Annotated in this window: 105 protein-coding genes and 1 pseudogene (1 of these 106 cut by a window edge); 49 read left to right on the forward strand and 57 right to left on the reverse strand. The window is 66.5% G+C overall.

Annotated elements, in window-relative coordinates; all coding sequences use genetic code 11:
• Nucleotides 1–210 precede the first annotated feature (210 nt).
• Together V0R62_RS12950 and V0R62_RS12955 are read right to left on the reverse strand one after the other, a co-directional pair.
• On the reverse strand, nt 211–963 hold the full coding sequence (locus tag V0R62_RS12950; protein ID WP_330103977.1) for an anti-sigma factor family protein: 753 nt from the start codon (nt 961–963) through the stop codon (nt 211–213).
• On the reverse strand, nt 960–1,478 hold the full coding sequence (locus V0R62_RS12955) for a sigma-70 family RNA polymerase sigma factor (RefSeq protein ID WP_330103978.1): 519 nt from the start codon (nt 1,476–1,478) through the stop codon (nt 960–962). The genes V0R62_RS12950 and V0R62_RS12955 overlap by 4 nt, the downstream gene beginning before the upstream one ends.
• 133 nt (nt 1,479–1,611) lie before the next feature.
• On the opposite strand from V0R62_RS12955, the gene V0R62_RS12960 reads away from it, so the two are divergent.
• The 4 genes from V0R62_RS12960 (at nt 1,612) to V0R62_RS12975 (ending at nt 5,098) form a co-directional block, all read left to right on the forward strand.
• Nucleotides 1,612–2,658, forward strand: a complete 1,047-nt coding sequence (locus V0R62_RS12960; RefSeq protein ID WP_330103979.1) for a catalase family peroxidase — start codon at nt 1,612–1,614, stop codon at nt 2,656–2,658.
• Nucleotides 2,655–3,188: a cytochrome b gene (locus V0R62_RS12965; RefSeq protein ID WP_330103980.1), complete on the forward strand. Its 534-nt coding sequence runs from the start codon at nt 2,655–2,657 to the stop codon at nt 3,186–3,188. The genes V0R62_RS12960 and V0R62_RS12965 overlap by 4 nt, the downstream gene beginning before the upstream one ends.
• 79 nt (nt 3,189–3,267) lie before the next feature.
• Nucleotides 3,268–4,473 carry an MFS transporter gene (locus tag V0R62_RS12970; RefSeq protein ID WP_330103981.1) on the forward strand — a complete coding sequence of 402 codons (1,206 nt, stop codon included), beginning with the start codon at nt 3,268–3,270 and terminating at the stop codon, nt 4,471–4,473.
• Nucleotides 4,474–4,552: 79 nt separating this feature from the next.
• The gene (locus tag V0R62_RS12975; protein ID WP_330103982.1) at nt 4,553–5,098 is read left to right on the forward strand and encodes a cupin domain-containing protein; all 546 of its coding nucleotides are present in this window, start codon (nt 4,553–4,555) and stop codon (nt 5,096–5,098) included.
• A gap of 119 nt (nt 5,099–5,217) precedes the next feature.
• On the opposite strand, the gene V0R62_RS12980 is transcribed toward V0R62_RS12975, so the two are convergent.
• Together V0R62_RS12980 and V0R62_RS12985 are read right to left on the reverse strand one after the other, a co-directional pair.
• Nucleotides 5,218–5,817, reverse strand: a complete 600-nt coding sequence (locus V0R62_RS12980) for a 2-hydroxychromene-2-carboxylate isomerase (RefSeq protein ID WP_330103983.1) — start codon at nt 5,815–5,817, stop codon at nt 5,218–5,220.
• Between the two features lie 27 nt (nt 5,818–5,844).
• Nucleotides 5,845–6,576 (reverse strand): SDR family oxidoreductase, encoded by a 732-nt coding sequence (locus tag V0R62_RS12985; protein ID WP_330103984.1) that lies wholly within the window; start codon nt 6,574–6,576, stop codon nt 5,845–5,847.
• A gap of 89 nt (nt 6,577–6,665) precedes the next feature.
• On the opposite strand from V0R62_RS12985, the gene V0R62_RS12990 reads away from it, so the two are divergent.
• From V0R62_RS12990 to V0R62_RS13010, 5 genes are all read left to right on the forward strand, one after another.
• Nucleotides 6,666–7,229 (forward strand): TetR/AcrR family transcriptional regulator, encoded by a 564-nt coding sequence (locus V0R62_RS12990; RefSeq protein ID WP_330103985.1) that lies wholly within the window; start codon nt 6,666–6,668, stop codon nt 7,227–7,229.
• A complete protein-coding gene (locus tag V0R62_RS12995) occupies nt 7,216–7,809 on the forward strand; it encodes an eCIS core domain-containing protein (protein ID WP_330103986.1) in 594 nt (197 codons plus the stop codon). Before V0R62_RS12990 ends, V0R62_RS12995 begins: the two co-directional genes overlap by 14 nt.
• A gap of 170 nt (nt 7,810–7,979) precedes the next feature.
• On the forward strand, nt 7,980–9,221 hold the full coding sequence (gene mexE, locus V0R62_RS13000; RefSeq protein WP_330103987.1) for a multidrug efflux RND transporter periplasmic adaptor subunit MexE: 1,242 nt from the start codon (nt 7,980–7,982) through the stop codon (nt 9,219–9,221).
• Between the two features lie 12 nt (nt 9,222–9,233).
• A complete protein-coding gene (locus V0R62_RS13005; protein ID WP_330103988.1) occupies nt 9,234–12,413 on the forward strand; it encodes an efflux RND transporter permease subunit in 3,180 nt (1,059 codons plus the stop codon).
• Nucleotides 12,410–13,825 (forward strand): TolC family protein, encoded by a 1,416-nt coding sequence (locus V0R62_RS13010; protein ID WP_330103989.1) that lies wholly within the window; start codon nt 12,410–12,412, stop codon nt 13,823–13,825. The genes V0R62_RS13005 and V0R62_RS13010 overlap by 4 nt, the downstream gene beginning before the upstream one ends.
• Nucleotides 13,826–14,069: 244 nt before the next feature.
• Here the strand turns inward: V0R62_RS13010 and V0R62_RS13015 are convergent, their stop codons facing one another.
• Nucleotides 14,070–14,309 (reverse strand): helix-hairpin-helix domain-containing protein, encoded by a 240-nt coding sequence (locus tag V0R62_RS13015; protein WP_198745181.1) that lies wholly within the window; start codon nt 14,307–14,309, stop codon nt 14,070–14,072.
• A 91-nt stretch (nt 14,310–14,400) separates the two neighbouring features.
• Between V0R62_RS13015 and V0R62_RS13020 the strand changes: the two genes are divergently transcribed.
• A complete protein-coding gene (locus V0R62_RS13020) occupies nt 14,401–15,018 on the forward strand; it encodes a LysE family transporter (RefSeq protein WP_330103990.1) in 618 nt (205 codons plus the stop codon).
• 3 nt (nt 15,019–15,021) lie between these two features.
• Here V0R62_RS13020 and V0R62_RS13025 read toward each other — a convergent pair whose 3' ends face one another.
• On the reverse strand, nt 15,022–15,417 hold the full coding sequence (locus tag V0R62_RS13025) for a hypothetical protein (RefSeq protein ID WP_330103991.1): 396 nt from the start codon (nt 15,415–15,417) through the stop codon (nt 15,022–15,024).
• Nucleotides 15,418–15,473: 56 nt separating this feature from the next.
• Nucleotides 15,474–16,175: an NUDIX hydrolase gene (locus V0R62_RS13030; protein ID WP_330103992.1), complete on the reverse strand. Its 702-nt coding sequence runs from the start codon at nt 16,173–16,175 to the stop codon at nt 15,474–15,476.
• Between the two features lie 142 nt (nt 16,176–16,317).
• On the opposite strand from V0R62_RS13030, the gene V0R62_RS13035 reads away from it, so the two are divergent.
• The 4 genes from V0R62_RS13035 (at nt 16,318) to V0R62_RS13050 (ending at nt 20,584) form a co-directional block, all read left to right on the forward strand.
• On the forward strand, nt 16,318–16,968 hold the full coding sequence (locus V0R62_RS13035) for a nicotinamidase (protein WP_330103993.1): 651 nt from the start codon (nt 16,318–16,320) through the stop codon (nt 16,966–16,968).
• Nucleotides 16,965–18,164, forward strand: a complete 1,200-nt coding sequence (pncB, locus tag V0R62_RS13040; protein WP_330103994.1) for a nicotinate phosphoribosyltransferase — start codon at nt 16,965–16,967, stop codon at nt 18,162–18,164. Before V0R62_RS13035 ends, pncB begins: the two co-directional genes overlap by 4 nt.
• Before the next feature lie 199 nt (nt 18,165–18,363).
• Nucleotides 18,364–19,737 (forward strand): nucleotide 5'-monophosphate nucleosidase PpnN, encoded by a 1,374-nt coding sequence (gene ppnN / locus V0R62_RS13045; RefSeq protein ID WP_050705798.1) that lies wholly within the window; start codon nt 18,364–18,366, stop codon nt 19,735–19,737.
• 196 nt (nt 19,738–19,933) lie between these two features.
• Nucleotides 19,934–20,584, forward strand: a complete 651-nt coding sequence (locus tag V0R62_RS13050) for a TIGR04211 family SH3 domain-containing protein (protein ID WP_330103995.1) — start codon at nt 19,934–19,936, stop codon at nt 20,582–20,584.
• Between the two features lie 50 nt (nt 20,585–20,634).
• Here V0R62_RS13050 and V0R62_RS13055 read toward each other — a convergent pair whose 3' ends face one another.
• The 8 genes from V0R62_RS13055 to V0R62_RS13090 all read right to left on the reverse strand — a co-directional run bounded on the left by V0R62_RS13055 (nt 20,635) and on the right by V0R62_RS13090 (nt 29,850).
• On the reverse strand, nt 20,635–21,948 hold the full coding sequence (locus V0R62_RS13055) for a cytochrome c (RefSeq protein ID WP_330103996.1): 1,314 nt from the start codon (nt 21,946–21,948) through the stop codon (nt 20,635–20,637).
• Nucleotides 21,949–21,959: 11 nt separating this feature from the next.
• The gene (locus V0R62_RS13060) at nt 21,960–23,747 is read right to left on the reverse strand and encodes a GMC family oxidoreductase (protein WP_330103997.1); all 1,788 of its coding nucleotides are present in this window, start codon (nt 23,745–23,747) and stop codon (nt 21,960–21,962) included.
• 3 nt (nt 23,748–23,750) lie between these two features.
• Nucleotides 23,751–24,497 (reverse strand): gluconate 2-dehydrogenase subunit 3 family protein, encoded by a 747-nt coding sequence (locus V0R62_RS13065; RefSeq protein ID WP_330103998.1) that lies wholly within the window; start codon nt 24,495–24,497, stop codon nt 23,751–23,753.
• Nucleotides 24,498–24,699: 202 nt separating this feature from the next.
• Complete coding sequence (locus tag V0R62_RS13070) at nt 24,700–25,686, reverse strand: 2-hydroxyacid dehydrogenase (protein ID WP_330103999.1); 987 nt, start codon at nt 25,684–25,686, stop codon at nt 24,700–24,702.
• A 10-nt stretch (nt 25,687–25,696) separates the two neighbouring features.
• Nucleotides 25,697–26,974 carry an MFS transporter gene (locus V0R62_RS13075; protein ID WP_330104000.1) on the reverse strand — a complete coding sequence of 426 codons (1,278 nt, stop codon included), beginning with the start codon at nt 26,972–26,974 and terminating at the stop codon, nt 25,697–25,699.
• Between the two features lie 58 nt (nt 26,975–27,032).
• On the reverse strand, nt 27,033–27,992 hold the full coding sequence (locus tag V0R62_RS13080; RefSeq protein ID WP_330104001.1) for a sugar kinase: 960 nt from the start codon (nt 27,990–27,992) through the stop codon (nt 27,033–27,035).
• On the reverse strand, nt 27,985–28,755 hold the full coding sequence (locus V0R62_RS13085; protein WP_330104002.1) for a sugar phosphate isomerase/epimerase family protein: 771 nt from the start codon (nt 28,753–28,755) through the stop codon (nt 27,985–27,987). The genes V0R62_RS13080 and V0R62_RS13085 overlap by 8 nt, the downstream gene beginning before the upstream one ends.
• 72 nt (nt 28,756–28,827) lie before the next feature.
• A complete protein-coding gene (locus V0R62_RS13090) occupies nt 28,828–29,850 on the reverse strand; it encodes a LacI family DNA-binding transcriptional regulator (RefSeq protein ID WP_330104003.1) in 1,023 nt (340 codons plus the stop codon).
• 202 nt (nt 29,851–30,052) lie between these two features.
• On the opposite strand from V0R62_RS13090, the gene V0R62_RS13095 reads away from it, so the two are divergent.
• Both V0R62_RS13095 and V0R62_RS13100 read left to right on the forward strand, forming a co-directional pair.
• On the forward strand, nt 30,053–30,223 hold the full coding sequence (locus V0R62_RS13095) for a hypothetical protein (RefSeq protein WP_330104004.1): 171 nt from the start codon (nt 30,053–30,055) through the stop codon (nt 30,221–30,223).
• Between the two features lie 143 nt (nt 30,224–30,366).
• Entirely contained in the window at nt 30,367–30,678 is a 312-nt protein-coding gene (locus V0R62_RS13100) for a hypothetical protein (RefSeq protein ID WP_330104005.1), read from the forward strand.
• A gap of 5 nt (nt 30,679–30,683) precedes the next feature.
• On the opposite strand, the gene V0R62_RS13105 is transcribed toward V0R62_RS13100, so the two are convergent.
• Nucleotides 30,684–32,315 (reverse strand): ATP-binding response regulator, encoded by a 1,632-nt coding sequence (locus V0R62_RS13105; RefSeq protein WP_330104006.1) that lies wholly within the window; start codon nt 32,313–32,315, stop codon nt 30,684–30,686.
• 107 nt (nt 32,316–32,422) lie between these two features.
• Here V0R62_RS13105 and V0R62_RS13110 point away from each other — a divergent pair, with 107 nt between their 5' ends.
• Nucleotides 32,423–33,037 carry a response regulator transcription factor gene (locus V0R62_RS13110; protein WP_330104007.1) on the forward strand — a complete coding sequence of 205 codons (615 nt, stop codon included), beginning with the start codon at nt 32,423–32,425 and terminating at the stop codon, nt 33,035–33,037.
• Nucleotides 33,038–33,189: 152 nt separating this feature from the next.
• Here the strand turns inward: V0R62_RS13110 and V0R62_RS13115 are convergent, their stop codons facing one another.
• Complete coding sequence (locus tag V0R62_RS13115) at nt 33,190–33,411, reverse strand: DUF6555 family protein (protein ID WP_186713273.1); 222 nt, start codon at nt 33,409–33,411, stop codon at nt 33,190–33,192.
• A gap of 239 nt (nt 33,412–33,650) precedes the next feature.
• Here V0R62_RS13115 and V0R62_RS13120 point away from each other — a divergent pair, with 239 nt between their 5' ends.
• On the forward strand, nt 33,651–34,862 hold the full coding sequence (locus V0R62_RS13120) for a multidrug effflux MFS transporter (protein ID WP_330104008.1): 1,212 nt from the start codon (nt 33,651–33,653) through the stop codon (nt 34,860–34,862).
• Nucleotides 34,863–34,867: 5 nt separating this feature from the next.
• On the forward strand, nt 34,868–35,464 hold the full coding sequence (locus V0R62_RS13125) for a TetR/AcrR family transcriptional regulator (RefSeq protein ID WP_330104009.1): 597 nt from the start codon (nt 34,868–34,870) through the stop codon (nt 35,462–35,464).
• 157 nt (nt 35,465–35,621) lie between these two features.
• Here V0R62_RS13125 and hpaR read toward each other — a convergent pair whose 3' ends face one another.
• Both hpaR and hpaA read right to left on the reverse strand, forming a co-directional pair.
• Nucleotides 35,622–36,044, reverse strand: coding sequence for a homoprotocatechuate degradation operon regulator HpaR (hpaR, locus tag V0R62_RS13130; protein WP_110739440.1), 423 nt, complete (start codon nt 36,042–36,044; stop codon nt 35,622–35,624).
• 171 nt (nt 36,045–36,215) lie between these two features.
• Complete coding sequence (gene hpaA, locus V0R62_RS13135; RefSeq protein ID WP_330104010.1) at nt 36,216–37,118, reverse strand: 4-hydroxyphenylacetate catabolism regulatory protein HpaA; 903 nt, start codon at nt 37,116–37,118, stop codon at nt 36,216–36,218.
• A gap of 162 nt (nt 37,119–37,280) precedes the next feature.
• Here hpaA and V0R62_RS13140 point away from each other — a divergent pair, with 162 nt between their 5' ends.
• From V0R62_RS13140 to V0R62_RS13175, 8 genes are all read left to right on the forward strand, one after another.
• The gene (locus V0R62_RS13140) at nt 37,281–37,955 is read left to right on the forward strand and encodes a fumarylacetoacetate hydrolase family protein (protein WP_330104011.1); all 675 of its coding nucleotides are present in this window, start codon (nt 37,281–37,283) and stop codon (nt 37,953–37,955) included.
• A complete protein-coding gene (locus tag V0R62_RS13145) occupies nt 37,952–38,731 on the forward strand; it encodes a fumarylacetoacetate hydrolase family protein (RefSeq protein ID WP_330104012.1) in 780 nt (259 codons plus the stop codon). Before V0R62_RS13140 ends, V0R62_RS13145 begins: the two co-directional genes overlap by 4 nt.
• On the forward strand, nt 38,728–40,188 hold the full coding sequence (gene hpaE / locus V0R62_RS13150) for a 5-carboxymethyl-2-hydroxymuconate semialdehyde dehydrogenase (RefSeq protein WP_330104013.1): 1,461 nt from the start codon (nt 38,728–38,730) through the stop codon (nt 40,186–40,188). The genes V0R62_RS13145 and hpaE overlap by 4 nt, the downstream gene beginning before the upstream one ends.
• 112 nt (nt 40,189–40,300) lie before the next feature.
• Nucleotides 40,301–41,224, forward strand: coding sequence for a 3,4-dihydroxyphenylacetate 2,3-dioxygenase (hpaD, locus tag V0R62_RS13155; protein WP_330104014.1), 924 nt, complete (start codon nt 40,301–40,303; stop codon nt 41,222–41,224).
• Nucleotides 41,225–41,235: 11 nt separating this feature from the next.
• Nucleotides 41,236–41,646, forward strand: coding sequence for a 5-carboxymethyl-2-hydroxymuconate isomerase (locus V0R62_RS13160; protein ID WP_330104015.1), 411 nt, complete (start codon nt 41,236–41,238; stop codon nt 41,644–41,646).
• A 7-nt stretch (nt 41,647–41,653) separates the two neighbouring features.
• Nucleotides 41,654–42,457 carry a 2-oxo-hept-4-ene-1,7-dioate hydratase gene (hpaH, locus tag V0R62_RS13165; RefSeq protein ID WP_330104016.1) on the forward strand — a complete coding sequence of 268 codons (804 nt, stop codon included), beginning with the start codon at nt 41,654–41,656 and terminating at the stop codon, nt 42,455–42,457.
• Nucleotides 42,458–42,466: 9 nt separating this feature from the next.
• Complete coding sequence (hpaI, locus tag V0R62_RS13170) at nt 42,467–43,267, forward strand: 4-hydroxy-2-oxoheptanedioate aldolase (protein ID WP_330104017.1); 801 nt, start codon at nt 42,467–42,469, stop codon at nt 43,265–43,267.
• Nucleotides 43,268–43,389: 122 nt separating this feature from the next.
• Entirely contained in the window at nt 43,390–44,349 is a 960-nt protein-coding gene (locus V0R62_RS13175; protein WP_330104018.1) for a ribonuclease Z, read from the forward strand.
• Nucleotides 44,350–44,564: 215 nt separating this feature from the next.
• On the opposite strand, the gene V0R62_RS13180 is transcribed toward V0R62_RS13175, so the two are convergent.
• Nucleotides 44,565–46,133, reverse strand: a complete 1,569-nt coding sequence (locus tag V0R62_RS13180; protein ID WP_330104019.1) for a GGDEF domain-containing protein — start codon at nt 46,131–46,133, stop codon at nt 44,565–44,567.
• 192 nt (nt 46,134–46,325) lie between these two features.
• Entirely contained in the window at nt 46,326–47,204 is an 879-nt protein-coding gene (locus V0R62_RS13185; protein WP_330104020.1) for a LysR family transcriptional regulator, read from the reverse strand.
• Between the two features lie 108 nt (nt 47,205–47,312).
• Between V0R62_RS13185 and V0R62_RS13190 the strand changes: the two genes are divergently transcribed.
• Complete coding sequence (locus tag V0R62_RS13190) at nt 47,313–48,287, forward strand: polysaccharide deacetylase family protein (RefSeq protein ID WP_330104021.1); 975 nt, start codon at nt 47,313–47,315, stop codon at nt 48,285–48,287.
• Nucleotides 48,288–48,422: 135 nt separating this feature from the next.
• On the opposite strand, the gene V0R62_RS13195 is transcribed toward V0R62_RS13190, so the two are convergent.
• A complete protein-coding gene (locus V0R62_RS13195) occupies nt 48,423–48,977 on the reverse strand; it encodes an ester cyclase (protein WP_330104022.1) in 555 nt (184 codons plus the stop codon).
• A gap of 128 nt (nt 48,978–49,105) precedes the next feature.
• Here V0R62_RS13195 and V0R62_RS13200 point away from each other — a divergent pair, with 128 nt between their 5' ends.
• Nucleotides 49,106–49,519: a winged helix-turn-helix transcriptional regulator gene (locus V0R62_RS13200; RefSeq protein ID WP_330104023.1), complete on the forward strand. Its 414-nt coding sequence runs from the start codon at nt 49,106–49,108 to the stop codon at nt 49,517–49,519.
• Between the two features lie 145 nt (nt 49,520–49,664).
• On the opposite strand, the gene V0R62_RS13205 is transcribed toward V0R62_RS13200, so the two are convergent.
• The 20 genes from V0R62_RS13205 to V0R62_RS13300 all read right to left on the reverse strand — a co-directional run bounded on the left by V0R62_RS13205 (nt 49,665) and on the right by V0R62_RS13300 (nt 67,171).
• Nucleotides 49,665–50,516 (reverse strand): CsgG/HfaB family protein, encoded by an 852-nt coding sequence (locus V0R62_RS13205; RefSeq protein ID WP_028688934.1) that lies wholly within the window; start codon nt 50,514–50,516, stop codon nt 49,665–49,667.
• 32 nt (nt 50,517–50,548) lie between these two features.
• Nucleotides 50,549–50,968, reverse strand: a complete 420-nt coding sequence (locus tag V0R62_RS13210; RefSeq protein WP_330104024.1) for a curli assembly protein CsgF — start codon at nt 50,966–50,968, stop codon at nt 50,549–50,551.
• The gene (csgE, locus tag V0R62_RS13215) at nt 50,965–51,360 is read right to left on the reverse strand and encodes a curli production assembly/transport protein CsgE (RefSeq protein WP_330104025.1); all 396 of its coding nucleotides are present in this window, start codon (nt 51,358–51,360) and stop codon (nt 50,965–50,967) included. Before csgE ends, V0R62_RS13210 begins: the two co-directional genes overlap by 4 nt.
• Nucleotides 51,357–51,878: a type II secretion system protein gene (locus tag V0R62_RS13220; protein WP_330104026.1), complete on the reverse strand. Its 522-nt coding sequence runs from the start codon at nt 51,876–51,878 to the stop codon at nt 51,357–51,359. Before V0R62_RS13220 ends, csgE begins: the two co-directional genes overlap by 4 nt.
• Entirely contained in the window at nt 51,853–52,227 is a 375-nt protein-coding gene (locus tag V0R62_RS13225) for a type II secretion system protein (RefSeq protein ID WP_186735552.1), read from the reverse strand. Before V0R62_RS13225 ends, V0R62_RS13220 begins: the two co-directional genes overlap by 26 nt.
• Nucleotides 52,228–52,232: 5 nt before the next feature.
• Nucleotides 52,233–52,706, reverse strand: a complete 474-nt coding sequence (locus tag V0R62_RS13230) for a type II secretion system protein (protein WP_330104027.1) — start codon at nt 52,704–52,706, stop codon at nt 52,233–52,235.
• Nucleotides 52,703–54,580: a secretin N-terminal domain-containing protein gene (locus V0R62_RS13235; RefSeq protein WP_330104028.1), complete on the reverse strand. Its 1,878-nt coding sequence runs from the start codon at nt 54,578–54,580 to the stop codon at nt 52,703–52,705. The genes V0R62_RS13230 and V0R62_RS13235 overlap by 4 nt, the downstream gene beginning before the upstream one ends.
• Entirely contained in the window at nt 54,577–55,080 is a 504-nt protein-coding gene (locus V0R62_RS13240) for a hypothetical protein (RefSeq protein ID WP_330104029.1), read from the reverse strand. Before V0R62_RS13240 ends, V0R62_RS13235 begins: the two co-directional genes overlap by 4 nt.
• Nucleotides 55,080–55,631: a type 4a pilus biogenesis protein PilO gene (pilO, locus tag V0R62_RS13245; protein ID WP_330104030.1), complete on the reverse strand. Its 552-nt coding sequence runs from the start codon at nt 55,629–55,631 to the stop codon at nt 55,080–55,082. Before pilO ends, V0R62_RS13240 begins: the two co-directional genes overlap by 1 nt.
• Nucleotides 55,618–56,160: a PilN domain-containing protein gene (locus V0R62_RS13250; protein WP_330104031.1), complete on the reverse strand. Its 543-nt coding sequence runs from the start codon at nt 56,158–56,160 to the stop codon at nt 55,618–55,620. The genes pilO and V0R62_RS13250 overlap by 14 nt, the downstream gene beginning before the upstream one ends.
• 1 nt (nt 56,161) lies before the next feature.
• Complete coding sequence (locus V0R62_RS13255; RefSeq protein WP_330104032.1) at nt 56,162–56,944, reverse strand: hypothetical protein; 783 nt, start codon at nt 56,942–56,944, stop codon at nt 56,162–56,164.
• A complete protein-coding gene (locus V0R62_RS13260) occupies nt 56,925–58,613 on the reverse strand; it encodes a GspE/PulE family protein (RefSeq protein ID WP_330104033.1) in 1,689 nt (562 codons plus the stop codon). Before V0R62_RS13260 ends, V0R62_RS13255 begins: the two co-directional genes overlap by 20 nt.
• Before the next feature lie 54 nt (nt 58,614–58,667).
• Nucleotides 58,668–59,201, reverse strand: coding sequence for a response regulator (locus tag V0R62_RS13265; protein ID WP_330104034.1), 534 nt, complete (start codon nt 59,199–59,201; stop codon nt 58,668–58,670).
• A gap of 238 nt (nt 59,202–59,439) precedes the next feature.
• A complete protein-coding gene (locus V0R62_RS13270) occupies nt 59,440–60,081 on the reverse strand; it encodes a SurA N-terminal domain-containing protein (RefSeq protein WP_330104035.1) in 642 nt (213 codons plus the stop codon).
• Between the two features lie 21 nt (nt 60,082–60,102).
• A complete protein-coding gene (locus V0R62_RS13275; RefSeq protein WP_330104036.1) occupies nt 60,103–61,671 on the reverse strand; it encodes a cytochrome c/ABC transporter substrate-binding protein in 1,569 nt (522 codons plus the stop codon).
• Nucleotides 61,672–61,754: 83 nt separating this feature from the next.
• Nucleotides 61,755–62,411: an SCO family protein gene (locus V0R62_RS13280; RefSeq protein ID WP_330104037.1), complete on the reverse strand. Its 657-nt coding sequence runs from the start codon at nt 62,409–62,411 to the stop codon at nt 61,755–61,757.
• Entirely contained in the window at nt 62,408–63,061 is a 654-nt protein-coding gene (locus V0R62_RS13285) for an SCO family protein (protein ID WP_330104038.1), read from the reverse strand. Before V0R62_RS13285 ends, V0R62_RS13280 begins: the two co-directional genes overlap by 4 nt.
• Nucleotides 63,058–65,037: a cytochrome D1 domain-containing protein gene (locus V0R62_RS13290; protein WP_330104039.1), complete on the reverse strand. Its 1,980-nt coding sequence runs from the start codon at nt 65,035–65,037 to the stop codon at nt 63,058–63,060. Before V0R62_RS13290 ends, V0R62_RS13285 begins: the two co-directional genes overlap by 4 nt.
• A 603-nt stretch (nt 65,038–65,640) precedes the next feature.
• Entirely contained in the window at nt 65,641–66,147 is a 507-nt protein-coding gene (locus V0R62_RS13295; RefSeq protein WP_330104040.1) for an AAA family ATPase, read from the reverse strand.
• 112 nt (nt 66,148–66,259) lie between these two features.
• Nucleotides 66,260–67,171 (reverse strand): LysR family transcriptional regulator, encoded by a 912-nt coding sequence (locus V0R62_RS13300; RefSeq protein WP_330104041.1) that lies wholly within the window; start codon nt 67,169–67,171, stop codon nt 66,260–66,262.
• Nucleotides 67,172–67,255: 84 nt separating this feature from the next.
• Here V0R62_RS13300 and V0R62_RS13305 point away from each other — a divergent pair, with 84 nt between their 5' ends.
• From V0R62_RS13305 to V0R62_RS13335, 7 genes are all read left to right on the forward strand, one after another.
• Nucleotides 67,256–68,035, forward strand: a complete 780-nt coding sequence (locus V0R62_RS13305) for an NAD(P)H-dependent oxidoreductase (protein ID WP_330104042.1) — start codon at nt 67,256–67,258, stop codon at nt 68,033–68,035.
• A gap of 164 nt (nt 68,036–68,199) precedes the next feature.
• Nucleotides 68,200–68,976: an ABC transporter substrate-binding protein gene (locus V0R62_RS13310; protein WP_330104043.1), complete on the forward strand. Its 777-nt coding sequence runs from the start codon at nt 68,200–68,202 to the stop codon at nt 68,974–68,976.
• Nucleotides 68,977–69,000: 24 nt separating this feature from the next.
• On the forward strand, nt 69,001–69,690 hold the full coding sequence (locus V0R62_RS13315; protein WP_330104044.1) for an ABC transporter permease: 690 nt from the start codon (nt 69,001–69,003) through the stop codon (nt 69,688–69,690).
• Between the two features lie 12 nt (nt 69,691–69,702).
• Nucleotides 69,703–70,401, forward strand: coding sequence for an ABC transporter permease (locus V0R62_RS13320; protein WP_110737207.1), 699 nt, complete (start codon nt 69,703–69,705; stop codon nt 70,399–70,401).
• A gap of 9 nt (nt 70,402–70,410) precedes the next feature.
• Complete coding sequence (locus V0R62_RS13325) at nt 70,411–71,523, forward strand: succinylglutamate desuccinylase/aspartoacylase family protein (protein WP_330104045.1); 1,113 nt, start codon at nt 70,411–70,413, stop codon at nt 71,521–71,523.
• A gap of 19 nt (nt 71,524–71,542) precedes the next feature.
• Nucleotides 71,543–72,307 (forward strand): ABC transporter ATP-binding protein, encoded by a 765-nt coding sequence (locus V0R62_RS13330; protein ID WP_186714580.1) that lies wholly within the window; start codon nt 71,543–71,545, stop codon nt 72,305–72,307.
• Between the two features lie 78 nt (nt 72,308–72,385).
• Nucleotides 72,386–73,291, forward strand: a complete 906-nt coding sequence (locus tag V0R62_RS13335; RefSeq protein ID WP_330104046.1) for a MurR/RpiR family transcriptional regulator — start codon at nt 72,386–72,388, stop codon at nt 73,289–73,291.
• 45 nt (nt 73,292–73,336) lie between these two features.
• Here the strand turns inward: V0R62_RS13335 and V0R62_RS13340 are convergent, their stop codons facing one another.
• The 9 genes from V0R62_RS13340 to V0R62_RS13380 all read right to left on the reverse strand — a co-directional run bounded on the left by V0R62_RS13340 (nt 73,337) and on the right by V0R62_RS13380 (nt 92,690).
• Nucleotides 73,337–75,649 (reverse strand): Kelch repeat-containing protein, encoded by a 2,313-nt coding sequence (locus tag V0R62_RS13340; RefSeq protein WP_330104047.1) that lies wholly within the window; start codon nt 75,647–75,649, stop codon nt 73,337–73,339.
• Between the two features lie 28 nt (nt 75,650–75,677).
• Nucleotides 75,678–79,979: a hypothetical protein gene (locus tag V0R62_RS13345; RefSeq protein WP_330104048.1), complete on the reverse strand. Its 4,302-nt coding sequence runs from the start codon at nt 79,977–79,979 to the stop codon at nt 75,678–75,680.
• Entirely contained in the window at nt 79,976–82,432 is a 2,457-nt protein-coding gene (locus tag V0R62_RS13350; protein ID WP_330104049.1) for a hypothetical protein, read from the reverse strand. Before V0R62_RS13350 ends, V0R62_RS13345 begins: the two co-directional genes overlap by 4 nt.
• The gene (locus tag V0R62_RS13355) at nt 82,429–86,937 is read right to left on the reverse strand and encodes a DUF6603 domain-containing protein (RefSeq protein ID WP_330104050.1); all 4,509 of its coding nucleotides are present in this window, start codon (nt 86,935–86,937) and stop codon (nt 82,429–82,431) included. Before V0R62_RS13355 ends, V0R62_RS13350 begins: the two co-directional genes overlap by 4 nt.
• A gap of 13 nt (nt 86,938–86,950) precedes the next feature.
• A complete protein-coding gene (locus V0R62_RS13360; RefSeq protein WP_330104051.1) occupies nt 86,951–88,318 on the reverse strand; it encodes a hypothetical protein in 1,368 nt (455 codons plus the stop codon).
• A 66-nt stretch (nt 88,319–88,384) separates the two neighbouring features.
• Nucleotides 88,385–89,347, reverse strand: coding sequence for a hypothetical protein (locus tag V0R62_RS13365; RefSeq protein ID WP_330104052.1), 963 nt, complete (start codon nt 89,345–89,347; stop codon nt 88,385–88,387).
• 30 nt (nt 89,348–89,377) lie between these two features.
• Nucleotides 89,378–90,565, reverse strand: coding sequence for a hypothetical protein (locus tag V0R62_RS13370; RefSeq protein WP_330104053.1), 1,188 nt, complete (start codon nt 90,563–90,565; stop codon nt 89,378–89,380).
• A 428-nt stretch (nt 90,566–90,993) separates the two neighbouring features.
• On the reverse strand, nt 90,994–91,407 hold the full coding sequence (arfB, locus tag V0R62_RS13375; RefSeq protein WP_062573989.1) for an alternative ribosome rescue aminoacyl-tRNA hydrolase ArfB: 414 nt from the start codon (nt 91,405–91,407) through the stop codon (nt 90,994–90,996).
• Between the two features lie 56 nt (nt 91,408–91,463).
• Nucleotides 91,464–92,690 (reverse strand): NADH:flavin oxidoreductase/NADH oxidase family protein, encoded by a 1,227-nt coding sequence (locus V0R62_RS13380; protein ID WP_330104054.1) that lies wholly within the window; start codon nt 92,688–92,690, stop codon nt 91,464–91,466.
• A 207-nt stretch (nt 92,691–92,897) separates the two neighbouring features.
• On the opposite strand from V0R62_RS13380, the gene V0R62_RS13385 reads away from it, so the two are divergent.
• The gene (locus tag V0R62_RS13385; RefSeq protein WP_330104081.1) at nt 92,898–93,851 is read left to right on the forward strand and encodes an acetoacetate decarboxylase (ADC); all 954 of its coding nucleotides are present in this window, start codon (nt 92,898–92,900) and stop codon (nt 93,849–93,851) included.
• 118 nt (nt 93,852–93,969) lie between these two features.
• Here the strand turns inward: V0R62_RS13385 and V0R62_RS13390 are convergent, their stop codons facing one another.
• Nucleotides 93,970–94,410: a MerR family transcriptional regulator gene (locus V0R62_RS13390; RefSeq protein ID WP_330104055.1), complete on the reverse strand. Its 441-nt coding sequence runs from the start codon at nt 94,408–94,410 to the stop codon at nt 93,970–93,972.
• Between the two features lie 117 nt (nt 94,411–94,527).
• Between V0R62_RS13390 and V0R62_RS13395 the strand changes: the two genes are divergently transcribed.
• From V0R62_RS13395 to V0R62_RS13430, 8 genes are all read left to right on the forward strand, one after another.
• Nucleotides 94,528–95,358: an alpha/beta fold hydrolase gene (locus V0R62_RS13395; protein WP_330104056.1), complete on the forward strand. Its 831-nt coding sequence runs from the start codon at nt 94,528–94,530 to the stop codon at nt 95,356–95,358.
• A gap of 382 nt (nt 95,359–95,740) precedes the next feature.
• Entirely contained in the window at nt 95,741–96,898 is a 1,158-nt protein-coding gene (cprA, locus tag V0R62_RS13400; protein ID WP_330104057.1) for a cationic peptide resistance protein CprA, read from the forward strand.
• Between the two features lie 373 nt (nt 96,899–97,271).
• Nucleotides 97,272–98,570 carry an NAD(P)/FAD-dependent oxidoreductase gene (locus V0R62_RS13405; RefSeq protein WP_186714571.1) on the forward strand — a complete coding sequence of 433 codons (1,299 nt, stop codon included), beginning with the start codon at nt 97,272–97,274 and terminating at the stop codon, nt 98,568–98,570.
• Between the two features lie 30 nt (nt 98,571–98,600).
• Complete coding sequence (locus V0R62_RS13410) at nt 98,601–98,966, forward strand: cupin domain-containing protein (RefSeq protein ID WP_330104058.1); 366 nt, start codon at nt 98,601–98,603, stop codon at nt 98,964–98,966.
• Between the two features lie 225 nt (nt 98,967–99,191).
• Nucleotides 99,192–100,163, forward strand: a complete 972-nt coding sequence (locus V0R62_RS13415; protein ID WP_330104059.1) for a helix-turn-helix transcriptional regulator — start codon at nt 99,192–99,194, stop codon at nt 100,161–100,163.
• Between the two features lie 96 nt (nt 100,164–100,259).
• On the forward strand, nt 100,260–101,129 hold the full coding sequence (locus tag V0R62_RS13420; protein ID WP_330104060.1) for a transporter: 870 nt from the start codon (nt 100,260–100,262) through the stop codon (nt 101,127–101,129).
• Nucleotides 101,130–101,138: 9 nt separating this feature from the next.
• Nucleotides 101,139–102,308: an MFS transporter gene (locus tag V0R62_RS13425; RefSeq protein WP_330104061.1), complete on the forward strand. Its 1,170-nt coding sequence runs from the start codon at nt 101,139–101,141 to the stop codon at nt 102,306–102,308.
• The gene (locus V0R62_RS13430; RefSeq protein ID WP_330104062.1) at nt 102,305–103,414 is read left to right on the forward strand and encodes a class II histone deacetylase; all 1,110 of its coding nucleotides are present in this window, start codon (nt 102,305–102,307) and stop codon (nt 103,412–103,414) included. The genes V0R62_RS13425 and V0R62_RS13430 overlap by 4 nt, the downstream gene beginning before the upstream one ends.
• Nucleotides 103,415–103,505: 91 nt before the next feature.
• Here V0R62_RS13430 and feaR read toward each other — a convergent pair whose 3' ends face one another.
• The 5 genes and pseudogenes from feaR to V0R62_RS13455 all read right to left on the reverse strand — a co-directional run bounded on the left by feaR (nt 103,506) and on the right by V0R62_RS13455 (nt 108,706).
• Nucleotides 103,506–104,471: a transcriptional regulator FeaR gene (gene feaR / locus V0R62_RS13435; RefSeq protein WP_330104063.1), complete on the reverse strand. Its 966-nt coding sequence runs from the start codon at nt 104,469–104,471 to the stop codon at nt 103,506–103,508.
• Nucleotides 104,472–104,677: 206 nt separating this feature from the next.
• Nucleotides 104,678–105,232 (reverse strand): DUF3156 family protein, encoded by a 555-nt coding sequence (locus tag V0R62_RS13440; RefSeq protein WP_330104064.1) that lies wholly within the window; start codon nt 105,230–105,232, stop codon nt 104,678–104,680.
• Nucleotides 105,213–106,712 (reverse strand): APC family permease, encoded by a 1,500-nt coding sequence (locus V0R62_RS13445; RefSeq protein WP_110737244.1) that lies wholly within the window; start codon nt 106,710–106,712, stop codon nt 105,213–105,215. Before V0R62_RS13445 ends, V0R62_RS13440 begins: the two co-directional genes overlap by 20 nt.
• Nucleotides 106,713–106,906: 194 nt before the next feature.
• A pseudogene (locus V0R62_RS13450) lies at nt 106,907–107,416 on the reverse strand (flavin reductase family protein); the annotation flags it as partial.
• Between the two features lie 120 nt (nt 107,417–107,536).
• Entirely contained in the window at nt 107,537–108,706 is a 1,170-nt protein-coding gene (locus tag V0R62_RS13455; protein WP_280080828.1) for a p-hydroxyphenylacetate 3-hydroxylase oxygenase component, read from the reverse strand.
• A 337-nt stretch (nt 108,707–109,043) separates the two neighbouring features.
• On the opposite strand from V0R62_RS13455, the gene V0R62_RS13460 reads away from it, so the two are divergent.
• From V0R62_RS13460 to V0R62_RS13475, 4 genes are all read left to right on the forward strand, one after another.
• Nucleotides 109,044–110,531: an aldehyde dehydrogenase family protein gene (locus tag V0R62_RS13460; RefSeq protein ID WP_330104065.1), complete on the forward strand. Its 1,488-nt coding sequence runs from the start codon at nt 109,044–109,046 to the stop codon at nt 110,529–110,531.
• A gap of 2 nt (nt 110,532–110,533) precedes the next feature.
• A complete protein-coding gene (locus V0R62_RS13465; RefSeq protein WP_330104066.1) occupies nt 110,534–111,193 on the forward strand; it encodes a helix-turn-helix transcriptional regulator in 660 nt (219 codons plus the stop codon).
• Between the two features lie 76 nt (nt 111,194–111,269).
• Nucleotides 111,270–112,088, forward strand: coding sequence for a molybdenum cofactor biosynthesis F family protein (locus V0R62_RS13470; protein WP_330104067.1), 819 nt, complete (start codon nt 111,270–111,272; stop codon nt 112,086–112,088).
• On the forward strand, nt 112,085–112,489 hold the 5' portion of the coding sequence (locus tag V0R62_RS13475) for an SDR family NAD(P)-dependent oxidoreductase (protein ID WP_330104068.1). 387 nt of this gene lie beyond the right edge of the window; 405 of the gene's 792 nt are visible here — the first part of the coding sequence; the start codon lies at nt 112,085–112,087; its stop codon lies beyond the right edge, outside the window. Before V0R62_RS13470 ends, V0R62_RS13475 begins: the two co-directional genes overlap by 4 nt.

Here is a 112,489-nt window from a genome sequence, read left to right on the forward strand (position 1 = left end):
CGATCAAAGTAACCCGCCGTAAGGGCGGAAAGGTGAATAAGCGTCGACATCGCAATTGAATGCGCATACAACCCTCAACACCAACACCAACACCAACACCAACACCAACACCAACACCAACACCAACACCAACACCTCAAACCTCAAACCTCAAACCTCAAACTTCAAACTTCAAACCTCAAAATAAATTTAAACGTCACACCACACATCTCACAAACTAACCCCCAAAACCCGCCGCACCGACTCCCCCCGCGCATCATCCACCGCACTGACCAAAGCAAAGTTGTACTCCCCATGGGACCAGTAACGCGCCTGCAGTTGCCCATCGATCCGCTGCCCACTGGGCATCCGCTCGAAGTGCTCGCCAGGCGAACGCAGAAACAGGCTGATACGCCGCCCCTGGCGGTCCTGAAACACCAACAACGCCGCCGGCCCCGCCTCGTTGCTCAACAGCCGCGCCCCGACCGGCTGCAGGCCATAGCCGGACAAATCCGGCAACTGACCGACACGGTTGAAGTGCCGCCCCAGCCAAGCCTGCAACCGCATCGGATCGCTGGCCTGAATATCCAGCGTATCCGCGTCGGCAAACAGCCGATGGGCCTCCACGGCGTCGGCCATGGGCAGCATGCCAGCGAACAACGTCGCCTCGCGCGCCTGCCAGCCGCCCAACCCGCCCAGGCTCACTGCCAGCAGCAACACCGCCGCCTGTGCCAGCCGCCATTGCCGGCGCTGGCGCAAACGCCGGCGCAAGGGCGCCAGATCCAGCGTCGGATCGCTGGGCTGCTCGCCGAAGCCCGCCAGGGCCGCCCGCAGACGCCGCGCATCGCCGCGCCAGGCCTCGATCCGCGCCGCCTCCTGCGGATTGGCCGACAGCCACGCCTCGACCTCGGCCCGGCGGGTCGGCTCCAGACGCTCGTCGACGTAGGCGTGCAACTCGTGCTCGGTGGGGATCAGGCGCGTCATTTGAGTCTCCGCAGGGCCGGGGGCGTGGGGTTGCCCTCGGTCAGTTCACGCAGGGCGGCGCGGGCACGCGACAGGCGCGACATCACCGTGCCGATGGGGATCCCTAGGGTGTCGGCCGCCTCCTTGTAGCTCAGGCCCTCGACGCTGACCAGCAGCAAGAGGGCGCGTTGCTCCGCCGACAGCCGGGCAAAGGCACGCAGGTCGGCCTGGGCCAGGACGATGCTTTCGATTTCGCCGCCGGCCGCTTCCTCGGCCTGGCCTCGACCGAACCAAGCCAGCCAGCGGGCGTGCAGGCGCTCGCGGCGCTTGCCGTCGAGAAACAGCCGGTAAAGGATGGTGAACAGCCAGGGCCGCAGACTGTCGGCATCGCGCTGCTGGCCACGGCGGCTCAGGGCGCGCTCGACCGTGGCCTGGACCAGGTCGTCGGCGCCGCCAGGCTCACGGGTCAGCCACAGGGCGAAGCGGCGCAGGCGTTGCAGCAGCTCGCGCCATTGTTGGTCGTCCAGATCGTGCATGGTCGGGTTCCGGGCCCCAATGGGCAGTCAGTGTAATGGGCAGACGGCCCGGCACAAAATCTATTCCCCCGGCGGGAATAAATCGTTCGCCCTTGCGTCGTACCGGCTCAATCCAACTGACCGGAGCGTCCCCATGACCCCTCCCCTGCATGGCCCCGCCAAGGTCCTGCGCCTGGCCATCATCGGCGGCACCCTCGCCGCCCTCGGCGCGGGCTTCGCCTATGCCGCCGGCTGGATCGGCACGCCAGGGCTGACCCCGCAGCGCATCATCGACACCTTCGAGGCCCAGGCCGGCCATTATCCCGGTTACCGGAAGAACCATGCCAAGGGCCTGTGCGTCAGCGGTTACTTCCAGGCCAGCGGCCAGGCCGCGGCGCTGTCCAGCGCCCGCGTCTTCAGCCAGGCCCGGGTGCCGGTGATCGGCCGTTTCGCCATCGGCGGCGCCAACCCGTTCGCCCCGGACACGGCCATACCGGTGCGCAGCCTGGCCATCCAGTTGAGCAGCGACGACGGCCAGGTCTGGCGCACCGGCATGAACAACCCGCCGGTGCTGGCGGTGAGCACGCCCGAGGGGTTCTACCAGCAGGTGCTGGCCGGGGCGCCCGACCCGGCCACCGGCAAACCGGACCCGGCGAAGCTGCAGGCGTTCTTCGCCAACCACCCGGAAAGCGCGGCGTTTCGCCAGTGGGCGGCCAACTACAAGCCCAGCGACAGCTTCGCCAGCACCGCCTACAACAGCATCAACGCTTTTCGCCTGATCGATGCCCAAGGTAACGTCCAGCCGGTACGCTGGGCCTTGGAGCCGCAAACACCCTTCGCCGCCCTGCCCGCCCAGGTCGATGACAAGCAGTTCCTCCAGCACGACCTGCAGCAACGCCTGGCCCGGGGCCCGCTGCGCTGGACCCTGCGCCTGACCCTGGCCGAGCCCGGCGACGCGGTGGACGACCCCGCCCGTCCCTGGCCCGCCGAACGCCGCAGCATCGACGCCGGCACCCTGGTGCTGGAACGGGTCGACGGCCCCGAGCAAGGTGCCTGCCGCGACCTTAACTTCGACCCGCTGATCCTGCCCCACGGCATCGAACCGTCCGCCGACCCGATCCTCGCCGCCCGCTCGGCCGCCTATTCCGTGTCGTTCAACCGCCGCAGCCACGAAGCGCTGAGCGAAGGAGCCCGCCCATGACCCTCACCACCTTCCACCCCCTGGCCCGCCTGCTGCACTGGCTGATGGCCGCGCTGATCCTGGTCATGCTATTCATCGGCGTGAACATGGTCGGCGACTTGTCGCCACGGCATCCGTTGCTGGTCGAGCTGCACAAGGCCACCGGCCTGGCCCTGCTGGTGCTGGTGGTCCTGCGCATCGCCCTGCGCCTGGGCCTGCCGCACCCCGCGCTGCCCCACGAGCTGCCCCGCCTGCAACGGCTGGCCGCCGGCGCCTCGCACCTGTTGCTGTACGCCCTGATGCTGGCCATGCCGCTGCTCGGCTGGGCCATGCTCTCGGCCGGTGGCTATCCGCGTCCCCTGCAATTACCCGCCATCGCACCCCACGACTTGCAGCTGTACGCCGTGCTGCGCCAGGCCCACGGCTGGGCTGGCTACCTGCTGTTCGCCACCGTGCTGGTACACCTCGGCGCGGCCTTGATGCATGCCCTGGTGCGCCGCGACGGCGTCTTGCGTAGCATGTGGCCAGGCCCGCTGCGCCGCAGTGAATGAGCACTGCCGGGGTCGACATATGTAAATAATTATTACTAACATTGGCGCTCATTTCGTCGAACTGCCCCGGACTGCCCTAATGAACGTCGCAAAGGACCCTGCCACTTTGACCCCGGCCAGCACTCTGGACTTGCGTCCACTGATGCTGGTGAACATGGCCTGCACCATGTCGATGATGGCCTTCGTCGCCCTGATCGGCCCCATCGCCCGCCTGCTGGGCATGGCCACCTGGCAGGCCGGGGCGGCGGTGACGGTGGCCGGCGTGGTCTGGGTGCTGTTGGCGCGGCCCTGGGGGCGCCTGGCCGACCGTTATGGCCGGCGTCGCGTGCTGCTGCTGGGCAGTGGCGGTTTCACCCTGGCCTATTGGGTGCTGTGCCTGTTCATCGACGGCGCATTGCGCTGGCTGCCGGGCGCGAGCGTGGCGTTCTTCGGGCTGATGCTGGCCCGTGGCCTGATTGGCGCCTTCTATGCCGCACTGCCGGTGGGCGGCAACGCGCTGATCGCCGACCATGTCGAGCCCCAGCGCCGGGCCCGGGCCATGGCCTCACTCGGTGCCGCCAATGCCGTCGGCCTGGTGGTCGGCCCGGCACTGGCCGCGCTGCTGTCGCGCTACAGCCTGAGCCTGCCGTTCTATGCGATGTCGCTGCTGCCGGCCACGGCGTTCGTGGTGCTGCTGTTCAAGCTCAAGCCACAGCCATTGGCACAAGTCCATGCGCCCAATCCGGTGCGCCTGTCCGATCCGCGCCTGCGCCGTCCGTTGCTGGTGGCCTTCAGCGCCATGCTGAGCATCACCGTGTCGCAGATCGCCGTCGGCTTCTTCGCCCTCGACCGCCTGCGCCTGGAGGCCGGGGACGCCGCCCAGGCCGCCGGCATCGCCCTGACCTGCGTGGGCGTGGCGCTGATGCTGGCGCAGGTGTTCCTGCGCAGGCTCGAATGGCCGCCGGCGAAAATGATCCGTGTCGGCGCCAGCATTTCCGGACTGGGCTTCGCCGCCGCCGCGCTGGCCACCCAAGCGCCCTGGCTGTGGGGCGCGTTCTTCGTCGCCGCATTCGGCATGGGCTTCGTTTTCCCGGCATTCTCCGCCCTGGCGGCCAACGCCATGCACGCCAGCGAACAGGGCGCCACAGCGGGTTCGATCGGCGCCGCCCAAGGCATGGGCGCGGTGATCGGGCCGCTGGCCGGCACCCTGGTCTACGCCCTCGACCCGCGCTTGCCGTTCCTCGCCGTCGGTGCCCTGCTGTTGCTGGTGGGGCTGTGGCCGGTGGCCACCGACCAGCGTCACTGAGACGCACAGCGCGCAAGCCTGCAGAGTGTGTTTTAATGCCTCGCCCATTATTTTTGACACCTCTGCAAACAAGGCGGCTATGGACACGGGGACACGACTCAAACTGGTGCGTGAACGCAACAACCTCTCCCAACGGGAACTGGCCCGCCGCAGCGGCCTGACCAACTCGACGATCTCGCAGATCGAGCAGAACCGGGTCAGCCCTTCGGTCAGTTCCCTCAAGAAGCTGCTCGAAGGGATCCCCATGTCCCTGGCGGAGTTCTTCAGTTTCGACGAGCCGGTGCGCGAGGAACGTTACGTTTTCCGTGGCGGCGAGCAACCCGACCTGGGCCGTAACGGCCTGCGCATGCTATTGGTTGGCGCCAGTGTCGAAGGCCGGCAGATGCGCATGCTGCGCGAGCTGTATGCGCCGGGTGCCGATTCCGGCGAGCCGATCGTCCACGCCGAAGGCGAGGAATGCGGCCTGGTTACCCGTGGCACCATGGAGCTGTGGGTCGATGGCCAGGTCAGCGTGCTCAACGCCGGCGATGGTTACTACATCCCCACCACCCTGCCCCACAGCTTCAAGAACATCGGCCCCGACGAGGCCGAGATCATCAGCGCCAATACCCCGGCGAACTTCTGATCCGGCAAAAGGGTTTCAGCGCCTGCGCGATCGAGCGCTGCAACCCTGACGACGTCAGGCCATGAAGCAATAGCACCCAAGGTTTTTGGAATCGCAGTCTGCAAGAACCTTGTTGTCCCTCATGCCCGCCTGACCAAAGCCTGCTCGACGAAATCCAGTCGGTCCTGGCCGAAGAACATCTGCCCGTCGACGAAGAACGTCGGCGCGCCGAACACGCCGCGTTCAACCGCCTCTTCGGTGGCTTTGCGCAAGGCGTCCTTGACCTCGGGCCGGCCGGCCAGCGCCTGGAACATCTCGCCATCGAAACCACCCGCAGCCAGGGTTTCACCCAACACCGCAGGGTCTCCCAGATTGCGCCCGTGTACGAACAGCCCTTCGAACAGCACCTTCAACAGCACCTCGAACCGCTCTTCGGCAAACAACTGAACGCCGATCAGCCCACGCATCAGGTTCAGGGTATTGACCGGAAACCCTGGCGGCAGGGTCAGGGGCACGCCATAGCGATCGGCATAGCGCTTGAGGTCGATGCGCATATAGCGCCCCTTGGCCGGCACCATGACCGGCGAGGCGTTGCCGGTGGCCTGGAACACCCCGCCCAACAGGATCGGCTTGTACACCAACCGCGCCCCGTGACGCGCACACAGGGCGGGTAGCTGGGTCGAGGCCAGGTAAGTGGCCGGGCTGCCCAGGTCCAGGAAGAACTCGACGGTCTTGCTCATGATTCGTTCCTTGTATGAGGGTGGGACTTACCAGCGCTCTATCCACGGGCGCAGGTCAAGTTCGAAGGTCCAGGCATCCCGTGGCTGGGCGTGCAGGAACCAGTAGCTGTCAGCGATGTGCGCAGGATCGAGGATGCCGTCCTGGTCCTTGAGCGCATAGCGTTCGGGGAAGCTGTCGCGGATGAACGCGGTGTCGATGGCGCCGTCGACCACCACATGGGCGACATGGATGTTCCGCGGCCCAAGCTCCCGCGCCATGCTCTGGGCCAGGGCGCGCAGGCCGTGCTTGGCCCCGGCGAAGGCGGCGAAACCGGCCGCGCCGCGGGTGCCGGCGGTAGCGCCGGTAAAGAGAATAGTGCCGCGCTCGCGGGTCACCATGCGCCGTGCGACCGCCTGGGCGGTGAGAAAGCCGGCGAAGCAGGCCATCTCCCAGATCTTGAAGTACTTGCGCGGGGTTTCCTCGAGGATACTGCACGGGACATTGGCGCCGATATTGAAGACAAAGGCCTCGATCGGGCCGATATCGCGCTCGATGGTCTCGACCAGCTCGGCCACCTCCTCTTCCTTGCGCGCATCCGACCCGAAGCCATGAGCCTGACCGCCCGCGGCGCGGATCTCGTCGACCAGCGGCTGCAGCTTGTCCGCCTGGCGCCGGGTGACACAGGCGACATACCCCTCGCGGGCGAAACGCTTGGCGATCTCGCCACCGGTGGCGTCGCCCGCGCCGATCACCAGTACGACCTTTTGTTGTTCTGCCATGGACCGCTCCATCGATGAATGATCGTTTAGTAAACGAACGCTATGCTACGATCAGCTTATCGTCAAGCCCGCGCCAAGAGGTTCCGCGCATGCGCTACAGCACCGACCACAAGCAACAGACCCGCGAGAAGCTGCTGGCCAGCAGCGGCGCCCTGGCAAAACGCGGGGGTTTCGCCGCCACTGGCGTAGCCGGACTGATGAAGGCCATCGGCCTGACCGGCGGCGCCTTCTACAACCATTTCCCGTCCAAGGACGACCTGTTCAGCGAGATCGTCCGCCGCGAACTGGCCAACAGCCCGTTGGCGCGCTTGGTCGAGCGTGGCGCAGACCGCCCCCGGCTCAGGCGCCTGCTCGAGCAGTACCTGAGCCTGGCCCACCTGCACAATGCCGAAGACGGCTGCCCACTGCCGCCATTGGGCGTGGAGATCGCCCGCGCCGAGCGACCAGTGCGCGAACAGGCCGAGCACTGGCTGGTGGCACTGCACCAGGCGTGGAGCGAGACCCTCGACGACCCCGAGCTGGCCTGGGCCCTGCTCAGTCAGTGCGTCGGCGCGCTGGTGGTGGGCCGCATGCTGGCCAGCGAGCCGGTGCAGACGCAAGTGCTGGACGCCAGCCGTAAACTGCTCGGACGGGTCTTCGATGAGGCTCGCTAGTACCCTGCTCGGACTGCTGCTGGCCCTGCCCGCCTTCGCCCAGGAACGTTGCCCGGCCGGGCAATACCAGGTATGCCTGGTGGTGTGTTTCTGCGCGCCCATCGACCCCAACCAGGGCGGCCAGGTGCTGCAGGATGTCGAGCGCATGGCCACCGGCAGCCTGGTGTTCGCCCTGCGCCAGGCTCGCGACGAGGCCACCGCCAGCGGCAGCCAGCCGATTCCCTTGCATATCCGCGCCCAGCTCGAACCCTGGTATGACTTCGCCGTGCTTGACGCGGCGCGCTACCGGGTGGGCGATGAACAGCAGATCAGCGCCGCCAATGCATTGCTGCAGAACCCGGACGTCAACGCGGTGACCCTGATCGACACCATCATCTTCCGCCGCAGCGCCGATGCCGAGGACAACGTGGCGCTGTGGGCCCATGAACTCAAGCATGTGCAGCAGTACCAGGAACTGGGGGTGGAGGAATTCGCCCGGCGTTATACCCGTGATTACCAGGCGCTGGAGGGGCCGGCGTACGAGATCGAGGCGAAAGTGGCCAAGGCGTTGCGCGAAAAGGCATCCGGCGGGCCACGCTGACTGCCGAATTACACCGTCCCTTTGTAGATGCCTTGAAATCATGCGTCCGGATCGATGACGGCACCCGACATATCATTGCGCGTGATAATAACCTTCGCTCCGTTTGATTCGTGCGCCGCGCGCAAGACACTCACACTCCGCCCACTACTAATACATTGGCGGAGTTCTCCATGGATCACTCACTCAAACCCTTGCGCTTCCCCCTCGCTGCCCTGGCAGTGGTGGTGCTCAGCGCTTGCGGTCGCACCCCCGACGCCGTGCAGGCTCCCGCCGCGCCCAAGGTCAGCGTAGCCAAGGTGATCGAGCAGCCGATCAACGAATGGGACGAGTTCACCGGCCGCCTCGAAGCGCCGGAAACCGTCGAAGTGCGGCCACGGGTATCCGGCCAGATCGACCTGGTCGGCTTCACCGAAGGCGCCCAGGTCAAGAAAGGCGACCTGCTGTTCCAGATCGACCCACGCCCGTTCCAGGCTGAAGTCCGCCGCCTCGAAGCCCAACTGCAACAAGCCAAGGCCACCGCCATCCGCAGCGCCAACGAAGCCCGTCGCGGCGAGCGCCTGCGCGACAGCAACGCGATTTCCGCGGAACTGGCCGAATCGCGCAGCAGCGCCGCCGCCGAGGCCCGCGCCGGGGTCGATGCGATCCAGGCCCAGCTCGACCTGGCCCGCCTGAACCTGAGCTTCACCCGCGTCACCGCGCCGATCAGCGGCCGCGTCAGCCGCGCCCAGTTCACCGCCGGCAACATCGTCACTGCCGATGTCACCCCGCTGACCAGCGTGGTCTCCACCGACAAGGTCTACGCCTACTTCGACGCCGACGAACGCGTGTACCTCAAGTACAGCCAGCTTGCCCGCGACGGCCAGCGTGGCCAGAGCACCCCGGTGTACCTGGGCCTGACCAACGAGACCGGCAACCCGCACCTGGGCCAGATGAACTTCGTCGACAACCAGGTCAACCCGCGCACCGGCACCATCCGTGGCCGCGCCGTGTTCGACAACCGCGACGGCCAGTTCACCCCCGGCCTGTACGCACGCCTGAAGCTGGTCGGCAGCGCCCAGTACGATGCCGTGCTGATCAACGACGAAGCGGTCGGCACCGACCTTGGCAAGAAGTTCGTGCTGGTCATGGACAAGGACAACAAGGCCGCCTATCGCGCCGTGGAACTGGGGCCCAAGCTCGAAGGCCTGCGCATCGTGCGCAGCGGCCTGGCCAAGGACGACCGCATCGTGGTCAAGGGCCTGCAGCGCGTGCGCCCGGGTTCGCCGGTCACGCCTGAGGAAACGCCGATGGCCAGCGAGCAGACCCTCGCCGCCCTCGCCCAGCAGCGCCAGGCCCTGGAGGCCAGCAACCCGGCGCCGAAGGTTGCCGGCGCCAATGTCAAAGTCGCCAGCGCCCAAGCGCCGCGCGGTTAAGGGACAACACCGATGAACTTTTCGAAATTCTTCATTACCCGGCCGATCTTCGCCGCGGTGCTGTCGCTGGTACTGCTGATCGCGGGCTCGATCTCGCTGTTCCAGCTGCCGATCAGCGAATACCCCGAAGTGGTGCCGCCCACCGTGGTGGTGCGCGCCAACTTCCCCGGCGCCAACCCCAAGGTGATCGGCGAAACCGTCGCCGCGCCGCTGGAGCAGGCCATCACCGGTGTCGAGAACATGCTGTACATGTCCTCGCAATCCACCGCCGACGGCAAGCTGACCCTGACCATCACCTTCGCCCTCGGTACCGACCTGGACAACGCCCAGGTGCAGGTGCAGAACCGCGTGACCCGCACCCAGCCCAAGCTGCCGGAGGAAGTCACCCGTATCGGCATCACCGTCGACAAGGCCTCGCCCGACCTGACCATGGTCGTGCACCTGACCTCGCCGGACAACCGCTACGACATGCTCTACCTGTCCAACTACGCCATCCTCAACATCAAGGATGAGCTGGCACGCCTGGGTGGCGTCGGTGACGTGCAGCTGTTCGGCATGGGCGACTACTCGCTGCGGGTGTGGCTCGACCCGAACAAGACCGCTTCGCGCAACCTGACCGCCAGCGACGTGGTGGCGGCCATTCGCGAGCAGAACCGCCAGGTCGCCGCCGGCCAGCTGGGCGCCCCGCCCGCCCCGGGTTCGACCAGCTTCCAGCTGTCGATCAACACCCAGGGCCGCCTGGTCAACGAGGAAGAGTTCGAGAACATCATCATCCGTGCCGGCGCCAACGGCGAGATCACCCGCCTGAAGGACATCGCCCGGGTCGAGCTCGGCTCCAGCCAGTACGCCCTGCGTTCGCTGCTGAACAACCAGCCAGCGGTGGCCATCCCGATCTTCCAGCGCCCGGGCTCCAACGCCATCGAGATCTCCGACGAAGTGCGGGCGAAGATGGCCGAGCTGAAGAAGGACTTCCCGGAAGGCATGGACTACAGCATCGTCTATGACCCGACCGTGTTCGTCCGTGGCTCCATCGAAGCGGTGGTGCACACCCTGTTCGAAGCGCTGATCCTGGTCGTGCTGGTGGTGATCCTGTTCCTGCAGACCTGGCGCGCCTCGATCATCCCGCTGATGGCCGTGCCGGTCTCGCTGATCGGCACCTTCGCGGTGATGCACCTGTTCGGCTTCTCGCTCAACGCGCTGTCGCTGTTCGGCCTGGTGCTGGCCATCGGTATCGTGGTGGACGACGCCATCGTCGTGGTGGAGAACGTCGAGCGTAACATCGGTCTTGGCCTGAAACCGCTGGAAGCGACGCAGAAGGCCATGAGCGAAGTGACCGGGCCGATCATCGCCACCGCCCTGGTGCTGTGCGCCGTGTTCGTGCCCGCCGCGTTCATCTCGGGGCTTACCGGCCAGTTCTACAAGCAGTTCGCACTGACCATCGCCATCTCCACCGTGATCTCGGCGTTCAACTCGCTGACCCTGTCGCCGGCCCTGGCCGCCGTGCTGCTCAAGGACCACCATGCGCCCAAGGACCGCTTCTCGCGGTTCCTCGAGAAGCTGCTGGGCAGCTGGCTGTTCGCGCCGTTCAACCGCTTCTTCGACCGCGCCAGCCATGGCTATGTCGGCGGCGTGCGCCGGGTCATCCGCTCCAGCGGCATCGCCCTGTTCGTCTATGCAGGCCTCATGGGGCTGACCTACCTGGGCTTCTCGTCCACCCCGACCGGCTTCGTCCCGGCCCAGGACAAGCAGTACCTGGTGGCCTTCGCCCAGCTGCCTGACGCCGCCAGCCTCGACCGTACGGAGGCGGTGATCAAGAAGATGAGCGAGATCGCCCTCAAGCAACCGGGCGTTGCCGATTCGGTGGCCTTCCCGGGCCTGTCGATCAACGGCTTCACCAACAGCCCGAACAGCGGCATCGTGTTCACCCCGCTCAAGCCGTTCGACGAGCGCAAGGACCCGAGCCAGTCGGCGGCGGCCATCGCGGCAGCCCTGAACGCCCAGTTCGCCGATATCCAGGACGCCTACATCGCGATCTTCCCGCCTCCGCCGGTCCAAGGCCTGGGCACCATCGGCGGCTTCCGCCTGCAGATCGAGGACCGCGGCAACCTGGGCTACGAAGCGCTGTACAAAGAGACCCAGAACATCATCGCCAAGAGCCACAACGTGCCGGAACTGGCGGGCCTGTTCACCAGCTACCAGGTCAACGTGCCACAGGTCGATGCCGCCATCGACCGGGAAAAGGCCAAGACCCACGGCGTGGCGATCAATGACATCTTCGACACCCTGCAGGTCTACCTGGGCTCGCTGTACACCAACGACTTCAACCGCTTTGGCCGCACTTACCAGGTCAACGTCCAGGCCGAGCAGCAGTTCCGCCTCGACGCCGAGCAGATCGGCCAGCTAAAGGTGCGCAACAACCTGGGCGAGATGATCCCGCTGGCGACCTTCCTCAAGGTCAGCGACACCTCCGGGCCTGACCGTGTCATGCACTACAACGGCTTCATCACTGCCGAAATCAACGGTGCCGCAGCCCCCGGCTACAGCTCCGGCCAGGCCGAAGCTGCGATCGAGAAGCTGCTCAAGGAGGAACTGCCCAACGGCATGACCTTCGAGTGGACCGACCTGACCTACCAGCAGATCCTCTCGGGCAACACCGCGCTGTTCGTATTCCCGCTCTGCGTGCTGCTGGCCTTCCTGGTGCTGGCCGCCCAGTACGAGAGCTGGAGCCTGCCGCTGGCGGTGATCCTGATCGTGCCGATGACCCTGCTGTCGGCCATCACCGGGGTGATTGTCTCCGGTGGCGACAACAACATCTTCACCCAGATCGGCTTGATCGTACTGGTGGGCCTGGCGTGCAAGAACGCGATCCTGATCGTCGAGTTCGCCAAGGATGAACAGGCCAAGGGCCTCGACCCGCTGGCCGCCGTGCTGGAAGCCTGCCGCCTGCGTCTGCGGCCGATCCTGATGACCTCGATCGCGTTCATCATGGGCGTGGTGCCGCTGGTGTTCTCCTCCGGCGCCGGCGCGGAAATGCGTCACGCCATGGGTGTGGCGGTGTTCTCGGGGATGATCGGGGTGACCGTGTTCGGCCTGTTCCTGACCCCGGTGTTCTTCTTCCTGATCCGCCGTTTCGTCGAGCGTCGCCAGGCCCGCAAGGCCGAGCACGCCGTCGCGCTGGAGAACCACGCATGAAGTTGCTCAAACCCCTGACCCCGAGCCTGCTGGCACTGGCCCTGGCGGCCTGCGCCGTGGGCCCGGACTACAAGGCCCCGCTCACTGAACCGGCGAAGCTCGACAGCAGCCTGCAAGCCAAGGCCTTCGACCGCAGCCGCTTCGAGAGCGTGTGGTGGAAGCAGTTCGACGACCCGGTGCTCAACCAACTGGTGCAAGCGTCGCTGGACGGCAACCGCGACCTGCGCGTGGCCTTCGCCCGCCTGAAGGCGGCACGGGCGATCCGCGAGGACGCTTCCAACGACCAGCTGCCAGTGGTCACCAGCCGCGCCAGCAGCGACCTGGGCAAGGGCCAGGTGCCCGGCCAGACCGAGCGCCGGGTCAACAGCGAGCGCTATGACCTGGGCCTGGACATGGCCTGGGAGCTCGACCTGTTCGGCCGCATCCAGCGCCAGATCGAAGCCAGCGAAGCGCAGGAAGCGGCCGCCGAGGCCGACCTGCAGCAGCTGCAGGTCAGCCTGATCGCCGAGCTGGTCGACGCCTACGGCCAGTTGCGCGGCGCCCAGCTGCGCGAGCAGATCGCCGTGGCCAACCTCAAGACCCAGCAGCAGTCGCGGGACATCACCGTGACCCTGCGCGACACCGGGGTCGGCAATGAGCTCGACGTGGTCCGCGCCGACGCCCGCCTGGCGGGTGTCGAAGCCACCGTGCCGCAGTTGCAGGCCGAACAGGTGCGGGCGAAGAACCGCATCGCCACCCTGCTCGGCCAACGGCCGGACGGGATGACCGTGGACCTCTCGCCCAAGGCCCTGCCGGCCATCGCCAAGGCCTTGCCGGTGGGCGACCCCGGCGAGCTGCTGCGCCGCCGCCCAGACATCCGCAGCGCCGAGCGCCAGCTGGCCGCGGCCACGGCCAACGTCGGCGTGGCCACCGCCGACCTGTTCCCACGGGTCAGCCTCAGCGGCTTCCTCGGTTTCACCGCCGCGCGCGGTTCGCAGATCGGCTCCTCGGCGGCCAACGCCTGGGCGCTGGGCCCGAGCATTACCTGGGCGGCCTTCGACCTGGGCAGCGTGCGCGCCCGCCTGCGCGGGGCCAAGGCCGATGCCGAAGGCGCCCTGGCCAACTACGAACAGCAGGTGCTGCTGGCCCTGGAGGAATCCTCCAACGCCTTCAGTGACTACGGTAAGCGCCAGCAGCGCCTGCTGGCGCTGATGCGCCAGAGCGACGCCAGCCGCAAGGCGGCGGAACTGGCCTCGGTGCGCTACCGCGAAGGTACGGTGGACTACCTGGTGCTGCTCGACGCCGAGCGCGAGCGCCTGAGCGCCGAAGACGCCCAGGCCCAGGGCGAGGTCGAGCTGTACAGCGGCATCGTCGCGATCTACAAGGCGCTCGGCGGCGGCTGGCAACCCGACGTGGTGGCCAGCTCGCGCTGACCGTCCCCTGATGTGAAGACTCCTTTGGTTGGTTCCTCCCCCAACCGTTTGCCCCGATGGCCTTGGTCTTCGGGGCTTTTTTATCCCATTCCGAAGGCCCTACGCCCCCCTGTGTAGGAGCGGCCTTGTGCCGCGAAAGGGCTGCGTAGCAGCCCCGGGTTTGAGCATGGCGCAAAGATCGCCGGGGCCGCATTGCGGCCCTTTCGCGGTACAAGGCCGCTCCTACAGAGGGGCGTGCAGCGCATCAACAGGCAACCTCCCTGGCCCGCGCGATCGCCGCCTGAATAGCCCCCCGCGCCTGGGGGCTGTTCTTCCAGCAACTGCTGCCCACCAGCCCGGCCGCCTCGCTGACGATCTGCAGGGCATCGGCCCCGGCCAGTCGCGCCAGCGAGTCATAACCCAACTGCTCGAGCCGCTGCACCACGGTCGGCCCCACGCCCTTGACCGCCAGCAATACCGCCCGCTCATCCGCGCTGAACGCCATCTTCACCTCCCTGTGCCGTCATGGCTTTGCAAGTCCCGCGAATAATGGCATATATCGTGATCTGCCCGCCCACCTGCCCAGGAGACTTCCCATGCTCGGCGTGACCGACTACGGCGCTTTCGTGATTGCGTTCCTCATCCTCCTGGCGATCCCCGGCCCCGGCAACTTCGCCCTGATCACCGCCACCGGCAAGGGCGGCATCAAGGGCGGGCTGGCCGCCACCTTCGGGGTGATCCTCGGCGACCAGGTGCTGATGTGGCTGGCGGTGGCCGGTGTCGCCACCCTGCTGGCCGCCTACCCCGCCGCCTTCCATGTGGTGCAGTGGGCCGGCGCCGCCTACCTGGCCTGGCTCGGCCTGCGCATGGTGCTGAGCAAGCCCGGCGGCGCGCCGCGCGACAGCGGCATGGCCAGCGGCCGCTACCTGCGCCAGACCATGATGATCACCCTGCTCAACCCCAAGGCGATCATGTTCTACATGGCGTTCTTCCCGCTGTTCATCGACCCGGTGCGCCACCAGGGCGTGGTGACCTTCGCCTTCATGGCGCTGACCGTGGCCGGCCTGACCCTGCTCTACGGCCTGGTGGCGGTGCTGCTCACCCACCGCCTGGCCGAGCGCATGCGCGCCAGCCCGCGCATCGCCAACCTGCTCGAACGCCTGGCCGGCGCCTGCCTGGTGGGCTTCGGCATCAAGCTGGCGGCGATGCGCTGAGGCTCAGGCGTCGCGCAACAGGTCGTGGGCGTCGAGCAGGCGGAAGGCCACCTGCGGATTGCGCTCAAGCCCCCGGCGGATGGCGGCGGGGATCGACTGCCGGGTCTTGCGGCACAGGCCCGGCTGCGCTTCCAACTCGATGACGATGCCGCGCATGGTGCGCACTTCGTTGAAGCCCGGGGCGATATGCACGCGGATGCCCAGTTGCTCGTAGAGGCGTGACTGCAGGCGCTGCAGGTCCTCCAGATCCTTCAGGTTTTCCAGGCGTTCGACCAAGCGCTTCTCCTCCTCGCGGGTGAGCAGCAGGATGCGTCGCTCGGGGCCGTCGGCCAGGCGTTCGCGGCCGCAGTCGCAGGCGCCCGGTGGACAAGGATGGCGTTGGGGAGGCAGGTTGGTCATGGGGCAAGGATAGTCGCTACTCGACGACTGCAGGAAGAGGCCGCGACCTGTCCAGACTATCCTCCCGCCAGCAGACTCCGGTCGAACATGAACGCCCCGTTCCCCTGCGGGGTATGCCGGTACAGTTGCTGTGGCCGTCCCAGCCTGGGCTGGTTCTTCTCTCCGGTGTCCTGCACCCAGCCTTCGCTCTTCATGCGCTCCAGGCGTTTGCGCAGTGAGGTGTTGTTGACCGGCTGCCCCAGGCACGCCTGCGCGGCGGACAGGGCGTCCAGCACGGTGAACCGCTCGGGTGCCAGGTACAACGGCAGGTTGGTGTACACCGCCTTGGCCGCCAGCCGTTCGTAGGCGCGCTCGACCAGCAGGCGATGGTCGAACGGCAATGGTGGTTCATTATCCAGGACGCCTTGCAGATCGAGGAAGGCAATCTGCGGATCTTCCACCACGACCGCTGGATCGAGCAACGCCAGGTAGTAGGTGCTCAAGGTCCATCCTCTCGGATCACGGGACCCATTGCCCTCGGTGCCGACCTGCTCCAGGTGTCGCGGGTACACCTTGGCCTTTTCCGCAAGGGCCCGGCAGGCAGCGGCATCCAGGTTGCTGTCCGCAGTACTGCCGTTGACGATGACGCCCGGCAAGGCCCATTGCCCCTTGTAGGGTAAGCGTTGGCGCTGGTGCAGCAGGACCTGCAGGCGCTGGCTTTCAGGCGTCAGGCGCAGGGCGACGATATCCACGCTGGCCAGAACTTCTGCGCTGCTCAAGATGGCACCCCATTTTCAAATACGAGAATATTCCACCAGGGCAATTAAGTTGGTCAAGCATAAATTTTCCTGGAGGATATTGCTTGACACACTTAATGCACCAGGTGAAATATATAGCCACTCAAGCGAGAGGAGGCCCCAAATGAACATTGCCAGCTTCGACGTCGACGCGCAGAACGGCTTCACCACCAACGCTCCCCAAGAGCTGCCCGTTCCTGGCGGCCACCTGATCGCCCCCGAGCTCAACGCCATGGCCCGACGCGCCTCGCTGCGCCTGGGCAGCAAGGACGCCCACCCGGCCAACGCTGCCTGGGTGGTCGCCGAGCCGGGTCAAATGCTGCAAGCCCTGGACATGGCCAATGCCGACCTGACCTGGGTCAGCCACTGCGTCCCCGGCACGCCGGGCTTCGAGCTGCTGCCCGGCCTGCCCGCCCCCATCGACTATGACTACTTCGTCTGGAAAGGCGTGGAACCCGACCTGCACCCCTACGGCGCCTGCTACCACGACCTGGCCGAGCGCCGCTCCACCGGCGTCATCGAGTACCTCAAGGTGCAACAGGTACAGGCGATCATCGTCGGCGGCCTGGCACTGGACTACTGCGTGCGCACCACTGCCCTGCAACTGCGCCGCGCCGGCTTCGAGGTGCTGCTGTACCTGCCGGCCTGCCGTGCCCTGAGCGCCAAGGGTGCACAGGCTGCCTGCAACGAGATGACCAGCGCCGGCATCCACGTGTGCGCCGACGAACAGGCCCTCGATACCCGGCTTGACCAACTCAAGGAGGCCCGCCCATGAGCGACAGCGTCTTTGGTACACGGATCATCCAGAACCTGCTGGATACCGATTTCTACAAGATCACCATGATGCAGGCGGTGCTGCACAACTACCCCAACGCCGAGGTGGAATGGGAGTTTCGCTGCCGCAACGACGAGGGCCTGGCGCCCTACCTCGCCGAGATCCGCTACCAGATCGAGCAGTTGGCCGATGTATCGATCACCCATGACCAATTGGCCTACCTGGAGAAGATATCGTTCATCAAGCCGGACTTCATCCGCTTCCTCAGCCTGTTCCGCTTCAACCTGCGCTATGTGCAGGTCGGCCTGGACGATGCCGGGCAGCTGGCGATCCGCATACGCGGCCCATGGTTGCACGTGATCCTGTTCGAGATCCCGCTGCTGGCGATCATCAGCGAAGTACGCAACCGCTACCGCTATCGCGAGGTGCTGATCGAACAGGTCGGCGAGCGCCTGTACCAGAAACTCGACTGGCTCAGGGCCGAAGCCAGCGACGACGAACTGGCCGGTCTGCAACTGGCCGACTTCGGTACCCGCCGGCGACTCTCCTATCGGGTACAGGAAGAGGTGGTGCATATCCTCAAGCGCGACTTCCCCGGGCGTTTCGTCGGCACCAGCAACGTGCACCTGGCCCGCGAGTACCAGATCAAGCCCATCGGTACGATGGCCCACGAATGGTTCATGGCCCACCAGCAGCTCGGTCCGCGCCTGGTCGACAGCCAAGCCGCCGCACTGGAATGCTGGGTACGTGAATACCGTGGACAGCTGGGCATCGCCCTGACCGACTGCATCGGCATGGATGCGTTCATGCACGACTTCGACCTGTACTTCGCCAAGCTCTTCGACGGCCTGCGCCATGACTCGGGCGATCCGCTGGCCTGGGCCGAGAAGGCCATTGCCCATTACCAGCGGCTGGGTATCGATCCGCGTGGCAAGACGCTGATCTTTTCCGATGGGCTGGATTTCCAGAAGATGCTTGAGCTGTACCGTGCGTTGAATGACAGGATCCATGTCAGCTTCGGCATTGGCACCAACCTCACCTGCGATATCCCCGGGGTAAAGCCGATGAACATGGTGATCAAGATGACCGCCTGCAACGGCGCGCCGGTGGCGAAGATCTCGGACAGCCCGGGCAAGACCCAGTGTCGGGACGAGAATTTCGTGGCTTATCTGCGGCATGTGTTCAAGGTGAGGTGACATTCGTGGCAGCGGGCTTGACCCGCGATGCCTTACCGGCCCTGATCGCGGGGCAAGCCCGCTCCCATAAAGCCCCCTCCTACCAAGGCCACTCCCACGATCGCCAGCCAGGCTTTTTCACCCGCCCCCTCGTTGCCACGCACATTTGCTTGTATGGTGTTGTCCAAGAAGGATGTTTTACCCGCACAGGAAAGACCAGATGCCCCAACGCAATGTCATCAACGCCTCCGTCAGCCCCAAGGGCAGCCTGGAGACGCTGTCGCAACGTGAAGTCCAGCAACTGAGCGAAGTCGGTACCGGCAGCCTCTACACCCTGTTCCGCCAGTGCGCCCTGGCCATCCTCAACACCGGCGCCCATGTCGACAACGCCAAGACCATCCTCGAGGCCTACAAGGACTTCGAAGTACGCATCCACCAGCAGGACCGCGGCGTGCGCCTGGAACTGCTCAACGCCCCGGCCGACGCCTTCGTCGACGGCGAGATGATCGCCAGCACCCGCGAGATGCTGTTCAGCGCCCTGCGCGACATCGTCTACACCGAGAGCGAGCTGGCCAGCCAGCGCATCGACCTCGAGAGTTCCCAGGGCCTCACCGACTACGTCTTCCACCTGCTGCGCAACGCCCGCACCCTGCGCCCGGGCGTCGAGCCGAAGATGGTGGTGTGCTGGGGCGGGCACTCGATCAGCAGCGAGGAATACCAGTACACCAAGAAGGTCGGCCACGAGCTGGGCCTGCGCAAGCTGGATGTCTGCACCGGCTGCGGCCCGGGCGTGATGAAGGGCCCGATGAAGGGCGCCACCATCGCCCACGCCAAGCAACGCATGCACGGCAGCCGCTACCTGGGCCTGACCGAACCGGGCATCATCGCCGCCGAGGCGCCCAACCCGATCGTCAACGAACTGGTGATCCTGCCGGACATCGAGAAGCGCCTGGAAGCCTTCGTCCGCGTCGGCCACGGCATCATCATCTTCCCCGGCGGCGCCGGCACCGCCGAGGAGTTCCTGTACCTGCTCGGCATTCTCATGCACCCGGACAACCAGGACCTGCCGTTCCCGGTCGTGCTCACCGGGCCACGCAGCGCCGAAGCCTTCCTGCAGCAGTTGCACGCCTTCGTCGGCGCCACCCTCGGCGAGGCCGCCCAGCGTCACTACCAGATCATCATCGACGATCCGGCCGAAGTGGCCCGGCAGATGGTCGAGGGGCTCAAGGCGGTCAAGCAGTTCCGCCGCGAGCGCAACGACGCGTTCCACTTCAACTGGCTGCTGAAGATCGACGAGGGCTTCCAACACCCGTTCGACCCGACCCACGAGAACATGGCCAACCTGGCCCTGCGCCGCGAACTGCCGCCCCATGAACTGGCGGCCAACCTGCGCCGGGCGTTCTCCGGGATCGTCGCCGGCAACGTCAAGGACAAGGGTATTCGCCTGATCGAGGAGCATGGGCCGTATCAGATCCGCGGCGACGCGGCGATCCTCGACCCGCTCGGACGCCTGCTGCAGGCGTTCGTCGACCAGCACCGCATGAAGCTGCCCGGTGGGGCGGCGTATGTGCCGTGCTATGAGGTGGTGGCCTGAGGCTTGCTTCCCCTGTGGGAGCGGCTTGCCCCGCTCCCACAGGGGGCTATTGCCAGCAACATTCTGCAGACATTTCCTACCGCAGGCAGTGAACCTGCCTACAAAAAAACGGTCTTTCGCTGACGGTCAATCCACCCGACCGGATCGCCGGCCCAGTCATCGGGCCTTCATTCGTCCTGTTTCAGCGAAGACCAGCATGCCAGACATCCAGCCCGTTTCCCCTGCCCTCACCGCCCTGCGCGGTGGCCTGATCGCCGCCCTGATCACCCTTGCTATGCCGGCCCACGCCGAAGAACCGGCCAGCGATGCGCGCTGGGTCAGCGACAGCCTGAGCACCTACGTGCGCAGCGGCCCCACCGATGGCCACCGCATCGTCGGCACGCTCAAGTCCGGACAGAAGGTCAGCCTGGTGACCAGCCAGGGCAACTACAGCCAGGTGCGCGGGCAGAACGGCGACCTGGTGTGGATCCTCAGCAACGACCTGCAGGGCGTACCCGGCCAGAACGAGCGCCTGCCGCAGCTCGACGCCCAGGTGGCCGAACTGTCCGGCCAGTTGAAGAGCATCGACGACAGCTGGAAGAACCGCGTGCAGGGCATGCAGGAGACCCTCGACTCGCGCAAGGCGCTGATCGACGAGCTGGAAAGCCGCAACAAGGCGCTCAACGAGCAACTGGCGCAGAGCCAGTCGACCCTGCGCGACACCCAGGCGCGCCTGGGTGACGAGAACAAGCAGGTGATGATGCGCTACATGGTCTACGGCGGCAGCATTGCCGGGGCCGGGCTGCTGGCGGGGTTGATCCTGCCGGCGCTGACCCGCGGCCGTAAACGCAACGACCGCTGGTTCTGAGTGAGGGGCCAGGGGCAAGGGCGTGTAGACCCGCTGCCCCCGGCCACTGCTCAGGGCTCCTGGATACCCGTGGTATCGCCGATCAACGACTCGGCCTTCAGTACCGGCGGCGCCTGCTTGCGCAGTTGCGCCACCTGCCCCGCCTTCACCGCCGGTGCCTGGTTGCCCCAGCTGCCGCGGATGAAGTTGACCACATCGGCCACCTGCTGGTCCGACAGGCGCCAGCCGAAGCCCGGCATGCTGAAGGTCGAGGGCGCCGTCGCCGTGGCCGGCAGGGTCGCGCCCTCCAGCACGATATGGATCAACGAGGTGGCATCCTCGCCCTGCACCACCGGGTTGCCGGCCAACGCCGGGAACACCCGGGCGTAGCCCTTGCCGTCTGTGCGGTGGCAGGCACCGCAGTTGTCGACGTAGAGCGCCGCGCCGGTCTTGCCGTCATTGCCCTGCCACAGCGCCTGGGCGACGGCAGGGTCCTCGCGGAACGGTTTGTCGTCCGGGTTCACCGACGGCAAGGTCTTGAGGTAACGGGCAATGGCGGTCAGGTCAGCGTCGCTCATGTACTGCATGCTGTGCTCGACCACATCGCTCATGCCGCCGAACACCGCGGTGCGCTCGTTGCGCCCGGTCTTGAGGAAGGCAACGATCTGCGCCTCGTCCCAGCTGCCCAACCCATCCTTGTGGTCACCGCGCAGGCTCTTGGCGATCCATCCTTCAAGGGGCGCGCTGCCGGACAGGAATGCCGCGCCGTCGCCGGCATCCAGGGCTTTTTCCTGCATGGTCAGCGCCCGCGGCGTGTGACACGCGCCACAGTGCCCCAGCCCTTCGACCAGGTAGGCGCCGCGCGCCACCACCGGATCGCGCCCGGCGGCTTCGAACGGCTTGACCGGCGGCGCGAACAACCCGCGCCAGAACGCCAGCGGCCAGCGCATGCTCAGCGGCCAGGGAATGTCGCTGTCCTTGTTCTGCTGCTCCACCGGCTGCACGCCGTGCATGAAGTAGGCGTAGAGCGCCTGCATGTCCTGGTCGCTGACCCGGGCATAGGACGGGTACGGCATGGCCGGATACAGCGTGCTGCCATCCTTGCCGATACCCTGGCGCACGGCACGCTCGAAGTCCTCGTAGCTGTACTGGCCGATGCCGCTCGCATGGGGCGTGATATTGGTCGAGTACAGGGTGCCGATGGGTGTTTCCATGGGCAGCCCGCCGGCGAACGGTTTGCCGCCCTTGGCGGTGTGGCAGGCCACGCAGTCGCCGGCGCGGGCTAGGTATTCGCCTTGCCTGACCTGCGCCGGGTCCACCGCGTCGGCGGCCTGCAGCAAGGTGCTGGCGCCCAGGCCCAGCATGGCGATGAGCAATGTCTTCATGTTGGCCTTCCTCATGCCTGCACCAGTGGACCGGGGTTCTTCAGGTAGCGCTCGCGAATCGCCCGTGCCGACCAGTAGGTCAGCGCCGCCACCAGCCCGGTGGGGTTGTAGCCCAGGCCCTGGGGGAAGGCCGAGGCGCCGGGGACAAACACGTTGTGCACGTCCCAGCACTGCAGGTAGCGGTTGAGCGCGCTGGTTTTCGGATCGGTGCCCATGATCGCGCCGCCGTTGAGGTGGGTGGTCTGGTAGGTGGAGGCATCGAAGTGCTGGCCGAAGGCTTTCTTGCCCGCGCTGATCGCCTTGGGTCCCATCGCTTCGGCGATCTTGCCCATGCGCTCGACCATGAAGCGGTTCATCTTCACGTCGTTGTCCTTCCAGTCGAAGGTCATGCGCAGCAGGGGCAAGCCGTAGGCATCCTTGTACACCGGGTCCAGATCGAGGTAGTTGTCGCGGTAGGACTGATGCGCGCCATGGGCGTCCATCGACAGCATGTGCCGGTAGCTGTCGGCCATCGCGGCCTTCCAGCCGCTGCCCCATTTCGGCGTGCCCGGCGGCACCTTGGTGCCGGAGATCGGCTTGGCGCCCGCCTGGTTGACCCAGAACGGCGAACCGCCAACGAAGCCGTGCGGGCCATGGTCGAAGTTGTCGGCGTTGAAGTCGTCCACCGCCACGCCGTTGCCGCCGGCGCCAATGAAGGGGTTGGTGTGGTGGCTGTCGCGGTCGAAGAACGCGGTCACGGTTGAGATGTTCTGGTAGGCGAAGTTGCGCCCTACCACCCCCTCGTTGCTCACCGGATCGTAGGGCTTGCCGATGCCCGAGAGCAGCATCAGGCGCACGTTGTTGTACTGGAACGCGCCGAGGATCACCAGGTCGGCGGGTTGCTCCACTTCGCGCCCCTGGCTGTCGACGTAGGTCACGCCGGTGGCCAGGCGCTTGTCGGCGGTCAGGTTGACCCGCAGCACATGGGCGTTGTTGCGCAACTCGAAGTTCGGCACCTGGCGCAGGGCCGGGAGGATGTTCACGTTGGGCGAGGCCTTGGAGTACATGTAGCAGGCATAGCCGCTGCAGTAGCCGCAGAAGTTGCATGGCCCCATCTGCGCGCCGTAGGGGTTGGTGTACGGCCCGGAGGTGTTGGCCGACGGCAGGTTGTAAGGGTGGTAGCCGACCTCGCGGGCGGCCTTCTCGAACAGCTGCGCCGACACGGTGTTCTTCTGCGCCGTCAGTGGGAAGTCGCTGGAGCGGTCGGCGGCGAACGGGTTGCCGCCCTTGTCGCGGCCCACCACCTGGCCCTTGATCGACCAGGCCGTGCCGGAGGTACCGAACACCTTCTCGGCAAAATCGAAGTACGGCTCCAGCTCTTCATAGCTGACGCCGAAGTCCTGGATGGTCATGCCCTCGGGAATGAAGCGCTTGCCGTAGCGCTCCTCATAGTGGCTGCGCAGGCGCAGCTCCACCGGGTCGACGCGAAAATGCACGCCGGACCAGTGCAGCCCCGCTCCGCCCGTGCCGGTGCCGGGCAGGAAGGCGCCGAACTGGCGGTACGGCACTGCCACGTCGTTGACGCTGTGGCGCAAGGTCACGGTTTCGCGGGAGATGTCCATGAACAGCTTCTTGCGCGAGTTGTAGGTCAGCTCGTCCATGGTCTGCGGATAGACGCCGTCCGGATAGGTGTCGCGGGCCGGGCCGCGCTCCAGGGCCAGCACCTGCAGACCGGCCTCGGTCAGTTCCTTGGCCATGATCGCCCCGGCCCAGCCGAACCCGACGATGACCACATCGACTTTCTTCATCACTTGGCTCATGGCTCAACCTCGCTCGCCGCTGATGGACACTGACGGGAAGGGATAACGCTCGTCGCGCTCCACCCAGTCCATGAAATCGGCGCGGGCGCCGGGGAATCCGACCAGCTTCCAGCCCGCCAGGCCCTGGTTGCCGCCGTGCAGGGGGTCGCTGAAAAAGCCCTCGCGGGTGTTGAGCCAGAGCATGCCGAGGAAGGTGGCCGCCGGCACCGAGGCAAAGGCCGGCTTGCCGCCGTCCAGGGCCTCGAGCACCTGCTGCTGCTGTTCAAGGCCGAGCTGGGCGAACACCTTGCCGAACTGCGCCTGGCACCAGGCGTCGGTTTCGGCGATGCCCAGCCGGTAGATCTCCTGGGGACTGAGCTTGAGCTGGTAGCCCAGCTCGCTGGGCGCGTCGGGGTGGAATGGCCCCTGCATGTACCACAGCCCGCCGCTGCCATAGCGGGTGTTGAGCTGACGGTCGATGAACTCGGGCACGCCGGCATCGGCCGCGCCGGGACCGAGGGCGTCGGTGGGGATCAGCACGGCCACGGCGGCGCTGACGAAGGCCCACTCCTCCTGGGTGAAGAAGCTTGGCTGGTAGGCACGCGCCGGGGCCACTCGGGCCAGTTCGGCGGGTGCCGGGGTGGCGCTGTCGGCGAGCACTGCGCCGCCTAGCCCTGTGCTGGCGAGGGTCGCCACCGGGATCAGGGTCAGGGATTGGCGCAGGAACGCCCGGCGCGCCGGTTGCACGGAGGCGGGTTGGTCCTTGGACATGAGGATGTCTCTCTGTTGATCAGGTCATACGGAAATCGTCGCCCTTTTCACCGATGGAGATCCCGTGGCCGCAAGTCGAGACAGCGCTGTCTCGGCGGAGCGGCCTTGTTTTGCCAAGGGGTCGCGGTGCGACCCCGGGATATCGAAGCGGGCAAGGGCTGTTGTTATGGCAAGCATAGGGCGAGCACAGTGCTCGCCCCGCTCATGGGTTTCGCCGCGACCAGGCAAGCGGGTTGACCAGGTTCTGCGGTCGCTCGCCGGCCAGGGCCGCCAGCAGGTTGTCCACCGCGCAACGGGCCATGGCCTCGCGGGTTTCCTCGGTGGCCGAGCCGATGTGCGGCGTCACCACCAGGTTGTCCAGTTGCAGCAACGGCGAATCGGCGGGCAACGGCTCGCGCACGAACACGTCCAGGCCGGCGCCGCGAATGCGCCGCTCGGCCAGGGCCTGGAACAACGCAGCCTCGCCCAGCACCCGGCCACGGGAAATGTTCACCAGGATCGCCGACGGCTTCATCAGCGCAAGCTGCGGCGCGCCGATCAGGTTCTCGGTCGCGGCGGTCAGCGGCAGGCACAGGCAGACGAAATCGGACTCGGCCAGCAAGGCCTCCAGGCTGCGATGCGCGGCGGCAAACCGCGCCTCCACCTCAGGCCGCGGCTGGCGGGTGTGGTACAGCACGCGCATGCCGAAGCCTGCATGGGCGCGGCGGGCCAGGGCTTCGCCGATACGGCCCATGCCGACGATGCCCAGGGTCTTGCCCTGCACGTCGCAACCGAACTGCGCCGGCCCGATACCTGCCTGCCAGTGGCCGGCACGGATCCAGCCGTCGAGCTCGACGACCCGCCGGGCACAGGCGAGGATCAGGGCAAAGCCGGTGTCGGCGGTGGTTTCGGTGAGCACATCAGGGGTGTTGGTCAGCAGCACGCCGCGCTGGTCGAAGGCGTCGATATCGTAGTTGTCGACGCCGACCGAGACGCTGGAGACCACTTCCAGCTGCGGCGCCAGGTCGAGCAAGGGGGCGTCCAGGCGCAGGCTGGCGCCGAGCAGCCCGTGGGCGCCCGGCAGCGCCGCGCGCAGCCGAGCGAGGCCGTCGGCACTGGGCGATTCGACCAAGGTCACCTCGGCGTGTGCCTGCAAGCGGGCCATGAGCGCTTCGGAGAGGCGTTTATAGAGGACGATGCGTTTCTTCATTGCACGGTACCTATCGGCTGGGCGCCAGGCTTTGCCGGCGTGTCTGTTGCAAGGGATTGAGAACGGCGGTCAGGGCCACGGCCAGCAGCAGCGCCACGCACATGAACAGGTAGGAAGCGCCGGGGCCGCCGGTGGCGCCATTGAGGTAGCCCACCAGCCACGAGCCGGAAAACGAACCCAGCGCGCCCATGCTGTTGATCAGCGCCATGGCGCCCCCGGCGACGTTGGCCGGCAGCAGCTCGGGGACGATGGCGAAGAACGGCCCGTAGGGCGCGTACATGCAGGCCCCGGCGATCACCAGCAAGGCGTAGGACCACCAGAAATGCTCGGTGCCCAGGCTGTATGAGCCATAGAACGCCAGGGCGGCGATCAGCAGCGGCGGCCAGACGAAACGCTTGCGCTTTTGCAGGCGGTCCGAGGCCCAGGACACGCCGAGCATGGCCACCACCGCGCCCAGGTACGGCACTGCCGACAGCCAGCCGGCGGTGACGATGTCCAGTGCCGCCGCCTGCTTGAGGATCGACGGCAGCCAGAGCACGAAGCCGTACACGCCGATGCTCCAGCAGAAGTACTGCAGCGACAGGATCAGCACGGTGGGCGAGCGGAATGCCTCGCGGTAGTTCTTCACCGGCTTGATGCCCTGCTGCTCGGCGTCCAGCGCCTCACGCAGCGCCGCCTTCTCGCGGGTATCCAGCCACTTGGCCTGCTCCGGACGGTCATCCACCAGGCGCCACCAGATGAAGGCCCAGAGAATCGCCGGCGCGCCTTCGATGATGAACATCCAGCGCCAGTCGAACTGCTGCACCAGGTAGCCCGAGACCACCGACATCCACAGAATGGTCACCGGGTTGCCGAGGATCAGGAAGGTGTTGGCCCGCGAACGTTCGGCGCGGGTAAACCAGTGGCAGAGATAGATGAGCATGGCCGGCATCACCGCCGCCTCCACCACGCCCAACAGGAAGCGGATGACGATCAGCAGGTAGACGTCATGCACCACGCCGGTCAGCGTCGCCAGGCCACCCCAGAGGATCAGGCTGGCGAAGATCAGCTTCTTCACGCTGCGCTTCTGCGCGTAGAGGGCACCCGGCACCTGGAAGAAGAAGTAGCCGAGGAAGAACAGCGCGCCGAGCAGCGACGACAGCGCCGGGGTGATCTTCAGGTCGTCGGCCATGCCCGAGGCCGCGGCAAAGCCGTAGTTGGCCCGGTCGAGGTAGGCCAGGCTGTAGGTGATGAAGACGATGGGCATGATGTACCACCAGCGTCTGGGGGCGAGTCGATCAAGCTGCATGGGGAGTTCTCCTGGTCTTGTTGTTCTTGTCACATCAGGTGCCGGACGGTCCGGCGATTCAGCGTGGTTGGATCGAAGCGTTCTCGTGCAGGTCCAGCTCGTGGCGTTGCGGCAGGCCTTCCATGTCGCCCCGGCTCTGCACCGCGCGGCTGCCGCACCAGTTGCCCCGGGCCACGGCGCGGCGCAGCGGCAGTCCTTCGAGCAAGGCGCTGACCACACCGACGGCGAAGGCGTCGCCCGCGCCCACGGTGTCGACTACCCGGGGCACCGGAACACCTGGGACCACGCCGTGCTCACCGTGGGCGTCGCGCCAGTAGGCACCTTCGGCGCCAAGCTTGATGGCCACGTATTGCACACCCTGCTCTAGGTAGAACTCGGCGATGGCCTGCGGCGACTGGCGGCCGCTCAGCAGGCGCCCCTCCTCAAGCCCTGGCAGGACCCAATCAGCCTTGAACGCCAGGGCGTTGATCTCGCGCACCATGGTCTGGCGGTCCGGCCACAGCGAGGGGCGCAGGTTGGGGTCGAAGGAGATGCTGCGGCCATGGGCGCGCATGTCGTCCAGCAACTGGTGGCAGAGCGCGCGGCAGCTGGCCGACAAGGCCGGCGGAATGCCGGTGGCGTGCAGGTGCCGGGCCTCCAGCAACGCGGGCTGCATCTGGGCAGGCGACAGCCGGCTGGCCGCCGAGCCTCGGCGGAAATATTCGACCTGCGGATCGCGACCGTCATCGCAGCGTTCCTTGAGCTGGAACCCGGTGGGATGCTCGTCATCGATCTCGACGCTGGAACAGTCCAGCCCTTCCTGACGCAGGGTGTCGAGCACGAAGGTACCGAGCGAATCGTTGCCGACCCGGCTCAGCCAGCGCACCCCCAGCCCCAGGCGCGCCAGGCCGATGGCCACGTTGCTGTCGGCACCGGCGATGCGCTTGCCGAAACCCTCGACCCGGGCCAGCTCGCCCGGCTGCGCGGCCACGAACATGGCCATGGTTTCACCGAAACACAGGACGTCGCGCTCAACCATGGCACACCTGCCCTTCCAACTGCGCCAGTAGCGCGACCTGCCGCGCGGTCAGCGCCAGCAGGTCGTCTCCAGCCAACGGGTATTCGATGGCCCGTGGCAGGTCTGGAGCGAAATGCGTCATCAGTTGACGCCACTGGGCCAGGTCGAGAGCCTGGGGCACGACGGCAACCAGGCGCCCGTCGGCACGTCGGGCGACAGCCTTGCAGTGAACGTAGCGCACCCAGGAGCCCAGCAGTTGGGCGGCCAGCAGCGGCGACTCGTCGTGCCAGCACCAGTTACCGATATCGAAGGTCATGCCCGGTGCCACGCCCTGCTCCTGCGCCTCGCGGAAGAATCGTTCCAGGACCTGCAGCCGTCCGCCGTAAGGCGTCTGGTCGTTTTCCACATACAGCGCTGTCTTGTGCCCCAACAATGGCGCCAGGGCCTGCAAGTCACAGCCTGGCTGGTAATGCCCCAGCGACACCTTCAGCGCCACCGCGCCGATTTCGCTTGCCAGTTGCAAACGCTGGGCGATGGCCGGCTCCAGGCTGCCATCCTCGCGCCACAACTCCAGTGGCGTGGAGTAAAGGCTCTGCAGGCCATGCTCGGCGGCCAGGTTGGCCAGGGTGGCGGCAGCAAGCGCGGCGTCGAACAGCTCCTCACGCCATTCCACCCGTCGCGCACCGGCGGCGGCCAGCAACGGCAGGTAGCTGGCCTGACCCAGGCGCCGCACGGCATCGGCACCGAAACTCGACAAGCTGATGGAGACAATGGGCGTTTGCATGTGTGTGATCCTTGTTCTTGTAGATGAAACCGGTTTCATTTTTTGCCAGCAACAACGGCGTCAAGGACGCCGTCATGCTTGTGATCGGGTGGAGCCTCGCGGGATCAGCTCGGCTTGCAAATCCAGGCGCCGCGCTGGCGAACCGCTGCCTTGCAGACGCTCCAGCAGGCACTGGAACGCTGCGGCACCGATCCGCCCGGTGGGCTGGGCCAGGGCGGTGATGCCGCTGCCCACCAGCGGGTACCAGTCCAGCTCGTCGAGCGCTAGCAGGCCCACGTCCTGGAACAGCGCCCCGCCACGGGCGTGCAGCACGCGGACCACCTCCAGGGTGGCAACGCCGTTGCAGGTGAACAGGGCCTGCGGGCCGTGCCCTGCCCCGGCGATGAAGCTGCCCAGCTGCTCCGGCAGGTCCGCCCCCACCGCCAGCACCTGCCCACGCAGGCCACGGCGCCGGGCAATGGAGGCCAGGAAGGCGTCAACCCGCTCCTGGCGGGAGCTGGTGCCGTCGAGCGGCTCGGTCACGGCAAGGATGTCGCGATAACCGCAACGCTGCAGATGATCGAGTGACTGTTCGACGGCATCGCTGTTGTCCAGCCCCACCAGGTCGACCGCCAGGCCGGCCAGTTGCCGGTCGACCAGCACCATCGGCAGGTCGCGGGCCAGCTTCGCCAGCTCGTCGGCGCGATGACCGAGGGTATTCACGATCAGGCCGTCGACGTTGTACGACTGCAGGGCCTGCAGGTGACTGCGCTCCTGGTCGTCGTCGTAGTCGGTGTTGCACACCACCAGGCTGTAGCCATGCTGGCGGCAGGCGGTCTCGACGCCGTGCATCACCGCCACCGAGTAGGGGTTGCGGATATCCGCCAGGAGCATGCCGATCAAACCGGTGCGGCCGCGCTTGAGGGCACTGGCCATGCGATTGGGGCGATAGCCGAGGCGTTCGACGACGGCCTCGATGCGTTGCGCGGTGGCTTCGGCGAGCAGTTGCCGGTCTTCGCCCATGTAGCGCGAGACCGTCGCCTTGGAGACGCCGGCGGCCTTGGCAACCTCGCTGATGGTAACCCGCCCGCGAACGGGTGCTGGCTCTTTGTCCACCCTGGTTCCTTCTTGTTTGCGCTTTTGCAGGGTTGATGAAAACGGTTTCAATGAAATCAGGGATAGGGTGTGGCGTCAAGTGACGGGCTTTCTGCCAAAGCGGGCGGGTGCAGTGCCAATCGCCTGGCCTGGCGCTGTACCTCGGGGGTTTGGGGGGTATGGTGACTTCTCGAAGTTCCCTCGCCCTGCCTTGGAGATGGCCATGACCGCACTGTTTCGGATCAGTCTTTTCTTGCTGCTTGCCGGCATGGGCATTGGGGATATTGTGGTGGCCAGCGTGGGGTTGATCGGGCTGTGCGGGGGGGCCGTGGTACTCAGTGTTCGCCAGGATAGCGAGGGGCGAGAGGTTCAGAAGTCGGAGTTCATTGCCTAGACTAAAGGCAATATGCCACCTCGCACATCTGCCCTACATCGCACAACGCCCTGCGCCGCTATAGTCGGTCTGCCACCCCGCCGCCAGCTCCCCTTCCTGGCCCTGGGGCGCCGTATCGAGAACAATGCCAAGGAAGCAACGCGATGATCCCCATGTCCTTCCCCTTCAAGTCCCTGCTCCTGCTCGCCGGCTTCGCCGCCCTGGCCGGTTGCCAGACCGCCAGCCCCAGCGCCGACACCCTCAAGCAGCGTACCGAGGTCACCCTCGGCGTACCGGTGAACAAGGTCAGCAACCTGCGCAGCGACTCCAACACCACCTACTTCACCGCCAGCACCTCCAAAGGCCAATATGACTGCCAGGTGCCCAGCGGTGGCCTGGTCGCCGTGGCCGGCATGGGTATCTACACCCCATCACCGACCTGCTGGAAGGAAGGCCAGGCCCCCGTCTTCCAGTGACCCCCTCACGCGCCGGCCTTGACCGCCGGCGCCACTGCCGTCTCGCGCAGGACGCGCAACGCCGCGCGCAGCTCGGCGGGCCGCACCGGCTTGGCCAGCACCGCGATGCCCCGCGCCTGCAAGGCGCCCTGCAGCCTGTCAATGTCGTGACCGGTCATGATCAGCGCCGGCACAGCGGCGCCGCGCTGCGCGCGCAACTGGTCGATGCAGTCGATACCGGTAGCCTGCGGCCCCAGGTCGTAGTCGGCGACGATCACATCGCAGTCGCTGACCAGGCCATGGGCCGAACTCTCGGCCTGGACCTCGCACCCCCAGCGTTGCAGCAAGGCACTGGTGGCCTGCAGCACGTTGTGGTCGTCCTCCACCAGGCACACCCGCAGCCCCGTGAGCAGGCCCGCCTGCACCGCCTGGTCGGCCGTGGCCCGCAGCACCTGCGCAGGGGCCCTGGCCAGCCCCTGCAGGGTCACGCAGGTGCCATGCCCCAGGCGCGAGCGCAGGCTGACCTCCAGCCCCATCAACCGACCCAGGCGCTTGACGATGGCCAGGCCCAGGCCGACCCCCTCGACATCCTTGTCGCGTGCCTCGCGCACCCGGTAGAACTCCTCGAACACCTGGCCCTGGTGCTCTTCGGCAATCCCCCGACCCTGGTCGCAGACGACGATGGCCAGGCCCTCCCCGCGAGGTCGCACGCCGATCAGCAGCGGGCGTCCGGCGGCGTACTTGAAGCTGTTGGACAGCACGTTCTGCACCATGGTCGCCAGCATGCCCGGGTCGGCGCGGATCCAGTGCCGGCTGGGCACCAGGCGCATCTCGACCCCGGCCCAGCGCGCCGCCTCGCTGTTCTGACGCAGCAGCTCGCGCAGGAAACCATCCACGGCGAAGGTCTCCCATTTCGGCTGCACCCGGCCGTTGTCCAGGGTGTACAGGTCGAGGATCGAGCGGAACAGCTGCGAAACGTTGAGCAGCGAGCGGTCGATGCTGTCCACCAGGCGCCGCTCCTCATCACCCAGGCGCGCCTCGCGCAAGCAGGCGGTGAACAGGCCGATGGAGTGGATCGGCTGGCGCAGATCGTGACTGGCCTGGGCCAGGAAGCGCGATTTCTCGCGGGTCGCGGCCTCGGCCAGGGCCGTGGCCTTGCGCGTGCGCTCCAGCAGCAGGTGGGCATAGAACGGGATCAGGGTGCTGGTGGTCAGCAGCATCGGCAGCAGGAACGGCTGCTCCTGCCAGTAGGGCGTCAGCCGCCACACCACCAGCAACGCCCCGAGGGCCAGCACCGTGGCGATGGCCAGGTAGCGCGAGCCGAAGCGCATGCCGTTGCCCAGATTGATCCACACCATCACCGCGTACAGCGGCAATGCCGTCTCACCGCCGACCACCAGGCCGAAGCAGGTACCGGTGTAGTCGCCGAGCATGCCGAAGATCCGCCGCGCCGGATAATGCCCCGGCCAGCGCTTGATGGCCTGGCGCATGCCGATCGACACCACTACAAAACCTGCGTAGTAGAGCAGTACCGGCAGGTATGTGGCCGGCGAGCGTCCCGGCAGGAAGCCCAGCAGCGCCACGTAGCTGATCGCGCAGGAGGCGACGATGATGCGCAGGTTGGCCTGGTCCAGTTCGTTGTTCTTCTCGAACCTCATGGGGTAACGTCCTTGTGCGCCAGTCGGCATTTGCGGCATGCGTCATGGGAAAATGCCGCAGTTGACTGCTAAATTAGCATGTGTCGGACGACAGGGAGTTCCTCGACGTGAGTTGCCGGATCATCGTGGCGGATGACCATCCGCTGTTCAGGGAAGCCATGGTCAGCACCGTGCGGCGTATCCTGCCCGACGCCCGGCTGGAGGAAGCCGGCAGCCTGGCAGATGTGTTGCGGCTGGCCACCTTGGGCGCCACGCCCGACACCCTGATCCTCGACCTGCGCTTTCCCGGCCTGACCTGCATCGGCCGCCTCGCCGAGCTGCGCCGACAACTGCCACGCACCACGCTGATCGTGGTGTCGATGGTCGACGATCCGGAGGTGATCTGCGAAGTCATGGCCGCCGGTGTCGATGGCTTTATCGGCAAGAGCGTCAGCCCAGCGGAAATCGGCGCGGCCATCCTCGCCATCCGCGCCGGCGAAGTGGTAGTCAACTACGCGCCCAGTGGCCTGCTGCCGCAATCGGGGGCCACCAGCGAGCTGGAGCAGCTCACCCACCGCCAGCAGGACGTGCTGCGTCTGATCGCCCAGGGCAAGACCAACAAGGAGATCGCCCGGGCCCTGGACATCTCGCCGTTCACCGTGCGCATCCATGTGTCGTCGCTGCTCAAGACCCTCAACGTGCCGACCCGTACGGCGGCGGCGGTGAAGTATTCCGGGAACTGAGCAACCATCAGAGGGTTGTGTGTGGCTGCGTGGGAGCGGGCTAGCCTCGCGAACACCGGCAAAGCCGATGCCAGGCATCGCATCGCGGGGCAAGCCCGCTCCCACGCTGATTCAGGTACCTGGCCGATTTCCTGTGGTTCGCCTACGACGCCTCACACCCGCCAGTGCACATCGGTGATGCCGTGGCGCTCGGCCATCGGCCGGCTGACCTTTTTGATCTTTTCCCGACCGAACTTCGGAATGATCCCCAACCCCGCGTCGCAACTGGCCCAGTGCCAGGCTTCGGCGTTGTCCATGTGCTCCTGGCGGATGATGAATCGCCGCGGCTCTCCGTGCAGCCGATATTCGATGGTGTACAGCTGGGGACTTGGCATCGACGCAGGCCCTCCTCTTCTCCATGGATGACTCTCTGACAGATCACCCTTTGCGTTGAAAATTCAAAAAAATTACCAAGCAAGCCCAAGGGAGGGTCATAGGCGCAAGATCCGCCGGTCCTGTACCAGCGAATGCCCTGTTGCAAGGGCACGGTCTTGTTGACCCCTGCGTGTTCTCTGGCATAATTCGAACAACCTACCGGTCGGTAGGTTAATTTTTGCCAACGGATTTTCCAGTCATGCCTGCTTCCAACCTGCGCTTCGCCGCCTCCCTCGCCCTGATCGGCGCCCTCGGCCCTTCGGCCATCGACATGTACCTGGCCAGCCTGCCGGAAATGGCCCGCGACTTTGCCACCGGCTATACCCAGGTGCAGCTGACCTTGACCGTGTTCCTGTTAGCGATGGGCGCCGGCCAGTTGCTGTTCGGCCCCGTGGTGGACGCCCTGGGCCGGCGTCGCCCATTGCTCGCGGGCCTGATGGTGTTCAGCCTTGCTTCCCTCGGCGCGGCCGCCGCGCCATCGCTGGACACGTTGCTGCTGGCACGCCTGGTCCAGGGCCTGGCAAGCGCGCTGACGCTGGTGGTGATCATGAGCATGGTGCGCGACAGCGCCGACGGCGCGCGTGCGGCGCAGATCTTCGCCCTGCTGATGACCATCGAAGGCCTGGCGCCGATCCTCGCCCCGGCGCTGGGCGGGGTGATCGACGCGGCCTATGGCTGGCGGGCGATCATGCTGGTGCTGGCCGGCCTGGGCCTGCTGACCCTGCTCAATTCGACGCTGACACTCGGCGAAACCTTGCCGGCGGGGCAGCGGGTACGCCTGGCGCCGACCCGCGCATGGCGCACCTATGCGCGCATCGCCGCCGACGGCACGTTCCTGCGTCCGGCCCTGGCCTTGTCGGCGGTGTTCTTCTTCCTGTTCGCCTACATCGCCGGCTCCGCCTACGTGTACCAGCAGCACTTCGGCCTTTCCAGCGCCCACTTCGGCCTGCTGTTCGGGGCCTGCGGCGTGGCCATCCTGCTCGGCGCGGCGCTGTCCGGCTACTGGGTGACGCGCCATGGCGTGGCTCGCGTGGCCTGGTGGGGCGCGCTGTGCATGGGTGGCGGCGCGCTGCTGACGGTACTTGCCGGGCTGAGCGGCGCGGGCCTGGCGCTGCTGCTGGCGGGCGTGGTACTGGCGCTGTTCGGCTTAGGCATTTGCGAGGCCACCTTGATGGCCCTGGCGATGTCGTCGCAACAACGTGACGTCGGCTCCACCGCAGCCCTGCTCGGCGCCCTGCAACTGGTGATATCGTCCAGTGCCACACCGTTGGCCGGGCACCTGGCAACACTGGGACCGCTGGCCTGGGCCTGGCTGCTGGCGGCGGCGGCGCTGGCCATCGTCGGTTTGACCCGCGCCGCCGTGGCAAAGACAATCAGCGCCTCGTCCTACCCTAGCGTCAACCCGGAGTGACCGCCTTGAAAGCCCTGACCCCTTCCGCCGCGCGTATCTGCGACCATGCCGTCGAGCACTTTGCCGAACACGGCTACGACGGCTCGTCGCTGAACGAGATCGCCGTCCTGGCGGGCATGCGCAAGGCGTCGCTGTACGCCCACTTCGCCAACAAGGACGCGTTGTTCGTGCGCGCCTTCGAACGGGCGCTGGCGGACGAGACCGCCTACGTCGAGGCCGGATTCAGCCACGAGGCGGCGGGCCGCGAGGCGCCAGGGCACTGGCATCCGCTGCACCTGGCCGAGCGCTACGCCGCCTCGGCCAACCTGCGCTTCGTGCTGCGCACGGCATTCCTGCCACCGGCGCCGATCCGTGCGATCGTCACCGGCGGCTTCGAGGCCTACCTGGAGCAAATCCGCCTGGGCTTCTGCCAGGCCCTGCGCGAGCGCCACGCCTGGGCCCGCAGCGATGGCAACAAGCTGGAGCTGTATGGCGATGCGTACCTGGGGATCATCGACAGTCTGCATGTGGAGCTGCTGTATGCGAACCCGGCGGTGTATGCGCGGCGGGCGGCTTCGTTGCTGAAGATTCTCGATGATTCGCTGTATCTGGCGGGTCAGTGAAGAACAAGGGCTTGCGCAATCCCTGTAGGAGCGGCCTTGTGTCGCGAAAGGGGCGCGTAGCGGCCCCAGGATTTGAGCGTTGACGCATCAATCGACGGGGCTGCTTCGCAGCCCTTTCGCGGCACAAGGCCGCTCCTACAAGGGGCTGCGCACGGCATCAGGGCCTGACTTTCTTCAGCTCATTCAGTAGTCCCATCAACTGCTCCAGCTTGTCCTCGCCGAACTGACGCTGGATCTCCTGGTAATTGCGCTCCATCTCCTCGCTCATGGCCAGGAACGCCTGCTGGCCGCGCACGGTCAGGCTGATGAAGATTCGCCGCTGATCCTCCGGCGACTTGCGCCGGCCCACCAGGCCGTCGCGCTCCAGGCGCTTGAGCACGCCGCTCATGCTCGGTTTGAGGATGCAGGCCTGGTCCGCCAACTGGTGGCTTTCCAGCTCGCCTTGCTGGCGCAGGATGCGGATCACCCGCCACTGCTGCTCGGTCAGGTCATGGGCATTGAGGGCCGGACGGAAGAACGCCATGGTCGCTTCGCGGGCCTGCAACAGGGTCAACGTCAGGGAAGGTCTAGGATTGGTCATCAGGATAAACGGCTGGTTTTATTAAGATATTAATAAAGTGAAAACCATTTTCACCCGTGCTGTCCAGCCCCTGTGAAAAGTACCAGCGCTCCCGGCAAACACCCATTTTCCAGGCGCCGCCTTCGTTGCACGATCAGTTGAAGCCCGCAGCCCGGAACTGATCGCCTCATGTCAACGCAATCCCGCCTGGCGCTGGCGGTACTCCCCCGGCGTCATCTGCGCATGGCGCTGGAAGAAGCGGCTGAAATACGCCGGATCCTTGAACCCCAGCCGGTAGCAGATCTCGTTGGCCGAACCGCCGGTGTACAGCAGCAACCGCCGCGCCTCCTGCATCAGCCGTTCGAACACCAGGCGCTTGGACGGCAGGTCGGCCATACGCTGGCACACATCGTTCAGCCGCGCCTCGGTCACCCCCAGCGCCGCCGCATACGCCGGCAGCGTCCAGTGGTCGAGGTAGTGACGCTCGATCAGCTCGTTGAAGCGATGGAACAGCTGCAGGTCCTCGTGCCGCGCGGGCTTGGCCTCCAGCGAATTGGCGCCCAGGCGCAGCAGGCTGATCATCACCAGGCGCGCCAGGTCCTGCACGGCGGTGCCCTGCCCGGCCTGGCCATGGCCGATTTCGTCACCGAGCAGGTCGAACAGCTGCTCCAGGCGCCGCACTTCCCCGGCCGCCGCGCCCTGCAGGTGACCGAGGGCGACGCAGGCCGGTTGCAGTCGCGGGCCCAACGCCAGCCCGGGCTCGGCCTGCAGCAGTTGCCAGACCAGTTGCTGGCGGACGGTCAGCACATGGCCGTCGGCGTCGGCCTCGGTGACGAAGGCATGGGGAATGGTCGGTGGGGTGAGGAAGAACATCGGCCCGGACTCGTGGTAGCGCTGCTCATCCAGGTACACCCGTACGCTGCCGGTCTTGACGTAGTGCACCTGGAAGAAGCGGTCGTGGCGGTGCACCGGCATGTTGCGACCGAAGAAACCGGCCAGGTTGCCCAGGCGGTCGTAGTGCACCTCGCTGTCGCTGTAGCGCTGGTCGTAGACCTGACCGATGTTGATGTTGGGGATCGGCTGTCGTTCTTTCATTGTTGTTCTCGCAGCGGTGAAACGCGCCGGGGAAACCATCGTAGCACCACCGGCCAGCGGTGGACGCCTTGACGATCGTTAACATATTAAATATAACGTTAACACATTAACAAAAACACAACGAGGCGCCCCCGATCGCTTCGCCCACCGCAGGAGAAAAGCATGAGCCGTGCCTTGCACGAGGTCGCCAACGGCAGCTTGTTCGGCGTCGCCCTGAACTACCAGGGCCTGCTGCAGCAGCATCTGGCATCCTTCCATGAAGCGCCGTACCGGCAGCCGCCGGTCAAGCCGGTGCTGTTCATCAAGACCCCGAACACCCGCAACGAGCATGCCCGACCGGTAACCTACCCTTCGGCAGTCGATCGCCTGCAACCCGGCCCCGCGCTGGGCGTGGTGATAGGCAAGGACGCCAGCCGCGTCAGCGTCGAAAACGCCCTCGCGCATGTGGCCGGCTACACCATCGTCAACGAGTTCAGCCTGCCCGAGGACAGCTACTACCGCCCGGCGGTCAAGGCCAAGTGCCGCGACGGCTTCTGCGCCATCGGCCCGCAGCTGGTGCCGGCCGCGCAGGTCGGCAACCCCGACGCGCTGGGCATCCGCCTGTGGGTCAACGGCGAGCTGCGCCAGCAGAACACCACCGCCAACTGCGTGCGCGGCGTGGGCCGGCTGATCGCCGAGATCAGCGAGTTCATGACCCTGCATGCCGGCGACGTGCTGATCACCGGCACCCCCGAAGGCCGCGTCGATGTGCTGCCCGGCGACCGCGTGACGGTCGAGATCGACGGCCTTGGCCAACTGACCAACCCCATCGTCGCCGAACAAGGACTCGCCCCATGAAGCACGCCCGTATCCAGTTCGACGGCCAGGTCCATCAGGTCACCGTCGAGGACGACCAGCAACTGCGCCTGGCCGATGGCCGCCTGGTCCATGCCGACCAGGTCACCTGGCTGCCGCCGGCCACCGGCAACATGTTCGCCCTGGGCCTGAACTACGCCGACCACGCCGCCGAGCTGGCCTTCACCCCGCCCACCGAACCGCTGGCCTTCATCAAGTCGCCGGGCACCTACACCGGGCACGAGCAGGTCACCTGGCGCCCGGACAACGTCAAGTACATGCACTACGAGTGCGAGCTGGTGGCGGTCATCGGCAAGCCGGCGCGCAACGTCCGACGCGAGGACGCCCTCGCCTACCTGGCCGGCTACACCGTGTGCAACGACTACGCCATCCGCGACTACCTAGAGAACTACTACCGCCCCAACCTGCGGGTGAAGAACCGCGACGCCACCACCCCGGTGGGCCCTTGGATCGTCGACGTCGCCGACGTGCCGGATCCGTCGAACCTGTCGCTGCGCACCTGGATCAACGGCGAGCTGAAACAGCAAGGCACCACCGCCGACATGATCTTCGACATCCCCTACCTGATCGAATACTTCTCCAGCTTCATGACCCTGCAGCCCGGCGACATGATCGCCACCGGCACCCCGGAAGGCCTGGCCGACGTGGTGCCGGGCGACGAGGTGGTGGTGGAAGTGGAAGGCGTCGGCCGCCTGGTCAACCGAATCGTCAGCGAAGCCGAGTTCTTCGCCCGCAAAGCACACGAGGCAACAGCATGATCAAGCACTGGATCAACGGCCGCGAAGTCGAGAGCCGCGACACCTTCATCAACTACAACCCGGCTACCGGCGAAGCCATCGGCGAAGTCGCCAGCGGCGGCGCCGAGGAAGTCGCCCAGGCCGTGGCCGCGGCCAAGGAAGCCTTCCCGAAATGGGCCAACACCCCGGCCAAAGAGCGCGCCCGGCTGATGCGCCGCCTGGGCGAGCTGATCGAACAGAACGTGCCGCAGCTGGCCGAACTGGAAACCCTGGACACCGGCCTGCCGATCCATCAGACGCGCAACGTGCTGATCCCCCGCGCCTCGCACAACTTCGACTTCTTCGCCGAGGTGTGCACGCGCATGGACGGCCACACCTACCCGGTGGACGACCAGATGCTCAACTACACCCTGTACCAGCCGGTGGGCGTGTGCGGACTGGTGTCGCCCTGGAACGTGCCGTTCATGACCGCCACCTGGAAGACCGCGCCGTGCCTGGCCCTGGGCAACACTGCGGTGCTGAAGATGAGCGAGCTGTCGCCGCTCACCGCCAATGAACTGGGGCGCCTGGCAGTCGAGGCCGGCATCCCCAATGGCGTGCTCAACGTCATCCAGGGCTACGGCGCCACCGCCGGCGACGCCCTGGTGCGCCACCCGGACGTGCGCGCCATCTCGTTCACCGGCGGCACTGCCACCGGTCGCAAGATCATGCAGACGGCGGGCCTGAAGAAGTACTCCATGGAACTGGGCGGCAAGTCGCCGGTGCTGGTCTTCGAGGACGCCGACCTCGAGCGAGCCCTGGACGCCGCGCTGTTCACCATCTTCTCGCTCAACGGCGAGCGCTGCACCGCCGGCAGCCGGATCTTCATCCAGGAAAGCGTGTACCCGCAGTTCGTCGCCGAGTTCGCCGCTCGCGCCAGGCGCCTGATCGTCGGTGACCCGACCGATCCGAAGACCCAGGTCGGCTCGATGATCACCCAGCAGCACTACGACAAGGTCACCGGCTACATCCGCATCGGCCTCGAGGAAGGCGCACGCCTGGTGGCCGGCGGCCTGGAGCGTCCGGTCGGGCTGCCGGCACACCTGGCCAAGGGGCAGTTCATCCAGCCGACGGTGTTCGCCGACGTGAACAACTCGATGCGCATCGCCCAGGAAGAGATCTTCGGCCCGGTGGTCTGCCTGATCCCGTTCAAGGACGAGGCCGAGGCGCTGCAACTGGCCAACGACACCGAATACGGCCTGGCTTCGTACATCTGGACCCAGGACATCGGCAAGGCCCACCGCCTGGCCCGTGGCATCGAGGCGGGCATGGTGTTCATCAACAGCCAGAACGTGCGCGACCTGCGCCAACCGTTCGGTGGTGTGAAAGGCTCGGGTACCGGGCGCGAAGGTGGGCAATACAGCTTCGAGGTCTTCGCCGAGATCAAGAACGTGTGTATATCCATGGGTAGCCATCACATTCCGCGCTGGGGCATCTGACGTCATCGCGGGACAAGTCGCAGCGGCGAACCGCCACTCCCACAAAGGCATCGGTTCGTGGGAGCGGGCTTGCCCCGCGATGCGGCCACAACAACAATCACAGGAGATTCCCATGGGCAAACTCGCTCTCGCCGCCAAGATCACCCATGTGCCCTCGATGTACCTGTCCGAACTGCCCGGCCCGCGCCAGGGCTTTCGCCAGGCGGCCATCGACGGCCACCACGAGATCGGCCGGCGCTGCCGCGAACTGGGCGTGGACACCATCGTCGTGTTCGACACCCACTGGCTGGTCAACGCCAACTACCACATCAACTGCGCCGCGCATTTCGAAGGCCTGTACACCAGCAACGAACTGCCACACTTCATCGCCAACATGGACTACGGCTTCCCCGGCAACCCCGAACTGGGGCGGATCCTCGCCGAGCAATGCAACCGCCTCGGCGTGGAGACCATGGCCCACGACGCCACCACCCTGGCCCCGGAGTACGGCACCCTGGTGCCCATGCGCTACATGAACGCCGACCGTCACTTCAAGGTGGTCTCGGTCTCGGCCCTGTGCACCTCGCACTACCTCAACGACAGCGCGCGCCTGGGCTGGGCCATGCGCAAGGCGGTCGAGGACCACTACGACGGCACCGTGGCCTTCCTCGCCAGTGGCTCGCTGTCGCATCGCTTCGCCCAGAACGGCCAGGCCCCGGACTTTGCCACCAAGGTATGGAGCCCCTTCCTGGAGACCCTCGACCACCGCGTGGTGCGCATGTGGCAGGACGGCGACTGGGCCGACTTCTGCGCGATGCTGCCCGAGTACGCGGTCAAGGGCCACGGCGAAGGTTTCATGCACGACACCGCCATGCTGCTCGGCGCCCTGGGCTGGTCGCAGTACGACGGCAAGGCCGAGGTAGTGACGCCGTACTTCGGCTCCTCCGGCACCGGCCAGATCAACGCGATCTTCCCGGTCACCCCGCAGGACGGCAGCGCTATCCCCGCCGCCCAGGCCTCGAACCCGGCCGGCGTCACCTCCACCAGCCGCCTGTAAGGAGCACCGTCATGCCCCATCTGGTCCTGCTCTACAGCCCGGACATCGAGGCCGAAGCAGATATGCCCGGCCTGTGCCGCGCCCTGGCCGACTGCATGCTCGCCCAGCGCGACGAACATGATCGCCAGGTGTTCCCCACCGGCGGCACCCGCGTGCTGGCCTACCCGGCCGCCCACGCGGCGATCGCCGATGGTCGTGGCGACTACGGCTTCGTCTACGCCAACCTGCGCATGGGCAGCGGTCGCAGCGCCACGGGGCACCGGCAGGTCGGCGATGCGCTGCTGGCTGTCTTGCGCCTGCACCTGGACGCGCTGCTGGAACGCCGCCCGGTCGGTGTGACCCTGCAGATCGATGAAAGCCAGGCGCAGGTGTACGACGCCAAGCACAGCAGCCTGCATCCCCTGTTCACCCGTCAGCCCTGAGGTCTCCATGCTCGACGCCCGCATCATCCAGCAAGCCGCCGCCCGCCTCGACAAGGCCGAACGCACCCGCGAACAGGTCGGCCAGTTCTCCCTGGAACACCCCTCGATCAGCATCGAGGACGCCTACGCCATCCAGCGTGCCTGGGTGGCGCAGAAGATCAAGGACGGCCGCAAGCTGGTCGGCCACAAGATCGGCCTGACTTCCCGGGCCATGCAGGTCTCCTCGAACATCACCGAGCCGGACTACGGCGCGCTGCTCGACGACATGCTGTTCGACGAAGGCAGCGACATTCCCTTCGAGCGCTTCATCGTGCCCAGGGTCGAGGTGGAGCTGGCGTTCATCCTCGGCAAGCCGCTCAAGGGGCCGAACGTAACCCTGTTCGACGTGCTCGACGCCACCGAGTGGGTGATTCCGGCCCTGGAGATCATCGATGCGCGCATCCAGCAGGTCGACCCGCTCAGCGGCGCCACCCGCAAGGTGTTCGACACCATCTCCGACAACGCCGCCAACGCCGGCGTGGTCATGGGCGGCCGTGCCGTGCGCCCGGGCGACGTCGACCTGCGCAAGGTGCCGGCGGTGCTGTATCGCAACGGCGTGATCGAGGAGTCCGGTGTGTCGGCGGCGGTGCTCAACCACCCGGCCAAGGGCGTGGCCTGGCTGGCTAACAAGCTGGCGCCATACGACGTGGGCCTGGAGGCCGGCCAGATCATTCTCGGCGGCTCGTTCACCCGCCCGGTGGCCGCCCGCCCCGGCGATACCTTCCACGTCGACTACGATCAACTCGGTTCGATCGCCTGCCGATTCACCTGAGGACCCGCCATGGACATGCCCATCAACACCTTCAAGCAACGCCTGCACGCTGGCCAGGCGCAGATCGGCCTGTGGCTCGGCCTGGCCGACCCGTACTGCGCGGAGCTGGCGGCCAATGCCGGCTTCGACTGGCTGCTGCTCGACGGCGAGCACGCGCCCAACGACCTGCGCAGCCTGCTCGGCCAGTTGCAGGCGGTGGCGCCCTACCCGGCCCAGCCGATCGTGCGTCCGGTGATCGGCGACACCGCGCTGATCAAGCAGTTGCTGGATATCGGCGCGCAGACCCTGCTGGTGCCCATGGTCGAAAGCGCCGAGCAGGCACGCCAGCTGGTGCGAGCGATGCATTACCCGCCCCATGGTGTGCGCGGTGTCGGCAGCGCGTTGGCACGAGCGTCGCGCTGGAACAGCCTACCCGACTACCTGGACCAGGCCGACGAACAGATGTGCCTGCTGGTGCAGGTGGAGAACCGCGAAGGCCTGGCCAACCTCGAAGCGATCTGCGCCGTCGAAGGCGTCGATGGCGTGTTCATCGGCCCCGCCGACCTCAGCGCCGCCATGGGCCACCGGGGCAACCCGGGACACCCCGAAGTGCAGGCGGCCATCGACGACGCCATCGTGCGCATCGGCCGTGCCGGCAAGGCGGCGGGGATCCTCAGCGCCGACGAAGCGCTGGCGCGCCGGTATATCGAGTTGGGCGCGGCGTTCGTCGCCGTGGGGGTCGACACCACGGTGCTGATGCGCGGCTTGCAGGGGTTGGCGGGCAAGTTCAAGGAGGGGAACGCTACCATCGCCCAGGGCGGTGTCTACTAGTCCGCACTGGTAGCGCGTAAGCTCGATGTTGGGAGCGCACTGGCCCCTCCGGCAGCGCCATGCTAGCCTCCGCGCGCCCCGCCCTGCGGGGCCGCAACAACGTCGAATCAAGGAGTCAGGCAATGGACCTGCAGTTTCTGGGCACCTCTTCCGGTGTGCCCACCAAGGCCCGCAACGTCAGTGCGACCGCGGTCATCGAATCCTCCGGCACCGGCTGGTACCTGGTCGATTGCGGCGAAGGCACCCAGCACCAGTTGCTGCACAGCCCGCTGTCGGTGCGCGACCTGCGCGCCATTCTCATCACCCATGTGCACGGTGACCACTGCTTCGGCTTGCCGGGGCTGCTGGCCAGCGCCGGCATGTCGGGGCGCAAGGAACCCTTGCAGCTGGTGCTGCCGGCCGAGCTTCAGGCCTGGGTGCGCCAGAGCCTGGCGGTCAGCGACACCTACCTGCCCTTCGAAGTGCAGATGCAGCCGGTCGAGACCTTCGCCGGCCTGGAACAGGGCAATGTGCAGATCGGCGTGGTCGAGCTGTCGCACCGGGTGCCGTCCTACGGTTTCGTGTTCGAGGAGCGTGACCCAGAGCCACGGCTGGACACCCAGCGCCTGCAGGCCGACGGCATCCCCGCCGGGCCGCTGTGGGGGCAACTGGCCCGTGGCAGGACCGTCGAGCACGAGGGCCGTGAGCTCGACCCGCAGGCCTACCTGCAACCGACGCGCCCGGCGCAGCGGATCATCGTCTGTGGCGACAATGATCGCCCGGAGCTGCTGAGCACGCTGGCGGCGAACGTGGATGTGCTGGTCCACGAGGCGACCTTCACCCAGCCGGTGGTCGAGCGTGCCCAGGCCAGCTTCGGCCACAGCACCGCTGCGGCGGTGGCGCGCTTCGCTGAGACGGCGGGCGTGAGGAACCTGGTACTGACGCATTTCAGTGCTCGCTATCAGTCGGGCGGTGGGCGTGGCGGCTCCATCGAGGAAGTGCGCGAAGAGGCGCAGGCTCATTACAACGGGCACCTGACCCTGGCCCGGGACCTGCAGCGTTATCGGCTTGGCCGTGATGGGGTGTTGGTCGAGGTGGAGTGAGCCGGCCTTATGGCCAGCCCTTTTGGATATCAACGCTCCAATTCAAGATAGCCGGGGTCGCTCTGCGACCCTTTCGCGGCACAAGGCCGCTCCTACAGGGGGGCGCGATCGCCTGTAGGAGCGGCCTTGTGCCGCGAAAGGGCTGCAAAGCAGCCCCGGCAATTCCAAGCCAGACACCAACTTTCAACACCTTGCAAAGGCTTAGCCTTACGACCTCAATGCGCCGGATGCTGCGCCACACTGGACGCCAGGCAATAGCGATCCCGCCCCTGACGCTTGGCTTCATAAAGCGCCGCGTCCGCCACCGCCATCAGGTTCTCCGGGGTCACCGTTTCCAGCGTCGGCGCGCCCACCGCGATACCGGCACTGGCCGTGACATGCCCCAACGGGCTGCCGGCATGCTCGATGGCCAGCCGGCGCAACAGCTGCAGGATCTCCTGGACGATCTGGCTGGCGCCCTGGGCATCGGTATCGGGCAACAACAGGGTGAACTCCTCGCCACCATAACGCACCGCCAGGTCCCCGGGGCGCTTGAGCGCCTGTCGCAGCAGCTCGGCGAAACGCCGCAGGCACTGGTCGCCCACCGGGTGGCCGTAGCGGTCGTTGTAGGCCTTGAAATAGTCCAGGTCGAGCATCACCAAAGCCAGCGGCCGGCCCTGGCGCCGCGCCCGGCGGATCTCCGGTTCGAACACCGCGTCCAGCCGCCGGCGGTTGCCCAGCCCGGTCAGGCTGTCGCTCAGGGCCAGCGCCTTGAGGGTCTGGTGGGCCTGGTGCAGCGCGCGCTCGATGGCGATGCGCTCGCGCAATTGGCGCAGGACGATCCAACCGAAGCCGGCCAGGCCGACCAGCAGCAGGACCAGCACGGCCAGTGACTTGATCATGTCATGCCGCCAGGGCGCGACGATCGACTCGCGGGACAAGCCCGCCTGCACCACAAGCGGATAGCTGGACAGCGCACGGAACGCGTACAACCGGGTTGTGCCGTCGACCACCGCCACCGCCTCGGCCACCCCTTCACTGGCATAGGGCAAGTAGAGTCGGAAGATCTCGCTGCCCGCCAGGCTGCGGCCAATGACCTGCTCGACGAACGGCCGGCGCACGAGGATGGTACCGTCGCGCTTGGCCAGCACCAGGGCGCCACGTTCATCGATCTTGAAATCACCGTAGTAACGCACGAACCAGTCGACCTTGATGGTGCCCAGCAGCACCCCGGCGAAGCGCCCATCGGGCAGGTCCAGGCGCCGCGAGATGGGGATGATCAGGTCGCCGGTGGAGCGGCTGCGCACCACCGAGCCGATGCGCACCCGACGATCAGCGTGGGTGCGGTGATAGATGAAATAATCGCGGTCGGCGTTGTTGGCGCCCGGCGGCACGGCCTCCTTGTCGGTGACGATCCAGCTGCCATCGGCGCCATAGACGAACAATCCGTGCAATTGCGGCATGATCTGCACCTGCTGCTTGAGCAGGGCATGCAGGCGCGGGTGATCGATATGGGCGAAGCCATCGCCCTCCAGGCGCTCGGCCAGGACCGCAGTGATCGCGTCCACCTGGCGGATGGCATCCTCGGCGTGCTGGGCAGTGGCCCGGGCCAGGTTGGTGACCGCGTTCTCGGCATCGTGGAACGCCTGTCGGTATTCGCGCCAGATGCGCCAGCCCTCGATCAGCACGAACGCCAGCATCACCACCGCCATGAACCCCAGCACCAGGCGGAACAACGACACGGCGCGGCCCTCGCCGGTCACCGCGAAGACGCCGTCATCAGTCTGTTTCCTGGCTGCTGCCATCGAAATCCCTTGTCGTCACGCACTGGCCGCTCATCACTATAGTTCAGCCAGGCCACTGTCTATCACCTGTAGGAGCGGCCTTGTGCCGCGAAAGGGCCGCAGAGCGGCCCCGCGATCTATGCATGAGTGTTGAAACCCAGGGGCCGCGTTGCGGCCCTTTCGCGGCACAAGGCCGCTCCTACAAGTGCCCGTTCAACCAAGCTCCGTCATGATCGCCTCCATCAGCGCCCGCACCCGCCTCGGCTGCACCCGGGTCGGCGGATAGACGATCTGCAACGCCACCTGCCCCGCACTGAAGTCGCCCAACACCTCCACCAGCCGGCCACTGTCCAGGTCATCCTGCACATCACGCAGCGACTTCAGGCACAGGCCATACCCGGCCAGGGCCCAGCGCCGCACCTGCTCACCGTTGTTGGCGACCCGCCGCCCGCCCACGCTGACCGGATACGCCGCCGCGCCCAGGCGAAACGGCCAGACCCGCTCGGTATGGATGCCAAAGCGCATGACAATGCAGTCGTGCCGCGCCAGGTCGTCCGGGTGCAGCGGTGTGCCGTGCCGAGTCAGGTATGCGGGCGCGGCGCACACCACCCGGCGATTGTCGCCCAGCGGTCGGGCGCGCAGGGAGCTGTCGGCCAATGTGCCGTAGCGGATCGCGAAGTCGATCCCCTGCCCGACAAGGTCGACGTAGCCATCGGTCAGGTCCAGGTCGATCGACACGTCGGGGTGCGCCTCGAGGAAGCGGTCGAGCAGCGGCGCGATGCAGTGCTGGCCGAGGTCCACCGGGGCGCTCAGGCGCACCAGCCCGGAGATCTTCTGCTGGCCGTGGCGCAGTTGGCTCTCCAGCTCGTCGGCCTCGGCCAGCAGGCGCCGGGCGCCGTCGGCCAGCAGGCGGCCGGCGTCGGTCAGGCTGAGCGAGCGGGTGCTGCGGGTCAGCAGCGCCACCCCGTAATGCGCCTCCAGCGCCGACAGGCGCTCGGACACGGTGGCCGGTGACAGCCCGCGCTCACGGCCCGCCGCCGACAGGCTGCCCTTCTCGATGATGGTGAGGAACAACGCCAGTTGATCCAGCATGGCTTTCGATTTTTCCGAAATATGATTTTGCCTTTCGGCTGATTATTAGCGATTTTATCGCTAATTACACTGCCCGGCATCGAAACCCACGCACTCAGGAGCGAACCGATGACCAGCAGAAGAGACTTCATGAAAGGCACCCTCGCCGGCGGCATCGCCGTGGCGGCGGGCGCGGCACTGGCGAGCGAACCCGGCAGCAGCAACGGGGCGACGCCCAGCAGCGGCGGTGGCAAGGTGTTCTGGCCCAACGGCGCGCAACTGGTAATTTCGGTGTCGTTGCAGTTCGAATCGGGCGGTCAGCCGGAGCATGCCGAAAGCCCCTTCCCGCCACTGGACCCGCAGTACCCCGACACCATCGCCCCCAGCTGGTACCGCTACGGCCCGCTGGAAGGCGTCCCACGCCTGCTCGCGCTGTTCGACCGGCACGGCATCAAGGTCACCTCGCACATGGTCGGCAAGGCCGTGGAAGCCTACCCGGAGCTGGCGGCCGAGGTGGTCCGGCGCGGTCACGAGGCCGCCGGGCACGGCCTGCACTGGGCGCCCCAGTACAGCCTGACGCCCGCCGAGGAGCGCCGCCAGTACCAGCAGGCCAGCGCCATCATCGAGCGCGTCACCGGGCAACGTCCGCTGGGTTTCAACGCGTTCTGGATGCGCCACTCCCGCGAGACCCTGAATATCCTCCAGGACCTGGGCTTCCTCTACCACATCGACGACCTGGCCCGTGACGAGCCCTCGATCACCCCAGTGCGCGGCAAGCCGTTCGCCGTGGTGCCCTACACCCTGCGCAACAATGACATTGGCCGCATCGCCGGGTCCACGGCGATGACCGGCGCCGCCTTGCTGCAGGAGCTCAAGGACGAGTTCGACGTGCTGTACGCCGAAGGCCGCCAGCGCCGCCGGCTGATGTCGCTGTCGGCCCATGACCGCATCGGCGGCACGCCCACCGTGGTGCGGGCGCTGGACCAGTTCTTCGCCTATGCCCGCAGCCATGCCGGCGTGGCGTTCATGCGCAAGGATGACATCGCCCGCTGGACCCTGGCCCAGGGCGATGCGCCGGTCAATCCGCCGCAGGTGTTCGGCTGATCGCAGGCCAGCCTGGCCCAACCTGTAGGAGCGGCCTTGTGCCGCGAAAGGGCTGCAAGGCAGCCCCGGCGACCTTTGCATTAAAGCTGAAATCCAGGGGCCGCTCTGCGGCCCTTTCGCGGCACAAGGCCGCTCCTACAGCCCCACCAGCCCCGCCTGACGCATGAACGCCAGGTTGTCCTCCAGATGCCAGTCCTCGGCGATCCGGCCATCGGCGATGCGATAGATGTCCATGGCGATGAAGTCGATGGCCTGGCCCTGACCCTGGTGCTCGCCCAGCGTGCCGGTGAAATGGCCGGTGAAGCGCAATGCTGCGGTGACCCGGTCACCCGCGACGATCATCTGCAGCACCTCGCAGCGCAGGTCCGGCACCGCCGCGCGGAATGCCCGGGAAGCCTTCAGCGGCCCTTCGACGCCCTGCGCCCGCCCCGGCGGCAGGGTGTTGTCGCGAAAGTCGGCGGCCAGCGCGGCGCGGGCCATGGCCTCGTCGCCGGTGTTCCAGAAGGTGTCGTAGCGGCGGGCGGCGAGGATCTGCTGCTGCGCCTGGGCCGCGGGCAGGCTCTGGTCGACCACCAGCGTGACCGGCGTCACCAGTTCGCTGGCGTTGCCCAGATTGGCCGCCGCAGTCAGCAGCAGCGTGGAGATCCAGCGGGCGGCACGCAGCGCCGAAGCCTTGGTTTCGGTGTTCATCCTGATTTCCTTCAGTGCGTTTACAAGGGGGCATGGCGCGGCCGCGAACCATGGACAACAGCCTAACCACCCCCGACGAAGCGCTCAAGAAGGCACTTTTCACTCACCTGATTACCCTGGAGTAACCCATGGCCCACTACCGCGAATGCCCGGCCTACGACGTCTTCGCCCCGAACTGCCCGGCACGCCTGGTGCTCGATCGCCTGGCCGACAAATGGGTGCTGCTGCTCATCGACCGCCTCAGCACCGGCGAACGGGTGCGCTTCAACCAGCTACGCCGGGATATCGCCGGCGTCTCGCAGAAGGTGCTGTCGCAGACCCTGAAGAAGCTCGAGCGCGACGGCCTGGTGGAACGCCAGGTACACCCGACCGTGCCGCCCACCGTCGAATACGCCCTGACCGAACTGGGCGCGACACTGGGTGGCACGGTGGAACAACTGGCGCATTGGGCGGAGTCGAACATGCCGGCGATTATTCAGGCGCGGCAACGCTACGATGATCGACCGGACCCAGGATGCCCCCGCAATGCAATCCCCCTGTAGGAGCGGCCTTGCGCCGCGAAAGGGCTGCGAGGCAGCCCCGGCGACCTTTGCATCAACGCTGAAATCCCGGGGCCGCTGTTCGACCCTTTCCGGCCGGTCCGCCCCTCGGCAAGGCCGCTCCTACAGGCAAGCGCGTAGCCTCGACTCACGGCTGCTGATACTGACTCAGGTACTTGTCCAGCACCGCCTTGTCCCCTGCCCCATCCCCCGCCACCTGCCACAACCGCCGCTCGATGCCCTGGGCCAGCAGGTGGCCCACCGCAGCTTCGATGGCCGACAGCACGCACAGCTGCGCCGGCTCGTTGGTGGTGTAGCCCACCTCGGCCTCGAGCAGCTTCTTGAACTCGATGAACTTGAACACCCCGGCGTTCTGCCCGACCGAGTAGATGGTCTTGCTGGTCATCACGTTGGCCAGCACCTGGCCGGTGCGCACGTCTACCGCCCGCAGGTTGACCGTGACCTGGTCGACCCGGTACTCGCGGGACAGGCCGATGCCCAGGTAGCGGGCGCCCTCGCCGCCGCTGCGCACGTTGGTGTCGTAGGCGATGATGCCGCCCTCGAGCATCAGGTTGGCCGCCTGCAGCGGCGGCAGCTCGCCCTGGATGTTTTCCGCGACATCGGGCTTTTTCTGCGAGGCGCGGATGATCTTGCGTTCGGTCAGCAGGTTCTGCAGGCCCTCGCGCTCCAGCACCACGAACCAGCCGCTGGCGTTGAGCGCGTCCATCAGCATGCTCGCCGCCCCCTGGGTAACGCTGGTGGAGAACGAACTGGCGGGGGTCGGCTTGTACTGCCCGGTCTGGTCTCGGAAGCCGTACACCACCGCCATCAACCGGCCGCGGGGCCGGGGCATGTTGACCAGGTCGTAGTAGGTCGAGGCCCGCGGCGTCAGCGTCGGGGTCTCGGGGTCCTGTTCGGCGGGCATCGGCTCGCGCAGGCCGCAGCCGTGCAGGCTACCCAGGGCGGCGAGGACCAGCAGTGTGCTCAGCAGGCGTTTCATGGCGTTCTCTCCCTAGCAAAGACCCGTCCCTCTCAGGGGTTCAGGCCGCTGACCTCGATGATCGAGACTTCCCCGGTGGCCCGGTCGGTGACCTTGATGCTCAGCGCCCCCGAATCGTCGATGACATCGATCAGGAAGGCGTCGGTGGACATGCTGCCGGTGTTGCCGTTGCTGATGTTGTCCAGTAACTGCCCGAGCAGGCGCGACTCGAGCTGGTTGCTGAAGCGCTCCAGGGCCGAGGTGCCGGCAAATGCCGAGCTGCGGTCCTTGAGGTCGGGATCGTCGTAGTCGTTCTGCGCCTGGGCGTTGTTCAGCAGCCAGGTGCCGTTGATCGGGTTGCCGCCGAAGGACGGGTTGACCGGGGTGTACACCAACTCGGTGGCCTGGGCCTGGCCACCGAGGCCGGCGGCCAGCAGGCAGGCGGCGATGCGTCGTGCAAGGTGGGTGCTCATAGCTCGTCCCTCTCCAGATCGGTTGTGTCCTGCAGCAGTCGTTGCAGCTTGCGCTGGACGATCTGCTGCCTGACCAGGTCGGCGGCCGCGATGGCCTCGTCGTTGAGTTGCGTGGTGTTGGGCGGCAGGAAACGCCGGTACAGCACCTCGCGCTCGTATTCCACCGTCACCAGGCTGCCCCAGCGGGCATCCGGGCGTTCGCGCACCACCAGGTTGAAGTCGAGCCGGCTGGTGGCACGCAGCCGGTCGCTGAAGGCGTGATAGAAGTCGTGGCCGATGTGCGAGATGGTGTTGTCGACGATAAAACCCATCATCTCGTCCTCGGCACCCGCCCGGGCCTGGCCCTGCATCAGCGCCAGGCACAGGCACAGCAGCGCGGCCAGGCGTTTCATGGCGCCTCTCCCGGGCCTGCGTGCTGGCGGGCGCCGCCGGCGCTTTCGGCAAAGGCCTGCTCGGCGACGAACTGCCAGTCGCTGTAGTGCTCCAGCCCTTCGAATGCGCTCCACTGGGCGTCGAAGCCGCTGCGCTTGAGCGGCGCGGCCTCGGAGCGGCTGTACACCCCGGTGATGCGACCATCGACCGCGCGCAGCAGGCCCCACTCCTCGCCACCGCCGACAGGGTCCGGGTAGAGCCGGCGCAGGTGGCGCTGCGGCGCCGGGAAACGGTTGTCCTCCACCAGCTCACCCAGGTCCTGCGGGTACTGGGCCAGGCCCGGCGAGGCGCGGTAGTAGCTGCGCAGGGCCTGGGCGTACTGGCCGCCCACCCACAGCAGCTGGCGCTCGCGCTCGCGCTGCACGCTGGTGGCCCACAGGGTGCCGGTGGCCGCCAGGGCCACACTGCTGACGGCGATCAGCAGCAGCACGCCCAGGTAGGTGAAGCCGGTTTCACCATTCGGCATAGAGGCTGCCATCACGCGCCCTCCCGCTGGCTCCACTCTTGATATCGGCCACCCCACCGGCCACGCCCTCGGGCGGTGGCACCAGCTGCCAGGCATCGCGGCGTTCGGTGATCGGGTCGACCGGGGTGTTGCGCAGGTAGCGCTGCTCGACCAGCTGATCGAGGGAATCGGGGTAGTGCCCGGTGTCGCCGTAGTAGTGGTCCAGGGCCTCGCGCAGCACCGCCAGGCTCTGGCGCAGGGTGGCCTCGCGGGAGGCCTCCAGGCTGTTGAAATAGCGCGGCATGGCGATGGTCATCAGGGTGGCGATGATCGCCATCACCACCAGCAGTTCGATGAGGGTGAAACCTCTGCTCGGTTTCATCGCCGTCACCATTGCCCGTAGGGGACGTTGTTGAGGCCATTGCCGGCGGCCTTGGAGTAGACGTCGAACACGTCCTCGCCCTCACGCGGGCTGTCGGCCGCGCTGTCGTAGGCGCGCAGGCCCCAGCCGCCCTGGTCGTCAACCTTGGCGGCGCGCAGCGGATCGTGGGGGATGCGCCGCAGGAAGTAGAACTTCGCGCCCTTGGCGCTGCGCACATCGCGCACGCCGTCCACCAGCACCTGCAGGTTCGGCGGATAGCCGCTGCCGTTCAGGCGCTTCTCGATGTAGCCGGCGTCGAAGGCGCGCTTGTAGGCATCGATGGCGTCGCGGATCTGGTACAGGGCCTCGCGCAGCTGCTGCTCCTTGCCCCGGCGCACCACGGTCTCGGTCAGTGGCGCGGCCATGCTGGCGAGCAGCCCGAGCAGCGCCAGGGTCAGCACCACCTCGATCAGGCTGAAGCCCTGCTGGCGGCGTGTCATGGCCGTGGCCTCGGGCCGGCGGGCACAACCGCCATCTGCCCTTCCACCAGCGGCGCCTCCTGCGACTCGCTGCCCGGCACCTCGGTGGGCACGGCGCTGGCCGGCACCGGCTGGGCCAGCTGGCGCACCTGCAGGGCCGACTCGGTGCCGGTGCCGAACTCCATGTCCGACGGGCTCTGGTACGGCAGGTTGCGCACGATGCGCGGGGTGATCGCCAACACCAGTTCGGACTTGCTCATGTCGTCCTTGTTGCTGCCGAACAGCCGGCCCAGGCCGGGAATGTCGCCCAGCCCCGGGATCTTGTTGCCGCTGGCGTTGTGGTCGTTGCGCACCAGTCCGGCCAGCACCTGGGTCTCGCCGTCGTGCAGGCGCAGGCTGGTCTGGGCGTTGCGGGTGTCGACCTGGACCGGAATGGTGCCCTGGCGGGTCGCCTCCAGCGGTGTGGCATTGCTCACTTCCAGGGCCACCTTGATCGCCACCTCGTTGTTCAGGTGTACGGTGGGCTGTACTTCGAGCTTGAGGCCGACGTCGAGGTAGGTAACGCTTTCGGTGATCACCGGCCCTTGGGTCGAAGGCACCGAAGTGGCACTGATGATCGGCACCCGCTGGCCGATGTGGATGCGCGCCTGCTCGCGGTTGCTGACCCGGATCACCGGGCTGGCCAGGGTATTGATGTCCTTGTCCTGGGCGTTGATCTTGGCCTGTGGCGCCGGCGAGATGCTGATGCGGCTGGAGTCGATGCCGCGCAACTGGTCGAGCACGCTCACCGACTTGCCGTCGCTGGTCAGCACGCCGAAGGTGTTGGGCCATTGCAGGCCGAGGTCGAGGATCCGCGAGGTGGCCACCTCCATCACCTCCACCTCCAGCACCACCTCGGGGTTGGACTGGTCCTGGGACTGCAGCAGCTTCTCGGCCATGCGCACGGCGTCGGGGGTGTCGCGCATGGTCAGGGTGTTGAGGCGCTCGTCGACGAACACGTCACGGGTCTTGAGCATGGTCTTGACCATGTTCAGCGCGGTGTTGGCGTCGATGCTGGTCAGGTAGAAGGTGCGCATGACCAGTTCCTGGTAGTCCTTGGTCTTCTGCGGCGAGTCCGGGTAGATCAGCAGGGTGTTGTCGTTGACGATCTTCTGGCGCAACTGGTTCTGCTCCAGCAGCAGGGCCACGGCGTCCTCGATACGCACCTCGCGCACGAAGATGGTGGCCTTCATGTCCGGGCGCAGGTCCTTGTCGAAGATGAAGTTGATCCCGGCGACCTGGGCCAGCACCTCGAAGATGGTCTTCAGGTCAGCATCGCGAAACTCCAGGGTGACCGGGCGCTCCAGCTTGCTGCGCAGCTGCGGGTACGGCGTGGCGGTGCGCGCCTGGACGTTCTCGATGTCGCTGCGCAGGGTCTGGCCTTTCTGGTTCTGCGGATCCAGGCGCAGCACCTCGCGCATGTAGCGTTCGGCGCCGAACAGGTCGCCCTGGCGCAACGCCGCCTGGCCGAGGGCGACGCGATCGTCGAGGGTGCGGATCAGCTCCAGCTGGCGGATGCCTTCCTGGGCGCGGCGGTTGTTCGCCTCTATGGTCAGCACCCGACCGTAGCCCATGCGCGCGCCGGCGAAGTCGTGGCGCACACGGTCGCTGTCGGCCTGGGTCAGCAGCGCCTCGACCGCGGCCTGGCGGCCGTGGGCCAGGGCGATGTTCAGTTCGGTGTCGCGCGGGTCCTCGCGCAGGGCCTCTTCCAGGCGGGCAATCCCGGCCTCGTACTGGCCTTCCTTGATCAGTTCCTGGCTGTCCTTGCGCGCGGCGCTCGAACCGCATCCGCCGATGGCCACGCACAGGGCCAGGAGCATGAACGGCGCAGGCTTGCACAACTTCGACGATTTCATGGTGCGCTCCCGACAGACAGGGTCTGTGGCTGGTGCAGTGGCAGGTAGACCAGGCTCAGCTCGGTGGCCGAGACGTGGTCCAGACGGTAGGTGTCATCGATCACGTCGCCCTGGCGCACGACGTAGAGCTTGTCGCCGCTCTGCAGGAAGATCTGCAGGTCGTCGCGCTCGCCCATGCGGCCGATGAAGCGAAACGGCAGCGTCGGGGCGGTGGGCGCGGCGGCCACCGGGGCGGTGATCACGGGTTGTTCGGTGACGGTGGCCAGGGCCTGGGGTGGGGTCCATTGCTGGCTGGGGAACAGGTCGCGTGAAGGGCTGGCGGCCTCATCGCGGGGCAAGCCCGCTCCCACTGGGACCGTGGATGCTGCGTGGGAGCGGGCTTGCCCCGCGATCGGGCCAGCCTCCTCTTCCTCCAGGCCGAACCAGTGCCCCGGTGCCCACGCCAGCGCGGCGCTCAACCCCAGGAACCCGGCCCACATCACCGCACGCTGAGTGTTCATCACGACCTCGACAGGTAAAGGGTCATGCGCACACGACCGGTCAGTTCCCGGTCACCGATCCGCTTGCGCTGCAGCTCCAGGTCTTCCAGCACCAAAGTCGGCAATTGGCCGAGCAGCGCCTTGAGAAAGCCGCGGATCTGCGGGTAGCTGCCGCGCACCGGCAGGACGATCTGGTAGCGCGCCAACTGGGTCTTGGGGTCCACTCCCAGGGCGTACTCGCCGCGGGACAGGCTGATGCGCTCGGCGCTGGCCAGGTGGTACAGGCGCTCGATCAGCTCGCTGGCCTGGGGCTGGCCGGGCAACTGCTGGCGCAGGTCGTCCAGGGCCTGCTGCTCGGGCCGGACCTGGACCTTCAGCTCGCCACGCGCCAGGCGCTGCACCTGGGCGCTGGCGTCGGCCTCGCTGGCGCGCAGTTCGCGCACCACCTGCCACTGCGGCAGCACCCCGCCCAGGGCGACGGCCAGCGCCAAGGCGCCGACCAGCAGCGCGGCCAGCCCTGCCCGACCCAGACGCCGCAGCGCTTCGTGGACGATCAGGCTAGGGACGCGCATGGCCGGTCTCCCAGGTAGCGGTGAGGTTGAAGCGCACCGGATGCTCGGCCTGTCCGGCCAGCACCTCATGGTTGAGCAGCGATACGTCGGACAGCTCGCTGCTGCGTTCCAGGCGCTGGTGGTACTGCAGCATCGCCTCGAGGTTGCGCGCCTCGGCGCTGATGCGAACCTGGCCCTTGCGCGCGTCCGGGGTGAGGCTGAGCAGCGCCACGTCTTCCTGCGGCATCGCCTCGAGCATGGCGAACAGTTGCTGCCAGGGCCGCTGCAGCTGCTGCGAGACGCTGCGCATCTGCGCCAGGCGCTCGGCCTGCTCGCGGATCACCGCGCTGTTCTGCACGGCGGCGGTGGCCGGGCGCCGGCCGAGCTTGAGTTCGAGCTGATGCACACGGCCTTCGAGGTCCACCTGCTCGCTCACCAGTTGCTGCTGGGCCAGTACCAGCACCGCCAGCACGGCACCGCCCAGGGCCAGCAGCGACCAGGCCAGGGGGCTGCTGTGACGGGGCTGGAATTCCAGATCGAGGCGGCGCATGTCAGGCCACCGCCCGCCACATGGCGCACAGCGGGTCGACCTCGGCGCTCGGCGCGCACAGCTGCACCGCCGCCAGGTGCGAGGCCGCCGTGCGCCCCGGCGCATGCAGGTACACCCGCGGCAACTGCTCGCCGTACAGCTCGCAGGTGCGCTCGATCAGTGCCTGCAGGGCCTGGTCGCTGTCGGCGCAGCCCTGGGCCAGCACCTGTTGCCAGGCGCCGCCGGCGGCCAGCAACAGCACGCTGCGGCGCGGCTCGGCGAGCACGAAGAGGAAGTCGCCCTGAGCCAGCTGCGCCGAGCAGCGGTTGTAAGCGGCCATCAGGTAAGGCTGCACCGAGCGCAGGCTCAGCCGGCTTTCCCGGCCCAGGGCCTGCAGGCCCTGGAGCAGCGCCTCGGGCAGCGCGGTGGCGATGCGCGCGGCGCCTGCCGGCTCCGGCGACAGCACGATGCGCCAATCGTCCAGGGCCTGGCCGTAGAGGTGTTCGAAGCAGGCCCGGGCGTAGGTGTCCAGTTCACCCGGGGTACCGATGGCGTCGCTCCAGGGCACCAGGCAGAAGCGGCTGTAGCGGGCCGAGAGCAGCACCCGCAGTTGCGCGCCGCGTGCCGGGTGCTCGCCGAGCAGGCCGGCCAGGGCCTCCAGGGCCGGGGCCCAGGCCGGCTGGGCGGCATCGCAGCTGAAGGCGCGGCTGCCCAGCCACTGGTGTTGATGACCATGCCAGCGCCCCAGGCCGACACCCTCGGCGCCGAGCACGGCGCAATACCGATCAGGCGATAAATGTGACACGGTTGATCTCCTCGAGTGTGGTGCGGCCGTCGCGGACCAGGTCCAGGGCCGAGGCGCGCAGCAGGCGCAGGCCACGTTGGCAGGCCAACTGCTTGATCTGCGCGAGCGGGCGGCGTTCGACGATCATCTGCCGCAGGTCGTCGTCCAGGTGCAGCAGTTCGGCAATGGCGTTGCGCCCGCGGTAGCCACTGCCACGGCACTGGCCGCAACCCTGGGCGCGCACGAAGCGCCAGCCGGCCACCGCGTCACGGGCCAGGCCCGAGGCGGCCAGCAGTTCGTCGTCGGGCTCGCAGGGCGCCGCGCAATGCGGGCAGGCCAGGCGCACCAGGCGCTGGGCCAGCACGGCGTTGAGCGCCGAGACGAAGCTGTAGGGGTCGACCTGCATCTGGCTGAAGCGGCCGATCACGTCGAACACGTTGTTGGCGTGGATGGTGGTGAACACCAGGTGCCCGGTGAGCGCCGACTGCACGGCGATCTGCGCGGTGTCCGGATCGCGGATCTCGCCGACCAGGATCTTGTCCGGGTCGTGGCGCAGGATCGAACGCAGGCCGCGGGCGAAGGTCAGGCCCTTCTTCTCGTTGACCGGGATCTGCAGCACGCCGGGCAATTGGTACTCGACCGGGTCCTCGATGGTGATGATCTTGTCGACGCCGTGGTTGATCTCGCTGAGCATGGCGTACAGCGTGGTGGTCTTGCCGCTGCCGGTGGGTCCGGTGACCAGGATCATGCCGTAGGGCTCGCTGGCCAGGCGCCGCAGGGCGCGCAGGGTGTGCTCCTCGAAACCCAGGGCCTGCAGCTGCACGCCGCTGACCTGGTCGGACAGGTCCTGCTTGTCCAGCACCCGCAGCACCGCGTCCTCACCAAAGATGCTCGGCATGATCGAGACGCGAAAATCGATCTGCCGCTCGCCGATGGCCACCTTGAAGCGCCCGTCCTGGGGCACGCGCTTCTCGCCGATGTCCAGTTCGGCCATGACCTTGATGCGCGAGATCACCTGCTCGGCGAAGGCGCTGCCGCTGGCCTTGCCGGCACCGTTGAGCACGCCGTCGATGCGGTACTTGATGGTCAGGCCCTGGCCGGTCATGCCTAAGTGGATGTCGCTGGCGTGCAGCTTGAGGGCGTCGTACAGGGTCGAGTTGACCAGTTTGACTACCCGGCTCTGGTCTTCGCTGATACTGGTCAGCGACAGGCGCTGCAGCGGGTCGGCCTCGCCGCCGGCCTCGGCGTCGTGGCCGAGGGCGTCGACGGCATGGAAGCTCTCTTCGTGGCGGGCCAGGAACGCGGCCAGGTCGGCGGCATGGACCAGGTACAGCGGCGCGCCCTGCAGGCAGTCGTCGATCCAGGCCAGACGGGCACTGTCGAAGGGGTCGGCGAACACGCCGACCCGCTCGCCGTGGTGCTCGATCAGGGCGAATTCACGCTTCAGGCATTGCGCCAGGCTGACCTGGTCGAAGGCCGGGGCGCAGGCGAACAGGGCCTGGGTGGCGAGGACCGGGTAATGCAGGGTGGCGGCCAGGCGCTGGGTGAAGGTGGCGGGCGTGTCGCTGGAGAGGCGCTCCAGGCAGACCAGCAGGCGCTCTTCGCCGGCTTGCTGGCGGGCCTGGGCCAGGAGGTCGCGAGGATAACCCCGCGATGGGTCCAGTGGATCTGCATCGAATGCCTGGGACATGGCCTGCGACTCCGCTCAGGGGCGGCGCCGCAGGCTGGGGGACCTTGGGCGCCGCTATTCCCCGGTGAGCAGTTGTTCGTCGTCAGGTTCGCCTGGCTTGGCGCCGTTGCGTCGGCGGTCGGCCAGGACCCAGCTGCCATCGTACAACTGCAAGGGGAACGACTCGTTCCTGTTCTGGCGTCGTTCGACGAACCCCGCGGCCGGCTGGTCGGTGCTCCTGCGCTGGCGCTCGATGCCCATCAGGTCGAAGACGGCGCGGGCCAGTTCCATCAGCGGGAACGGCTTGAACAGGACATGGGTCACACCCAGCTCGGCGGCGCGCTCACGGACCTCGGCGGTCGGGTGGGCGGTGATCAGCACGAAATGGCACGGCCTGTTCCTGCGCACGGTCTCCAGGACCTGAAACCCCTCCATGTCGGGCAAGCGGTAATCCAGCACGATCACGTCCGGTGCCAGGTTCTCGGCCAGTTCGATACCCGCGGTACCGTCATGAGCGAGATGGACCTCCAGGCCTTGCGCCTGCAGATACGCTTGCAGGTTCTGCGCAAGGGTCTGTTCGTCATCGACTACCAATACTCTGTTCACCAAGGTCCACTCCCATGAACTGCCCGGTTTCCCGGTCTGCGAAGTGCGGCCTTGTAGAGGCTTGAGCAGGCTTCGTGCCAGGCATGAAAAGTCATTGCGCACCGCTTTCAAGTCATTGATATCGTTGTCGCTTTCCATCCACCTCAGGCCGTGCTGGCAGGCCGTCCCCCACAACCGGGGGAGCTGATGGCACTTTGCCTTTGGGGCATTCCCCAACAGTGGGGAACGCCCCGGCACCGCTTCAATCGGCACGCTCCACTGTAGCGGAATCACGCAAACGTTGGCGCACCGCTTGCCGCGCCTGGGCCTGCAATTGCGCGACGAGCGCTGCCCTGGCCAGGCGCAGGCCGTGTTCAGGTAAGACCGAAGTATTATCACTTTGGTTCTGCATCCATTGCAGTCGTTGACGATTGGCCTGATGGAAGGCCGCGACCTCGGCTTCGCTGGGCGGCGCCACCGCCGTCAGCCGGGCGTAGACCTGCTGGGCGGCCATCTCCTGACGAGTGTAGTCAGCGAAGCTGCGCCGATCGAAGCCCGCCTCCTCCAGGCGGCGCTCGAACACTGCGGGGCTGCCGAAGGCCGCCTCCACCTCGCCGACCCGGGCCGTCAGCTGCGCATCGCTGATCTCGACGCCCTGGCGCTTGGCCTCCTGCCACAGCAGCTCCTTGTCGATCAGCTCGTCCAGGGCCTGCTCGCGCAGGCGCTGGTACAGGTTGGGGTTGCGGATGCTCGCCAGCGCCCGCCCCTGGGCCTGGAGGTATTCGCTGAAATAGCGCTCCAGGCGCAGCGCGCCGATGTCCACGCCATTGACCCGCGCCACCGGTGTGTCGGCGTGGCTTGCCAGGGCAAGCAGTGACAGCAGGCAGGCAATCAGTACACGCATGGTCATCCACTCCTGAAGGGATCATGGTGAGTCCGGTACCGGACGATACGGTGCCACCTCGGCATAGCCCGGCCCCGGCAGGCTCACCTCCACCACATGGGCGCCGGCCATGCCCTGGCGACGTCCGGGGCCGAAGCCCAGCAGCGGCGTCAGGCCGGTGTCGACGTCATGCAGCTGCTCCAGGGCGCCAAGCAGTTGTTCACGGCTGGCGTCGCGCCCCACCTGTTTCAGCGCTTCGACCAGCAACTGCCAGGCGCACAGCGTGCTGACCTGCAACGACGCCTGGCGTGGTTCCAGCCCTTGGCGCTGCTGCACGCCGGCCAGGGTTGCCCGGCCTCGGGCGGTCCAGTCGCCGGGCACGAACGGATAGGCCAGCAGCACCCGCCGCGACCAGGCCGGTGCCAGTCCCGGCACGGCACCGGCCACCTGGCTCGACGCGGCAAGCAGGTAGGGGTTGCGGCCGGCGGTCTGCAGACTGGCGGCCAGCTCGGCAAATGCCTGGGTTCGCCCCAGGAAGACGATGCCCTCGCCTGCCAGCGCCTGGCCCGTGAACACTTGCGCGGATACGCCGGTAAAGCCCAACTGGCGCAACCGCTGCTGTACAACCTGCGCCGCCTCGGCCTGGTCTTCGCCGGCATAGACCACCTGCACGGCTTCGCCGGCCAGGCCAAGGGTGTCGCGGGCATACAGGGCCACGCTGAGCAATTGCTCGGGCACGCCCGGCAAAGGGTCGAACACCTGCACGCTGCCACCACTGCGCGGCGTGGCGCCGATCAGCGGCAGGCCCGCCTGTTCCAGCTGGCGACTGTCGAGCAGCGGTGCCACGGGCGCAATCAGGGCGAAAACCCGCTCGCGCTGGATCAGCTGGTCCAGCGCCTGTGCGGTACTGGCCGGATCCGGCCCCGGGTCCATCACCATCAGCTGCAGACGACGGCCATGGATGCCCCCCGCCTGGTTCAGCTGGGCGACGCCATCCTCCAGCACCGCCCTCACCGTCCGCCCGGCCTCGGCCAGCGGGCCCTGTTCGGGGAGCAAGGTACCGAGGCGCAGCGTCCCCTCCTCCACGCCCGGATCGCGGTCCTCGCCCAGGCGCTTGAGGTAGGCCGCCAGGTTGCGCTGGTCGGCCAGGCTCAGCTCAAAGCGCGGCATGGCCGGGTCCAGCCGGTTGCCAGCGGGGTCGACGCCGCTGCGCACGACCCGCGCCAGGCTGGCTTCGGTATAGGCTGGGTAGCGTCGGTTGTTGACCTCGCGAGCGCCCGGGCCGAGGGCCAGACGCTGCCAGTCCAGGCTCGGCGGGCGCACCCCGCCTTCGCTGCGACCGCGCCCGTCGTTGCCGTGGCAACTGGCGCAAGGCAGCACGCTGGCCGGCACGCTCATGTCAGCGGGGCCGACCCGGGCCAGCAACTGGGCGTCGCTGCTGGAGACGCCTTCGCGGTAGAGGCGTTTGCCGGCTTGTTCGTGGTCGGTGAGGTCCAGGGCCAGGGCTGGGGTGCATAGCAGCACCAGCCACAGTGCCCCTGTAGGAGCGGCCTTGTGCCGCGATCGGGCGCGCAGCGGCCGCCATGACAGGCGATGGGGTATATCAGGCATATCGGCGTCGCCTGATTTACGGCCGCTTCGCGCCCGATCGCGGCACAAGGCCGCTCCTACAGGGGTCGGCAAGTACATGGTAGTCACCGCCCCGCCAGCGGTTGGGTCAGCAGCTGCATGCGCTGGGCGATGGCGGCAGGCGGTGCATCGGGACGGATCTTGCTCCAGCGCTTGCCTGCCACGTCGCCGGCGATCAACTGCGTCGAATGCTGCTCGGGGCTGGGCAGGAACTGCCCCAGGCGCCCGAGCACCAGGTCGACGCTGGCCTTGTCGCCGGTCAGGAACAGCCAGTTCGGCCCGTCCACCCCTTGCTTGCGGGCAAACGTCTTGAGCACCTCAGGCGTGTCGTTCAGCGGATCGCTGCTCACCGAGACGAAGGTCACCTGCGCCGCAAGCTCGGCGCCCATGGCCTCGCGCACCTCGCGCAACTTGCGGGTGATCAGCGGGCAGGCGTCGTTGCAGTGGGTGAAGATCACGTTGAGCATCACCACCTTGTCCTTGAGCACATCGCTGTAGAAGCGCAGCTCGCGGCCGTCCTGGTCCTTGAGCACGGTGTCGGTGAACCAGGTCTGCGCATCGCGGGTGCCACCGCCGCTGGCCATCGCCTGCGGCGCGGGTTGCGGCGCTGGCGAGTGGCCCTCGTGGGCGAACGCGACCGAGGCGAGGATCCACAGGCAGCCGCCAAGCACCAGCCAGTCCAGGCTGCGCATGCCGGCATGACGGGAAGTCTGCGCGCTCATGGCCGCGCCTCCTGGCCGGCGATGGCCGTGCTCTTGGCGTGCACCCGGCGTGCGCTCAGGCGGTTGATCTCGCCGATCAGCACGTTGGGGTCGGTGAAGCCGTAGTAGCGCGTCCAGTGCCCGCTGCGCCCGTCACCAACCAGGATCAGCGGCGGATGCTCGCTGAGGTTGGCGCTGAAGCTGCCGAGCCCCTTGAGCGTCTCGCTGATGGCATAGGGCGAGCCGGTCAGCCAGCTCCACCCCGGCCCGTGCTGGAACGCCCGGGCATAGCCGGCCAGGCGTTTCGAGTCGTCGCGCTGCGGGTCGACGCTGATCGACACCAGGCGGATCTCCTCGCCCACCCGTCCGCCCAACTGCTGCTGGACCTTGCTCATGATCGACGAGACCACCGGGCACACCGTGGTGCAACTGGTGTAGATGAAGCCCATGACCACCAGGTGATCCCCCACCAGGTCTTGCTCCAGGCGCACCGGCATGCCGTCCTGGTCCAGCAGCGCCACGTCGGCGAAGCGCACGCTGGCCTTCTCCTGGCGCGCGGCCGGGGGTTGCTCGGGCTGACCGCCGTGATCGTGGCCGGCGTGGGCCAGGGCCAGGTTGCTGGCCAGCAGCAGGCTCAGGCCCAGCAGTTTTCCGCCATGCAGACGCGTCATCGCACACTCCTGGCTTCCCCTTGGGAAGTACTGGGCTTTGCTGCGCTCGGCAGGACGCGCAGGCTGGTGTAATTGTCTTCGGTGAAGGCGCGCCCGAGGCTGGGCGACTGCACGTGCAGGTACCAGGCGCCGGCCTCGGCCAGCTCCAACGGTGCCTGGTAGAGCCCCTCGCTCACCTCGACCAGCGCCACGTCGCGCGGCAGCGACGAAGGCGCCAGGAAGTAGCGCAGGCTAAGGTCTTCGAGCCCCTGGCGCGGCTTGCCGTCCTCGCCGAGGATGCGTACCTGGGCCATGTAGGGCGCGTGTTGCAACAATGGCCGGGCGGTGCCGATGAACTCGGCATGAGCCCGCTTGCGCAGGCTCGACTGCGGCAGCGCCGCGACCTCGGTGCTGAAGCAGTGGATGATCTGCGGCTGGTTGAGCAGGAAGGCCACGTCGAAGGTGCCGGCCGCCGGCAGCTTGACCGTCGAGCCGTACACCCCCGGCGCGACCTCGCGCAGGCTACGGTCGATGACCAGCGCGGCGCGGGCCTGGTGGCCGCGGTTGTTGTAGCCCGACATCGGCGCGTTCATGCCCTCGGCGTAGAAGTAGGTGGTGTTGTCCACCGGGTTGACCACGAACACCGAGTTGTCGTCGCGGGAGATGCTCACCCCCTGGGCCAACGGCAGGTCGCCGGCCTGGCGCGGCGCCGCCGGACCGGCCTCGAAGCCCTGGACGATCGGCGTGCGCCCCTGCCCCAGGCTTGCCAGGTTGATCATGCTCACCTTCGGCGAGGCCAGGCCGCGCACGTAGGCGTAGGCCTTGGTAAAGGTCAGCTGGTAGGGCTCGGCGGCCACCGGGATTCGGTGGATCAGCTGGTCGGTGCTGGCGTCGATCACCAGCGCCTGGTTCTCCAGGGTATTGAGCACCACGCCATAGCGGCCATCGTGGCTGAAGCGCATCGGCCCCAAGCCCTGCTCGGCCTTGACCGTGTGGCGCAGGCTATGGCTGCGCGCATCGATCACCCGCACCGTGCCTTCCTGTCCATCGACCACGTACACCGCCTGCGACAATGGCGAGTAAGCCACCGACAGCGGATGCGGGCCGACCTCAAGGGTCTTCACCAGGCGCATCTGGGCGGTGTCGATGACGCTCAGGGTGCCGCCGTCGCGGTTGCTGACGAACGCAAAGCGCGAGTCGGCGCTGAAGGCAATCTCGTGGTGGCCGGAGCCGGTGACGAACGACTTGAGCTTGGTCCGGCTGGGCACGTCGATCACCGTCACCCCGCCCTTGGCCGGATCATGGCTGTTGTTGCCCACCCACAGCAGGCGCTGGTCGGGTTGCAGCGCCACCCGCAGCGGCTGTTCGCCGGCCTCCAGGGTGGCCACGCGGGTGAAGGTCTCGGTGTCGATCAGCGCCACCTGGTTGCGTTCGGGCATGGACACGAACACCTGCTTGTCATCGCCGGTGGCCACCCAGTCCATGGGCCGGCCCGGCAGGTCGATACGCGCCAGGGTGCTGGTGACTCCGCCCACCGACACGGTCGGGTCGATCACCGTCAGACTCGCGTCCTTGTTCAGCACCAGCAGGAAGTAGCTGTTCAGATCGAGCAAAGGACGAGCGCCGATGCTGCTCTTGAGGAACAACGCCACCCGCGCCTTGCAGCTGCTGTCGCGGTCGCCGACCGGTGCCGACTGCGCGGGGTCGAGCCAGGCGCCGGGGGCCATGCCCGACAAGGGCTGGCCGCTTGACTGGTCGCTGACCTTGAAGCGGATGTTGGCAAAATCGCCCTCGCGCAGCTCCCCCCCGCTCAGGGGGCGGGCCTCGAACTCCACGGTCACGCCATCGCGGTTGAGGGTATGCAGGGCTTGGGGATCAGCGGCCTCCTGCAGCAGCTCGCGGGGGTCGCACCAGAGCTTTTCGTAGGCGACGCCAAGGCCGATCAGCGCCGTGCCCAGCAGCAGGCCCAGGTAGGCTGGGCGCAGCTTGCGGTTCATGCCCGCGCTCCGCTGGCGGGGATGGGCGCGCACGGGGCAGCGCCTTCGAGCGGGATGACCATGCTGCACCTCCACGGGGCTCAAGGGTTCTGTGGAGGGTGGAAGCAAGCGCTATGCCATCACTAAAGTTGTTTTGAATCAGAGTGTTGGAGAAGTAAGCGAAGAGTATTGGGGAGGCTGCCCCAAACACGGGGGCGCTTTGAGCCCCTTTTCAAGGTTTTTGCGTTTTTTGGACTATGGCCGCTCCAATTCAAGATTGCCTGGGCCGGCCTTATCGCGGGTCAACTCACACTCAGTGCAGGGTTGGCAGCTGTCTTTCGAGCGCGTGTAGGCGACCAGGTGTGAGACGACCGTCTTGCAGCGCGCTCGATCTCATAGGCGCAGCTAGGATTACGGCGAACACCTAGTGGCCATCACGCGTTCGAGAACCCCAGCTCCCACGGTACGAAATTCGTACTTATTCATGTCGACAGCCTGACGCCAACCTGGAAAATATAGGCTTTCCTTGTTAAAAAACAATAAAATTACATACCACGTAGTACGACATGATTGCTCATTCGCCGCTGATAACGACATACAAGGGACGCACACCCCCTCCAAAACTCATCCACCGCAAAGACACCATTCCGCGATAAGCCGCACAGCCTCCTCCGGAGAGATGAAGGCGGTGTCGACTGTAAACGGTACCTCCCCCCACGGCTCGTACTCATGATTCACCACCGACGCCCAGCTGGGAGGCGTCAAGCCCGGAATATCGACCTCCCGGGTCTCGACCCGGCGCCGGTGCTCCCCTGTATCGGAACAAATCACCAGGACATCCACCAGCCGAACGCCTGCCCGCGCCGCCACATCGCGCCACGCCACCCGGCTCTCGGCCACGGGATTGACACAGTCAGCGATCACCGTGCGGCCGAGGCGCAAGTTGTCGAGCGCCAGTTCGAAGGCCACCAGGTAGCCGCTACGCCCGACCTCCCCGGCCAATTCGCCGGAACGTCGAAGGGCCTGCTCCAGGGTGTCGATACGCAGATAGACCGCGCCGAACCTTGCGACCAGTTGCTTGGCGATGGTGCTTTTCCCGGTACCGGGCAAGCCGCTGAAGACGATGAGCATTGATTGTCCTTGAATGCATGGGTGTCGGATAAGCAGGCCCCTGTTACATCTGCGCCCAGTATCCGGGGCTGCCCATGGTAATCCTGATCAGTGTGCTGGCGGCGCCATGCGCCTATCGCCGCGCGGTCGATGCCCCACGGGCCAGCTGCTCGCGCAACCACTGATGCGCAGGATCCCGGTGCACCCGCTCCGGCCACAGCATCAGCATCTCGAAGCCCGGCACCGCCAGGGGTGCCTCCACCACCGCGAGCGCCGGATTCCCGGCCACCAGGCGCTGCGGCAGCATGGCCACCAGGTCACTATCGACCAGCATCGCCGCAAGGCCCGAGAAGCGCGGCACCGACAACACCACGTTACGCGTGAGTCCCTGCTCGGCCAGGGCATCGTCGGTCGGGCCGCTGAAGCCGCCACCGTCGGGCGACACGATGACATGCTCCAGCGCACAGAACTGCTTGAGCGTCGGCCGGCGCCTGAGACGCGGATGATCGGCACGCCCGGCCAGCACGTAGCGGTCAGCGAACAGCGGGCGCTGGCGCAAGCCGGGCGGCGCATCGATGGCGATGTGGAAAGCCAGGTCCAGCTCGCCCTGCTCCGCCTTGCGCACCAGCGTCGGCGGGTTCATGTCGACGATCGCCAGACGCGTGCCCGGGGCGGCCGCACGCAGTGTGGCCAACGCAGGGCGCAGGATGGTCGCTTCGGTGTAGTCGGTCGCGGCCACCCGCCAGGTCAGCTGTGCCCGGACCGGGTCGAAAGGCCGTTCGGCGGCGATAGCCAGGCGCAGCGCCTCCAGGGCCCGGCTCAACGGCTCGCGTAGCGCCAGGGCGCGGGCGGTCGGGCGCATGCCGCGGGCACCCGGCAACAGCAATGGATCGCCCAGCGCATCACGCAGCCGTGCCAGTTGCACACTGACCGTCGGCTGGGCGAGGTGCAGGCGTTCGGCGGCGCGGGTGACGTTGAGTTCGGCGAGCAGCGCGTCGAGGGTGACCAGCAGGTTCAGGTCCAGGCTTCGCAAGGAATCATGCATGGCAATACCTGTAATTTCATCTATTCATTTCAACAATATGCAGGGTATCCGCATGCTTTGGCCATCCCCTACCGGAGCCCGACCATGAACATCCTGATCGTCTACGCCCATCCCGAACCCCGCTCGCTCAATGCCGCCCTCAAGGACTTCGCCGTCCGCCACCTCGAACGCCGGGGCCACCATGTCCAGGTCTCGGACCTCTATGCCATGAAGTTCAAGGCCGTGCTGGACGCCGGCGACAGCGTCGAACACCCCACCGGTGAGCGCTTCAGCCCCTCCGACGCCTCGCGCCGGGCGTTCGCCGATGGCACCCAGGCGCCCGACATAGTTGCCGAGCAAGCCAAGCTGCAGTGGGCCGACGCGGTGATCCTGCAGTTTCCGCTGTGGTGGTTCGGCCTGCCGGCGATCCTCAAGGGCTGGGTCGAGCGGGTGTACGCCTATGGCTTCGCCTACGGTGTCGGCGAGCACTCCGACCGGCACTGGGGGGATCGCTACGGCGAAGGCCGACTGGCGGGCAAGCGCGCCATGCTGATGGTCAGCATGGGCGGCTGGGCCTCGCACTACAGCGAGCGCGGCATCAATGGCCCACTCAACGACATCCTGTTTCCCATCCAGCACGGCATCCTGTTCTACCCGGGGTTCGAGGTGCTGCCGCCGTTCGCGGTGTACCGCACCAGCCGGGTCGACGACGCAGGCTTTGCGGCGGCGTGCGCGTCATTGGGCCAGCGGCTCGATGGCTTGTGGAATGATGCGCCCATTCCGTTCCGACGGCAGAACGGCGGGGATTATGCGATCCCGGCGTTGACACTGCGGCCTGAGCTTGCGCCTGGCCGGGACGGTCTGGGCGTGCATGTTGCCGACTAGGGGTCCGCCACAACTCTGTCGGCAGACACCATCGACCACTGCACTGACACAATTATTTTCACCATATTGATAAATGAAATATTTCATGTCATGTTCTTCTCCGTGCCCAGGCCCCTCCCAAGCAAGGCCCTGGACGGTACGCCCCACCCACCGGAGTCAAGAACATGAACAAGACAGGACTTCTCGGCGCGCTGGCACTCTGTGCCTGCAGCGCCTTCGCCCAGGCCGACGACGCCAGCCTGCGCATTGGCATCGAGGCCGCCTACCCGCCCTTCTCCTACCGCACCCCTGAAGGCGAGCTCGCCGGCTTCGACTACGACATCGGCAATGCCCTCTGCGCGCAGATGCAGGTCAAGTGCCAGTGGGTGATCCAGGAGTTCGACGGCATGATCCCGTCGCTGAAGGTGCGCAAGATCGACGCGGTGCTGTCGTCGATGTCGATCACCGAGGATCGCCTGAAGTCGGTCGACTTCACCGACAAGTACTACCAGACCCCCGGCAAGTTCGCGATGAAGGCCGGCAGCCGGCTCGACACCCCGACGGTGGACCTCAAGGGCCGCAAGGTTGGGGTTCAAAGGTCGTCCACCTATGACCGCTTCGCCACCGAGCAACTGGAACCGGCGGGGGTCGAGATCGTCCGCTACGCCTCGCAGAACGAAGCCTTCCTCGACCTGGTGTCCGGGCGCCTGGATGCCACCCTCGCCGACATCGTCAACACCGAAGAGAGCTTCATCAAGACTCCGGCCGGCCAGGGCTTCGCCCTGGTCGGCCCGGACATCGCCGACCCGCACTATTTCGGCCGCGGTGCCGGCATCGCCGTGCGCAAGGGTGACAGCGCCAACCTGGCGCGGCTCAATGCCGCCATCGCCGCGATTCGCGCCAATGGCACCTACCAGCAGGTGCAGCGCAAGTACTTCCCGTTCGACATCTACGGCCAATAGCGCAGGCTGACGAGGGTTTTCATCATGCTTCACGGCTACGGATCGAGCATTCTCGAAGGCGCCTGGCTGAGCATCCACCTGGCCCTGCTGGCGATGGCCCTGGCCATCGGCCTGGGCCTGTTCGGTGCGGCCTGTCGCCTGTCCCCCCTGAAATGGCTGGCGCTACCGGGCGAGGTGTACACCACGGTGGTGCGCGGCATTCCCGACCTGGTCCTGATCCTGCTGGTGTTCTATGGCGGCCAGGACCTGGTCAACCGCCTGGCGCTGGCACTGGGTTACGAGCAGTACATCGACATCAACCCCTTCGTCGCCGGCGTCTGCACGTTGGGCTTCATCTTCGGCGCCTACCTCTCGGAGACCTTTCGCGGCGCCTTCCTGGCCATCCCCAAAGGCCAGGCCGAGGCCGGCATGGCCTACGGCATGAGTGCCCTGCAGGTGTTCCGGCGGATCAGCCTGCCGCAGATTGTGCGCCTGGCGCTGCCGGGGTTCACCAACAACTGGCTGGTGCTGACCAAGTCCACCGCGCTGATCTCGGTGATCGGCCTGCAGGACATGATGTTCAAGGCCAAGAACGCCGCCGACGCCACCCATCAGCCATTCACTTTCTTCCTCGCCGTGGCGGCCCTGTACCTGCTGCTGACCAGTGCCTCGCTGCTGCTGTTGCGCGGTGTGGAGAAACGTTACTCGGTCGGCTACAAAGCCGCCGAACTCTAGGGGAGCTGCCCGATGACACTCGACTATCAGCTGATCTGGCAGAACCTGCCGCTGTACCTGAACGGCATCGCCCTGACCCTCAAGGTGCTATTGATCTCGCTGGCCTGCGGCCTGGCCCTGGCGATCCCGCTGGGGTTGATGCGGGTCTCGCGCGCGTGCCTGCTGCGCTACCCCGCCTGGCTCTACACCTATGTGATCCGCGGCACGCCGATGCTGGTGCAACTGTTCCTGATCTACTACGGGCTGGCCCAGTTCGAGGCGGTGCGCCAGAGCCCGTTGTGGCCCTACCTGTCCAGCGCTACGTTCTGCACCTGCCTGGCGTTCGCCATCAACACCAGCGCCTACAGCGCCGAGTTGCTGGCCGGAAGCCTGCGCGCCACGCCACGCGGCGAGGTGGAAGCGGCCCGCGCCATGGGCATGTCGAGGCTGACGCTGTACCGGCGCATCCTGCTGCCCTCGGCCTTGCGCCGCACCTTGCCGCAGTACGGCAACGAGGTGCTGATGATGCTGCAGACCACCAGCCTGGCCTCGATCGTCACCCTGGTCGACATCACCGGCGCGGCGAAGACCTTCAATGCCCGCTACTACCTGCCGTTCGAGGCGTTCATCACCGCCGGGCTGATCTACCTGGTCCTGACCTTCCTGCTGGTACGCCTGTTCAAACTGGCCGAGCGCCACTGGCTGGCCTACCTCGCCCCCCGCAAGCACTAAGGAGCTTCCATGCAGCACATCGACCATATCCTGCCCTGGAGCGCCTGCGGGACCCAGCGCTCCCTGCGCGTGCTGCGCTTTGGCAGCGGCCCGCGCAAGGCCTATATCCAGGCCTCGCTGCACGCCGACGAGTTGCCGGGGATGCGCGTGGCCATCGAGCTCAAGCACCGCCTGCTCGAACTCGAGGCGCAAGGCCGGCTGGCAGCGGTGATCGAACTGGTGCCGCTGGCCAACCCGATCGGCATCGGCCAGATGTTCCAGGCCACCCATCAGGGCCGCTTCGAATTCAACAGCGGCAAGAACTTCAATCGCGACTTCCCGGCGCTGACCGAAGCGCTGGCCGCCCACCTGGAAGGCCGCCTGGGCAGCGATGGCCAGGCTAACGTGACAACCATCCGCCGGGCCATGCTCGAACTGCTCGATGAACTGCCCGCGCCCGACTCGGAGCTCGACGGCCTGCGCCGCCTGCTGCTGCGCCACGCCTGCGACGCCGACCTGGTGCTGGACCTGCACTGCGATTTCGAATCGGTGATGCTGCTGTACGCCATGCCGCAGCACTGGACCCAACTGCGCCCGCTCGCCGCCCGCCTCGGCGCACAAGTGGCGCTGCTGGCCGAAGGCGCAGGCGGCGATGCCTTCGATGAAGCCTGCGCGGCACCGTGGCTGCACCTGCGCGAGTACTTCCCCGAAGCCGAGATTCCCCTGGCCTGCGTGGCGACCACCATCGAGTTGCGCGGCATGGCCGACACCGAGCGCGAGCAGTGCCAGGCCAGCGCCGAGCAGATCCTCGGCTACCTCGCCGACCAGGGCCTGATCAGCGGCCCGTGGCCGGCCGCGCCGGAGCATTGCTGCCAACCCACGCCCTTCGCCGGCGCGCAGTATGCCTACGCCGAGCACCCGGGCGTGGTCAGCTACCTGCAGCCACTGGGCGCGCAGGTGCGGGTCGGCGATCCGCTGTTCGAAGTGCTCGATCCGCTCAGCGACCGCCACAGCGTGGTCAGGGCCACCACCGACGGCATCCTCTACGCCCGTGAACGCCTGCGCTTCGCCCAGCCCGGCCTGTGGCTGGCCAAGGTCGCCGGCAGCACCTCCATCCGCCAAGGTCGCTTGCTCAGCGACTGACCCCTGCGAGTACCGACTGATGAACAAACTGCAAATCCACGACCTGCACAAAAGCTACGGCAACCACCAGGTGCTCAAGGGTGTTTCGCTGCAGGCCGACGCCGGTGATGTAATCAGCATCATCGGCTCCAGCGGCTCGGGCAAGAGCACCTTCCTGCGCTGCATCAACCTGCTCGAGCAACCCAATGCCGGGCAGATCCTGGTCAACGGCGAACAGCTCAAGCTGCGCGAATGCGCCCGCGGCGGGCTGCGCGCGGCGGACCCGCGCCAGCTGCAGCGCCTGCGCGCGCGGTTGAGCATGGTCTTCCAGCACTTCAACCTGTGGTCGCACATGAGCGCCCTGGACAACGTCATGGAAGCCCCGGTGCACGTGCTCGGCATGAACCGCAAGGAGGCCCGGGACAAGGCCGAGCACTACCTGGCCAAGGTCGGTGTCGGCCATCGCCGCGACGCCTACCCGGCGCACATGTCCGGTGGCGAACAGCAACGGGTGGCCATTGCCCGGGCCCTGGCCATGGAGCCCGAGGTGATGCTGTTCGACGAGCCGACCTCGGCGCTCGACCCGGAACTGGTCGGCGAGGTGCTCAAGGTCATGCAGGACCTGGCCCAGGAGGGCCGCACCATGGTCGTGGTCACCCATGAGATGGGCTTCGCCCGCGAGGTCTCCAACCAGCTGCTGTTCCTCCACCAGGGCCAGGCCGAGGAGCGCGGCGACCCACGCGAAGTGCTGGCCCGGCCGCAGTCCGAACGCCTGCGCCAGTTCCTCGCCGGCAGCCTGAAGTAAACGCCGGGGCGCTCAGCGGCTCCGCCGCCGGGCGCCTTGGGATACACTACCGGCAACTTTCAGGGAGCGTCGCGCCGGATGTCGAGCCATACCAAGAACACCACCGTCTACGCCTCCGCGGTCATGCGCAAGCTGTCGCAGAGCCTGGGCGAACTGCCGCCGTCCCTGCGCAAGGTCGCCGACTACATCCTGCGCCATCCGCTGAAGGCCGCGACCCTGACCATCGAGGAGATGGCCCAGGCCACCGCTACCTCGCCGGCCGCGGTCAACCGCCTGGCCAAGGCCCTGGACCTGGGCGGCTACAGCGGAATGAAGGCCGAGCTGGTGGCGACCCTGCAACAGATGGTCTCGCCGGTGGACAAGCTGCGCAACGAACTGGCCCAGCGCCCGGGTGGCAACTTTGGCCTGCATGAGCAGATCCAGAGCGCCAGCAGCAACCTGGCGACCACCGCCAGCAACAACCAGGCCGACGCTTTCGAGGCCTTCGTCGGCTGCCTGCTCGAGGCGCGCAAGGTCTATGTGCTGGGGTTCGGCAACAGCGTCTACCTGGCGGGCCTGGCCGCCTCGACCCTGGTGCCGTTCTGCAAGGACACCTGTGCCATCAGCATGGAAGGCGGCAACGAGAACGCCGCCTACCGCCTGGCCGCGATCACCGAGCAGGACGTGCTGCTGGCCATCGCCCTGCCACGCTACTCCCAGGATACCCTGCAACTGTCGCGCTTCGCCCATGAGCGCAAGGCCACCGTGCTGGCCATCACCGACTCCCCGGCCTCGCCGCTGGCGCCGCTGGCCCGTCACGTGTTGTATGCCCCCGCTGATCATCCGGTGCTGACCAGCTCCAACATCGCTGTGCTGGCATTGATCGAAGGCCTGGTGGCCGGGGTCATGGCACGCAACAAGGAGGCCGTGAGGCTGGCGACCGAGCTGACGGAAAGCGTCATGTCGTACCTGCATGTGCCTGGCAACAGGGTGGCGAAGAAGTAGCCCCTGCGCCAGCAGGTTCGCAGGACTACCTCGTCGGCCAGGGCGTCAAGGCATCAAGGCATAGACCGTCCTGTTCGCCCCTGCCCCGCCCTTGGTACCGCCTGCAATCCAGACGCTCTCGCGGAACCAGGTGTAGCCAGGCCTCATCACGCTCCAGGAAATGCCGGGTAATACACTCCATTCGTTGCGCGAACACAGGTTCAGATCGCCCAGCGCGGAGCCATCGGCTGCGACGCCCCCCATGACATAAAGCGCCCCAGCCTGCGCGAACACGATCGGGTCGGTTCGCCCCGCCGCCGGCATCGGCGCCTGCTCCTCCCAGCCACTGCCCTCGCTGCTGGTCCATACATCACGACCGGCGGCCTGCAGGTCCGACTTGCCACCCACCACGTACAACCTGGCGCCGACGGCAGTGACCCCGAACCGTGAGCGCGGCGACCAACCGGCGTTGCCTGCCTTCTGCCAACTGATACCGTCACTCGAGCACCACAGGTCATTGAGCAACTGGTAGTTCTGGTCCTCCCCGCCCATCACCCACAGCTTGTCCTGGAAGACCACGCAGCCGAAGTCACGACGCCCTGGCCAGGCCGCGCTGGCGGTCGCCTGGGTCCAGTGCAGGCCGTCACTGCTGCTCCACACGTCATTCAGGCGTCGCGCGCCGGTGTCGCCGCCCATCAGCCAGAACCGGCCCTTCCAGTACACACCGGCGGCATTGGCACGCGCGCTGAAGGTTTCGTCGAATGCGCCGACCTGGGTCCAGATCTGCCCATCGTGGGTACTGAAGATCGCCTTGGCGCTGTCTGGCGAGAACAACCACAACCGGGTGTCCTGGCCCAGTACGATGGCCCCGCTTGGCGCCATGAAATCGGTGGTGTTGTTGAAGGTGTTCCAACCGAGCTTGAGGAAGAACAGATCGAGGCTGCGCGACAGCGGCCCGCCCTCCCCCTGTACGGTCAGGGTGTAGGTGATCGGCTTCGGCGGGAAGACCTGGTAACGGCCCGAGGCCAGGTCATCCCTGGCGATCACATGGTCATCCTGGCCTGGCGCACTGATGATCGCCGAGCGTGCGGCATGGGTCTGCCAGGCCAGGGTCACGGCGCTCGACGCCCTGCCGCTGGCGGGCGTGGCGGTGAAGGCATCGATCGCCACCGGAGGTACGTTCACCGTGAACTGGGTGGTGAAGTCCGGAGTGGCGGCATTGAGGGTCTTGTAGGCATTCAGGGTGAACTGGGTGGTCCTGTCACACCTGACCTTGTACTGCGCGACGCTGCTGACCCCGGTGCCTATCTGCCCCTTGGCGCTGTCGAGGGTGACATTGCCATACTGCAGCTTGACCTGGCGCACGTCGAAGCACTGCCAGCGCAGGGTGGCTTCGTCACCGAGGTTGGCCAGGTTGGAAGGCACACCGTTGAAGAAGATGATATTCGGCGTCGGCTCGAGTTTCTGCACCGGCAGGGTGAAATAACCGTCGTCATAGCCCGGGAAATCACTGTACTGCAGATAGGCGAGCGTCGCCCCGCGAGGCGCCTGGGTGGTGATGTTCTCGATCACGAAGGCCGCCGTGGCACCCGCGCCGGCCCCGAGCACCGTTCGGTTCGTGCTCACCGGTTTGAGGGTCCATACCGGGTCATTGGCGCCGGCGCCAGAGTCGGGATTGGTCGCATCCCATTCATAGGTCTGCTGGCCATTGTGGTAGGTCGCCTCCACCGACGCCTTGATGTTCCAGGCCGAGAACGGGTCGCGCGGGTCCGCCGGGGTCAATGCGCCGATGCTGTCGCCGTAGACGAACGACAGCAGCACCGTGGGGGTGTGCACCCAAGGTTTGGTCACCAGTGGTTCGCCGGGTTTGAGGTTGGACAGTTGCAGGACCAGCAGGTTCTCGATGGTGACGTTGTCCGCGGGTGTGACATAGACGCTGCTGTCTGGCAACAACTGCGCGGCCATGTTCTGGCGCAGGTCGGCGGCGAACTCGGGGTAGCGCAGCAGGAAGACCTTGTAAGGCGGCGAGATATTCTGCCCGTTCACCCGCACACCGAGGTCAGCGTTGGTCTGGCTGACGAAACTGGAGGCGACCCCGGTCAGCTGGAGCACCAGGCGCCCTCCGGCATCGAGCGCCTGGCTGCCGTTGAGCACCAGCATGTTGCCTTGCACCGTGGTTCTCCAGGCGCTGCCGGTGACCTTGATCTTCGCCACGTCCGACGCACTGAGCAGGGTACCGGGAAACTGCAGGCGGATGTCCGTGGCGGTAATCGCCGTGGTACTGGTCACCGTGAGGGTGTAGTCGCCCAGGTCCGCACGGCCGATATAGAGCTCGGGCTTGCGAGTGGAGTCGTTGAGGAATGTGGCGCTGACAGCCATGGCGAAACTCCTTTGGTCTATCCGGTCCTTACTCGTCTTTGGCGACGGGCGTCAGTTTCAACCAGCCGTCCTCGGCTGTCTGCGGTGTGTAGGAGAACGCCGCGCGATCTCCAACCTGGCTTGCCGCCAAGGGCTCGTCACGCGGCACCTGCACGCCACCCTGCAGCACACTGGTGGTCCATTCCCAGGTAAAGCCGGGCTCGGCGGGCACGGGCAGGCTCAGGGCCTGATGGCTGCGCAGGATCGGGTGGGTGAAGAACGTCACCTCAATGTTGCGCAACGCGGCGGCGCAGATATCCGGCGGTATGCCGATGGCCTTGACCGGCCACAGCCCGGTGGTGGCATGCACCCTGGCCCTGGGGTCGATCAGCAGGCTCAGGGGCGTTTGCGCCGGTACCCGCACATCGCGCAGGCCGGCGATCTGCGCCGCGGCATCGGTATAGGGCTGCGCTGGCGGGTCGATGTTGGCACGCAGGTTGAGGGTAATAGTGTCCGCTGCCGGCTGCGCGATGCCGTCCACTGCCGGGCTGGGAGCTGCCGGGGCGTAGAGCGTGGTGTAGGGTCCCTCGCTGTCGAGCAGGTAGGCGACAAGGCCATCCTCGAGGTGGTCGCGATCACCCAGCCTGACCGGGATGTTCACGCCACCTATGGCGGCGTCGTCGCGCAAGGTCCAGTCGTAGACCTTGTCATACTGGCCCGGCAGCAGGCGGGCCAGTTCATCGCTGCTGGTGGCCATGGCCGGCAGACCCTGGACCTCGCAGCGCAGGCTGGCGCGCACCAGGGCCAGGGGCTGACCCATGAGCACCGCCTGGGCCTGGGCCGCCTGCTGGTCGTTGGGCAGGATGTAGGTATGGGCATTGTCGATGGTCTTGAGCAACGCGGCGAAGAACGCCCTGGGTTTGCCCAGGATGAAACTGGCCAGCTTGACCAGGTGCGGGTTGGCATCGACCAGGTCCTCAAGCATCGGCCGCGCCGGGTTGCCGGGGGCCGAGTGCCAGGCGACCGTCTGCTGCGCGCCGAATACCCCGAGCGAGCCGAGCACCAGCCCATCACCGGTAAACAGCATCAGCGCGTTCTCCAGGTAGTTGGGCACGATCCAGCCGCACAGCGGCGATGTGGACGGCAGCGGGTTCATCTGTACCTCATCGTCGGCGGCACTCAGCCAACGGAACAGCAACCGGCTCGGCTGGGCCAGCCTCGGGGCCAGGTAGCCCTTGCCGGCCTCGCCGTCCGGCGCCTGCATCTGCCAGGCCAGCGTGACCTTGTCGCGGTCCTCGAAACGGTCGGTGTCGACCAACAGCCGCTTGCGTCCGAACACATCCACCAGTTGCAGCTTGGACAGGCTGAAATAGCCGGCGCGCAGCAGGTTGTACAGACTCTCCTGGCTGATCGGGACTTGCCCGGTCTGCTCGCCGGCCGCCCAGGCCACGAAATGGGTCAGGCTGTTGACGTACTGCGTGTTGTCGAACGTGTCGACCAGCGCCGTCGGGGTCGACTCTTCATCGTAGAACGGGTTGAACGGCTTGAGCTGCAGGCCGGCCGCCCGGGTAATGAACCCGGCATTGACGCCGCTGAGCCCCTGCGCCAACAACGGCTTATCCAACAGGTACTGGACAATCGCCTGCAGCTCGGGATTGTCGTTGTGCTGCAGGTAGCGACGCAGCTGCTCGATCAACGGCTCAGCGACCTTGGAGGACAGCAGGATGCTGTCGGTCAGTTTCACCCTGCCGGCCGCTGCCTGCGGTGGCGTCGTGCCGAAGACCAGCTCGATTTCGCGCGCGTCCAGCTGGAACTGTTCGGTGATATAGCTGGCGGCGTAGTCCGACGCCCCGTCCCGACGGTGTTCGAACGGTACGTAGGTCGCCTCCCAGGTGAGGAACAACGGCAGGAACGGATCCTGCCAGTCACGCGCGTGGTTGAGCGCCAGGCCCTGGGGCGCCTGCCCTTGCCAGCACAGGCTCAGGCCACCGCTGGTCTGGCTGGGATGGTCGATGATCGGCAGCGCTTTCCACGGCGCGTCGGCATTCTGCGTCCAGGCCTGCTGGATCTCGGCCACCAGCGCCTGTTGCGCGGCCTGCACGTCGGCTGCGGACGCGCCATTCAGAGCCGAGGCGATCTGTGCGGCGAGCAGTGGGTCGAGCAGGCACTTCTCGCCCAACAGACGGCCCAACTCGTCCAGCAATGGCTGCAGATCGTGCGCCTCCGGACTGGCCGTGGGGTTCACCGAAGGCACCGCCAGTGCCAACGAGGCACGCAGAGTACCGGCGGCCAGGCTGGCGCTCGCGCTGTCGACCTGCGCCAGCAACTGGCTGCCCAGACGACACGGCAGGCACTTGACGTTGCCGTTGCGCCGCGCTGGCTGCACGGTATCGCCGGTCACCACCATCACGGGCTCGTTGGGTTGCCAGAAGCGCGCGGCATTGGTGGTCTGCAGTTCGAAGCGGGCGTACTGCTCGGACAACAGCGCCACCAGGGCATTGGCCTGGGCGACGAGCCGCCCGGCCAGGCTCGCCGCCGAGGCCTTGGTCAGATAGCGGCCATCGGCCGCCTGCTGCAGGAAGTCCTCCGGTCCGCAGCAGAACAGCGGAATGTTGCCGCTGGCCGGGGAAGCATCGGCAGCCTTGCCGAAAGCGGCCTCGAACTTCGCCCACAGGTCGAGGATCTGTTCGGCCAGGTAGCTGTTCAACTGCGGGATGTCGAAAGGCACCGAGCCGCTCTCGTCGTAGAGGGCGGTGATGTACTTGTACCAGTCCATGAAGATCTGCTGGCGACACGAGACAATAACGTTGAGCAGCGCATCCAGCCGTTGCTGGTATCGGTTCAGGCTGTCGAGCTTCTCGGCCAGCTGGTTCTGGTCGTCGGGCAGGGTCGCCTGCGCATCGGCATAGGGCGTGGCACTGGCCGCGCGCTTTTCGCGGATCATCCAGATACGCCCAGACTGCAACGCGCCGAAGCCGTTCTGGTGCACCTCCTGCTCCAGCTGCACCAGTGTCAGGTCGCTGCCCAGCCGCTCAAGCAACCCCAGTTGCAGCGCGTCGAGGAGAAACTCAAGGTTGTGCTCGATCGCCTGGCTGTCGCCGCCCTGCCCACCCGTCGGGTCCTGGGGTTTCCAGCTGCGCCATTGTTCCTTGATCAGTGCGGCCAGCGCCGAGGAGCTGGAACTGCCCAGGGCCGCACGCACCGACTCGTCGCGCTCGCTCACCGGCGCCAGGTAGCACTTGGGAAAACCGGGTTTCGCCCCGGGCACGGCCGGGTTCTGCCCACGGGTGTCCCAGGGGATGTCCGCAGCCTGCGCGGTATACAGACAACGCTCCGGCAACTGCCCGGGCTGCGGGCTGTAGGCCCACTGGTAGAAGCCTGCCACCACCTCGGCCAGCAGGCGTTCGGCCGGCAGGCGCTCACTGTCCGGCGCCCGCTGGTTGTCGGCCTGGGCCTGGGCCAGCGCCTGGCGAAAGTCACCGTCCTGCAGCGGGTCGTCGGCCGCGTGGCTGTGCCAGCCGCTGACCTGGTAGGACACATCGAACTGCACGTTGCCCAGGTTGAAGCCTTGGCCCATGTCCAGGAAATTGTCGTGGAAGCCGAAGACACTGGCGCAGTCGGGGTAATAGGCACTGAAGGTCGGCCCGCTGTTGCCCATGGCACTGACCGCGCCCAGGCTTTGCCCCGGGGCCATGTAGTTTCCGGCCGACAGCACGAACGCCGGCAGGTGGCGCACATCCAGCAGCCCCGCTCCCGGGGCGTCAGGCTCCGGCTGCCAGGCCTTGAGTTCGAACACCCGCCCCATGCGCCGCGATGGCGGATAGTACGCCGCGCCGCCATTGCCGCTGACGTCATAGCCAGGGGGCACCTCCCAGCCTACCGGCAACGAGATGCTGTTGCGCTGGCTGGCAGGGTAATAGTCGGACACGTATTCCTGGGGCGTCATCAGGTAATCGCTTTCGATCACCCATTGTTTGACTTGCGTACCCTGCGCCCAGCGCAGGATCCGGGTGACCATCCAGCGGTTCGGTGCCGCCGGGTAGTCCACCTCGCCCGAGGGCGCCTGACGCCCCTGGGCGATACGGTCGGGCAGCGCCCAGTGCAGGTGGATGCCGGCCTTGAGCTGCTCGATGACATTCTGGCTCAGCGGGTTGTAGATATTGCTGCTGACGTTGGCCTTGCTCCAGGTGCCCGCGTGCACGATCGCGCCATTGCGCCCGGGCTCGCGCCAGGGCAGGCCGTCATAGCCGGTGGTGCCACCGGCGAACAGGTCGTGGCTCTTGGTCACCAGGCTTGCATCGTTCGGGCTGACCCGCAGGGCCTGGACGTTCACGGGAATGATCAAGCTCATGCTGGCGTTCCTGGACTGACGTTGAACGAAACGAGGCCAACCCCCTTGACCATCTGCAAGGCGAACTCGGAGGACGGCAGGTGATCGAAGCCGCTGTAGATGCCCTGGATGTAGTCGGCGTACTGCGGCCCATGCAGGTTGCGCGACAGGCGATACAGGCGCAGTTGCCGGGCCTGGGGCGCGTCGCGCCAGGGCACCGGCTGGAACACATCGGGCACCTGGTCGCCGGCGGTATGGGCGGCGTTGGTGTAGTTGTAACGCAGGTTGATGGCCTTGGGCTGGCTGTCCGTCACGCCGAAGTGCAGGCCTTCGGCGGGCTCGTGGATATCGACCGAACCCAGTGGCTGGCCATCCAGCTCGAACAGGCACAAAAGCACACCGGGCGCCAGGCGCTCGAAGCGCACGATGTCCATGGCCTTGCCGTCCGGGGTGTAGGCGTTGACCTCCAGCCCCGGCCAGCCTTGAACCACGTCCGAACGCAGCAGGAAGCCGCTGATCACGTCCATCTGCTGCTTTTCCGTTGCCGCCTGCAACCCCAGCGCCTCGCGGCGACTGACCGAGGCCTGGCGAGTGGCGCGGCGATCGACGCTGGCCTTGACCGCCACGTCATGCACCACCGACGGCGCGGCGTTGTTGCCGGTAACCGCCCGACCAATGCTCAAGGCGCCATCGAGCAGGCTCTGCACCCAGTTTTCGTCCAGGTAGAAGAAGCGGATCGACTCCGGCGGCAGCATGCGCTCGTCCGCTACCAGGTAGTTGAAAGGCACGCCATCGAGCAGTTTCAGCCTGGCCAGCCAGCCATAGATCTCGGCCGGCACCTCCAGGGTGGGCGCCTTGACTGCCAGCAGCAACTCGGGGTCGGCAAGCACATCACGTTGCGTGCCGGCCCTCTCGACACGGGCCTGGCCAAGGCTGGCTGCTGCCAGGCGCGCCTCGCTGGCGGGCAGGAACGACTTGAGCATGGGCTGCACCAGCGTGTCGTGGCGCACTTGCTGTTGGATCTCGTGCAGCGATTGTTGCAGCATCGCCGTCTCCATCTGCGCCGCCACATCCCGCAGGTTGTTGCGCCGCCAGTTATAAAGCATTACCGCAAAGTGCTTGTCCTGCAGCGCCAGCAACTGACCGACCTGCCAGGCCGCCGCATAGGAGATGTCGAACATCCCAGTATTCGGGTCGTAGCCGCTGGCGGCATCGGCGCTGGTCCAGGTCGGCGGCACGGTGTTGGTCATGATCCGGTAGGGCGTCAGCGGCCCGCGGTACCACGAAACGGTGTTGCCGGCGTCGCGAGTATGGTGGCCCAGCGCGGTGTAGCCCATTTCCAGCGCGTTCCTGGCCTGGCGGGTCGCCTCCGGCTCGCCCGCCTGCGCGGCGGCGACCGGCAGCCCCAGGGCGAAGTTGCCGACGCCGCCGACACTGCTGGCAGCCTGCTTGGGGTTGAGTTCGAGCAGCAACTGCTCGAAGCGCTTGCCGGTGCCGGTCGACGTGAACGACCAGCTGGTCAGTACCGCCAGGCGCATGAAACCGTCGCGGGCGATGGGAAAGGCCGGCTCGGATGGCAGGCTCACCGAATCCGGCCAACGCACCTGGCTGGCATCGTCCGAGGTGGCCGGATCGATCGGCAGGAATGGCTCCAGCGCCTCCAGCGACACCAGGTGCGCGATGCAGCGCTTGGCGGTCTGCGGAAGGCGGCAACCGGTGACGATGGCGAAGTTGGAGGTGCCCGGCACTTTCGACAGGTCGTTGCGCGAGGCCGGCACGCCGTTGACCGTCGCCTTGCGGGTGATCTGCACGTTGCGCACGTGGGCCATCATCTTCAGGTCGTCCAGCGACGGCGCGACACGCCAGAACAGTTCCAGCGGGATATCCAGGTAGTTGCAGGGGTCGTCGGCATGCTGCCCATAGTCCAGGTAGCGTTCCAGCTGCGACGCATCGCTGCTGGAGTCGAGACCGGCGGCCGCGTAGAAGTAGGAATAGCCCTGGGCACCCTGCCCCGGTGGCCGCCTGAAGAACAGGTCACGCAACCTGCCGGCGCTGGGGCTGGCGCTGAAGCCTTGCTGGCGATAGGCGATCTCGTCGTCTTCGTCGAAGATCAGCACCGCCAGCCAGGTCGGCACGTCCATGTCGTGCTGCTGATCGGGAAACGCCACCGGTGGTTCAGCCAGGCTGGGCCTGCGCTGCCATGGCAGGGTCTGTTTGGTGAACACCACATGGGCCAGGGTATCGGTGTATTCGCCCTGGGTCTGGTCGGGCGGATACACCGCCTGGATATCGTTCGGGTCAAGACTGAAGCGCGGCGCCTGCACGGCGAAATGGTACTGGTTGGCGTAGTGCTGCTGCTCCTGCGACACCCGCTGCGAGACCGTGAACTGGTACTCACCGGCCTCCAGCCCCGGCAGGTTGTGCTGGATGAACTTGACCTTCCCTTCGATGGGATGTTCGCGATTGTCAGTCACAGTCTGCCTCCGGCACTCAGGGATTGACGGGTGTCGGCTTCCTCGCCGAGCAGGCCGATGCTCGGCCAGTCCCACAGTGGGTAGCGGGCCAGGCGGGCGACGTCCAGCGCCTCGGCGTCGAAGTCGTAACCTAGGCTGTTCAGGCTGGTGACCATGGCCTTGCGCTGCTCGGCGACCGCCGGCGCAACCAGGTCGCTCAGCTGGTAGTCGCTGTTGCGCACGGGGGTGACGTCGCGCACATAGCTCAGCACCGTGCCGTCGGCGCTGAGGCTCGCGGCAAAGGTGTCGCTATCGGGCACGCGGGGGCTGTCCAGGCACCAGGCGACCTGCTGGGTTGTGTCGAACAGCAGCGCCCAGAGGTCCGCGTCCGCGGTGACCGCCGGATGGCGGATCATCGGTGACAGCTGCAGCCCGCACAGGGTCGCACCGATCATCCGTTCGCCGTTCAGCCCCGAGTCACGCCCAGCCCACAGCGCCGCCTGGGCATTCTGCAGGAGCAAGTCGATGGCTACCGCGTCGACCGGCACGCTGTAGTTCTCTGGCTTGCTGTAGTCCTTGCCAGCGGGCAACCGGGTCAGTTGCAACTGATGGTCGACGCTGAACCGACCTGCCTCGAGGGCCATCGGCAACACGCCGAAGTCGGTGGTCCAGGCGCTGCTGCTACGTGCCACAGGGGTGCTGGAAGGCGTGCCGGTGCCCAGGTAGGTGAACGCGCCTTGCGGGGTGAACGGCGTATTGACGCGGAAATCGTTGAACTGCGCGGTCTTGCTGGGGATGACCAGATTCGAGGCCAGGGCGAAATGGTTGGGGTCCAGGACCCAGTCGAAGAACGCACCGCTGTCCTGGGCCTTGAGGTCGCTGATCAGCCCCTGCTGGACCATGCCCTTGACCAGTTGAACCGGCTCGGCGGATGACGCCCCGTCCGATCGCTCGAGCAACGTCTCGTGGCGCGCCTGGCTATTGGCCGCTGGCAGGAAAGACGTCTTGAAGTCCTCCCAGGTGACCGGGTCGGGTTTGGACCGGCTGCTGCCGAAGCGCACGCTGAAACTGATGATGTCCAGGTCCACCGTGGCCACGCCGCCGAACTCAGGCCCCCAGACGCCCAACTCGACGCCGACGTGAATGGTGATCTTCACCGTGACGAACAGCAGGTTCGCCTTGAACGACGCCCCCAGGTGAATGTAGGCGTCCGCGGCATAGTGGAAAGGCCGCCAGCCCAGCAAAAAGTCGATCCCCACGCTGAACCAGGCGCTGATCGGCCCCGACTCCCAGGTGGCCTGCACGGTGAAGCCGGCCATCAGTGTGTGCGACAGCAAGGCGAAGTAGCATTCGCCCTTGAGCACCAGCGGCCCGGTCTCGTACACCATCTGCAGGCGTGGCACACTGGGGAAATGCCGGGGTTTGACGAAACGCGGGCTGTAGCCGCCCAGGGTCACCAGGAACTCCCCGGCGTGCTCGCCAGCGTACCAGGTGTAGAAGGCGAATCCGCCGCTCACATGGCAAAGCCCGGCATAGATGAACGAGGCCGGGGTCAATCGGCCATCCACAGCGATAAGGCCACTGCTCGACTCGAAGCGCGCTTCCAGCGCCACCTCCAGGTAGGCGATCGGTTGCGGCGCGCCCTTGGGTACAGTCACCCGGGCGATGCCCAGCAACGCGACTTCCAGGGACACACCGAAGGACACGGTGAGCAGCGCGGTGGCGTCGACCATCTCGAACGAAGTGAAGTCGATGCCGGCGGCGACCCAGTACTCGCCCGCCTGCGGGTGGATGTACGAGGCCGTCTTTGCCAGCGTCTGTTGCAGCACCTGGCCTGGCTCCTGGGTCCCCAGGGTGGTCGGGAAACTGTTTTCCGGGCGTTTGTTGTTCTGCGGCAACAGCGGATAGCTGGTCAACTGGTCGATACTGGGCAACGTCAGGCTGCGGTTGATGCCGAAACCGCCAGCCAGCCCGGTCACGAAGAAGAACGGCGGGCCACCCAAGGGCTGCTGCAGGCGCACGAAGATGAAGAACGAACTCTCGTCGGGCGCGTAGCCGCCGATCGCCGACAGCGAGAAGGTCGCCACGCTGACCCGCGCCTGCCCCAGAAAGTCGCGGCCAAGGCGCAGAAAACCACCGGCAATGCTCAACGGTCCGGCCTGCAAGCCGAGGCTCATGCCATCCAGTTGCGCGCTGATGTCCAGGTCACCGCTCTGGCTGCTCGGCAGGCGGAAGCCCAGCCCCAGGCCTTGCAGGTCGAACGACAGCATCGCCAGGCTGAAGCCGGCATCCAGCAACAGCCATACCCTGCCGTCTTCGTAGCGCACGCCGATACGCGCCAGCGACACCGGACCGATCGACTTGCCCACGGTAAGCCAGGCGGCATTGCCGGCCGGAGGCCTGGCTGCGGCCGCGGGATCCGTCTCGGCCTTCACCGGCGCGGTATCGCCACCTGCGCTCATCGGCAACGCCGTGCCGCCAAGCTCGATGTCGGCGGCAAAGTTGAAACCGCTGGAAAACGCCTGCGCCGTGCCCTTGGCATCCTTGGGCAAGGGCAGTTGCGCCGGCACCTTTGCCTGGGTGAGCAGTTCATTGAGCTGCTCGACCTGATCGACACTCAGGGCCTCGGCGCAGAACAGTGCCTGTACATTGCGAATGCTGCCCAGCCGATCATCGGTAAAGACTTTGCCCACCAGCGGCAGGTCAGCCAACGAAAGCTCGAAGCCCAGCAGCATCTGGAACACATAGTTCGAGGTGCTGGTGCCGGTCTTCGGGTCCTGCGATTTCAGCGCGACAAAGGTCCCGGTACCATAGTTGGCCGAAGTTGCCGAAAGCAGCACGGTGTGTGCGCCCATGTCATAGACGAAGCTGGCTTGGGACAATGCCAGGTCGAGTTCGGGAGGAATGGCCGGCACGGTGAAACCCAAGGCCTCGGTGATGTCGGCGAATTGCAGGTAGTCGTTGTCGCGGGCCTCCCAGTGCGCCCGCAGCTTCAAGTCCGGCTGGGTGCCGGCGTCGAACGTCAGGGCGAACTCGAAGTTCTGCCGCCCCACCAGGAAACTGCCGCTGAGCGCCACCGAGGCACCGGCACCGGTCTTGCTGAAGAGCAGCGACAGTTGCGCATCGACCTGGGTATCCAGGAGCAGGAACTGCGTGCGCACGGCTCCCAGCACGGTATAGCTGTAGCTGTTGTCGCTTTCCTGCACGGACACACCGAACTGCTCGAAGACGATCCCGCTCAATGCCGCCGGCACCGGTACCGCGCCACCGACCACGCCCTTGACAATATCGCCCAGCGTAACGCTCTCGGTCATCCGGCCACTGATCAGGTCGACATTCCAGGTCCCCGCTTGCCTGGCCAGTGAGACCGTAAAGGCGAACGTGGTATCGAACAGTTGCGGCAGGAAGCGCGCAGAAGCCTGGATCTCGACCTGGGTGCTGGCTTTCGGCCCACTGGGCTGGTTCAACCTGACCGACAGGGTCAGTGCCTCCAGCGTCAGTACGCTGGGAATGAGGGTCCAGGGCGTCTGCGTGTGGATGGCCAACGAGACCGAGCTGACCGGCGCCGCCCTGTTCGCCAGCACCATGCGGTACGCGGTCAGGCCGACGTCTTCGAACACCTGGCTCAGTGATCGCGGAATGTAGTCTTCGTAATGCTGGCCGCCCGGCAGGCTGCGGATGAGATCGCCGGCATTGAACTGTGCCCCTGGCACCGGCTGCGCGAAGAGCAGCAATGTGTCGAGGGTCTGCGGGATTTCGATACCACAGTCGAGCTTGCCGTCGAACAACGACGACACGGCGAAGCCGAACGCCTGGATCTGTTTGTTCGGTTCGCTGATGCTGACGCTGAGCGCCGGGGCGGACAGGCTGAGTTTCCAGTCGCCCACGCCGATGGCGAACACGCTGTCCGACACCGGCGCCCGCAGCCGCAGGACCGGGTAATGCGCCTTGGCGTCCGGGGCGAAGGGCCCATAGAAGCGGTAGGATGAACTGCCCACCAGGTCGCCGAGGATGGCTCCCACACCGCTGATATCACGCAGATCCAGCATCGACAGGAAGTTCTGCCCCTTGGCCAGAGCGACCGTGCCGCTATCGTCGGCGGACCAGCGAAACGCGGACTGCGCAACGCTTGCATAGACGAAGCGCGGCGCGGCTGGCTTGAGCAGGTTGAAGGGAAAGAATGTCATGGCCGGGAAGCTGGTGGCCAGCGTCCACCCCGACGGCATGAGCGCCTCGATGGTTACCGCGACCGCCCCCTGGCTGATGCTGAAACTCAGCTGGACACCCACCTCGGTGCTCTTGAGCAGTGCCGACCGCCCTCCGCTGACGCTGACCACCCCCTGCTCGGGTCCAATCACCCCGCTGGGGCGAAGCCCTTCGACCGAAAGCGCGACCCCGCTGTCGAGCCCGAAGGCGGTGCCGATGCTGGCGACCTCGGCCGCCTCGAGCAGGCGTGTGTCGAGTACCAGCTTGCCGGTGCCGGCTACCTGCTTGCGCAGTTCACTTGCCAGTTGATCGATATTCACGGTCGGCTCCTGCTCACGTGACATTGGTCACTTGCTGAGCGTTGTCATTGGGCTTGAACAAGTGGCTGGGCGTGGCGCCCGCCAGCTTGACGGCAACGGCCATGATCGACTCCACGGCCTGGCAGATCGCGCGGTTGCGGACCTCGGCGTTGCCTACCTGCGCGGCCATCACCGAGGCCGGGAACACCTTGTTGACGATGAACGTCTTCAATGCCTGGGGGGTGGCCACGCCATCCTGGTCGACCACCTGTTGGAGCCCTTCGGTGATCGCGTACCAACGCTCGTAGTTGTAACGGATGCGGCCAAGCAGCTCGGCGCCCTCGTCATTGTCATAACCGGTGGTGGTCTGCTTGAGGATGGTCGCTTCGGTGGCGATGCCGAACTGGAAATTGTTGGCGAGCAGGTAGTTGGTGATACTGGTGTCTTCTGCCGAAGCGATGAAATAGGGGCTGAAGTTGAGGTTGTTGCGGTCCAGCCAGTCGATGTCCCACAGCACCGCCTGCTGCAGCACGCGGTCCGTGCGAAACGCCGCTGCCGGGTAGGTGCCGGGCTGCTGACCCAGCAGCTTGTTGCCCTTGAGTTTGGTGGCGATGCCGTCGCTGGTGTCGGTGGCCGTTTCACTGCCAAAGCCCAGGCCGACATAACTGCGGGCCGCGATCGCCGCTTCCGCCGCCTGCAGCCCCTTGAAGCTGTTGAGGTGATACACGTTGTCGTCCACCAGCCAGGCGCAGTTCCAGCGGTTGCCGGAATCACGGCGTAGCCGCTTGGCAAACTCGATGGCGGCGAAACGGCTGGCACCGAAGCCGACATAGGGATAATCGCCGCCCTCCTGCCAACCATCGTCATTGCGAAACGACCAGCCAATCACATGCAGGTTGGCTACACCATTCAAGGCATCCCGGTACTTGCCATACTCCAGTTCATGGACGATGACGTACACACGTCGGTTAACGTCGTTGACCCGGGGCGGAAAGTACCACGCAGGTACCGGCTGCTCCTTGGGTATGGAGTACGGGCGGTCGAATGCTCTGGGGTCGGAAATATTGGTGAAATGGCCGACGCCAAGCTGATCGAGCATGGCCTGGCCTCTGGCGAAACCTGAGGCGATCCAGGCACTGCGGTTGCTGGAGATGACCAGCAATGGAGGTCGCGAGGCCGCATTGTTCTCGGTGGCACAGATACCGCCCCAGCTGCCCCCGGTGGAAAAGTCCAGGGCCCTGGGCACCTTGCCGGTATCGCGCAGCACATCGATGCGGCCATTGACCAGTGCCAGGCAATCGCCCTTGTCATCGCTCGCCAGGGTCGGGGTCTCGACCGGCTGGTACTTCTGGCTGACCAGGTTGCCGCCGTAGTTGTTCTTCACGCGCAGGGTGATCGCCATGGACAGTCCTGACCTTGCGAGGGAGTGAGGAGCGCAGGGCCGCGTGGGCGGCCCTGCGCCAGTGGGCTAGGCGCCGGCCTTGGCGACCGCGACCACCTGGGTCAGCGACACGTTGAACTTCTCGAGCAGCTTGGCCTGCCCGCCCAGGCCACCCGGTGGATCCTGGATGATCTGCAAGGTGAAGTCGGCGCTGAGCTGGCCACTGGGCGGCACCGGCGCCACATAGTAGGCCGTGACCTGGCTGACATAGTTGGCTGGCAAGGTCGCCGGGGTGCCATAGAACTTGCCATTGGCCAGTGGCGACTTGCCGATGGAGATGATGTCGCCGTTGGCGTCCGGGGTCTCGAAGACGAAGTACATCTCGGCGTCGGGATCGAAGCGCGAGGCCGACAGGTTCACCGTGACATCAACCGGTTTGGCGTTGTTCAGGGCCACCTTGCTCGACCAGCCGAAGCCTGTGGCCGGAGTCGGCGGTTTGGGCGGTACCGCGAGGGCGTCATAGGCGGCGTTGCCCGCCTCGATGATCGCTTCGTGCAATGGAGTGAAGGCGCTGCCCGCCGGCGCCGGGTGGTTGGCGTCGGTGATGAAGGCGATCAGGTTGTAGGGCGCGCCCTGCACCGGCGCCGCGACATTGCCGAACAGGAACGGGATGTCGGTGACGGCCACCGCCTGCCCTGGCGCGCTGATGCTGACGGAGTTGTTCTGGTCCTGGGTGCTCAAGCGCTTCCAGAACGGCTTGGTGTCGATGGTGTCGGCGCTGCAGTACCACAGCTGGACGTTGCCGACCGCGGTCTTGCCGGTGTCCTTGCCAAGATTGCGGGCGCGGACATACACGTAGTTGGTACCGTGGTAGTCGACATCCTGCGAGAAGGGTTGGTCGTAGCACTCGGCGAAGCTGCTCAGCTCCGCGGCAGTGGCGGGCGCGAGACGGGTGATGATGTCGGGCGAGGCGTCGGTGGGCGGTGTCTTGCCGGGCGACGTCTGGGCCAGGTTGTTGCGGATGAACAGCCAATCGTAGTCATGAGACATGTCGCGATCCTCCTTGAATGAACGTTGGCTTCAACGGAAACCGCCGTTGGGGATGGTTGAGTTGGAGCCGACGATCGTTATCAGGGTCGGTCCGACGCTCGACTGGGTCGAGATCTGGCTCAGCAATGTCCGGTAGCCTTCGTAGCCAACGTGATGCTGGCCGTTGCGCGGATGAACGAAGATGCTGTGTTCGTCGAAATTGCACCGCTCGTAGTGATCGATCAGGTCACCGTCTTCGCGCAGCAGGGGCGCCAGGCTTTCCTTCATCGCGGCTGACAGTTCCGGGGAGTTGGTCACCACGAACTGCATGCTGAAGTTGGCTGGCTTGGGTTTGCCCTTGAAGTTGATATAGAACGTGACCATGCCGGTGTAGCCGCCCTGGATCTTCACGGTGGTACCGACGTTGAACTTGGGGTTGATAGTGGGGTCCGGCGCGCCCGGCTTGTTCGGCACCGTGGTGTCCCCCACGGCGATGCTGTCGCCCCACTTGGTGTTGTTGTTGGCGAAGAAACCGATTTCGGCGCCGACTGGCACATTGGTCACGAACAAAGAGCAATTGAGCACCGCATCGTCCCAAGTCTGGTTCATCGGGACCTGATGCTCGTAGACATCCGCGGCACTGACCGCCTGGATGTTCACGTTGTGCCAGCCCAGGTTGCGGTTGGCATAGATCCAGGCGGCGTACTGGTCGACACTGGAGTTCACACCGGACGGGAACTGGGCCTGGACGGCATCGAAACTATCGGCAACGACCGCCACCAGGCAATGATGCTCGGTGCTCAGCGGCTTCCAGTTGAACGCGTTGGAGGCGACGATATCCCCCGGGCCGGCCGTGATCGTCTGGTAGTTCTGACGAACTTCCTTGGTCTTGCCGGGATTTTCCGGATCAGGCACGACCGAGTTATAGATCATCAGGCTGTCTTCGTTGTACCAGACGTTCGGCGCCAGGAACACGCTCTGCGGCACCTGAAACAGATACAGGTTCTGGGTGACGTTGTGGTCGCTGACGTTCTTCGCGCGCACATAGAAGTTGTTGGTGTAGTACTGCTGGACCTGTTCATCGAAGGCCTGGTTGTACTTCGAGATCATCTCCTGGGTGGTCAAGGCGGTCTGCCCGGCCACCAGGATGTCCGGGCTGCCAGTCCAACTGCCGCCGCGCGGCAGCTTGCCGGTGTCAGCCAGGTTGTTGCGGATCAGAAAATCATTCTTCACAGCCATGGGGAAGCCTCACATCGAAACGGTGAACAATCGAAGTGATGACAACTGTTATGAAGACACCGCCGCAGGGGCGCCGTCATGCAACATCACGGTGGGACTTGCAACGGTCAACGGCTGTCGAAGCGCACGGTCCGACAGGTGCTGCAAGTGGGGAAGAAGGGATCTGGGCGAGTCGTTGAAGAGCGCATCTGCGGCCTCCATGGCCTGGGTCGGTGGTCCGAACACCCGGTACTGGCCGGGCTCCCTTGCGATTCGTGACAGGATCGGTGGCCCGGTGGGCGGGCGAGTGATATCCGAAGTGGTAATGACGCTAGCAAAGCGCTACTACCCTGTCGAATGTTTTGTGGGCTGGACGACAACCGCCCGTCGCCTGGGTTGAACTTTAAGTTCAGTGACGCAGTACGCCTGCTCCCGCGACGCAGGGCAGACTAAAAATCCACCTTGCCACGCCCCGCCTTGATCGTGCCGCGCCTGGACTTCGAGTCGAGGCGGCGGGTCTTCGAACCAAGGGTCGGCTTGGTCGGCCGGCGTTTCTTCTCGACCTTGCCGGCGCCGATAATCAGCTCGGCCAGGCGCTCCAGGGCGTCCATGCGGTTCTGTTCCTGGGTACGGTACTGCTGGGCCTTGATAATCAACACGCCGTCACCGGTAATACGGCTGTCGCGCAACGCCAGCAGCCGCTCCTTGTAGAATGCGGGCAGCGACGAGGCCGGGATGTCGAAGCGCAGGTGCACGGCGCTGGAGACCTTGTTGACGTTCTGCCCGCCGGCGCCCTGGGCGCGGATGTAGGTCAGTTCGATCTCGGCATCCGGCAGATGCACGTTGTTGGAGATGGTCAGCATGTTGCGCCTCTTGTGATAGCGCGGCCATTATCGCATCTCCTTGGCGCCCTGGGGTGTCAGGCCTGCGCCATGCGCCGCCGGTACTGCCTGGCGCGCACGGCGTCGGTCCATTGCTGGCGCAGCAAAGCCCACAACGGCGATACCCCGGGCTCGGGCGCCTTGGCCTCGCTCAGCTTGCGCAGCTGGAACTTGACCATGGCCATGTTGCCCAGCGAAGCCAGCGCCTTGTTCTTCCAGGTGATCGGGCGCAGTTCCGGCACCGCCGTCTCCCCCGCCTGCCACGCACGGGGCAAGGCCGGCGCGATGGCCAGGGCGGTGCCGATGCCGACCATCTCGACGCCGCTCTGCACCACCTGCTCGGCGACCGGTCGACGGCGGATACCGCCGGTGACCATCACCGGCATCTTCGCCACCGTGCGGATGTCCCGGGCGAACTCCAGAAAGTACGCTTCACGCGCAAGCGTGCGACCATCCCGGGCCTGGCCCTGCATCGCCGGCGCCTCGTAGCTGCCACCGGACAGTTCCACCAGATCGACCGCCAGCTCATTGAGCAGGCGCACCACCTGCCGGGCATCGTCGGCGCTGAAGCCGCCACGCTGGAAGTCCGCCGAGTTGAGCTTGACCGCCACGGCGAAGCCGGGCGACACCACCGCGCGCACCGCCTTGACGATCTCCAGCAGCAGCCGCGCGCGGTTTTCCAGGGAACCGCCCCACTGGTCGGTGCGCTGGTTGCTCAGCGGCGAAAGGAACTGGCTGAGCAGGTAGCCATGGGCCGCGTGGATCTGCACGCCACTGAAGCCGGCCTGCTCGGCAAGCCGCGCGGAGTTGGCGAAGCGCCGGATCACCTCGTCGATCACCTCGGCAGGCATCGCCCGCGGGGTGGAGAAATGCCTGGACATGTTGCCCAGGTCCAGCGCCACGGCCGAGGGCGCCCAGGTCTGCTGCCCGAGGCTCGCCGGCATCTGCCGGCCGGGATGGTTGATCTGCAACCAGAACTGCGCCCCCTTCGAGCGGCCGACGGCGGCCCACTGGCGAAAGCGCTCCAGGTGCCGGTCATCCTCCAGCACCACGCCGCCCGGGCCGGTCATGGCGCGCTGGTCGACCATGACGTTGCCGCTGATGAGCAGACCGGCGCCGCCCTGGGCCCAGGCCTGGTACAGGCGTATCAGCCGGTCCGAAGGCGCATGGTCGGCATCGGCCATGTTTTCCTCCATGGCGGCCTTGGCGATGCGGTTGGGGACGACCGCGCCATTGGGCAGGGTCAGGGAGGAGAACACGTCCATCGGCAATACCTCGAGAAAGTGGCGTTGCGCAGACGTTAGCCTTGAAGTCAACTTTAAGGTCAAGCCCTGAACTGGCGAAAATTTGATCATTGACTCTCAAGTTAGGTTGAACGTTAGGGTGATTACGCAGTGACTGCCTTTACCCACCCCTGGAGATACCGCACCGTGAAACTCGCAAGCGCAACCGCCTTGGCCGGCGCCCTGCTGATGCCCGTCACCCACGCCGCCAATGGCCTCCCTGAACACGCCGAAACCACGCAGATCGACATCGCAGGTCTCTCGGTGCCGGTGCTCAAGGGCGGGCTTTACGACCGATACCGTTCCAACCCGCCGCTGGCCGTGATCCAGGCCGAGGCGCCGGGCATCGACCTGAGCTGGTTCAAGGGCCTGGAGAAGACCCGGGTCGACATGGGCTTTACCTCCTATTCGCCGAACTTCTACTACAGGAACAGCCGCGTCACCGCCGTCTATACCGCCGACCTGGACCGCCTGCGCGCCCTGATGCCCGCCGAAGTGCTGGAACAAGTGCAACCGTTGCAGGTGTGGCCGGGGCGCGGGCTGGTGGCGTTTACCGCCTACACCTACGACTACTGCGACAACGACAGCTACAACGAGATCGCCCTGTCGATCATCACCAGCAAGCCCGGCAAGGCGAACTTGGGGCCCTTCTCCCTGATAGGCCAGTCGATGTCCAAGGATTTCTGGGGTTATGTGCTCAAGCTGCCGGTCAATACCGAGCTGGCGCGGGTGCGCGGCGTGGTGGGCTACAACCTGCCCAAGTGGCTGACCGCGATCGACCGCCGCGAGGATGCGCGGGCGGTGACCTACGACATTGGTGATGCGCAGAGCGGCAAGGTGGATGTGATCTTCAGGGCGAAGAAGCTCGAGGGGCTGTCCGCTGAACCGGGCCTGGTGACCAACAGTTTCACCAACCTCGACCACAAGGGGCAACTGGCCTACGGCTACGCAACCTCGCGCCAGACCCTGCATGCCTCGAGCATGAACGGGGATTCGGCGGAGCTGGTGCTGGGGGACGGCGAGCTGTCACGCTATATCCGCGATCTGCAGCTGGGGCGGATGGTCAAGTACGAGTATGTGCCCGAGTTCCAGAGCGCGTTGTATGCGCCCAGGCCGCTGGCGGCGCTGGCCTCGGGCGACTGAGACGGAACTGACAGTGCTCGATTCCTGTAGGAGCGGGCTTGTCCCGCGATGAGGCCGGCCATGAACATGCAGTGGCATGGCACCGGCCGAGGCCGGTGTTCGCGGGGCAAGCCCGCTCCTACATGTCAGTCGCTCGCCGCGCCTTGTCCTGGGCAAGCTCCTCGCGCAACCGCTCCAGCACCCGCTGCGAGTTGTCCACGCAGGGCATGCCCTCGGGCTTGCTCTCGATCCCCTCGATCACCAGCAGCAACTGCGCCTTGTTGCGCGCCAGGCGCTCCTGCAGCCGCTCGATCTCGTCGACCTTGCGTTTGAGCCCGCCAAGCAGTTCATCATGCTGCCAGCCCTTGGCCTTGGCCGGCAACAACTGGCGGATCTCCTCCAGCGAGAACCCGGCAGCCTGGGCGTTGGTGATCATTTCCAGCACCCACACCGCGTCGGCGTCGTAGTCGCGATAGCCATTGGCCTTGCGCTCGACCGAGCTGATCAGCCCGCTGGCCTCGTAGAAGCGAATGCGCGACGCGGCCAGCCCGGTAAGTTTGGCCAACTCTCCTATTCTCATCCGGCACCTTTGAAATTGCATTGACCTTGAAGCGCACTTTAATCCTAGAGTTGTCCGGTGGCTAGGTAAGCCGTCACCGGCCTGCCCGCTCCACACCCTAGAAACAGGAGAAGCGAAATGGGATACGTCACAAGCAAAGACGGTGTCGAAATCTTCTACAAGGACTGGGGACCACGTAACGCCCAGGTGATCTTCTTCCACCACGGCTGGCCGCTGAGCGCCGACGACTGGGATGCCCAGCTGCTGTTCTTCGTCGCCGAAGGCTATCGCGTGGTCGCCCATGACCGCCGTGGCCACGGCCGTTCGAGCCAGGTCTGGGATGGCCACGACATGAACCACTACGCCGACGATGTGGCCGCCGTGGTCAAGCACCTGGGCGTCGAGGGCGCGATCCACGTCGGCCACTCCACCGGCGGTGGCGAGGTGATCCACTACATGGCCCGCCATCCCGAAGACAAGGTGCCCAAGGCCGCGATCATCGCCGCGGTTCCGCCGCTGATGGTCAAGACCGACAGTAACCCCGGCGGATTGCCCAAGTCGGTGTTCGACGACCTCCAGGCCCAGCTCAAGGCCAACCGGGCGCAGTTCTATCACGATATCCCGGCGGGGCCGTTCTACGGCTACAACCGCCCCGGGGCCAAGGCGGACCAGGGGGTGATCCTCAACTGGTGGCGCCAGGGCATGATGGGCGGTGCCCAGGCGCACTACGACGGCATCGTTGCCTTCTCCCAGACCGACTTCACCGAGTCGCTGAAGAAAGTGACCGTCCCGGTGCTGGTGATGCATGGCGACGACGACCAGATCGTGCCCTACGAGAACTCGGGACCGCTGTCGGCCAAGCTGCTGCCCCAGGGCATCCTGAAGACCTACAAGGGCTACCCCCACGGCATGCCGACCACCCATGCCGACGTGATCAACAAGGACCTGCTGGCATTCTTCCGCAGTTGAGATATCCGTCGGGGGGGGGGGGGCGCCGCGCCCCCGACGAATACTTCATCGAGCAACAACTTTAAAACTTTTTACATATTGCCTACACGCACTTACAGCTGTTCAACACCCATTAAAATACTTTCACCAAAAACCTCCATATCGGCCACAACTGTTAATTGAATTAACAGGCCACGGGCCAGACAATCAAATACCCCTGCCCAGGCAACGCCCTGCGTTCCCTGGGCAGGGTGGCTTCCAACCAACCCGGTACGCCTGCTGTTTCTTGATTCAAGAGGCTGTATGGCTGTGCCCTTGAAACTGCTGTTCGGCCCAACTTCCACAACACTTTTACACCCCGTCACGGGGTGTAATCCGGGCCCGTCATTGACCGAGGAAACCTATGAACACCCCTGCCACCGTCGCGCTCGACGCTGTCCCTTCAACCCAGGAACGTATCCTGCTGACCGGCGCCACAGGTTTTCTCGGGGGCGCCGTCGCCGCCCGGATGATCGCCGAAGGCCATGCCGGCGCTCTGTGCTTCCTGGTCCGCGCCGACAACCCGGCCCAGGGCCTGCAACGCCTGCGTGACAACCTGCGCCAGCATGGCGTCGATGACCGCCAGGGACTGGCGCTGAGCGAGGCGCAGATCATCTGCGGCGACTTCCTCGACACCGCCTGGCTGGCCCGCGAGACCCCGCGGCTGATGCAGATCGACCGGGTGATCAACTGCGCCGCCGTGGCGTCGTTCTCGAAGAACCCCAACATCTGGCCGGTGAACGTCGAGGGCACCTTCGCCTTCGCCCAGGTGCTGAGCCGCTCCGCGCGCCTGAAGCGCTTCCTGCACGTGGGCACCGCCATGTGCTGCGGCCCGCAGCGGGAGTCGCCGATCAGCGAGTCCTGGGAGTTCCCCGAGGCCGCCCAGCAACTGGTGGACTACACCGCCTCGAAAGCGGAGATCGAGCGACGCCTGCGTGAGGAGCTGCCCGCCCTGCCCCTGGTGGTGGCGCGACCGTCCATTGTGGTCGGCCACCGCAGCCTGGGTTGCCAGGCGTCGGGCAGCATCTTCTGGGTGTTCCGCATGGGCTTCGCCCTGGAAAGCTTCACCTGTGGCCTGGACGAACAGATCGACGTGATCCCGGTGGACTATTGCGCCGAAGCGCTGATCGGCCTGGCCCTCAAGCCGCGCCTGGGTCATGACCTGTACCACATCTCCGCCGGCCATCACTCGGCCTGCACCTTCGCCGAGATCGACGAAGCCTTCGCCCTGGCCAATGGCGCGCAACCGGTGGGCGAGCGCTACCGCAAGGTCGATGTCGACGACCTGAAGTCGCTGGCCAGCCGCTTCGAAACCCGCATCGGCCCGGCCAACCCGCGCCTGGTGCTGCGCGCACTGCGCCTGTACAGCGGCTTCGCCGACCTCAACTACCTGTTCGACAACAGCCGGTTGCTGGAAGAAGGCATCGCCGTGCCGCCACGTTTCACCGACTACCTGGACGTGTGCGTCAGGTCGTCCAGCGGCGTGAGCATCGCCACGCAGATGCAGTGGGATTTCAAGTAAGCGCCATTCGCCATCCCTGTAGGAGCGGCCTCGTGCCGCGAAAGGACCGCGCAGCGGTCCCAGCGATTTCTGCCTCCACTTGAGATCTCGGGGCCGCTATGCGGCCCTTTCGCGGCACGAGGCCGCTCCTACAGGGAGAGCAGCCGCTGGCGGTGATTTACTTAACATATTCATGAGGCGCATGATCACCGCACCTCCTGTGGAGGTCATGCTGCCGCCGTATGCCTTTCGAGATGGAATCCCTGGCAGCCTGAAGCAAAACCCTGGCAGCCCCAGGCAAGACACCTACCTGTCGTTAGGTGCTCAATGCCTGCAACCGCCAGCGCTTGTGCAAGCCCTGCTGTCCAACAATTCCAACTGTCCAGGCTGCGCCATGATCAACATCGAAACGCCCACGTACTACACCGCCACCAAGAAATACAACCTGAGCTTCCCCACCCTGGAAAGCGACATCGACGCCGATGTGGTGGTGATCGGCGGCGGCTTCTCGGGCATCAACACCGCCCTGGAACTGGCCGAGAAAGGCATCACCAACGTCGTCGTGCTCGAGGCGCGCTACCTGGGCTTCGGCGGCACCGGCCGCAATGGCGGGCAGATCATGGCCGGCATCGGCCACGACCTGGAGAAGATCAAGGGCAGCGTTGGCGAGAAAGGCCTGCGCGAGATCTTCGAGATCAGCGAACTGGGTGCCGGCATCATCAAGGACCGCATCGCCCGCTACCAGATCGACGCCGACTTCTGCCACGGCTACGGCTACATGGGCTTCAACGCCCGTCAGGAAAAAACCCTGCGCGCCTGGGAAAAAGACTTCAAGGCGATCAACGGCAAGGACGAGATCCGCTTCCTCGGCGGCTCGGAAGTCAAGCAGATCATCGGCTCCGACGCCTACAGCAGCGCCCTGCTGCACATGGGCGGCGGTCACGTGCATTCGCTGAACCTGCTGCTTGGCGAAGCCCAGGCCCTGGTCGGCCACGGCGCGCGGATCTTCGAGCACAGCCCGGCCCTGGAGGTGCACTACGGCGAGCGGATCACCGTGCGCACCGGACGCGGCTCGGTCAAGGCCAACAAGCTGCTGTGGGCCTGTGACAGCTTCCTCAACAAGCTCGAACCCGAGCTGCATGCGCGCACCGTCAACACCTACGCCTTCCAGCTGATGACCGAACCGCTGTCGGACGAACTCATCCAGCGCATCAGCCCGATTCGCGGAGCCTACAGCGATATCCGCCCGGTAATCGACTACTACCGCGTCACCCGCGAGAACCGCCTGCTGTTCGGCGCCGCCACCCCGTTCGTGGAACACATCCCGAAGGACCTGAAGGCCTGGAACCGCAACCTGATGCTGAAGATCTTCCCCTACCTCAAGGACGTGCGCATCGACCTGGCCTGGGGCGGACCGATGGCCACCAGCGCCAACCTGTTCCCGCAGATCGGCACCCTGAGCAACCGCCCCAACGCTTTCTACGTGCAGGGCTATTCGGGCTTTGGCGTCACCCCCAGCCACATCATCTGCAAGATCCTCGCCGAAGGCATGAGCGAAGGCTCCAGCCGCTACGACCTGATCAGCTCGGTCAAGCATGCGCGCATCCTCGGCAAGGACCATATCCGCCCGCTGCTGCTGACCGCCGGCAAGACCGTGCATCAGCTGTCGGGCTTCTTCAACGGCCGCCGTTGATTCCTTTTGAACAAGACCAGGAGAACCACCATGACCCTCACCGCCGTCCGCCAGGGTGTGCAACTGTCCGAACTTGACGCCTGGGGCACCGTTGCCGACCTGGGTTCGACCATCCTCGAAGGCGAAGTCAAGTGCTACGGCAAGATGACCCACGGCGCCCCCACCGACCCGGTCAGCAGCGCCTACTTCGGCACCACCCAAGGCAAGTTCCGCATGGTCTATCCGTTCAGCGAGCAGGCGGTGATCGTGACCGGCGAGATCCAGCTGACCGATGAATCCACCGGTCTGGTGACGCGCTACAAGGCAGGCGATGCCTGGTTCGTGACCAAGGGCACGCCGGTGCTGTGGGAGGTGCTGAGCGAGACCTTTGTGAAGCATTACCTGGCCGTCGCCTGACACCACGCGCCCCCTGTGGGAGCGGGTTTACCCGCGAATCAGGCGCCGCGATGCCTGGCACCCGCTGCGCGGGTGATCGCGGGTGAACCCGCTCCCACAGGGCTCAATGCGACTGCGCAGCAGTCCCCGCATCCTGCATCTGCAGGATGGTCTTCCCCCTCCCCACTTGGCGATACTCCCCCCAGGCCCTGACAACAACAAGAACGTCGCAGCCAGGTACCGCCCATGTCCGATTTCCTTGCGTCCCCCGGCTTCACGCTGTTCAACGCCCTGGTCCTGGAACTGCAGCGCCTGGCCCAGGAACAGCCGCTGCAAAGCTTCCATGACCGCATGCTCGAACGCGCCGGCGAGCTGATCCCGTTCGACAAGGCCTGGTGGGGCCGCGCCGCACTGGTGGACGGCTTGCCCCACGAACACAGCAGCCATGTCTTCAGGCTGCCACCTGGCTACGTGCAGGACTGGCAGTCGATTCGCCACCAGGACATCACCGTGCAGCAGGTGCACGCCCAGCCGGGCCGCTCGGTGATCGTCGACAGCCAGGCCGATAACGCCCCCGAGGGCCTGCGCTGGCTCGGTGCCCGCCACGGTTTCGGCGAGTTCCTGTGCATCATCCATATCGACCCGCAAACCCGCCTCAGCGTGCACCTGACCCTCTACCGGGTTCACGGCGCGGCCAGCTTCACCGCCCACGAGCGCTTGCTGCTCGATCACCTGATGCCGCACCTGGTGGCCGCCGAAGGCGCCAACCAGATCCGCGCCCTGGTGGCACTGCGCGAGGCGCTGGACGGCGCCAACACCCTGTCGCTGGCCGTCTGCGACCGCCAGGGCACCCTGCACCACGCCGAACGCGGCTTCGTCGAGCGCCTGCTGCTGGAATGGCCGCGCTGGAGCGGCCCACACCTGCCGGCCGAGGTCAGCCCCGCGAGCTACCGTGGCCAGCACCTGCAACTGGACGCCACCGCCGTGGGCGACCTGTTCCTGCTGGCCGCCCGGCCCCGTTCGGCCCTGGCCCAGCTCAGCGCCCGCGAGGCGGATGTGGCCGAACGCTTCGGCGGCGGCGGCACCTACAAGCAGATCGCCCGCGAACTGGGCGTGGCGCCCAATACCGTGCGCCACCACATCCGTAGCATCTACAGCAAGCTGGGCGTGAACAGCAAGGCCGGGATTACCCAGCTGCTGCATCACCCACCGCTCTGACACCTTCCTGACGCCCTCCAGCCCGCCGGCCTTGTCGGCGGGGTTGGGGCGCCTTTGCCCGCTGTTCGCCAACCACAACAACAAAGGAACACGCCCATGCCCGACCCTCGCAGCCGCTGGCTACCCTTGGCCCTCACCCTGGCCGGCGCCCATGTCCAGGCCGCCGACCTCAATGCCCGCGATTTCGTCAGCGCCCCGGTGGGCACCAGCCTGGGGGTCGCGTACCTGCCGCTGACCCGCGCCAACGACTACCATGGCGCCGCCGACGGCAACGGCAAGGCCGACCTGTCGGTCAACGCCTTCGCCTATCGCCAGTTGTGGTTCAGCGACATCTGCGGCACGTTGTGCACGCCGCAGTTCATCGTGCCCTACGTAGACACCGAGGCGCGTCTGCCGGGTAGCGACGGCCACACCCGCGAGCGCGGCATCGGCGATCCGCAGGTCGGTGGCACGCTGTTCTTCATCAACGATCCGCAAAACCGTACCTACAGCGGGCTGCTGGCATTGCTCAGCGTGCCGGTCGGCGAGTACCACGCCAGCAACCCCGGCGTATCGCCCGGCGCCAACCGCTGGGCGCTGCACCTGAACTACAACTACACCCAGGGCGTGGGCGAACGCTGGCTGCTCGAGGCCAACCTCGAAGCCCAGCTGTACGGCCGCAACGACGACTACTTCGACAGCGAGCTCAAGCAGAAGCCGCTGTACCGCCTGCAGGCCTTCGCCTCCTACGACTTCACCCCCACCACCTACGGCGCCCTGCGCCTGATCCACGCCGACGGCGGCGAACTGGAGCTCGATGGCCGGCGCCTGGACGACAGCCACCAGCGCTACACCCATGTCGGCTTCGAGCTCGGCCATTGGCTCGACCGGCGCAACCAGGTGCTGCTCGGCCTGACCCGCAATGTCGCCACCGACAACGCCTACGCCCAGGACAACCTGCTGCTGCGCTTCGTCCACGTCTTCTGAGGAATCGTCATGCCTGTGTTCACTGCTATCGGCCTGCCGCCGCTGCGGCTGCTGGCCATCGTGCTGTTCGCCGCCGTGGTGCCCTGCGTGCTGATGACCGCGCCGGCGGTCGCCGGCCAGTACGCCGCCCAGCTGGGCCTCGGGCCGGCGCGTGTCGGCCAGCTGTTTTCCGCGGAGCTGGCGGCCATGAGCCTGGCCACCCTGCCCGCCTACTACTGGCAACCCCGCTGGGACTGGCGTCGGGTGGCGCGAGGCGCGGCGCTGCTGTTCATCCTGGCCAACCTGGCGTCGGCCGGCTGCGACAGCTACCTGGCGCTGATGGCCCTGCGCGTGCTCAGCGCCCTGGCCGGCGGCACGCTGATGGTGGTGTGCATCGCCAGCGCGGCCAGCAGCCGGCAGCCCGATCGGGTGTATGGGCTGTGGGTCAGCGGCCAGTTGATCCTCGGCGCCGTGGGCTTGTGGCTGCTGCCGCCGCTGTTCGGGTCATTCGGGCTCAAGGCCCTGTACCTGGGCCTGGCGCTGCTGATGCTGCTGTGCCTGCCGCTGGCAGGCGCCTTCCCGGCGTCGGCCACACCCGGCCCGATGAAACCTGCGCACGACCCACTCGAACGCCGCTGGCTCCCGGGCCTCTGCGGCCTGCTGGCGGTACTGCTGTTCTACACAGGGCTCAGCGCGGTGTGGACCTTCATCGGCAGTATCGCCGCCAGCGCGGCGATCGACCCGGGCAGCAGTGGCCGGATCCTGTCCATCGCCACCCTGATGGGAATCGCCGGCTCGCTTTGCGCCACGCTGATCGGCCCACGCTGGCCGCGCAACCTGCCTCTGGCCTTGGGCATCGGCCTGATGGCGCTGGCCGTCGCCCTGCTGCTGGGCAGCCCCGACCTGCGCCGTTTCGCCCTGGCCGCGCTGCTGTTCAAGTACTGCTGGACCTTCGCCCTGCCATTCATCCTCGCCTGCCTGGCCGACCACGACCGCGCCGGGCGCCTGATGAACAGCGCCAACCTGGTCATCGGTGGCGGCCTGGCCCTGGGCCCGGCCATCGCCGGCCCCCTGCTCGAGTCGCGCCACGGCATGCCCGCCGTGCTGCTCGGCAGCATCGGCTGCCTGCTGCTGGCGTTCATCAGCCTGATGCTCGCCCGCCTTCCCCGTTCCCCGCTCACCACTGGAGTCCACCCATGAGCCGCCGTACCGCGTTTTTCTCCGATGAACTGTGCTTCTGGCACAGCGCCGGGCTGCATGCCCTCACCTTGCCGGTCGGCGGTTGGGTGCAGCCCCCTGCCGCCGCGGGCTTCGCCGAGTCGCCGGAAACCAAGCGACGCCTGAAGAACCTGCTGGAAGTCTCGGGCCTGTCGCGCCAGTTGCTGCAGCGTGGCGCCGAAGCCGCCAGCGACGCCGACCTGCTGCGCGTGCACCCGGCGCATTACCTGGCGCGCTTCAAGGCGCTGAGCGATGCCGGCGGCGGCGAACTGGGGCTGCAGGCGCCGATCGGCCCGGGCACCTTCGAGATCGCCAGGCTCTCCGCCGGCCTGGCCATCGCCGCCGTCGACGCGGTACTGCGCGGCGAAGCCGACAATGCCTACGCGCTGTCGCGCCCGCCGGGGCACCACTGCCTGGCCGACCAGGCCATGGGCTTCTGCTTCCTGGCCAACATCCCCATCGCCATCGAGACGGCCAAGGCACGCCACGGCCTGGGACGGGTGGCGGTGATCGACTGGGACGTGCACCACGGCAACGGCACCCAGTCGATTTATGCCCAGCGCGGTGACGTGCTGACCGTGTCCCTGCACCAGGAACACTGCTACCCGCCGGGCTACAGCGGCGCCGATGAGCGCGGCGTGGGCGATGGCGAGGGCTGCAACCTGAACATTCCGTTGCCGGCCGGTACCGGGCATGCGGGGTACCTGCAGGCAATGGAGCAGATCGTGTTGCCGGCATTGCAGCGCTTCCAGCCGGAACTGATCGTGGTGGCCTGCGGCTACGACGCTAACGCGGTCGATCCGCTGGCGCGGATGCTGCTGCACAGCGAGTCGTTCCGGGTCATGACGCGGATGCTGCGCGAGGCCGCCGAGCAGCTGTGCTCAGGGCGATTGGTGATGGTGCACGAGGGTGGGTATGCCGAGGCGTATGTGCCGTTCTGCGGGTTGGCGGTGATGGAGGAGTTGGTGGGGGTGAGGACAGCGGTGGAGGACCCGATGCTGGCATTCATCGAGTTGCAGCAGCCGGGGGCGGAGCATGGGTGTTTTGTGGCGCAGTACGTAGAAGGGCTGCGAGCGCGTCTGGTCTGACTGCATCATCGCGGGCAAGCCGCATCGGCGCACCGCCGCTCCCACAGGTTCGATGAGTATCTTGTCGGTGCGGGCTTGCCCCGCGATGTCCTTACCGCCCAGGCATCAGAGCCATCGCCCGGAAATCCTTCGGCGACTGCTCGAAGTGCTTCTTGAATGCCCGGCTGAAATGCGCCGAATCGGTGAACCCCCACTTGTAGGCGATCGAGGTGATCGACTCGCGCTTGAGGAACGGGTTGGACAGGTCGTCCGCGCTACGCTTGAGCCGTGAGCGCTGGATGTAGCGGCAGACGCTGTCGCCCTCCTCCTCGAACAGGCGGTACAGGTGGCGCACCGAGATGCTCAGGCGCTCGGCCAGGTTGGCCGGGGTCAGGCCCGGCTGGCCCAGCGATTCGTCGATCACCTTCTGCACGTAGCCGCGCAGGCTGGCGCCGCTGAGCCCGGCGAGCGACCCGGGATTGTCGTCAGCGCGCTCGAAACCCGGCTCCAGCAAGGCGATGAACGCCGCCTGCAATGCCTCGCCCTGGGTTTCCCCGGCCTCGTCGCCCTCGCGGCGCAGCTGGTCCATCAGCAGGTGCAGCATGCGCCCGCAGGCATTGGTCGAGGAAATCTTGCCGAAGGTCGCGCCCTGCCCAGTCACGTGCTTGCGCACCTGCTCGCGGGACAGCGACAACGAGACATGCTCGATCAGGCCGAACGGGGTGATCTCGCACGGGCCCACCGAGTCCATCAGCAGCAGTTCTCCGGGCGACAGCTGGATGCTCACGCCGTCCTGGGTGATCTGCGAGTAACCCATGCGTTGGCTGACCAGGAAGCAATGCTGGTCGTCGTCGCGGTCGGGGTTGTCGCCCAGACGGCGGATAGTGCCGGCGTTGGTGCGCAGGTTGGCCAGGGCCAGGCCGGCGCGGTTGTAGGTCGAGATCTCGCCGATGAACAGCGAGCGATTGAAGGCCAGTTCGGTCTGGAACCGGCCGCAGACCTTCTGCATGGCCGTGGTCCAGCGCTCCAGGCCGTCCAAGGCGGGTCTGGCGTTGCACTGAGTGACGGGCTGGGGCATGGCAACCTCCACACGCGGGCGTTGTTGTTATGCGCTAATTGTTAACATGTTATCAATGAGCATACAACTGTCATTGTTCGCGAGGGCTTGAAGAGGGTGGGAACGCTTCGCGCTCCTTTCGCGGCACAAGGCCGCTCCTACAGACGATCGCGTCCTCCTTTAGGAGCGGCCTTGTGCCGCGAAAGGGGCGCGAAGCGACCCCAGGTTCAAAGATCGCGAAGCATGCGCTCCAACGCATCGAATGCCTGCCAGAGATGCTTGCGCTGTTCAACGTCGAGGGGAATGTAGCGACGCAAGGCGGGCATCCGGTTGACCACTTCGCTGGCGCCCATATGTTCCAGGGTTACCTGCCATTGGCCGTCCTGGCAATCGATGGTCAGGCGCTTGAAATCCAGGGGCATCAGGATGGCATGAAGTGCTGCGAAGCGGATCTCGAGCGCCTCGAACAGAGCCCGGTCGCCGCCCCGCAGACGGCAGGCTACGCCAGTACGACGCAGCGCACCGGTATGGTGCACCTCAGTCCGCAACGTACCCTGACCACAGGCAGGCACGCGCAGGATGAACTCGCACATCACCAGGTGCATCAGCAGGTGGCTTTCGGTGCGCTCACGCACCTCGATAGCTGGGCCATCCTCACGGTAGGTAAAGCTACGCACATCCGCCAATCCCAGGTTTTGCCTAAGCCGCGCCAAGGTCGCCCCCGGCCGATAACCGGCCGGAGCACGCGGCCCGGTCAGGCGCTCAAGCCAGCTTGCCGACATGCTGCACCTGCTCGTTATGAGAATGACCGGGCTCGGCGGCGAACTCCTTCTCCAGCACGTCCTCGACCCGCGCCGGGCGGAACGGGTTGACCTTCTGCACGCACAGCGTCCAGAACAGCGCGTAGGCCGCGGTGGCGCCGAGCATCACGGCGAACGGCACGTAGACATCGGCCGGGTTCATGCCCGGTGGGGTGATGAACCACATGCCCAGCAGGATACCGATGCTGGAGACGATCTGCGGCAGCGGGAACAACGGCGAACGGTAGGCGCGCGGCAGGTCCGGGCGGCGGATGCGCAGGATCACCACCGACAGGGTCACCAGCAGGTACGCGGTGCTCCAGGCGCACACCGCCGCCAGCACCAGGTGCAGGATATTGTCGGTGTTGCCACCCAGGTACCAGGCGTGCAGGCACGGGATCAGCGCCACCACCAGGATGCACAGCAACGGCGTCTTGAACCGCGGGTGCAGGTAGGTGAACACCTTGGGCAGCGCCCCGTCCACCGCCATGCCGTAGAGAATCCGAGGCACCCCGGCCATCAGCGTGTTGATGGTGGCGGCGCCGGCGAACAGGAAGCCGATGCCCAGCCACACCGGGCCGATATCGCCCATCACCTGCTCGGCGAAACGCGGGATGGCCATGGGCGTGTCCAGCAGGTGCACGCCGCTGGCGGCGTCGAGCACGACGTTCTCCACCTGGCGCTTCATCGCCGCGCCGTAGATGAACATGCAGCTGGCCACGCCGAACAGCCCCAGGGCCATGGCCTTGGGCATGACCCAGGCCGAGCGGCGCAGTTCCGGGGCCAGCGGGGTGACGAATTCGCAGCCGACGAACATGAACATGGCCATGCCCACCAGCGACAGGATGGTCATCAGGTCGGTGCCGACCAGCGACACGCCGAACGGCCCGTCCAGCTCCACGGCGGGCGCTGCGATCAGGCCAAGCACGCCGAACACCATCAGCGTGGTCCACATGCCGAAGGTCAGCACCACTTCGGCGCGGCCGAAGGCGCTCACGCCGAAAGCGTTGAGCACGCCGAACACCAGCACGAAGCCCACGCCCAGCAACCACGAACCACCGGCCGACTCGGCCAGGGTGTTGAGGTGCTCGAAGTTCACCAGGGCCATGACCCCGGAGAGGATGGTCTCGGCGGTGCCGGCGAACACATGCACGATCAGGTACGCCGACAGGGTGCCGGTGATGGCGAAGAAACGGCCCAGGCCGCAATTGATGTAGTCGTAGACGGAGCCAGTGGTCGGAAGGATCGCCGCCGCCTCGGCGAAGGTGGTCGACTGCGCCAGCATCATCACCGCGGCGATCACCATGGCCACGGCGAAGGCGCTGCCGCCGATGCCGAAGCCCATGGTCGCGGTGAGGATCACGGGGCTGGCCATGATCAGGCCGACGGTGCTGGCCAGCGCGGTGGGGAAGCCGACGCTGCCACGGTTGAGGTGCTCGGTGAGCTTATTGTTGATTGTCATGGGTGGGCCCTGGGTGGACGAGGGAAAGATGACCGCTTGCCCGGCGCGCCGCAAGTGCTGGCGATCACCGGGTCTTCCCTGTCACTTTGCGGCCTGCACCCGGGCGGGTCTTGCCACTGCCTGCCGCGGGGCTTGATCCGTGTTGCCAGGTGCTTGGCGCTGCAACGCTTGCGTCGAACACTCCAAGACCGCTACCCCTGCACGCGACGATCCATCACCCCATGCGGCAGAACCCTGGAATACCCACCCTGGTGATAAAGCAGCGGTGAATGCCCCAGGTCGTCGAACGCCAGCACCCGCCCAATGAGAATCCAGTGATCACCGCCATCGATCTGCTGGAACTTCTCGCAGCGAAAACGCGCCGAGCAGCCCGGCAACAGGGGGGCGCCGCCCTCGCCGGTCTCATGCTCGATACCGGCGAAGCGGTCTTCGCTGGGGCGAGCGAAGGTGTTGGACAGGTCGATCTGGTCGGCGGCCAGCACGTTCACCGCGAAGTGCCCGGCGGCCTCGAACACCGCATGGCTGCCAGAGCGCTTGTCGATGCTCCAGAGCACCAGCGGCGGGTCGAGGGATACCGAGTTGAAGCTGTTGGCGGTGACACCAACCTTGCGCCCCGAGGCGTCGGCGGCGGTGATCACGGTGACGCCGGTGGCGAAGTTGCCCAGGGCGCGGCGGAAGGCGCGGCTATCGAAGGGAGTGGACATGCAAGGCTCCATCATTGTTGTTGGGCTGAGTCGGTTTATGGGCGCGGGCTTGCCTGGTAGAGCGCTATCGCGGGGCAAGCCCGCGCCCACGTTGTTCCGGCCATGTTCGTCGGCTGAAGCTCAGGTCATCGCCGGATCCGGCTCCAGCCCCATCAGCTCGCGCCCGAGGATCTGCGCGCAGACGTCGTAGTCGGTGTAGGCATGCGCGCCGGTCATGTGCGCATCGCGGAACAGCCGCTGCAGCTCGTTGCCGTCAAACCAGGCGCCGCCGCCAGCCGCCTCCATCAGCCGATCTACGGCCTGGATGCACAGCTTGACCGCGTAGCCCTGGTTGGTGCGCCAGTACGTAAGCTCGGTGCGCGTCGGGTATTGGTGCCGGGCGCTGTACTCGGCGATCTGCTCCCAGCTCTTTTCCAGCAGCGCCCGCGCCGCGGCGACCTGGTGGGTGGACTCGGCAAGGCGCATCAGCGCCGGGGTGGCCGCGCCGACGGCGGCACCGGTGTAGGCGCGCACGCGGTTGCGGGTCTTGTCCCTGAACACCTCGAGCATGCGCTCGGCGATGCCCAGGCTGACCGTGGAGAACCCGCTGGCGAAGTACGGCCGGTACGGGTTGAAGTAGATCGCGCTGTCCGGGTACAACCCGAAGCCCGCCGACTGGCCCTCCATCATGTCCCTGGCCTTCTGGATACGGTGTTCGGGCACGAAGGCGCGCTCGACGATCAGCGTGCGGCTGCCACTGGCGCGCATGCCGGCGGCGAACCAGTCGTCGCGGATCTGGTAGTCACTGCGCGGCAGGACGGCGAAGCAATAGTCCTGACCGCCCTCGGGGTTGGCCCGGCGAAAGCCCATGATCGCCCACTCGGCGTGGTCGCAGCCGCTGCTCCAGCCCATCTCGCCGCTGAACAGCACGCCGCCCTCGACCTCCTCGGTACGGCCGAACGGCGCGATGCTGCTGCTGGCGGTGGCGTCCGAATCACGGCCCCAGATCTCGTCCTGCAAGCGTGCCGGGAACATCGCCAGCTGATGGCTGTGGGTACACAGCAGGCTCATCGCCCAGGCGGTGCTGGCGCAGGCACCGGCCAGAGCGGCGATGCATTCGGCGAACTGCGGCAGGCTGATTTCCAGGCCGCCGTAATGCCTGGGCAGGAAGGCCTTGTGCAGGCCGATGGCCTTGAGCGCGGCGATGTTCTCGGCGGGCACGCTGCGCTCGCGCTCGGCCTGGTCGGCGCGGGCAGCGATGGCCGGCAGCAGGGGTTTGAGGTCTTCGAGCAGGGAGTTTGGCTTTTTCATGGTCTGGCTCATTGTTATTGGACCCTGGCGAACGCTGCCTGGAAGGGGCCGCTCGCTGATGAATGCCGGGTCAGTATGGGAGCCGTGGCCGAGGCGGAAAATGCAACTTCCGCAGCTCGGATTGCACTTTTCGTGGCGCCTGGCAGGCAGGGTCATGGGGGCGGCATGGGCAGACAAGAAGCACGGGGCTGCGCGTCGTAACCTGCAACAAACCAGTGCCGCAGAAGCGCCGTAAATCCCTGTCGGAGCGGGCTTGCACCCGCGATCACCGGCAAAGCCGGTGCCAAGCAGCGCAGCGTCTGGATCAACGCATCTCGCCATTACCCGGAGCCCTGCCATGAGCGACATCGCCCTCCTCCCCAGCGTCAGCGCCTTCCTGGCCCGCGACCACGGTCTGTACATCCATGGCGCATCGGTCGCCAGCCAATCCACCGCCCGCATCACCGTGCACAACCCGGCCAACGGCGAAGCCATCGCCCAGGTCGCCGATGCCAACCAGGCCGACGTCGAGTGCGCCGTCGAATCGTCCCGCCAGGGCTTTGCCAGCTGGTCACGCACCAGCCCCGCCGCCCGTGCCGCAGTGTTGTTCCGCCTGGCCGACCTGCTCGAGACCAACCGCGAGGAGCTGGCCCAGCTGGAAACCCTGCAGTCGGGCAAGCTGATCGGCATCGCCCGCGCCTTCGAGGTGGAGCAAGCCGCGCACTTCCTGCGCTATTACGCCGGCTGGGCCACCAAGATCACCGGCCAGACCATCACCCCGTCCCTGCCCTCCTTCGCCGGCGAACGCTACAACGCCTTCACCCTGCGCGAGCCGGTGGGCGTGGTGGTGGGCATCGTGCCGTGGAACTTCGCCACCATGATCGCCCTGTGGAAACTGGCCTCGGCCCTGACCACCGGCTGCAGCATCGTGCTCAAGCCCAGCGAGTTCACCCCGCTGACCCTGCTGCGCATCGCCGAGCTGGCCAGCCAGGCCGGCCTGCCGCCGGGCGCACTCAACGTACTGACCGGCGGCGGCCTGGTGGGCAAGGCGCTGGTCGAGCACCCTGGTACCGACAAGGTGTCGTTCACCGGCTCCGTGCCCACCGGCATCGCCGTCGGCCAGGCGGCCATGGGCGCCAAGCTCACCCGGGCGACCCTGGAGCTGGGCGGCAAGAACGCGGTGGCGTTCCTGCCCGATGTCGCCGTCGACAAGGCGGTGGACGGCATCATCGAGGCCGGCTTCCTGCATTCCGGGCAGATCTGCGCCGCCGGCGAGCGCTTCTACGTCCATCGCTCGCGCCTCGACCCGCTGCTCGAAGCCCTGTCCCAACGCCTGGGTCAGCTGAAGATCGGCTCGCCCCTGGACGAAACCACCCAGTTCGGCCCAGTGGCCAACAAGCCGCACCAGCAGAAGCTCGGCGAACTGTTCGCCACCGCCCGTGCCGAGGGCAACCGCATCGTCCATGGCGGTCGCCTCGGCGACGGCCCGGGCTGCTTCGTCGAGCCCACCGTCATCCTCGCCAACAACGCGGGCGACACCCTGCTCAACCAGGAAACCTTCGGCCCGGTGGCGACCTTCCTGCCCTACGACCACGAGGACGAACTGATCCACCTGATGAACGCCTCGCCCTACGGCCTGAGCGCGAGCCTGTGGACCAATGACCTGGGCAAAGCCATGCGCCTGATCCCGGAAATCCAGGCCGGGACGCTGTGGGTCAACATGCACACCCTGCTCGACCCGGCGGTGCCATTCGGCGGCATCAAGGCCTCGGGTATCGGCCGTGAGTTCGGCTCGGCCTTCATCGACGACTTCACCGAGCTGAAGTCGGTGATGATCCGCTACTGACCATGCCCAGCGCCAACCACGACCTGGGCCGCTACTGCCTGCAGGCCTTCAGCCAGCAGGTACCGGCCTCGCTGGCGGCGTTCTACCGCATCGATGCCGGGCAGCAGGCCTGCGACTTCCTGTTGCAGGACCTGCAGGCACCGATGCATGCCCGCTACCTCGAGCACTACCGGGCCTTCGACCCGCTGCAGCCCGGGCGCTGCCTGGCCATCGGCCGCCCGGTGGTGTCGCTGCGCCAGGGCCTGGCCTGCCTGCCCGAGGCGCAGGGCCAGACCTACCAGCGTTTCCTTGCGCAGCACCAGGTGGTGGACGTGGTCGAGATCATCGCCCAGGCCGATGGCCGTCCCGTGGCCGGCGTCTCGCTGTTGCGCTGCGCCAGCCTCGGTGAGTTCCGTGGCGACGAACTCGAACGCCTGCTGCCCCTGCACGGGCTGATGCAGCTCGCCGTGGCCAGCCAGCCGCTGGCGAGCGCGCCCGCGCCCATCGAGCTGACGCCACGGGAACGGCAGATCGCCGAGCTGCTGCGCCAAGGCAGCAGCAACAAGCTGATCGCCCGCACCCTGGGCGTCGGCCTGCCGACGGTGAAGACCCACCTGATCAACCTGTTCCGCAAGCTCGGCGTGCGCAACCGCACCGAGCTGGTAGCCAGCCTCTACCTGTGACTCAACCTTCCGGTTGATACCGCCGCCCGACGCGCCATTGCACCCTGTGGTCACCTCAACCCCAGGAGTCACCGCCATGCCCAACACCGCCGACTGGATCACCGTGGGTGCCCTCGCCGACGGCTTCGCGCCCGAGGCCTTCATCCTGCCGCAACTGGCCGACCTGTCCGGACGCACCCTCACCCTGCACTTCGCCAATGGCTGGGTCATCGAACACTGCTTCGACAGCGAACGCCTGCACTGGCGCGCCGCGGACGGCCACAGCAGCGGCAGCGCCGGCTACCGGGCCACCTCGGTGCGCCCCGGCATCTACCTGGTCGACTTCATCAAGCACGAAGCCGGCCAGGGCTGGTCGGTGTCGCTGGTGCTCGACACCCTCGAGCACGCCTTCACCGCCGTGCTCGGCCGTCTGCCCGACCAGGCCCGCACCCAGCGCGGCCTGTACTCCCTGGCCCTGGCCGGCGAAGCGCTGACCGGCGTCGAGGTCAGTTTCCTGCACGGCAGCCTCGACCGCCCCTGGCAGGCCGGCGCCTGCCCCCACGCGCCGACCACCGAGCTGGTCGGCCTGCGCAATCACTATCGCTACAGCCCCACCGAGGAGTACGAGCACATCTATCTCAACGCCAACTACTACAGCTGGCAGTGCCTCAAGGGCGTCGAACAGGGGTTGTGCGACACCGACCGGGCTTACTACTACAAGATCGCCGAGCAACTGTACCTGTTCGTCTGGTGCGAAAAGATCGTGCCCACCCTGGGCCTGGTGATGATCGACCTGGCGCGGCACCGCAGCGACGGCAAGATCTTCGGCTACCAGGGCGGCGGCTTCGATGCGCTGGCCAACTTCCCGGTGTCGTCCCACTGCCGGGTGCTCAACCGCACGGAGCATGCGCAATGAGCCGCAGCGTGCTGATCACCGGGGCCGGCAGCGGCATCGGTGAAGCCTGCGCCCTGCGCCTGGCCCGCCAGGGCTGGCAGGTGGCGCTGGTGGGCCGCCGCCGTGAAGCGCTGCAGCGCGTCGCGCAGTTGTGCAATGGCCTGGTGCTGGCCGGCGACGCCGCCGACAGCGCCACCTGGGCGGGTTTCATCGAGCAGGTGCGCGCCCGTTTCGGCGGCCTCAACGCGGTCATCGCCTGCGCCGGCGGCCATGGCCTGGGACCGGCCGAGCAGACCAGCGACGCAGCCTGGGGCGAGGCCCTGCGCAGTAACCTCGACAGCGCCTTCCGCACTGCCCGGGCCTGCCTGCCGTTGCTGCGCGAGCGGCGCGGCAGCCTGGTGCTGCTGGGCTCCATTGCCTCG

Origin of the sequence: Pseudomonas carassii (genome assembly GCF_036324045.1) — a bacterium.
GTDB lineage: Bacteria > Pseudomonadota > Gammaproteobacteria > Pseudomonadales > Pseudomonadaceae > Aquipseudomonas > Aquipseudomonas peradeniyensis.

Excerpts from the sequence above, each read along its gene's own strand:
- V0R62_RS12955 (WP_330103978.1), bottom strand. The coding sequence starts at position 1,478 with ATGCACGATCTGGACGACCAACAATGGCGCGAGCTGCTGCAACGCCTG.
- V0R62_RS13285 (WP_330104038.1), bottom strand. The coding sequence starts at position 63,061 with ATGACGCGTCTGCATGGCGGAAAACTGCTGGGCCTGAGCCTGCTGCTG.
- V0R62_RS13465 (WP_330104066.1), top strand. The coding sequence starts at position 110,534 with ATGCCCAGCGCCAACCACGACCTGGGCCGCTACTGCCTGCAGGCCTTC.
- V0R62_RS13425 (WP_330104061.1), top strand. The coding sequence starts at position 101,139 with ATGCCTGTGTTCACTGCTATCGGCCTGCCGCCGCTGCGGCTGCTGGCC.
- V0R62_RS13365 (WP_330104052.1), bottom strand. The coding sequence starts at position 89,347 with ATGTCTCATGACTACGATTGGCTGTTCATCCGCAACAACCTGGCCCAG.
- V0R62_RS12975 (WP_330103982.1), top strand. The coding sequence starts at position 4,553 with ATGGACACGGGGACACGACTCAAACTGGTGCGTGAACGCAACAACCTC.
- V0R62_RS13390 (WP_330104055.1), bottom strand. The coding sequence starts at position 94,410 with ATGAGAATAGGAGAGTTGGCCAAACTTACCGGGCTGGCCGCGTCGCGC.
- V0R62_RS13405 (WP_186714571.1), top strand. The coding sequence starts at position 97,272 with ATGATCAACATCGAAACGCCCACGTACTACACCGCCACCAAGAAATAC.
- V0R62_RS13105 (WP_330104006.1), bottom strand. The coding sequence starts at position 32,315 with ATGAGGTTCGAGAAGAACAACGAACTGGACCAGGCCAACCTGCGCATC.
- V0R62_RS13320 (WP_110737207.1), top strand. The coding sequence starts at position 69,703 with ATGACACTCGACTATCAGCTGATCTGGCAGAACCTGCCGCTGTACCTG.
- V0R62_RS13035 (WP_330103993.1), top strand. The coding sequence starts at position 16,318 with ATGAACATTGCCAGCTTCGACGTCGACGCGCAGAACGGCTTCACCACC.
- V0R62_RS13005 (WP_330103988.1), top strand. The coding sequence starts at position 9,234 with ATGAACTTTTCGAAATTCTTCATTACCCGGCCGATCTTCGCCGCGGTG.
- V0R62_RS13235 (WP_330104028.1), bottom strand. The coding sequence starts at position 54,580 with ATGAAATCGTCGAAGTTGTGCAAGCCTGCGCCGTTCATGCTCCTGGCC.
- V0R62_RS13120 (WP_330104008.1), top strand. The coding sequence starts at position 33,651 with ATGCCTGCTTCCAACCTGCGCTTCGCCGCCTCCCTCGCCCTGATCGGC.
- V0R62_RS13185 (WP_330104020.1), bottom strand. The coding sequence starts at position 47,204 with ATGCTGGATCAACTGGCGTTGTTCCTCACCATCATCGAGAAGGGCAGC.
- V0R62_RS13275 (WP_330104036.1), bottom strand. The coding sequence starts at position 61,671 with ATGCCTGATATACCCCATCGCCTGTCATGGCGGCCGCTGCGCGCCCGA.
- V0R62_RS13385 (WP_330104081.1), top strand. The coding sequence starts at position 92,898 with ATGCCCGTCACCCACGCCGCCAATGGCCTCCCTGAACACGCCGAAACC.
- V0R62_RS12965 (WP_330103980.1), top strand. The coding sequence starts at position 2,655 with ATGACCCTCACCACCTTCCACCCCCTGGCCCGCCTGCTGCACTGGCTG.
- V0R62_RS13075 (WP_330104000.1), bottom strand. The coding sequence starts at position 26,974 with ATGCAGCTTGATCGACTCGCCCCCAGACGCTGGTGGTACATCATGCCC.
- V0R62_RS12990 (WP_330103985.1), top strand. The coding sequence starts at position 6,666 with ATGCGCTACAGCACCGACCACAAGCAACAGACCCGCGAGAAGCTGCTG.
- V0R62_RS13295 (WP_330104040.1), bottom strand. The coding sequence starts at position 66,147 with ATGCTCATCGTCTTCAGCGGCTTGCCCGGTACCGGGAAAAGCACCATC.
- hpaR (WP_110739440.1), bottom strand. The coding sequence starts at position 36,044 with ATGACCAATCCTAGACCTTCCCTGACGTTGACCCTGTTGCAGGCCCGC.
- V0R62_RS13300 (WP_330104041.1), bottom strand. The coding sequence starts at position 67,171 with ATGCATGATTCCTTGCGAAGCCTGGACCTGAACCTGCTGGTCACCCTC.
- V0R62_RS13395 (WP_330104056.1), top strand. The coding sequence starts at position 94,528 with ATGGGATACGTCACAAGCAAAGACGGTGTCGAAATCTTCTACAAGGAC.
- V0R62_RS13270 (WP_330104035.1), bottom strand. The coding sequence starts at position 60,081 with ATGCGTGTACTGATTGCCTGCCTGCTGTCACTGCTTGCCCTGGCAAGC.
- V0R62_RS13430 (WP_330104062.1), top strand. The coding sequence starts at position 102,305 with ATGAGCCGCCGTACCGCGTTTTTCTCCGATGAACTGTGCTTCTGGCAC.
- V0R62_RS13180 (WP_330104019.1), bottom strand. The coding sequence starts at position 46,133 with ATGGCAGCAGCCAGGAAACAGACTGATGACGGCGTCTTCGCGGTGACC.
- V0R62_RS13310 (WP_330104043.1), top strand. The coding sequence starts at position 68,200 with ATGAACAAGACAGGACTTCTCGGCGCGCTGGCACTCTGTGCCTGCAGC.
- V0R62_RS13205 (WP_028688934.1), bottom strand. The coding sequence starts at position 50,516 with ATGAAACGCCTGCTGAGCACACTGCTGGTCCTCGCCGCCCTGGGTAGC.
- V0R62_RS13080 (WP_330104001.1), bottom strand. The coding sequence starts at position 27,992 with ATGGTTGAGCGCGACGTCCTGTGTTTCGGTGAAACCATGGCCATGTTC.
- csgE (WP_330104025.1), bottom strand. The coding sequence starts at position 51,360 with ATGAAACGCCTGGCCGCGCTGCTGTGCCTGTGCCTGGCGCTGATGCAG.
- V0R62_RS12960 (WP_330103979.1), top strand. The coding sequence starts at position 1,612 with ATGACCCCTCCCCTGCATGGCCCCGCCAAGGTCCTGCGCCTGGCCATC.
- V0R62_RS13115 (WP_186713273.1), bottom strand. The coding sequence starts at position 33,411 with ATGCCAAGTCCCCAGCTGTACACCATCGAATATCGGCTGCACGGAGAG.
- V0R62_RS13290 (WP_330104039.1), bottom strand. The coding sequence starts at position 65,037 with ATGAACCGCAAGCTGCGCCCAGCCTACCTGGGCCTGCTGCTGGGCACG.
- V0R62_RS13020 (WP_330103990.1), top strand. The coding sequence starts at position 14,401 with ATGCTCGGCGTGACCGACTACGGCGCTTTCGTGATTGCGTTCCTCATC.
- V0R62_RS13445 (WP_110737244.1), bottom strand. The coding sequence starts at position 106,712 with ATGACAATCAACAATAAGCTCACCGAGCACCTCAACCGTGGCAGCGTC.
- V0R62_RS12980 (WP_330103983.1), bottom strand. The coding sequence starts at position 5,817 with ATGAGCAAGACCGTCGAGTTCTTCCTGGACCTGGGCAGCCCGGCCACT.
- V0R62_RS13345 (WP_330104048.1), bottom strand. The coding sequence starts at position 79,979 with ATGAGCTTGATCATTCCCGTGAACGTCCAGGCCCTGCGGGTCAGCCCG.
- ppnN (WP_050705798.1), top strand. The coding sequence starts at position 18,364 with ATGCCCCAACGCAATGTCATCAACGCCTCCGTCAGCCCCAAGGGCAGC.
- V0R62_RS13380 (WP_330104054.1), bottom strand. The coding sequence starts at position 92,690 with ATGGACGTGTTCTCCTCCCTGACCCTGCCCAATGGCGCGGTCGTCCCC.
- V0R62_RS13370 (WP_330104053.1), bottom strand. The coding sequence starts at position 90,565 with ATGGCTGTGAAGAATGATTTTCTGATCCGCAACAACCTGGCTGACACC.
- mexE (WP_330103987.1), top strand. The coding sequence starts at position 7,980 with ATGGATCACTCACTCAAACCCTTGCGCTTCCCCCTCGCTGCCCTGGCA.
- V0R62_RS13260 (WP_330104033.1), bottom strand. The coding sequence starts at position 58,613 with ATGTCCCAGGCATTCGATGCAGATCCACTGGACCCATCGCGGGGTTAT.
- V0R62_RS12985 (WP_330103984.1), bottom strand. The coding sequence starts at position 6,576 with ATGGCAGAACAACAAAAGGTCGTACTGGTGATCGGCGCGGGCGACGCC.
- V0R62_RS13025 (WP_330103991.1), bottom strand. The coding sequence starts at position 15,417 with ATGACCAACCTGCCTCCCCAACGCCATCCTTGTCCACCGGGCGCCTGC.
- V0R62_RS13195 (WP_330104022.1), bottom strand. The coding sequence starts at position 48,977 with ATGAACACCGAAACCAAGGCTTCGGCGCTGCGTGCCGCCCGCTGGATC.
- V0R62_RS13190 (WP_330104021.1), top strand. The coding sequence starts at position 47,313 with ATGACCAGCAGAAGAGACTTCATGAAAGGCACCCTCGCCGGCGGCATC.
- V0R62_RS12995 (WP_330103986.1), top strand. The coding sequence starts at position 7,216 with ATGAGGCTCGCTAGTACCCTGCTCGGACTGCTGCTGGCCCTGCCCGCC.
- pncB (WP_330103994.1), top strand. The coding sequence starts at position 16,965 with ATGAGCGACAGCGTCTTTGGTACACGGATCATCCAGAACCTGCTGGAT.
- V0R62_RS13280 (WP_330104037.1), bottom strand. The coding sequence starts at position 62,411 with ATGAGCGCGCAGACTTCCCGTCATGCCGGCATGCGCAGCCTGGACTGG.
- V0R62_RS13455 (WP_280080828.1), bottom strand. The coding sequence starts at position 108,706 with ATGAAAAAGCCAAACTCCCTGCTCGAAGACCTCAAACCCCTGCTGCCG.
- V0R62_RS13420 (WP_330104060.1), top strand. The coding sequence starts at position 100,260 with ATGCCCGACCCTCGCAGCCGCTGGCTACCCTTGGCCCTCACCCTGGCC.
- V0R62_RS13175 (WP_330104018.1), top strand. The coding sequence starts at position 43,390 with ATGGACCTGCAGTTTCTGGGCACCTCTTCCGGTGTGCCCACCAAGGCC.
- pilO (WP_330104030.1), bottom strand. The coding sequence starts at position 55,631 with ATGCGCGTCCCTAGCCTGATCGTCCACGAAGCGCTGCGGCGTCTGGGT.
- V0R62_RS13315 (WP_330104044.1), top strand. The coding sequence starts at position 69,001 with ATGCTTCACGGCTACGGATCGAGCATTCTCGAAGGCGCCTGGCTGAGC.
- V0R62_RS13250 (WP_330104031.1), bottom strand. The coding sequence starts at position 56,160 with ATGCGCCGCCTCGATCTGGAATTCCAGCCCCGTCACAGCAGCCCCCTG.
- V0R62_RS13070 (WP_330103999.1), bottom strand. The coding sequence starts at position 25,686 with ATGAAGAAACGCATCGTCCTCTATAAACGCCTCTCCGAAGCGCTCATG.
- V0R62_RS13220 (WP_330104026.1), bottom strand. The coding sequence starts at position 51,878 with ATGGCAGCCTCTATGCCGAATGGTGAAACCGGCTTCACCTACCTGGGC.
- V0R62_RS13015 (WP_198745181.1), bottom strand. The coding sequence starts at position 14,309 with ATGGCGTTCAGCGCGGATGAGCGGGCGGTATTGCTGGCGGTCAAGGGC.
- V0R62_RS12970 (WP_330103981.1), top strand. The coding sequence starts at position 3,268 with ATGAACGTCGCAAAGGACCCTGCCACTTTGACCCCGGCCAGCACTCTG.
- feaR (WP_330104063.1), bottom strand. The coding sequence starts at position 104,471 with ATGCCCCAGCCCGTCACTCAGTGCAACGCCAGACCCGCCTTGGACGGC.
- hpaH (WP_330104016.1), top strand. The coding sequence starts at position 41,654 with ATGCTCGACGCCCGCATCATCCAGCAAGCCGCCGCCCGCCTCGACAAG.
- hpaI (WP_330104017.1), top strand. The coding sequence starts at position 42,467 with ATGGACATGCCCATCAACACCTTCAAGCAACGCCTGCACGCTGGCCAG.
- V0R62_RS13085 (WP_330104002.1), bottom strand. The coding sequence starts at position 28,755 with ATGCAAACGCCCATTGTCTCCATCAGCTTGTCGAGTTTCGGTGCCGAT.
- V0R62_RS13410 (WP_330104058.1), top strand. The coding sequence starts at position 98,601 with ATGACCCTCACCGCCGTCCGCCAGGGTGTGCAACTGTCCGAACTTGAC.
- V0R62_RS13225 (WP_186735552.1), bottom strand. The coding sequence starts at position 52,227 with ATGAAACCGAGCAGAGGTTTCACCCTCATCGAACTGCTGGTGGTGATG.
- V0R62_RS13210 (WP_330104024.1), bottom strand. The coding sequence starts at position 50,968 with ATGAGCACCCACCTTGCACGACGCATCGCCGCCTGCCTGCTGGCCGCC.
- V0R62_RS13330 (WP_186714580.1), top strand. The coding sequence starts at position 71,543 with ATGAACAAACTGCAAATCCACGACCTGCACAAAAGCTACGGCAACCAC.
- V0R62_RS13095 (WP_330104004.1), top strand. The coding sequence starts at position 30,053 with ATGACCGCACTGTTTCGGATCAGTCTTTTCTTGCTGCTTGCCGGCATG.
- V0R62_RS13305 (WP_330104042.1), top strand. The coding sequence starts at position 67,256 with ATGAACATCCTGATCGTCTACGCCCATCCCGAACCCCGCTCGCTCAAT.
- V0R62_RS13200 (WP_330104023.1), top strand. The coding sequence starts at position 49,106 with ATGGCCCACTACCGCGAATGCCCGGCCTACGACGTCTTCGCCCCGAAC.
- arfB (WP_062573989.1), bottom strand. The coding sequence starts at position 91,407 with ATGCTGACCATCTCCAACAACGTGCATCTGCCGGATGCCGAGATCGAA.
- V0R62_RS13325 (WP_330104045.1), top strand. The coding sequence starts at position 70,411 with ATGCAGCACATCGACCATATCCTGCCCTGGAGCGCCTGCGGGACCCAG.
- V0R62_RS13240 (WP_330104029.1), bottom strand. The coding sequence starts at position 55,080 with ATGAACACTCAGCGTGCGGTGATGTGGGCCGGGTTCCTGGGGTTGAGC.
- V0R62_RS13060 (WP_330103997.1), bottom strand. The coding sequence starts at position 23,747 with ATGAGCCAAGTGATGAAGAAAGTCGATGTGGTCATCGTCGGGTTCGGC.
- cprA (WP_330104057.1), top strand. The coding sequence starts at position 95,741 with ATGAACACCCCTGCCACCGTCGCGCTCGACGCTGTCCCTTCAACCCAG.
- V0R62_RS13340 (WP_330104047.1), bottom strand. The coding sequence starts at position 75,649 with ATGGCTGTCAGCGCCACATTCCTCAACGACTCCACTCGCAAGCCCGAG.
- V0R62_RS13470 (WP_330104067.1), top strand. The coding sequence starts at position 111,270 with ATGCCCAACACCGCCGACTGGATCACCGTGGGTGCCCTCGCCGACGGC.
- V0R62_RS12950 (WP_330103977.1), bottom strand. The coding sequence starts at position 963 with ATGACGCGCCTGATCCCCACCGAGCACGAGTTGCACGCCTACGTCGAC.
- V0R62_RS13065 (WP_330103998.1), bottom strand. The coding sequence starts at position 24,497 with ATGTCCAAGGACCAACCCGCCTCCGTGCAACCGGCGCGCCGGGCGTTC.
- hpaE (WP_330104013.1), top strand. The coding sequence starts at position 38,728 with ATGATCAAGCACTGGATCAACGGCCGCGAAGTCGAGAGCCGCGACACC.
- V0R62_RS13440 (WP_330104064.1), bottom strand. The coding sequence starts at position 105,232 with ATGTCGGCAAGCTGGCTTGAGCGCCTGACCGGGCCGCGTGCTCCGGCC.
- V0R62_RS13230 (WP_330104027.1), bottom strand. The coding sequence starts at position 52,706 with ATGACACGCCGCCAGCAGGGCTTCAGCCTGATCGAGGTGGTGCTGACC.
- V0R62_RS13010 (WP_330103989.1), top strand. The coding sequence starts at position 12,410 with ATGAAGTTGCTCAAACCCCTGACCCCGAGCCTGCTGGCACTGGCCCTG.
- V0R62_RS13460 (WP_330104065.1), top strand. The coding sequence starts at position 109,044 with ATGAGCGACATCGCCCTCCTCCCCAGCGTCAGCGCCTTCCTGGCCCGC.
- V0R62_RS13055 (WP_330103996.1), bottom strand. The coding sequence starts at position 21,948 with ATGAAGACATTGCTCATCGCCATGCTGGGCCTGGGCGCCAGCACCTTG.
- V0R62_RS13100 (WP_330104005.1), top strand. The coding sequence starts at position 30,367 with ATGATCCCCATGTCCTTCCCCTTCAAGTCCCTGCTCCTGCTCGCCGGC.
- V0R62_RS13335 (WP_330104046.1), top strand. The coding sequence starts at position 72,386 with ATGTCGAGCCATACCAAGAACACCACCGTCTACGCCTCCGCGGTCATG.
- V0R62_RS13145 (WP_330104012.1), top strand. The coding sequence starts at position 37,952 with ATGAAGCACGCCCGTATCCAGTTCGACGGCCAGGTCCATCAGGTCACC.
- V0R62_RS13360 (WP_330104051.1), bottom strand. The coding sequence starts at position 88,318 with ATGGCGATCACCCTGCGCGTGAAGAACAACTACGGCGGCAACCTGGTC.
- V0R62_RS13050 (WP_330103995.1), top strand. The coding sequence starts at position 19,934 with ATGCCAGACATCCAGCCCGTTTCCCCTGCCCTCACCGCCCTGCGCGGT.
- V0R62_RS13140 (WP_330104011.1), top strand. The coding sequence starts at position 37,281 with ATGAGCCGTGCCTTGCACGAGGTCGCCAACGGCAGCTTGTTCGGCGTC.
- hpaD (WP_330104014.1), top strand. The coding sequence starts at position 40,301 with ATGGGCAAACTCGCTCTCGCCGCCAAGATCACCCATGTGCCCTCGATG.
- V0R62_RS13160 (WP_330104015.1), top strand. The coding sequence starts at position 41,236 with ATGCCCCATCTGGTCCTGCTCTACAGCCCGGACATCGAGGCCGAAGCA.
- V0R62_RS13415 (WP_330104059.1), top strand. The coding sequence starts at position 99,192 with ATGTCCGATTTCCTTGCGTCCCCCGGCTTCACGCTGTTCAACGCCCTG.
- hpaA (WP_330104010.1), bottom strand. The coding sequence starts at position 37,118 with ATGAAAGAACGACAGCCGATCCCCAACATCAACATCGGTCAGGTCTAC.